At 73.3% G+C, this 115,343-nt stretch carries 96 protein-coding genes and 1 tRNA gene (1 of these 97 running past the window's edge); 55 read left to right on the top strand and 42 right to left on the bottom strand.

Going from position 1 to position 115,343, the window contains the following annotated elements:
- On the top strand, positions 1-235 hold the 3' portion of the coding sequence (locus tag J4G33_RS13025; protein ID WP_208056410.1) for a WhiB family transcriptional regulator. The gene continues 131 nt to the left of window position 1, outside the view; the window shows 235 of its 366 coding nt (coding positions 132-366); the start codon falls outside the window, past its left edge; the stop codon is at positions 233-235.
- 19 nt (positions 236-254) lie between these two features.
- Here the strand turns inward: J4G33_RS13025 and J4G33_RS13020 are convergent, their stop codons facing one another.
- A complete protein-coding gene (locus J4G33_RS13020) occupies positions 255-1,343 on the bottom strand; it encodes a ThiF family adenylyltransferase (RefSeq protein WP_208056409.1) in 1,089 nt (362 codons plus the stop codon).
- Positions 1,344-1,442: 99 nt separating this feature from the next.
- A complete protein-coding gene (locus tag J4G33_RS13015; RefSeq protein ID WP_208056408.1) occupies positions 1,443-1,598 on the bottom strand; it encodes a DUF5679 domain-containing protein in 156 nt (51 codons plus the stop codon).
- A 200-nt stretch (positions 1,599-1,798) separates the two neighbouring features.
- Between J4G33_RS13015 and J4G33_RS13010 the strand changes: the two genes are divergently transcribed.
- Entirely contained in the window at positions 1,799-2,503 is a 705-nt protein-coding gene (locus tag J4G33_RS13010) for a M48 metallopeptidase family protein (protein WP_208056407.1), read from the top strand.
- Between the two features lie 73 nt (positions 2,504-2,576).
- Here the strand turns inward: J4G33_RS13010 and J4G33_RS13005 are convergent, their stop codons facing one another.
- A complete protein-coding gene (locus J4G33_RS13005; protein WP_208056406.1) occupies positions 2,577-4,085 on the bottom strand; it encodes a zinc-dependent metalloprotease in 1,509 nt (502 codons plus the stop codon).
- A 124-nt stretch (positions 4,086-4,209) separates the two neighbouring features.
- On the opposite strand from J4G33_RS13005, the gene J4G33_RS13000 reads away from it, so the two are divergent.
- Positions 4,210-5,370, top strand: coding sequence for a YlbL family protein (locus J4G33_RS13000; protein WP_307793894.1), 1,161 nt, complete (start codon positions 4,210-4,212; stop codon positions 5,368-5,370).
- Between the two features lie 13 nt (positions 5,371-5,383).
- Here J4G33_RS13000 and J4G33_RS12995 read toward each other — a convergent pair whose 3' ends face one another.
- Entirely contained in the window at positions 5,384-5,980 is a 597-nt protein-coding gene (locus J4G33_RS12995) for a PPA1309 family protein (protein WP_243759065.1), read from the bottom strand.
- 195 nt (positions 5,981-6,175) lie between these two features.
- Here J4G33_RS12995 and J4G33_RS12990 point away from each other — a divergent pair, with 195 nt between their 5' ends.
- The 3 genes from J4G33_RS12990 to J4G33_RS12980 all read left to right on the top strand — a co-directional run bounded on the left by J4G33_RS12990 (position 6,176) and on the right by J4G33_RS12980 (position 11,215).
- Complete coding sequence (locus tag J4G33_RS12990) at positions 6,176-9,199, top strand: UPF0182 family membrane protein (protein WP_208056405.1); 3,024 nt, start codon at positions 6,176-6,178, stop codon at positions 9,197-9,199.
- Between the two features lie 208 nt (positions 9,200-9,407).
- Positions 9,408-9,481: transfer RNA gene (locus J4G33_RS12985), tRNA-Met, on the top strand.
- A gap of 219 nt (positions 9,482-9,700) precedes the next feature.
- Positions 9,701-11,215: a hypothetical protein gene (locus tag J4G33_RS12980; protein WP_208056404.1), complete on the top strand. Its 1,515-nt coding sequence runs from the start codon at positions 9,701-9,703 to the stop codon at positions 11,213-11,215.
- Positions 11,216-11,314: 99 nt separating this feature from the next.
- On the opposite strand, the gene J4G33_RS12975 is transcribed toward J4G33_RS12980, so the two are convergent.
- Positions 11,315-13,069 (bottom strand): hypothetical protein, encoded by a 1,755-nt coding sequence (locus J4G33_RS12975; RefSeq protein WP_208056403.1) that lies wholly within the window; start codon positions 13,067-13,069, stop codon positions 11,315-11,317.
- 498 nt (positions 13,070-13,567) lie between these two features.
- Here J4G33_RS12975 and J4G33_RS12970 point away from each other — a divergent pair, with 498 nt between their 5' ends.
- Both J4G33_RS12970 and J4G33_RS12965 read left to right on the top strand, forming a co-directional pair.
- Positions 13,568-14,128 carry a YqgE/AlgH family protein gene (locus J4G33_RS12970; RefSeq protein ID WP_208056402.1) on the top strand — a complete coding sequence of 187 codons (561 nt, stop codon included), beginning with the start codon at positions 13,568-13,570 and terminating at the stop codon, positions 14,126-14,128.
- A 55-nt stretch (positions 14,129-14,183) separates the two neighbouring features.
- Entirely contained in the window at positions 14,184-14,642 is a 459-nt protein-coding gene (locus J4G33_RS12965) for a DUF1810 domain-containing protein (protein WP_208056401.1), read from the top strand.
- A 46-nt stretch (positions 14,643-14,688) separates the two neighbouring features.
- Here J4G33_RS12965 and J4G33_RS12960 read toward each other — a convergent pair whose 3' ends face one another.
- A complete protein-coding gene (locus J4G33_RS12960; RefSeq protein ID WP_208056400.1) occupies positions 14,689-15,882 on the bottom strand; it encodes an NAD(P)/FAD-dependent oxidoreductase in 1,194 nt (397 codons plus the stop codon).
- A gap of 191 nt (positions 15,883-16,073) precedes the next feature.
- Here J4G33_RS12960 and J4G33_RS12955 point away from each other — a divergent pair, with 191 nt between their 5' ends.
- From J4G33_RS12955 to J4G33_RS12945, 3 genes are all read left to right on the top strand, one after another.
- Positions 16,074-17,021 carry a DUF808 domain-containing protein gene (locus J4G33_RS12955; RefSeq protein WP_208056399.1) on the top strand — a complete coding sequence of 316 codons (948 nt, stop codon included), beginning with the start codon at positions 16,074-16,076 and terminating at the stop codon, positions 17,019-17,021.
- A gap of 95 nt (positions 17,022-17,116) precedes the next feature.
- Positions 17,117-17,791 (top strand): TetR/AcrR family transcriptional regulator, encoded by a 675-nt coding sequence (locus J4G33_RS12950; RefSeq protein ID WP_208056398.1) that lies wholly within the window; start codon positions 17,117-17,119, stop codon positions 17,789-17,791.
- 86 nt (positions 17,792-17,877) lie between these two features.
- Positions 17,878-20,541 (top strand): MMPL family transporter, encoded by a 2,664-nt coding sequence (locus J4G33_RS12945; RefSeq protein WP_208056397.1) that lies wholly within the window; start codon positions 17,878-17,880, stop codon positions 20,539-20,541.
- Here J4G33_RS12945 and J4G33_RS12940 read toward each other — a convergent pair.
- From J4G33_RS12940 to J4G33_RS12915, 6 genes are read right to left on the bottom strand one after another with little or no spacing between them, the layout of a single operon-like run.
- On the bottom strand, positions 20,528-22,060 hold the full coding sequence (locus tag J4G33_RS12940) for an ATP-dependent DNA ligase (protein WP_208056396.1): 1,533 nt from the start codon (positions 22,058-22,060) through the stop codon (positions 20,528-20,530). The two genes, J4G33_RS12945 and J4G33_RS12940, sit on opposite strands and share 14 nt — an antisense overlap.
- A gap of 60 nt (positions 22,061-22,120) precedes the next feature.
- On the bottom strand, positions 22,121-22,942 hold the full coding sequence (locus tag J4G33_RS12935; RefSeq protein ID WP_208056395.1) for an ABC transporter ATP-binding protein: 822 nt from the start codon (positions 22,940-22,942) through the stop codon (positions 22,121-22,123).
- Entirely contained in the window at positions 22,939-24,015 is a 1,077-nt protein-coding gene (locus J4G33_RS12930; protein ID WP_208056394.1) for a FecCD family ABC transporter permease, read from the bottom strand. The genes J4G33_RS12935 and J4G33_RS12930 overlap by 4 nt, the downstream gene beginning before the upstream one ends.
- On the bottom strand, positions 23,987-24,778 hold the full coding sequence (locus tag J4G33_RS12925) for a class I SAM-dependent methyltransferase (RefSeq protein ID WP_208056393.1): 792 nt from the start codon (positions 24,776-24,778) through the stop codon (positions 23,987-23,989). The genes J4G33_RS12930 and J4G33_RS12925 overlap by 29 nt, the downstream gene beginning before the upstream one ends.
- The gene (locus J4G33_RS12920) at positions 24,775-25,794 is read right to left on the bottom strand and encodes an ABC transporter substrate-binding protein (RefSeq protein WP_208056392.1); all 1,020 of its coding nucleotides are present in this window, start codon (positions 25,792-25,794) and stop codon (positions 24,775-24,777) included. Before J4G33_RS12920 ends, J4G33_RS12925 begins: the two co-directional genes overlap by 4 nt.
- Positions 25,795-25,847: 53 nt before the next feature.
- The gene (locus J4G33_RS12915) at positions 25,848-26,912 is read right to left on the bottom strand and encodes a LacI family DNA-binding transcriptional regulator (protein WP_372435067.1); all 1,065 of its coding nucleotides are present in this window, start codon (positions 26,910-26,912) and stop codon (positions 25,848-25,850) included.
- Positions 26,913-27,077: 165 nt separating this feature from the next.
- Here J4G33_RS12915 and J4G33_RS12910 point away from each other — a divergent pair, with 165 nt between their 5' ends.
- The 8 genes from J4G33_RS12910 to J4G33_RS12875 all read left to right on the top strand — a co-directional run bounded on the left by J4G33_RS12910 (position 27,078) and on the right by J4G33_RS12875 (position 36,755).
- Complete coding sequence (locus tag J4G33_RS12910; protein WP_208056391.1) at positions 27,078-27,989, top strand: carbohydrate ABC transporter permease; 912 nt, start codon at positions 27,078-27,080, stop codon at positions 27,987-27,989.
- A 3-nt stretch (positions 27,990-27,992) separates the two neighbouring features.
- Positions 27,993-28,931 carry a carbohydrate ABC transporter permease gene (locus J4G33_RS12905; RefSeq protein ID WP_208056390.1) on the top strand — a complete coding sequence of 313 codons (939 nt, stop codon included), beginning with the start codon at positions 27,993-27,995 and terminating at the stop codon, positions 28,929-28,931.
- Between the two features lie 136 nt (positions 28,932-29,067).
- A complete protein-coding gene (locus J4G33_RS12900) occupies positions 29,068-30,399 on the top strand; it encodes an ABC transporter substrate-binding protein (RefSeq protein ID WP_208056389.1) in 1,332 nt (443 codons plus the stop codon).
- Positions 30,400-30,478: 79 nt separating this feature from the next.
- Complete coding sequence (locus J4G33_RS12895) at positions 30,479-32,230, top strand: glycoside hydrolase family 35 protein (RefSeq protein ID WP_208056388.1); 1,752 nt, start codon at positions 30,479-30,481, stop codon at positions 32,228-32,230.
- Between the two features lie 168 nt (positions 32,231-32,398).
- Positions 32,399-33,370, top strand: a complete 972-nt coding sequence (locus J4G33_RS12890; protein ID WP_307793892.1) for a carbohydrate ABC transporter permease — start codon at positions 32,399-32,401, stop codon at positions 33,368-33,370.
- Positions 33,367-34,218 carry a carbohydrate ABC transporter permease gene (locus tag J4G33_RS12885; protein ID WP_307793891.1) on the top strand — a complete coding sequence of 284 codons (852 nt, stop codon included), beginning with the start codon at positions 33,367-33,369 and terminating at the stop codon, positions 34,216-34,218. Before J4G33_RS12890 ends, J4G33_RS12885 begins: the two co-directional genes overlap by 4 nt.
- Before the next feature lie 79 nt (positions 34,219-34,297).
- On the top strand, positions 34,298-35,617 hold the full coding sequence (locus J4G33_RS12880) for an ABC transporter substrate-binding protein (RefSeq protein WP_208056387.1): 1,320 nt from the start codon (positions 34,298-34,300) through the stop codon (positions 35,615-35,617).
- Between the two features lie 34 nt (positions 35,618-35,651).
- On the top strand, positions 35,652-36,755 hold the full coding sequence (locus J4G33_RS12875; protein WP_208056386.1) for an ABC transporter ATP-binding protein: 1,104 nt from the start codon (positions 35,652-35,654) through the stop codon (positions 36,753-36,755).
- A 130-nt stretch (positions 36,756-36,885) separates the two neighbouring features.
- On the opposite strand, the gene J4G33_RS12870 is transcribed toward J4G33_RS12875, so the two are convergent.
- Complete coding sequence (locus tag J4G33_RS12870) at positions 36,886-37,686, bottom strand: glycerophosphodiester phosphodiesterase (RefSeq protein WP_208056385.1); 801 nt, start codon at positions 37,684-37,686, stop codon at positions 36,886-36,888.
- Between the two features lie 236 nt (positions 37,687-37,922).
- On the opposite strand from J4G33_RS12870, the gene J4G33_RS12865 reads away from it, so the two are divergent.
- Complete coding sequence (locus J4G33_RS12865; protein ID WP_208056384.1) at positions 37,923-38,345, top strand: OsmC family protein; 423 nt, start codon at positions 37,923-37,925, stop codon at positions 38,343-38,345.
- Positions 38,346-38,403: 58 nt separating this feature from the next.
- Positions 38,404-39,489, top strand: a complete 1,086-nt coding sequence (locus tag J4G33_RS12860) for a GNAT family N-acetyltransferase (RefSeq protein ID WP_307793890.1) — start codon at positions 38,404-38,406, stop codon at positions 39,487-39,489.
- A gap of 10 nt (positions 39,490-39,499) precedes the next feature.
- Here the strand turns inward: J4G33_RS12860 and J4G33_RS12855 are convergent, their stop codons facing one another.
- From J4G33_RS12855 to J4G33_RS12840, 4 genes are all read right to left on the bottom strand, one after another.
- On the bottom strand, positions 39,500-41,164 hold the full coding sequence (locus J4G33_RS12855; RefSeq protein ID WP_208056383.1) for a bifunctional 3'-5' exonuclease/DNA polymerase: 1,665 nt from the start codon (positions 41,162-41,164) through the stop codon (positions 39,500-39,502).
- Between the two features lie 147 nt (positions 41,165-41,311).
- The gene (locus J4G33_RS12850) at positions 41,312-41,980 is read right to left on the bottom strand and encodes a hypothetical protein (protein ID WP_208056382.1); all 669 of its coding nucleotides are present in this window, start codon (positions 41,978-41,980) and stop codon (positions 41,312-41,314) included.
- A complete protein-coding gene (locus J4G33_RS12845; protein ID WP_208056381.1) occupies positions 41,977-42,540 on the bottom strand; it encodes a DUF5317 domain-containing protein in 564 nt (187 codons plus the stop codon). Before J4G33_RS12845 ends, J4G33_RS12850 begins: the two co-directional genes overlap by 4 nt.
- A gap of 3 nt (positions 42,541-42,543) precedes the next feature.
- Positions 42,544-44,574: a putative bifunctional diguanylate cyclase/phosphodiesterase gene (locus J4G33_RS12840; protein ID WP_208056380.1), complete on the bottom strand. Its 2,031-nt coding sequence runs from the start codon at positions 44,572-44,574 to the stop codon at positions 42,544-42,546.
- 450 nt (positions 44,575-45,024) lie between these two features.
- Between J4G33_RS12840 and J4G33_RS12835 the strand changes: the two genes are divergently transcribed.
- The 5 genes from J4G33_RS12835 to J4G33_RS12815 all read left to right on the top strand — a co-directional run bounded on the left by J4G33_RS12835 (position 45,025) and on the right by J4G33_RS12815 (position 51,837).
- Positions 45,025-45,696, top strand: coding sequence for a GntR family transcriptional regulator (locus J4G33_RS12835; protein ID WP_208056379.1), 672 nt, complete (start codon positions 45,025-45,027; stop codon positions 45,694-45,696).
- Positions 45,693-47,234 carry an MmgE/PrpD family protein gene (locus tag J4G33_RS12830; protein ID WP_208056378.1) on the top strand — a complete coding sequence of 514 codons (1,542 nt, stop codon included), beginning with the start codon at positions 45,693-45,695 and terminating at the stop codon, positions 47,232-47,234. Before J4G33_RS12835 ends, J4G33_RS12830 begins: the two co-directional genes overlap by 4 nt.
- Positions 47,234-48,136 (top strand): methylisocitrate lyase, encoded by a 903-nt coding sequence (gene prpB, locus J4G33_RS12825; protein ID WP_208056377.1) that lies wholly within the window; start codon positions 47,234-47,236, stop codon positions 48,134-48,136. The genes J4G33_RS12830 and prpB overlap by 1 nt, the downstream gene beginning before the upstream one ends.
- A 55-nt stretch (positions 48,137-48,191) precedes the next feature.
- Entirely contained in the window at positions 48,192-49,331 is a 1,140-nt protein-coding gene (locus tag J4G33_RS12820) for a bifunctional 2-methylcitrate synthase/citrate synthase (RefSeq protein ID WP_208056376.1), read from the top strand.
- A gap of 193 nt (positions 49,332-49,524) precedes the next feature.
- Positions 49,525-51,837 (top strand): putative bifunctional diguanylate cyclase/phosphodiesterase, encoded by a 2,313-nt coding sequence (locus J4G33_RS12815; protein WP_208056375.1) that lies wholly within the window; start codon positions 49,525-49,527, stop codon positions 51,835-51,837.
- Positions 51,838-51,855: 18 nt separating this feature from the next.
- Here J4G33_RS12815 and J4G33_RS12810 read toward each other — a convergent pair whose 3' ends face one another.
- On the bottom strand, positions 51,856-52,620 hold the full coding sequence (locus tag J4G33_RS12810; protein WP_208056374.1) for a lysophospholipid acyltransferase family protein: 765 nt from the start codon (positions 52,618-52,620) through the stop codon (positions 51,856-51,858).
- Positions 52,620-52,961 carry an S-adenosylmethionine decarboxylase gene (locus tag J4G33_RS12805; RefSeq protein ID WP_208056373.1) on the bottom strand — a complete coding sequence of 114 codons (342 nt, stop codon included), beginning with the start codon at positions 52,959-52,961 and terminating at the stop codon, positions 52,620-52,622. Before J4G33_RS12805 ends, J4G33_RS12810 begins: the two co-directional genes overlap by 1 nt.
- Positions 52,962-53,196: 235 nt before the next feature.
- Between J4G33_RS12805 and J4G33_RS12800 the strand changes: the two genes are divergently transcribed.
- The 6 genes from J4G33_RS12800 (at position 53,197) to J4G33_RS12775 (ending at position 60,336) form a co-directional block, all read left to right on the top strand.
- Complete coding sequence (locus J4G33_RS12800; protein ID WP_307793889.1) at positions 53,197-54,486, top strand: N-acetylglucosamine-6-phosphate deacetylase; 1,290 nt, start codon at positions 53,197-53,199, stop codon at positions 54,484-54,486.
- Between the two features lie 41 nt (positions 54,487-54,527).
- A complete protein-coding gene (locus J4G33_RS12795) occupies positions 54,528-54,911 on the top strand; it encodes a DoxX family protein (RefSeq protein WP_307793888.1) in 384 nt (127 codons plus the stop codon).
- 267 nt (positions 54,912-55,178) lie between these two features.
- The gene (locus tag J4G33_RS12790; RefSeq protein WP_208056371.1) at positions 55,179-55,934 is read left to right on the top strand and encodes a LamB/YcsF family protein; all 756 of its coding nucleotides are present in this window, start codon (positions 55,179-55,181) and stop codon (positions 55,932-55,934) included.
- A gap of 32 nt (positions 55,935-55,966) precedes the next feature.
- Positions 55,967-57,526 (top strand): 5-oxoprolinase subunit B/C family protein, encoded by a 1,560-nt coding sequence (locus J4G33_RS17855; protein WP_307793887.1) that lies wholly within the window; start codon positions 55,967-55,969, stop codon positions 57,524-57,526.
- A gap of 167 nt (positions 57,527-57,693) precedes the next feature.
- Positions 57,694-59,109, top strand: a complete 1,416-nt coding sequence (locus tag J4G33_RS12780) for an EAL domain-containing protein (protein WP_208056369.1) — start codon at positions 57,694-57,696, stop codon at positions 59,107-59,109.
- Between the two features lie 42 nt (positions 59,110-59,151).
- The gene (locus tag J4G33_RS12775; RefSeq protein WP_208056368.1) at positions 59,152-60,336 is read left to right on the top strand and encodes a dienelactone hydrolase family protein; all 1,185 of its coding nucleotides are present in this window, start codon (positions 59,152-59,154) and stop codon (positions 60,334-60,336) included.
- 22 nt (positions 60,337-60,358) lie between these two features.
- Here the strand turns inward: J4G33_RS12775 and J4G33_RS12770 are convergent, their stop codons facing one another.
- The 7 genes from J4G33_RS12770 to J4G33_RS12740 form a co-directional block, all read right to left on the bottom strand.
- The gene (locus J4G33_RS12770; RefSeq protein ID WP_307793899.1) at positions 60,359-60,460 is read right to left on the bottom strand and encodes a L,D-transpeptidase; all 102 of its coding nucleotides are present in this window, start codon (positions 60,458-60,460) and stop codon (positions 60,359-60,361) included.
- A 126-nt stretch (positions 60,461-60,586) separates the two neighbouring features.
- Positions 60,587-61,384, bottom strand: coding sequence for a glucosamine-6-phosphate deaminase (nagB, locus tag J4G33_RS12765; protein ID WP_208056367.1), 798 nt, complete (start codon positions 61,382-61,384; stop codon positions 60,587-60,589).
- The gene (locus J4G33_RS12760) at positions 61,372-62,340 is read right to left on the bottom strand and encodes an ROK family protein (protein WP_208056366.1); all 969 of its coding nucleotides are present in this window, start codon (positions 62,338-62,340) and stop codon (positions 61,372-61,374) included. Before J4G33_RS12760 ends, nagB begins: the two co-directional genes overlap by 13 nt.
- The gene (locus tag J4G33_RS12755; protein WP_372435066.1) at positions 62,337-63,275 is read right to left on the bottom strand and encodes a carbohydrate ABC transporter permease; all 939 of its coding nucleotides are present in this window, start codon (positions 63,273-63,275) and stop codon (positions 62,337-62,339) included. The genes J4G33_RS12760 and J4G33_RS12755 overlap by 4 nt, the downstream gene beginning before the upstream one ends.
- The gene (locus tag J4G33_RS12750) at positions 63,272-64,255 is read right to left on the bottom strand and encodes a carbohydrate ABC transporter permease (protein ID WP_208056365.1); all 984 of its coding nucleotides are present in this window, start codon (positions 64,253-64,255) and stop codon (positions 63,272-63,274) included. Before J4G33_RS12750 ends, J4G33_RS12755 begins: the two co-directional genes overlap by 4 nt.
- Before the next feature lie 124 nt (positions 64,256-64,379).
- Entirely contained in the window at positions 64,380-65,735 is a 1,356-nt protein-coding gene (locus J4G33_RS12745; RefSeq protein ID WP_208056364.1) for an extracellular solute-binding protein, read from the bottom strand.
- An 89-nt stretch (positions 65,736-65,824) separates the two neighbouring features.
- Positions 65,825-66,979, bottom strand: coding sequence for an ROK family transcriptional regulator (locus tag J4G33_RS12740; RefSeq protein ID WP_208056363.1), 1,155 nt, complete (start codon positions 66,977-66,979; stop codon positions 65,825-65,827).
- Between the two features lie 177 nt (positions 66,980-67,156).
- Here J4G33_RS12740 and J4G33_RS12735 point away from each other — a divergent pair, with 177 nt between their 5' ends.
- Positions 67,157-68,692, top strand: a complete 1,536-nt coding sequence (locus J4G33_RS12735; RefSeq protein WP_307793886.1) for a beta-N-acetylhexosaminidase — start codon at positions 67,157-67,159, stop codon at positions 68,690-68,692.
- A 58-nt stretch (positions 68,693-68,750) separates the two neighbouring features.
- Here the strand turns inward: J4G33_RS12735 and J4G33_RS12730 are convergent, their stop codons facing one another.
- Positions 68,751-69,473 (bottom strand): RDD family protein, encoded by a 723-nt coding sequence (locus tag J4G33_RS12730; RefSeq protein ID WP_208056362.1) that lies wholly within the window; start codon positions 69,471-69,473, stop codon positions 68,751-68,753.
- 125 nt (positions 69,474-69,598) lie between these two features.
- Here J4G33_RS12730 and J4G33_RS12725 point away from each other — a divergent pair, with 125 nt between their 5' ends.
- The 5 genes from J4G33_RS12725 to J4G33_RS12705 all read left to right on the top strand — a co-directional run bounded on the left by J4G33_RS12725 (position 69,599) and on the right by J4G33_RS12705 (position 75,494).
- Positions 69,599-70,120: a mycothiol transferase gene (locus J4G33_RS12725; RefSeq protein ID WP_208056361.1), complete on the top strand. Its 522-nt coding sequence runs from the start codon at positions 69,599-69,601 to the stop codon at positions 70,118-70,120.
- Positions 70,121-70,189: 69 nt separating this feature from the next.
- The gene (locus J4G33_RS12720) at positions 70,190-71,332 is read left to right on the top strand and encodes an LLM class flavin-dependent oxidoreductase (RefSeq protein WP_208056360.1); all 1,143 of its coding nucleotides are present in this window, start codon (positions 70,190-70,192) and stop codon (positions 71,330-71,332) included.
- Positions 71,329-71,991 (top strand): FMN reductase, encoded by a 663-nt coding sequence (locus tag J4G33_RS12715; RefSeq protein ID WP_208056359.1) that lies wholly within the window; start codon positions 71,329-71,331, stop codon positions 71,989-71,991. The genes J4G33_RS12720 and J4G33_RS12715 overlap by 4 nt, the downstream gene beginning before the upstream one ends.
- A gap of 160 nt (positions 71,992-72,151) precedes the next feature.
- Complete coding sequence (locus J4G33_RS12710; protein WP_208056358.1) at positions 72,152-73,720, top strand: histidine kinase N-terminal 7TM domain-containing diguanylate cyclase; 1,569 nt, start codon at positions 72,152-72,154, stop codon at positions 73,718-73,720.
- 58 nt (positions 73,721-73,778) lie between these two features.
- The gene (locus J4G33_RS12705) at positions 73,779-75,494 is read left to right on the top strand and encodes an FGGY-family carbohydrate kinase (protein ID WP_208056357.1); all 1,716 of its coding nucleotides are present in this window, start codon (positions 73,779-73,781) and stop codon (positions 75,492-75,494) included.
- Here the strand turns inward: J4G33_RS12705 and J4G33_RS12700 are convergent.
- On the bottom strand, positions 75,411-76,058 hold the full coding sequence (locus J4G33_RS12700; RefSeq protein ID WP_307793885.1) for a TetR/AcrR family transcriptional regulator: 648 nt from the start codon (positions 76,056-76,058) through the stop codon (positions 75,411-75,413). The two genes, J4G33_RS12705 and J4G33_RS12700, sit on opposite strands and share 84 nt — an antisense overlap.
- 91 nt (positions 76,059-76,149) lie before the next feature.
- Between J4G33_RS12700 and J4G33_RS12695 the strand changes: the two genes are divergently transcribed.
- Both J4G33_RS12695 and J4G33_RS12690 read left to right on the top strand, forming a co-directional pair.
- Positions 76,150-76,380, top strand: a complete 231-nt coding sequence (locus J4G33_RS12695) for a DUF6480 family protein (RefSeq protein ID WP_208056355.1) — start codon at positions 76,150-76,152, stop codon at positions 76,378-76,380.
- 78 nt (positions 76,381-76,458) lie between these two features.
- Positions 76,459-77,748 (top strand): MFS transporter, encoded by a 1,290-nt coding sequence (locus tag J4G33_RS12690; RefSeq protein ID WP_208056354.1) that lies wholly within the window; start codon positions 76,459-76,461, stop codon positions 77,746-77,748.
- 57 nt (positions 77,749-77,805) lie between these two features.
- Here J4G33_RS12690 and J4G33_RS12685 read toward each other — a convergent pair whose 3' ends face one another.
- Positions 77,806-79,959 carry a thioredoxin domain-containing protein gene (locus J4G33_RS12685; protein WP_208056353.1) on the bottom strand — a complete coding sequence of 718 codons (2,154 nt, stop codon included), beginning with the start codon at positions 79,957-79,959 and terminating at the stop codon, positions 77,806-77,808.
- A 587-nt stretch (positions 79,960-80,546) separates the two neighbouring features.
- On the opposite strand from J4G33_RS12685, the gene J4G33_RS12680 reads away from it, so the two are divergent.
- Entirely contained in the window at positions 80,547-80,819 is a 273-nt protein-coding gene (locus J4G33_RS12680) for a hypothetical protein (protein ID WP_208056352.1), read from the top strand.
- A 112-nt stretch (positions 80,820-80,931) separates the two neighbouring features.
- Here the strand turns inward: J4G33_RS12680 and J4G33_RS12675 are convergent, their stop codons facing one another.
- A complete protein-coding gene (locus J4G33_RS12675) occupies positions 80,932-82,551 on the bottom strand; it encodes a hypothetical protein (RefSeq protein WP_208056351.1) in 1,620 nt (539 codons plus the stop codon).
- A 132-nt stretch (positions 82,552-82,683) separates the two neighbouring features.
- The gene (locus tag J4G33_RS12670) at positions 82,684-83,673 is read right to left on the bottom strand and encodes a phosphoribosyltransferase (protein WP_208056350.1); all 990 of its coding nucleotides are present in this window, start codon (positions 83,671-83,673) and stop codon (positions 82,684-82,686) included.
- Positions 83,674-83,924: 251 nt separating this feature from the next.
- Between J4G33_RS12670 and J4G33_RS12665 the strand changes: the two genes are divergently transcribed.
- From J4G33_RS12665 to J4G33_RS12650, 4 genes are all read left to right on the top strand, one after another.
- Complete coding sequence (locus tag J4G33_RS12665; protein ID WP_208056349.1) at positions 83,925-85,031, top strand: hypothetical protein; 1,107 nt, start codon at positions 83,925-83,927, stop codon at positions 85,029-85,031.
- Entirely contained in the window at positions 85,028-86,602 is a 1,575-nt protein-coding gene (locus J4G33_RS12660) for a lipopolysaccharide biosynthesis protein (protein ID WP_208056348.1), read from the top strand. The genes J4G33_RS12665 and J4G33_RS12660 overlap by 4 nt, the downstream gene beginning before the upstream one ends.
- A gap of 165 nt (positions 86,603-86,767) precedes the next feature.
- Positions 86,768-87,967, top strand: coding sequence for a hypothetical protein (locus J4G33_RS12655; protein WP_208056347.1), 1,200 nt, complete (start codon positions 86,768-86,770; stop codon positions 87,965-87,967).
- Positions 87,964-89,436, top strand: a complete 1,473-nt coding sequence (locus tag J4G33_RS12650; RefSeq protein WP_208056346.1) for a hypothetical protein — start codon at positions 87,964-87,966, stop codon at positions 89,434-89,436. The genes J4G33_RS12655 and J4G33_RS12650 overlap by 4 nt, the downstream gene beginning before the upstream one ends.
- 40 nt (positions 89,437-89,476) lie before the next feature.
- On the opposite strand, the gene J4G33_RS12645 is transcribed toward J4G33_RS12650, so the two are convergent.
- From J4G33_RS12645 to J4G33_RS12635, 3 genes are read right to left on the bottom strand one after another with little or no spacing between them, the layout of a single operon-like run.
- The gene (locus J4G33_RS12645) at positions 89,477-90,445 is read right to left on the bottom strand and encodes a glycosyltransferase family 2 protein (protein WP_208056345.1); all 969 of its coding nucleotides are present in this window, start codon (positions 90,443-90,445) and stop codon (positions 89,477-89,479) included.
- Entirely contained in the window at positions 90,442-91,566 is a 1,125-nt protein-coding gene (locus tag J4G33_RS12640; protein ID WP_208056344.1) for a glycosyltransferase, read from the bottom strand. Before J4G33_RS12640 ends, J4G33_RS12645 begins: the two co-directional genes overlap by 4 nt.
- On the bottom strand, positions 91,563-92,558 hold the full coding sequence (locus J4G33_RS12635; RefSeq protein ID WP_208056343.1) for a glycosyltransferase: 996 nt from the start codon (positions 92,556-92,558) through the stop codon (positions 91,563-91,565). The genes J4G33_RS12640 and J4G33_RS12635 overlap by 4 nt, the downstream gene beginning before the upstream one ends.
- A 149-nt stretch (positions 92,559-92,707) precedes the next feature.
- On the opposite strand from J4G33_RS12635, the gene J4G33_RS12630 reads away from it, so the two are divergent.
- A complete protein-coding gene (locus J4G33_RS12630) occupies positions 92,708-93,691 on the top strand; it encodes a glycosyltransferase (RefSeq protein WP_208056342.1) in 984 nt (327 codons plus the stop codon).
- A 203-nt stretch (positions 93,692-93,894) separates the two neighbouring features.
- Here J4G33_RS12630 and J4G33_RS12625 read toward each other — a convergent pair whose 3' ends face one another.
- Positions 93,895-95,358: a sugar transferase gene (locus tag J4G33_RS12625; protein WP_208056341.1), complete on the bottom strand. Its 1,464-nt coding sequence runs from the start codon at positions 95,356-95,358 to the stop codon at positions 93,895-93,897.
- A gap of 277 nt (positions 95,359-95,635) precedes the next feature.
- Between J4G33_RS12625 and J4G33_RS12620 the strand changes: the two genes are divergently transcribed.
- Positions 95,636-97,288, top strand: coding sequence for a phospholipase D family protein (locus J4G33_RS12620; RefSeq protein ID WP_307793884.1), 1,653 nt, complete (start codon positions 95,636-95,638; stop codon positions 97,286-97,288).
- 79 nt (positions 97,289-97,367) lie between these two features.
- Here the strand turns inward: J4G33_RS12620 and J4G33_RS12615 are convergent, their stop codons facing one another.
- Together J4G33_RS12615 and J4G33_RS12610 are read right to left on the bottom strand one after the other, a co-directional pair.
- Complete coding sequence (locus J4G33_RS12615) at positions 97,368-98,234, bottom strand: potassium channel family protein (RefSeq protein WP_208056340.1); 867 nt, start codon at positions 98,232-98,234, stop codon at positions 97,368-97,370.
- Between the two features lie 43 nt (positions 98,235-98,277).
- A complete protein-coding gene (locus tag J4G33_RS12610; protein WP_208056339.1) occupies positions 98,278-99,033 on the bottom strand; it encodes an ABC transporter permease in 756 nt (251 codons plus the stop codon).
- Positions 99,034-99,161: 128 nt separating this feature from the next.
- Between J4G33_RS12610 and J4G33_RS12605 the strand changes: the two genes are divergently transcribed.
- Positions 99,162-101,492, top strand: coding sequence for a putative bifunctional diguanylate cyclase/phosphodiesterase (locus J4G33_RS12605; RefSeq protein WP_208056338.1), 2,331 nt, complete (start codon positions 99,162-99,164; stop codon positions 101,490-101,492).
- A 9-nt stretch (positions 101,493-101,501) separates the two neighbouring features.
- A complete protein-coding gene (locus tag J4G33_RS12600) occupies positions 101,502-103,013 on the top strand; it encodes an alpha/beta hydrolase (RefSeq protein WP_208056337.1) in 1,512 nt (503 codons plus the stop codon).
- Between the two features lie 4 nt (positions 103,014-103,017).
- Here the strand turns inward: J4G33_RS12600 and J4G33_RS12595 are convergent, their stop codons facing one another.
- Entirely contained in the window at positions 103,018-104,052 is a 1,035-nt protein-coding gene (locus J4G33_RS12595; RefSeq protein ID WP_208056336.1) for a LacI family DNA-binding transcriptional regulator, read from the bottom strand.
- A gap of 278 nt (positions 104,053-104,330) precedes the next feature.
- Here J4G33_RS12595 and J4G33_RS12590 point away from each other — a divergent pair, with 278 nt between their 5' ends.
- The 6 genes from J4G33_RS12590 (at position 104,331) to J4G33_RS12565 (ending at position 110,705) form a co-directional block, all read left to right on the top strand.
- Entirely contained in the window at positions 104,331-105,644 is a 1,314-nt protein-coding gene (locus J4G33_RS12590) for a sugar ABC transporter substrate-binding protein (RefSeq protein WP_208056335.1), read from the top strand.
- 97 nt (positions 105,645-105,741) lie between these two features.
- Positions 105,742-106,668, top strand: coding sequence for a carbohydrate ABC transporter permease (locus J4G33_RS12585; protein WP_208056334.1), 927 nt, complete (start codon positions 105,742-105,744; stop codon positions 106,666-106,668).
- The gene (locus tag J4G33_RS12580; protein ID WP_208056333.1) at positions 106,665-107,480 is read left to right on the top strand and encodes a carbohydrate ABC transporter permease; all 816 of its coding nucleotides are present in this window, start codon (positions 106,665-106,667) and stop codon (positions 107,478-107,480) included. Before J4G33_RS12585 ends, J4G33_RS12580 begins: the two co-directional genes overlap by 4 nt.
- Positions 107,481-107,503: 23 nt before the next feature.
- Complete coding sequence (locus J4G33_RS12575; RefSeq protein WP_208056332.1) at positions 107,504-109,441, top strand: glycoside hydrolase family 127 protein; 1,938 nt, start codon at positions 107,504-107,506, stop codon at positions 109,439-109,441.
- Positions 109,442-109,506: 65 nt separating this feature from the next.
- Positions 109,507-109,755 carry a hypothetical protein gene (locus J4G33_RS12570; RefSeq protein WP_208056331.1) on the top strand — a complete coding sequence of 83 codons (249 nt, stop codon included), beginning with the start codon at positions 109,507-109,509 and terminating at the stop codon, positions 109,753-109,755.
- Positions 109,756-109,940: 185 nt separating this feature from the next.
- Positions 109,941-110,705 (top strand): VIT1/CCC1 transporter family protein, encoded by a 765-nt coding sequence (locus J4G33_RS12565; protein WP_208056330.1) that lies wholly within the window; start codon positions 109,941-109,943, stop codon positions 110,703-110,705.
- A gap of 105 nt (positions 110,706-110,810) precedes the next feature.
- Here J4G33_RS12565 and J4G33_RS12560 read toward each other — a convergent pair whose 3' ends face one another.
- The 4 genes from J4G33_RS12560 to J4G33_RS12545 are packed head-to-tail and all read right to left on the bottom strand — an operon-like array spanning position 110,811 to position 115,256.
- Entirely contained in the window at positions 110,811-111,875 is a 1,065-nt protein-coding gene (locus J4G33_RS12560) for a LacI family DNA-binding transcriptional regulator (RefSeq protein WP_307793883.1), read from the bottom strand.
- Positions 111,872-113,323: a GH1 family beta-glucosidase gene (locus tag J4G33_RS12555; protein ID WP_208056329.1), complete on the bottom strand. Its 1,452-nt coding sequence runs from the start codon at positions 113,321-113,323 to the stop codon at positions 111,872-111,874. The genes J4G33_RS12560 and J4G33_RS12555 overlap by 4 nt, the downstream gene beginning before the upstream one ends.
- Entirely contained in the window at positions 113,320-114,234 is a 915-nt protein-coding gene (locus tag J4G33_RS12550) for a carbohydrate ABC transporter permease (RefSeq protein ID WP_208056328.1), read from the bottom strand. The genes J4G33_RS12555 and J4G33_RS12550 overlap by 4 nt, the downstream gene beginning before the upstream one ends.
- The gene (locus J4G33_RS12545; protein WP_208056327.1) at positions 114,231-115,256 is read right to left on the bottom strand and encodes a carbohydrate ABC transporter permease; all 1,026 of its coding nucleotides are present in this window, start codon (positions 115,254-115,256) and stop codon (positions 114,231-114,233) included. Before J4G33_RS12545 ends, J4G33_RS12550 begins: the two co-directional genes overlap by 4 nt.
- Positions 115,257-115,343 lie beyond the last annotated feature (87 nt).

Here is a 115,343-nt window from a genome sequence, read left to right as displayed (position 1 = left end):
CCCGTGCCGGGAGCACGACTCCGAGCTGTGGTTCGCCGAGGCGAGCCGGGAGGTCGAGCTCGCCAAGTCCCTGTGCCAGGACTGCCCCCTCCGTGAGGGCTGTCTGGCAGGGGCCGTGGCGCGCTCGGAGCCCTGGGGAGTCTGGGGAGGCGAGGTGTTCGTCGACGGTGTCGTCGTCCCGCGCAAGCGCGGTCGCGGACGACCCCGCAAGGACGAGTCCCGACCGGCGGCATGACCGTCGGCCGGGACCGTCCTCAGACCCGGGCGGCCGGCTCGGCCGCTGATCCGTCCGTCACCAGGCCGGTGCACCCGCAGTCCGGGTGCACCGGCCAACCCATGCTCCGGGGCACGGCCTCGGGCAGGCGCACCTCGAGAGCCCCGGTGTGCGTGGTCGCCGCCAGCCCGTCCAGGTGTGCGAGCACCTGCCCGGTGGCCAGCGCGGCCGCGGTCAGGGCGAGCACCGTCTCCTCGCCCCGACGGGACCGCGTCCCTCCGAGGGCGAGCTGGGCCGCGACGGTGGGCCAGTAGGGATCCTGCTCCGCGCGGTGCAGGTCCACGCAGTGCAGGCAGGGTCCGTGCCCTGGACGCACGAGCGGTCCGACCAGGACCGAGGCCTCGCGCAGGACCACCGAGAGGTGGTCGACGGACTCCCGCAGCCACGGGCGGTGACGTACCGGGTCGGCGGCCCCGTGCTCGACCAGGACGACGAGGTCCGGTGCGGCCGGCGAGCGGCCGTTCCGTCGGCCGCCACGGTGCGGGGCGGTCCGCACGGTCGGCGCGACGTCGTGCAGCACCCTGGCGGCCGCGGTCGACCGGACGGCGCCGACGTCACGGGCCGTGAAGCCTCCGGCCCCCGTGTCGTGCGGGCCCACGAGCAGGTCGTCGTCGAGCTCGAGGGTCCCGACCCCGCCTGCGGCGAGCCCGGCCGCGATGCCCAGTCCCGTGCGTCCCAGACCGCAGACCCGGACGACCTGCCGGGCGCGGGGGGCGAGGACGGGGCGAGGGTCGGCGTCCTCGGTGAGGAGCGACCAGGTGAGCTCCTCGGGGCTGGAGCGCACGCCCGTGGTCTCCAGGAGCAGACGGCTGGCCGCGAGATGGGCCAGGACCGCCTCGATCTCGAGGGGGTCGACCCCCTCGGCCCGGAGGGCGCGCCGCAAGGAGGGGGCATCAGCACCCCGGGGCACCGACATCAGTGCGCGGGCGCTCGCGGGGGACAGGTCGCTCAGGCGGACCGCCCAGCGGTCGTCGGTGCCGAGCTGCACGGTGGTGGTGTCGCACCACAGCACCTCGACCCCGGGACGTAGCCGTGGTCCCGTCCCCTGCCTCGCGTCGTCTCCTCGCACGGCACCAGCCTGGCGTCTGGAGGACTCCGACGGTGGCTGTCCACAGGAGCCGGACATGCGAAAGGCGGCCCACGACGGGGCCGCCTCTCGTGGCGAGCGTCAGGCCTTGCCGAGGATCCGGTTCAGCTTGGTGCTGCAGACGGGGCACACGCCCTTCGCCATCCTGCGACCGTTGGCGACGACCACGTCGCCCTCAGCCTCACGCTTCTCCTTGCACTTCACGCAGTAGAAGTCGCCCTTGTAGGTCTCGGCCATGAGGTATCTCCGTTCAGAAGGCTTGCGCACCGGACGCGATCGACCCGGCCGGCGTTGATGAGCCCCGCCAGGGAGGCGGGCGTCACCGTGCACCGACAGCGTAGTGCTCAGCCCCGTGGACCGCCGCAGGAGCGGGGCCCGGCGCGCCGGGTGTGGTCCAGGCCACGTCGCGTGTCGGCCGCGGGCGCTACCGTGCTCAGGTGCCCCAGGACGGAGCAGCCGCACGGGAGGGACGCAGCGCGCAGGCCGCGTCCCGGTCCGGCGCTGCCGAGGGCCGGGACGCCCCTCATCCACCGGGGGGGCCGGACGATGCCCCGGGACCCGCACCGGGGTCCGAGGAGGATCGCGCCGACGCCCTCGCGCAGGCCCTCGACGCGGTCGAGGTCCGCCGCAGCCGCCGACGCGTCCGCACGGTCACCGCCTTCCGTGAGGGTGGCCGCCTCGTCGTCGCGATCCCTGCGCGCTTCACGCGGACCCAGGAGCGCGAGTGGGTCAGGCGCATGGTCACCAAGCTCGTCTCCCAGGAGCAGCGCCGGCGGCCCTCGGACGAGCAGCTGCTGGCCCGCGCGACCGAGCTCTCGACGCGGTACCTCGAGGGTCGTGCCCAGCCGACGAGCGTGGCGTGGGTGACCAACCAGGGTCGCCGCTGGGGCTCGTGCACCCCGGGGGAGGGCACCATCCGGATCTCCTCCCGGGTGCGCGGCATGCCGCGCTGGGTGCTCGACTACGTGCTCCTGCACGAGCTCGCCCACCTGCTCCAGGCCGGCCACGGGCCCGAGTTCTGGGCACTGGTCGAGCGGTACCCCAGGACCGAGCGGGCACGCGGGTTCCTCGAGGGGGTCGCCTACGCGACCGACGCCCCCGCGGACGAGGACGACGGCGAGGAGCAGGTCACCGAGCCCTGAGCGGGTGCCCCGTGAGCGGGTACCGACCCCGGGACGACAGCACCGGGCCGGCAGCGCTGGGCTCGCAGGGCAGCTACGAGGACTGCGTCCCTCCGTCGTCCGGGTTCCTGCCCGGCCCCGGCCCGTGCTCCGGGTCCTGCTGACCCGCTCCGTCGCCGTCCTTGCCCTCGTCGGCGGCGAAGATCTCCTCGAGGGCTCGGTCGAGGTCGGCGTGCTCGTCGCCCTCGGCCGTGCGCCGGGCGGTGTAGCCGGACGGGTCGTCGAGGTCCTCAGCGGTCGGCAGCAGGTCGGGGTGCTCCCAGACGGCGTCCCGCGCGGCCGCGCCACCGTCAGCCGCGATGAGCGACCACAGCGTCGCGGCATCCCGCGACCGGCGGGGGCGCAGCTCGAGGCCGACCAGGGTCGCGAAGGTGTCCTCGGCCGGTCCGCCCGCAGCACGGCGGCGGCGCATCATCTCGCGCAGGGCAGAGGTGTGCGGCAGGTGCGCGACGGCAGCCGCCGCGGTGACCTCGTCGACCCAGCCCTCGACCAGGGCCAGCGCGGTCTCGAGGCGCAGCAGCGCGGCCTGCTGCTCGGGAGTCGTGCCGATCGAGAACACGCCGCCCGACAGCGCCTCCTGGAGGGCCGCGGGATCGGTGGGGTCGATCGTGCGGACGGCCTCCTCGAGGGAGTCGGTGTCGATCGCGATGCCGCGTGCGTAGGCCTGCACCGCGCCGATCAGGTGCGCCCGCAGCCACGTGACGTGTGTGAACAGGCGGGCGTGGGCGGCCTCGCGCAGAGCCAGGAAGATGCGGACCTCCTCGACCGGGACGTCGAGGTCCTCGGCGAAGGCCGTGACGTTGCGGGGGACCAGGGCGGTGCCGGGCCCCTCGGTGAGCGGGATGCCGATGTCGGTCGAGCCGAAGACCTCGTGCGAGAGGGTGCCGGCGGCCTGGCCGACCTGCATGCCGAAGACGGCCCCACCGAGCTGGCGCATCATCTGACCCGCACCCCCCGTGAGACCGAGGGCTTCCTGGTCGCCCAGGGCGCCGAGCACGTCGGTGGCCTGGCTCGCGAGGGTGTCGGCGAGGGCGTCGGCCACCGAGCTCGCGACCGGCTCGGCGAGGGTCCGCCAGGTGCCCAGCGTGCTCTCGACCCACTCCGAGCGGCTCCAGGCGCGGACCGGTCCGCCCGAGGGCGGGAGGTCCGTCGCGACGTCGAGCCACAGCTCGGCGACCGAGAAGGCCGCCGTCACCTCGCGGCGCTGCTGCTCGTCGACCGACGGGTCTCCCTCCGCGACGGCGACCTGCCGCGCGAGGTCGTGCGCGAGGTCCCAGTTGACGGGTCCGTCCCCCGAGGCGGCGAGCATCCGCTTGACCTGCTCGAGCACCTGGCCCAGGGCAGCAGGGTCCTCGGGGAGCCCGGCGGCCTGCACCATCGCCTGCAGGTCCACGGGGGTCCCGTCGGGCCCGGTCATGCCGAGCCCACGCTCGGACATCTCCTCGATCACCTGGTCCGCGTCAGGACCGAGCAGGGACCGGAGCAGCTCGGTGAGCTGCGGCGGGAGCTCGGGCCGGTCGGGGTCGGAGGGCTGGTTGCTCATCGTGCGCTCCCAAGGACGTCGGCGGGTTCTCCACGGTAACCGCAACGGCTGTGCGCGAGCCGTGAGAGGGGCGTCGTCGTGGGCGCGTCAGCACGCAGGTTCGCTCTAGGCGCAGAATGTCCCGGTGACGCATCCCGAGCCCCCGGCCGCCACGCAGCCCTACCCGTTCCCGCAGCAGCCTGACGGAGCTGAGCCGGAGCAGGAGCCTGCCGACGCGTTGGCCCCGGTGCCCCCGGTGACGCCGCGGGCCATCACGCTCGCGGCGGCGACCGTGGCCACCTCGATCCTCGTGGCCGTGGCGGCCGTCATCCCGGTGCCGTACGCCGTGCAGTCCCCGGGCCCCACCCGGGACACCCTGGGGGAGAGCGCGGGGCAGCCGCTGATCACGGTGTCGGGCACCGAGACCTACGAGTCCTCCGGCTCGTTGCTGCTCACGACGGTCTCGGTCTCCGGTGGCCCGGGGTACCCGGTAGGCCTGCCGATGCTGGTCCGGGGCTGGCTCGACGGGTCGCGGGCCGTGACCCCTGTCGAGCAGGTGTTCCCCACGACCGACACCCGCGAGGACATCGACGAGCGCAACCAGGCGCTGATGATCTCCTCGCAGGAGCACGCGGCGGTCGCGGCCCTCGAGGAGCTCGGCTACGAGGTGCCGACCGAGCTCGTCGTCGTCGAGGCGATGGCCGGGTCGGGGGCCGAGGGCGTCGTCCAGGCCGAGGACGTCGTGCAGGACCTCGACGGGGAGGACCTGGCGAGCTTCTCCGCCCTGAGCGCCCGCATGGACGAGGTGCAGCCCGGGGAGACGGTGCTGCTCGGGGTCGAGCGCTCGGGGTCGCGGCACGAGCTCGAGATCACCACCGTCGAGGACGAGACGAACGGCCGCGCGCTGCTCGGGGTGATCATCGATCCTGAGTTCGAGCTGCCGGTGGACGTCAGCATCGCCATCGAGGACATCGGCGGACCGAGCGCGGGCAGCATGTTCGCCCTCGGGATCATCGACATGCTCACCGAGGAGGACGAGACCGGGGGCGAGGTCGTCGCCGGCACCGGCACGGTGGACCTCACCGGCGCGATCGGCCCGATCGGCGGGATCCGGCAGAAGCTCGCCGGCGCCGTGCGGGACGAGGCTGCCTGGTTCCTCGCCCCCGAGGCGAACTGCGACGAGGTCGTCGGGCACGTGCCTGACGACCTGCGCGTCGTGAGCGTGGGCACCCTGGCGGAGGCCCGCGCCGCGGTCCTGGCGATCGGCACGGGGGACGGTGAGGCCCTGCCGGCCTGCACCGGCTGACCGCGGGTCGCGCTCAGTCGAGGGTTGCGCGCACCGCCGCCACGAGCCCCGGCACGACGTCGGGACCGCCGCCGACCGCGGCGTCCTCGTCGTTGGCCCGGGTGCGGACCGCACACCAGGTCTCTCCCGTCCGCAGGGCTCCGACGGCCAGGCGCACGTCCTGACGGTCGGGGTGACTCATGAGGTACTCGAGGGCCGCGTCGGGATCGGTCGGCATGGCCTCCTCGGCCTCAGGGGGCAGCACGACCCGCTCGACGACCACGGCGGCGCCGTCGACCGTCGCGGGCCAGGACATCCCGCCGAGCAGCTCCTCGAGGGACGCGGACTCGGGCAGGCCCTCCTGCTCGACCGAGGTCATGTGGTGCGGGTCCTGGCGCGCGACCTCGACCACGGGGGCGGGGAGCTGCTGGGCCAGCCCGGGCTCGGCGTCCAGGGCGCGGCCCGTGGCCACGAGGGCGAAGACGCGCACCGGGCCGTCCCAGCCCGAGGTGGCGACGTGCCGCTCGATCTCGGCCACGGCGTCGGCCAGGCCCCGGGTCCCGGGCTCGAGGGCCGGGGGGCGGGGGGCGTCGGTGGCGGGCGTGGGCTCGTGGCCGGCGTGGTCCGTCATGGGTCCATCGTGTCAGGTGGTCACGATCCGGTCACCAGGGGCCCGAGCGTGCGCGGTGCGTGAAGGTCCTGTGGGAACCTGAGGCCACGCACGCACGTTGTGCTGCTGAGCCCCGGGTACGGACGACGACGCCGTCTGCCTCGGGCTCCTGGACGACGACCCGCCGCCCGCCGAGCTTCGACGAGGTACAGACCCGTGACCTTTGCTTCATCCCCCCGACCAGCCCCCGGAGCCGCGCGCCCGGGCCGACGCCGAGGAGCCCTCGGTCCGACCGTGGTGGTCCTCGTCGTGCTGGGCATCCTGTTCATGCTCGCCGCGAACCTGTGGACCGAGGTCCTCTGGTTCGACGCGGTCGGGTACGTCGACGTGCTGCGGGTCGAGTGGCTGACCCGCGGCCTCCTCTTCGCGGCCGGGTTCGTCATCATGGCGGCGGCGGTGTTCGCCGCCCTCTCGATCGGCTACCGCACGCGGCCGATCTACGCCCCCTCGACGCCCGAGCAGGCCTCGCTGGACCAGTACCGCGAGATGGTCGAGCCCCTCCGCCGCCTGGTGATCCTGGCGGCCCCCGCGGTCCTCGGCTTCTTCGCCGGGGCAGCGGCCTCGGCCCAGTGGGAGACCGTCCAGCTCTTCCTCAACGGCACCGACTTCGGCGTCGCGGACCCCGAGTTCGGCATGGACATCTCCTTCTTCATGTTCACGCTGCCGGCCCTGCGCTTCGTGGTGTCCTTCCTCATGGCCGTCGCGGTCATCGCCGGCATCGCGGGCCTGGCCACCCAGTACCTGTACGGCGGGCTGCGGCTCGGCGGCACCGGGGACCGCACGACGCGGGCCGCGCGCGTCCAGCTGGGCGTCACCGCTGCTCTGATCATGGTGCTGATCGCCGCGAACTACTGGCTGGACCGCTACTCCCTGCTCGTCAGCCAGGGTGAGCTCATCCAGGGTGCGGCCTACGCCGACGTCAACGCCGTGATGCCCGCCAAGGCGATCCTCACTGTTGTCGCCCTGCTCGTCGGGGCGCTCTTCCTGGTGGCCGCCGTGCGCGGCACCTGGCGACTGCCGGCGATCGGCGTGGGGACCATGGTGGTCGCCGCGATCGCGGTCGGCGGGGTGTACCCGGCGGTGATGCAGCGGTTCGAGGTCGAGCCGAACGCCCAGGCCCTCGAGGCCGAGTACATCCAGCGCAACATCGATGCGACGCGGACGGCCTTCGGCCTGGACGAGGTCGAGTACACCTCCTACGACGCGACCCTGGTCGGTCAGGCGGGGGCCCTGCGCGAGGACGCCGAGACCACCGCGAGCATCCGTCTGCTCGACCCGGCGGTCGTCAGCCCGTCGTTCCGCCAGCTGCAGCAGAACAAGCAGTACTACAACTTCCCCGACACCCTCGCGGTGGACCGGTACCAGATCGACGGCGAGAGCCGCGACACCGTGATCGCGGTCCGCGAGCTCAACCTCGGGGGCCTCGGCGCCGACCAGCGCACCTGGGTCAACGACCACACCGTGTTCACGCACGGGTTCGGCGTGGTCGCGGCCTACGGGAACACCACGGCCTCCGACGGCCGTCCGGCGTTCTACCAGGGCGGGATCCCGTCCGAGGGGTCGCTGGGCGACTACGAGCCGCGGATCTACTTCGGCCAGAACAGCCCCGACTACTCGATCGTCGGTGCCCCCGAGGGCACCGAGCCGTGGGAGCTGGACTTCCCGGACGACGACGAGCCGAGCGGCCAGGTCAACACGACCTTCCCGACCGACGAGATCACCGCGGGCCCGAGCATCGGCACCCTGTGGAACCAGCTGCTCTTCGCGGTCAAGTTCGGCTCGGAGCAGATCCTGTTCTCCGACCGCGTGACCGAGGAGTCGCAGATCCTCTTCGACCGCGACCCGCGCGACCGCGTCGGCAAGGTCGCCCCGTACCTGACCCTCGACACCCGCGTGTACCCCGCGGTGGTCGACGAGAAGGTGATGTGGATCGTGGACGGCTACACCACCGGTGACGGCTACCCCTACGCGGCCTCGCGGTCCCTGGACGACGTGACCGTCGATGCGCTCACCGGCCAGTCGGACACCATCGCCGCCCTCGCCCCGCAGGAGGTGAACTACGTCCGCAACTCGGTCAAGGCCACGGTCGACGCCTACACGGGCGAGGTCACCCTGTACGCCTGGGACGACGAGGACCCGGTCCTGCAGACCTGGCAGGGCATCTTCCCGACCAAGATCCAGCCCATGTCCGAGATCAGCGGTGACCTGATGAGCCACCTCCGCTACCCGGAGGACATGTTCAAGGTGCAGCGCAACCTGCTCGCGACCTACCACGTGGACACCGCGGCCGAGTACTACTCGGGCCAGGACTTCTGGCAGAACCCGCAGGACCCGGTCACCGAGTCGCTCACGCAGCCGCCGTACTACCTGACCCTCGAGATGCCGACCCAGGACGAGCCCACGTTCTCCCTGACGTCGACCTTCATCCCGGGCGGTCAGACCGACCGCAACGTCCTCACGGGCTTCCTCGCGGTCGACGCCGAGCCAGGCGACCAGGCGGGGGAGAGGCGTGAAGGCTATGGCCAGCTCAGGCTCCTCGAGCTCCCCAGGAACACGACGGTGCCCGGACCGGGCCAGGTGCAGAACAACTTCCGGTCCAACCCCGAGGTCTCGCAGAGCCTCAACGTGCTCCAGCTCGGCAACTCCACGGTGGTCAGCGGCAACCTGCTGACCCTGCCGGTCGGTGGCGGTCTGCTCTACGTGCAGCCCGTGTACGTCCAGGCCTCCGAGGGCACCCGGTTCCCGCTGCTGCAGCGGGTGCTGGTCTCCTTCGGCGACCAGATCGGCTTCGCCGAGACCCTCGAGGAGGCCCTCGACCAGGTCTTCGAGGGCGACGCCGGGGTCGAGGGCGTCGAGCCGGGGTCGGACGTCGAGGAGGTCCCGGACGCGCCGGTGGACGACGCTCCCGGCGAGTCCCCGGACGACATCGTCGACGAGGTCGAGCCCACCGAGCCGGCCGGGCCGACGACGGAGCCCACGACCGAGCCGACGACGGACCCGGCGCCGACCGGTGACGCGCGGGCCCGCCTGGACGCGGCGCTCGCCGACGCGAACGCGGCACTCCTCGAGGGCCAGGAGGCCCTGGCCGACGGTGACTTCGCCGCGTACGGCGAGGCCCAGGAGCGGCTGCAGGACGCGCTCGAGGCGGCCATCGCGGCCGAGAACGAGCTCGACGGCTGACACCGCGGGAGGCCGGCCCCGCGAGGGGTCGGCCTCCCGCCGCTCGTCTTCGACGGAGCGGGGTGGGCTCGGGTCATCATGAGACCCGAAGCCACCCCGCTCCGGTCGTTCCGAGCGGAGACCGCGGGCGCAGGCCCGGGCGGGGGACCGCGACGTCCCGGGTCCGATTTGGTCTCACGGGAGGGGTGCCGTAGTCTGGAATCACCGACGCGGGGTGGAGCAGCTCGGTAGCTCGCTGGGCTCATAACCCAGAGGTCGCAGGTTCAAATCCTGCCCCCGCTACTTGTGAAGTAGCAGTTCAGAGGCCCTCTTGATCTTCGGATCGGGAGGGCCTCTGGCGTTGGTGCGGCCGTCGGCCTGCCGGCGCCTCGGGGCTGCTCGGGGCCCTGTGGCCCCGAGTCGTGACCGACACGTGCGTGACGGCAGGGTGTCATCGCTGGGACGCGGACCGGGGGACCAACCGCCCCCGTCCCGGAGCGGACCGGTTGGCATACTTCGCGCATGATCGACGCCATCGCCTTCCTCGACCAGTTCTGGCTGACCCTGCTGGTCCTCGTGCCGATCGTGATGGTGGCCCGCGCCGTCGTCGCGGGGTCGCGGTACTCGGCGATCCTGATCATCGTGGTCTTCGGCCTCACCCTGGGCGCCCTGCTCGTGGCGACGGGGGCGGGCACCGCGGGCCTGCCCGACCTCTACCTCATGAACATGCTCTCGCGCGCCACCATCGTCGCGCTCACGGCGTCGTTCTTCGTCGGTGGCCAGGAGCTCCGACGCCTGTTCGGTGGGGTGACGGTGCCGGACGACAGGTCCGTCGTGCTCAACAACAAGGAGGTCGTGCTCGGCACCGGCCGCACGCAGTTCGTCTTCATCGTGCGCTCGTTCTTCGTCCTGCTGGGTGTGGACGCGACCGTGAGGGTCCTGCTCGGCACCGGGGGCGGGCAGCAGGAGATCCTGCCGCTGCTGGCATACCTGGGTCTGGTCTTCGCAGTCATCCTGGTCGACCCGGGTGCTCAGATCGCCAACAAGCGCCGCTACCTCGGCAAGGGCACCGTCGAGCTGGTCCTCCTGATCCTCGTCCTCGCCGGTGCCGCCTTCATCGCCGACGGGGTGCGGGAGATCGCTGCCTTCCCGCCGATCTTCTTCTCGATGCTGATCGCCGTGGCCCTGGGGTGGGTCTTCCCACGATGGACGCACGGGCCGGCGGTGCGGGCGCTGATGTTCGGCGGGATCCCCGTGGTGCTGGCGGCGAACTTCATCATCGGCGGTTCGCTGCTGGTCGAGTCGCTGGCGCTGGACGGCATGGCGCCGATGCTCCTGTACGGCTTCTTCGGACAGCTCATGTGGATGTTCGGCGGGATCTCGGTGCTGATGCTCGTCGGCCGCACGGCCGCGGTGCGGAACCTCGCGCCGGGGATGGCCGGGGCGCTGTCGCACGCCGGGCTCACCGGCGCCTGCACCGCCGGCGACATGGGCGAGATCGCCAGGCGTCGTGCGCCGATCATGATCTCGGTGCCGTTCTTCGGGCACGTGTTCCTGTTCGGGATCCTCGCGTTCAGCCTCGACGCGGGGCAGCTCCTGGTGTGGCCGACGGCAGCGATGGCGGTGATCGGCCTGGCGCTCACCGCCCTCGCGCTGCGCCAGGTCCGCCGATCCGCGGGCGAGGACCGCGCCGAGGTGAAGGGACTGATGCTGTTCTCCTTCGGATGGCAGCTGATAGCGCTGTTCGGTGGGCTCCTGATGCTGGCTCACCTGTCACTGGCGCACTCGGTCATGGCCACCAGTGCCGCGCTGTCGCACTTCGGCGTGTTCGCGGCCCTCCAGGGCGGGCTGTTCGGCGCCGAGGCTGCCGCGCTGATCGCCTTCGTGTTCGCGATGCCGTTCCTGGTGCACCCCTTCGTCTACTTCATGTTCGGCCGCGGCATGGCGCGCGACGGCGAGATGCCCCGCCGACCGGCCTACGCCCTGGCCGGGCTCGGTGCGGTGGGCGTCGTGGTCGCGCTGGTCGGCCTCGCGTAGGAGCCGCACCGCCCTTCCCGCCGCGCGAGACCACGGGTGGACGCCGGACGGACCGCGGCCTCGGGGTCGCCAGCCTCCCGCCAGGCGCTCGGCGACAGGTCAGACGACGCGGAGAGTCTTGGCAAGGGTCCTTGCTGCTGTCGAGCGGGCTGTTGCCGAGGACGGCGTGAAGGTCACAGTCACTCGGGTGGCACCCGCCTTCGAGACCTTCGGCAACCGAACCGCCACCGTGCCCCGCGCAGAGGCGGGCAGGTTCTTCGTGACGGTTGCGCCCGCCACCGTGATCTTGACGGTCCCGGTCGGTGCACTCGTGGCGGCGGTCTTCACGGTGACGCTGGCCGTCCCGGCGGCACCACGGGGCATCGGCGACGGCAACCGGACGTCGACGGTGGGCGAGATCTTCGTGACCTTGCGCGCAGAGGAGGTCGCCGTCGCAGTGCTGTAGCCGTCCCGCCTCACGACGACACGGGCCTGGACCTTCCGGCCCGCATCCTTCGCGGTGAGGCGGTACGTCGATGACGTGGCGCCTGGGATGTGCGCGCCGTCCCTTAGCCATCGGTAGCTGTACGTGAGACCCGGCAGCGACCAGCTACCTCGGCTCGCGGTCAGCTTCTGCCCGACCTCGGCAGTCCCCGTCACCTTCGGCGGCGTCGTGACGACCGGTGCGTCCCCTGCTGCCACGGCCTCGGTCGGCTCCGACCGTGCTTCGCCAGGCGCCCGGCCTGCCGCGCTCGCCGTCACGAGGACGGAGAGGCGGCTGCCGAGGTCTGCAGGCGCCACCGTGTAGGCACGCTCAGTCGCTCCACGGAGCGGAACCCCATCACCGAGCCACTGGTAGGTGAGCGTTGGCGATGCCACGTCCCACGTGCTCGAGCTTGCGGTGAGCACCTCGCCCACCTGGGGAGTGCCGCTCACGAGCGGCGGCGACCCGGGCTTGATCGGCGCGCCCAGCGCGAAGTAGACGCCGCCCACATCAGCGCAGGTCCTGTCCACCTCAAGAACCTCGGGTCCTGGTGTCTCGTAGTCGTTGCCGTTGAGCCAGCGCTCCACCTCACGCCCGCTGTCGCTGTAGAGGACAGCCACGGCGTGCGAGCCTGGCGCGACACCTGGGACCGCGAACGTCGCCGACGTGCGGCCGGGGCCCGCGTCGAACGCGGCAGTACGCCGCAACCACGTGTGGGTGTCGACGACGTGGACCTCACCGCTCTGGCCTGAGGGAAGCCCGACGATCGTGCCCGTGACGGTCGCGCAGCGTCGGAGCGTGATCTCGAGGTCGTCGATCACCTCACCGGGGGCGAGGACGAGCCGTGTCGCTTCGACCCAGTAGAACGAGAAGTTCCCTGGTGCGCCGGCCGAGTACCATCCGGCTGCGTAAGACGACGGGCCGCTCTGCGAGTTCACCCGCACGTCGTGCTCGCTGCCGGGGCGCAGGTCGTCGAGGGTGAAGACCCCCGTGTCTTGGACGATGGCAGTGCTCCTGCCCTCGAAGTCTGGTCGGACCTGAACCAGGACGTCGTCGCTCAGCGCGGCCCCGTCAGGGGTGATCACCGTGCCGGAGAGTCGAGGTCGTACGACTGGCGCCCCAAGCACGACGTGCTCGCCCGGGTACGGGCCCGGGCTCGAGGAGAATTCGTAACGGAACGTCCCAGCAACTCGACCGACGTACGACGGGAGGTACTTGGCCTGGAGGTCCCCTTGGGGGTCGACGAACAGGTTGCAGGTGCCACCGTGGGTGAACTGGTCGGGGAAGGCAAAGCTCCCATCCGGGGCGAGCACAGCGGACTCGTACGTCGTGCCGCAACGAAGAGCGAGGTGAATGTTCGCTGCCTCGCCGGGGAGGAGCCCCTCGATCACGCCGGTGACGCTTCCGGTCCTTGCGGCGTGCGCCGGTGTGGCTCCGAGCAGGAGGACGAGCAGGGCGACGATGCCCAGCGCGGCGACCCGAGGGTACCGTCGAGCGGCGCTAGGTCGGACGGTAGCCATGCGGATCCTCTCGCTGAGGCACGCATCTGCGTGGCCCGCGCGATCTTCCCGTGTTCGAGCCTGGTTCGGTGACCGCCGAGCGGGTGAACTGCATGTCGAACGACTGGTCCACCGACGCACGACGACGGCACGGGTCGCGCCCCTGACCGGTTGCCGCCCGGGACTAGCCCTCGGGGCCCGCGAGCCCCCGCTGGCGAGGCGGACTGCTCCTCGCTCGGCCTCGACCGCCCTGACGCCGACGCCGTCGTCCCGAGTCGAGGACCTCTCCGAGGTCGAGAGCGCTGCCCGGGTCGCCGCGTGGGCGGCGGCGCAGGAGGCGTAGGGCTGCCCCCGGACGACGCCCGCCGCGTCGTCCGCGAGGATGGGGGCATGGAGCAGACGCGGCTGGCCCCGGGGGACCTCCTCGTCGCGGTGCCGCAGCTCGCGGACGAGAACTTCCGGCGCGCCGTCGTCCTGCTGCTCCACCTCGACGAGGAGGGGGCGCTGGGGGTGGTGCTCAACCGCGAGCTCGACGTCGCCGTGGGGTCCGTGCTCCCGACCTGGCAGGACGTCGTGGCGGGTCCGCCGAACCTCTTCCAGGGCGGCCCGGTGGGGCTCGACGGGGCGCTCGCGGTCGCGACCCTCGTCGCCGGGGTCGACCCCCCGCGCGCCGTGACGAGGGTCGCCGGGGCCTTCGGTCTCGCGGACCTCGACGCCGAGCCCGAGGCGGTCCGCGGGGTGCTCGGGCTGCGGGTGTTCGCGGGGCATGCCGGGTGGTCCGGCGGGCAGCTCGAGGCCGAGGTCGCGGCGGGGGACTGGTACGTCTTCCCGGCCTTGCCCTCCGACGTCGTCACCGCGGACCCGGCGGGACTGTGGAAGGCCGTGATGCGACGGCAGGGCGGCGCCATCGCGATCCTCTCGACCGCCCCGGTGGACCCGAGCCTCAACTGAGCACGGTCCTGTGCGTGCGGCAGCGACGTGCCGGGTGCTCGGGCAGGATGGCCGCATGACGACGGATCTCGGACGCTTCCTCGCCGCTCAGGAGCAGGAGGGCACGTACGCCACGGCGCTCGCCGAGCTCCGTGCGGGCCGCAAGCGCAGCCACTGGATGTGGTTCGTCCTCCCGCAGCTGCGCGGACTCGGTCGCAGCGCCACGGCTCAGCACTATGGGATCGACGGGATCGAGGAGGCACGTCGATACCTCGCCGACCCGGTGCTGGGCCCCCGGCTCGTCGAGTGCGCCCAGGCCCTGGCGGACCTGCCCGGCGACGACCCCGTCGCGGTGATGGGCGAGATCGACGCGCAGAAGCTCCGCTCCTCGATGACCCTGTTCCTCCGAGCAGCCGGGGACGACGCCGACCGGTCGTGGAAGGAGACGTTCGTCGCCGTCCTGGATCGGTACTTCGGCGGTGTGGAGGACGAGGAGACCCTCCGCCTGCTCGCGGTCGATCCTCGTCAGCGGTAGCGAGGGCGCCAGCCTCGGTCGCCCTCAGGCAGCGCGGGCGAGCACGTCAGGACACGTGCCCGCGCAGCAGACGACGCCAGTAGACCTGCGGCTCGACGTAGCGGTCGAACACCAGGGTGCTGCGGCGCGGGCGCGCGAGGTCGGGGAAGCGCAACGTCGGCTCGGGCCTGCCGTGGCGGTCGAACTCGGCGAGCAGCAGGCGGGACCTGGACGTCGTCACAGGGGCGATCGAGTAGCCCGAGTAGTGCCGCATCGGGCGGCCCGTCCGGCGGGCGGCGATGTTGTGCGCGACCACCGGGGCCTGCTTGCGCAGCGCACCGCCCGAGGGGAGGGTGTCGAGGTCCGCCGCGTCCCCGAGGCCCCACACGCGCGGGTGGGTGCGGTGCTGCAGGGTGAGGGGATCCACCGCGACGAAGCCCGCGCTGCTCTCGCTGCTGAGGTCGCTCGCCGCGATCCACGAGGGGGCTCGGTGCGGCGGGGCGAGGTACAGGGCGTCGTAGCGCACCTCGCTCGTGCCCTCGAGGGAGCGCAGGTGCAGGACCTGCTGCGCGGGGTCGATGCGATCGACGGTGGTCGAGGTGCGCAGGTGGACCCCGTAGCCCTCCGCGGCGGCGCGCAGCTCCTGGTCGGCGCGGGCGTGGTCGACCAGGTGCGTCCCCTCGACCACGAGCTCGATGTCGATCGCGCCGAGGGTGCCGACGGTGCGCCAGTGGTCGGCCGCCATGAGCAGGGGCTTGAGGGCGACGGGCGAGCACGGGACGTGCTGGTCGGAGATGACGAAGACGGCGGTGCCCGCGGTGAGGGAGGAGAGCATCGTCCAGGTCTGCTCGGCGTGCTCGGGCAGGTAGCTCGTCGACGCCGCGGGGGTCGCGACGGCCTCGCGGGACCCGGGCAGGGCGTCCCAGTCGACCTCCGACCCGGGGCAGACGACGAGGTCGCCGTAGGTGAGGGTCTCGCCGTCCGCGAGCTCGACGGTCGAGCGCGCGGGGTCGACGGCGGTCACCCGGCTCGCGTACCAGCGGCACCCGGCGGGCATGGCCTGGGACTGGGGCCGGCGGAGGTCCGCGAGGCGGGCGGTCCCGGCCGCGACGAAGGACAGCATCGGCCGGTAGTGGTGCACCGGGCTGGGCTCGACGAGGGCGACGTCGTGGCAGCCGTCTCGGCGGAGCTTGGCGGCGAGGGAGATGCCCGCGTTGCCACCTCCGACGACGAGGACGTCGTGGTGCTGGTGGTGGCTCATGGTGACGACGACCCTTCCGCGGTCGGCAGACCGGACCTGCGTCACGCTAGGTCAGGTCAGGTGGTTGCGCGCGCCGGGGGGCGTGGCCCCCACGGGTCGCCGCGGTCGCCTACTCTGTCGCCGAGACGAAGCAGGGCCCGGCACCCGGCCGCGGCGCGCGTGAGGCTCGCGGTGCTGACGAGGGAGACCTGATGGCCGGCGGTCTGGCAGCTCTTCTGGATGACATCGCGGCTCTCGCGAAGCTCGCCGCTGCGTCGGTGGACGACGTCGGCGCCGCCGCGGGCCGGGCGAGCGCGAAGGCTGCGGGGGTCGTGATCGACGACACCGCGGTGACCCCGCGCTACATCCACGGCGTGGTGGCCGCGCGCGAGCTGCCCATCGTGCGCAGGATCGCCGTCGGCTCGCTGCGCAACAAGCTGCTCTTCATCCTCCCGGCCGCGCTGCTGCTCAGCGAGCTGCTGCCGTGGCTGCTGACCCCGATCCTCATGGTCGGGGGTGCGTACCTCGCCTTCGAGGGCGCCGAGAAGGTCTACGAGCTGGTCACCGGGCACGCCAAGGCCAAGACGGCCGTGCCCGCGGCCGTGCAGGGCGAGGACGCCGAGAAGACCGTGGTCAGCGGGGCGATCCGCACGGACTTCATCCTCTCGGCGGAGATCATGGTGATCGCGCTCAACGAGGTGGCCGACGAGCCGCTGGTCTCCCGCGCCGTCATCCTCGTCGTCGTCGCTCTCGGCATCACGGCCCTGGTCTACGGCATCGTCGGCCTGATCGTGAAGATGGACGACATCGGGCTGCACCTCGCCAAGACCCGCCGGGGGGCCGTCGCCGCGGGCGGACGCCTCCTGGTCCGCGCGATGCCCTCGGTGCTCGCCGTCCTCTCGACGGTCGGCATCGTCGCGATGCTCTGGGTCGGCGGGCACATCCTGCTGGTGGGGGTCGACGAGCTCGGCTGGCACGCCCCCTACGCCCTGGTCCACCACCTCGAGGAGGCCGTGCACGGGCTCGCGGGGGTGGGCGGGTTCGTGGCCTGGGTGGTGAACACCCTCGCCTCGGCGCTGGTGGGGCTGGTGGTGGGGGCTGTCGTCGTCGCGGTCATGCACGTGCTGCCTCGGCGTGGGGGCGCCCGGGCGGCCCACTGACCTACCCGTCCCGCACCGCGTCTGCGGGAGGCCTGGTCGCCAGGTGCACCCAGTGCACCGTTGCACTCAGTGCAGTGACCTGCCTACTATGCGCCGTGCCCGCGATTCATCCCATCACTGACCGGCGCGCTGCCCTCAAGGAGCGCCACCGGAGGGCCATCGTCGCGGCCGCGGCTGTCCTGCTCGAGGAGACCGGCGGGCTGAACTTCACCATCGAGGACCTCGCCGTGCGCGCCGACGTCTCGCGCCGCACCGTCTTCAACCACTTCGCCTCCCTCGGGGACGTCCTGGCCGCGGTCTTCGACGACGTCATGGCCGAGCTGGTCGACTGCTACACGGCCCAGCCTCCCCCCGAGGACGCGGCGCAGAGGAGTGCCTCCGTCGACGAGGCCTTCGACGAGCTGGCCGCTGCGGTCCGGGCCACCGACCTCGTCCCGTCGATGTCCTACCTGACGCGGTCGCTCGGGGACAAGGATCAGTCCCCCTGGGTCGACGGCGTGCTGCTCCGCGTGCTCGAGGACGGTGGCCTGCGCCTCGCCGCCGCGATGCGCGAGCGGAGGCCCGGGGTCGACGCTCTCGAGATCGACCTGCTCGTCAACACCGTGCTCCACGGGGTGCTCGTCGTGCACCGCCACTGGTACGAGGCCACCGCCGCAGCCGACGACGACGCCTCGCGCGCGGTGTGGTCGAGCCTGGTCGACCGCTTCCTCGCCCGGCTCCGGTCGGGGTACGCCCGCGAGCACGACCCCGGGGACCCGACCTCCGCCTGACCGGCTCCCCTCCGCCCCCCGTCCGTCCCAGACTCTTGCACCGCAGCACCGCATCCTTCCCGCCTCATGCACCTCGAAAGGTCGACATGGCTGAGATCCTGTTCCGACTCGGACGCCTCGCGGCGCGGCGTGCCCGCCTCGTGGTCGCCGCCTGGGTGGCCGTCCTCGCGCTCGCGGGGGTCGCCTTCGCCGTCGGCGGCGGCACCCTGACGACGGCCCTGACGATCCCCAACACCCCGACCGCCGAGGTGACCGAGCAGCTCGAGGAGGAGTTCCCCTCGGCAGCAGGTGGCACCGGCACCGTGGTCCTCAGCACCGAGGACGGCTCCGAGATCACCCAGGCCCAGCGCGACGAGCTGAGCCCCTGGCTCGCGGGGGTCACCGAGGTCGACGGCGTCGAGGGGGTCATCGACCCGTTCCAGACCGAGGCCGAGCGCGCCGAGCAGCAGCAGGCCCTCGAGGACGGGCTGGCTCAGATCGAGGACGGGCGCGCGCAGATCGAGCAGGGCCGCGCGCAGATCGACGACGGCGCCGCCCAGCTCGAGGACGGTCGCGCCCAGCTCGACGCCGCGCGGGCCGAGCTCGAGCAGGGGCAGGCCGCGATCGACGCCGCCCGCGAGCAGGCCGAGGCCGCCGGGGCGTTCGACCTGGCCGCACCCCAGCTCGACGCCCAGCAGGCCGAGGTCGACGCAGGGCTCGCCCAGCTCGACGCGCAGCAGACGGCCCTCGAGGCCCAGGAGGCCGAGCTCGAGGCCGGGCGCGCCGAGCTCGAGGAGCAGGCGACGATGCTCGAGGAGCAGGCCACCGAGGCCGAGCTGGGTGCCCAGCTGCTCGAGGGTGCCGCCGAGATCCGCCTCGTCTCGGAGGACGGCAGCGCCGCGATCGCCAACCTCTCGTTCTCCGAGAGCCAGTTCGAGATCACCCAGGAGACCAAGGACGAGGTCATGGAGGTGCTCGGGGACCCGCCGGTCGACGGGGTGGAGTCGAGCTTCGGCGCCGACATCGCCACGGCCACCCCCGAGATCCTCGGCGTGGGCGAGGCCGTCGGCGTCGTCGTCGCCGCGATCGTCCTGCTCGTCATGCTCGGCACCCTGATCGGTGCCGGACTGCCCATCCTCACGGCCCTCGTCGGCGTCGGCATCGGGGCCCTCGGTGCCCTGTCCCTCTCCGGCGTGGTCGAGATGGTCTCGGTGACCCCCGTGCTCGGCCTGATGCTCGGCCTGGCGGTCGGGATCGACTACTCGCTGTTCATCGTCAACCGTCACCGGCGTCAGCTCAAGCAGGGTTACGACGTCGAGGAGTCCATCGGCCTGGCCAACGGGACCTCGGGCAACGCGGTGGTCTTCGCCGGTGCGACGGTCCTCATCGCGCTGCTCGGGCTCAACATCACGGGCATCCCGTTCCTGGGCCTCATGGGCACCGTCGCCGCGTTCTGCGTGGCCGTCGCGGTGATGATCGCGGTCACCATGACCCCCGCGCTGCTCTCCCTGGTCGGGCCGCGCATCCTCAGCACGAAGGAGCGGGCAGCCCTGCACGGTGCGGCGGCCACCCCCGGTGCGGCCGCACCCTCACCGGTCGCCGCGGCGCGCCCCATGTCGACCACGAGCGCGGTCGCCCGCGTCGTGCTCGGCGCGGCCGCCCTCGTCGTGATCGCGCTGCCGGCCCTCGACCTGCGGCTCGGCCTGCCGGACGGCTCCTCGGAGCCGTCCGACTCGACCCAGTACCAGGCCTACGAGACCGTCACCGAGAAGTTCGGCGACGGTCAGAACGGCACCCTGCTCGCCGTGGCCGAGGTGGCTGACGGCGCCGGGGAGGACCTCAGCACGCAGGTCGCCATCGCCCAGCAGCTCTTCAGCCAGGACGACGTCGTCGCCGTCGCCCCGGTCGGCGCCTCGGAGGACGGCGGGCTCGTCGCCTTCCAGGTGGTCCCGGCCGAGGGACCCACGAGCGAGTCGACCGAGCAGCTCGTCACCGACCTGCGCGAGCTGGACGTCGTCGACGGGGATGCGACCTTCGGCATCGCGGGGGCCGCGAGCGGCAGCATCGACGTCTCGCAGGCCCTCGCCGACGCCCTGCCGACCTACCTCGCGGTGGTCGTGGGCCTGTCGATGGTCATCCTGATGCTCGTGTTCCGGTCGATCTACGTGCCGGTCATCGCGACCCTCGGGTTCATCCTGTCCTTCTTCGCGGCCCTCGGCGGGGTCGTGGCGATCTACCAGTGGGGCTGGTTGGGCGGCGTGTTCGGGGTGGAGTCCCCGGGCCCGGTGCTGAACTTCCTGCCGACGATCCTGGTCGGCATCCTGTTCGGGCTCGCGATGGACTACATGCTGTTCCTCGGGACAGGCATGCGCGAGGCCTACGCCCACGGCGCGCCGGCACGGCTCGCGGTCGCCCAGGGCTTCCGGGCCGGTCGGGCGGTGGTCACCGCTGCGGCGATCATCATGATCTCGGTCTTCGGCGGGTTCATCTTCGCCCACAGCGCGATGATCCGGCCGATCGGGTTCGCCCTGGCCTTCGGCGTGCTCGTCGACGCCTTCGTGGTCCGCATGCTGCTGATCCCGGCACTCATGCACCTCGCGGGGGACAAGGCCTGGTGGCTGCCGCGCTGGCTCGACCGCATCCTGCCCGACGTGGACGTCGAGGGGGCCAAGCTCGAGCGACGCCACCCGCACGTCGAGGTCGAGCACCCCGCCGCCTCGAGCGCCGGTGAGACCGCCGCGAGCCAGCCGGGGCCGGTCACCCGGGGCTGAGCCTCCGGACCGTCTCGATCGTGTCCGCCTCCTCGGCGGTCTTGTCCACGCGGTACCGCAGCACGCGGGCGAAGCGCAGGGCAAGACCGCCGGGGTACCGGCTCGAGCGTTGGACGCCGTCGATCGCGATCTCCACGACCTGCTCGGGCCGCACCGTGACGAGCCAGCCGTCGTCCTCGACCTCGAGCTCGCGGAAGCGCGCCGTCTGCCAGGCGAGGGTCTCGTCGGTCATGCCCTTGAAGGTCTTGCCCAGCATGACGAAGCCGCCCGCCGGATCACGGGCGCCCAGGTGGATGTTCGAGAGCATGCCTTGGCGGCGGCCCGAGCCGCGCTCGACCGCGAGCACCACGAGGTCGAGGGTGTGCCGGGGCTTGACCTTGACCCAGGCGGCGCCGCGCCGTCCGGCCTCGTAGGGGGCGGTCCCGTCCTTGATCACGGCTCCCTCCTGGCCTGCGGCCACCCAGCCCTCGAAGGCTGATCGGGCGAGCTCCGGCACCTCGGTCACGACCCGCTCGACCAGGAGCTCCGGGGCGACGCGGTCCAGGGCGTCGAGCCGCTCGAGCAACGGGCGGTCAAGCAGGTCCTCGCCGTCCAGGTGCAGCAGGTCGAAGAAGAAGGGGCGCAGGTCCGTGGCGGCCGCGAGCTCGGCGTCGCGGGTCGCGCTGCGGGCGGCGGTCTCCTGGAAGGGGCGCGGCCGCCCTGCGTCGTCGAGGGCGAGGGCCTCGCCGTCGAGCACCGCGGACCGGACGGGCAGAGCGCGGACCACCGCGACGATCTCGGGGACGCGGGCCGTGATGTCGTCGAGGCTGCGCGTGAAGACGTGCACCTCGTCGCCGTCGCGGTGCACCTGGATGCGGATCCCATCGAGCTTGGCGTCCACCACGGACGGCCCGTCCGGCAGGCTGGCCATCGCCTGCTCGACCTCCGCGGCCGAGGAGGCGAGCATGGGGCGCACGGGCCGGCCGACGGCGAGGGTGAAGCCGTCGAGGGCCGCGAGGGCCGCCTCGGGGTCGGCAGCCCCGAGGGCGGCGGTCGCGACCGGCTCGGTGGCCCCGGCGAGCATCGCGGCTCGGCGCACCGCGGCGGCGGGCACCCCGGCGGCCTCGGCCACCGCGTCGAGCAGCAGGGCGTCGAGGGCTCCTTGCCGGAGGTCCCCGGTCACCAGCCCGCGCAGCAGGCGTTGCTCGGGCTCTGTCGCGGCGGCAAACAGCTCGGCGGCCATCGTCGAGCGTGCGGTCGCCGAGCCGGTGCCCGCCAACCGCGACATCCTCTCGAAGAGGTCGTCGACCGCGAGCACCTCGAGGGAGGGCTCGGCCGCCGGGCCGGGCAGGGAGCCGAGGGAGCGCCACCCCAGCCCGGTGCGGCGCTGACGCAGCTCGCCCGCGAGGTACCGGGCCACGACCGGGACCTCCGCGGGGTCCGTGCGACGGAGCACCTCGACGAGCCGGGCGCGCTTGGCCAGGCGCGAGCGGGTGGTGGCGAGGTCGAGGGAGGCGGCGGCGACGTCGGCGAGCAGCACCTCGTCATCATCTACCGGTCGTGCCGGGCGCGCCTCAGGGAGGCCTGGCGGCCGCGAGCGTCACGGGGCCGGTGCGCGCATGGTGCAAGGCCTGTCGATCTGCCGACCGGCGCTCCCGAGCAGGCGCACCGCGGTGCCACCCTCGTCCGCCCACACCTCGGCCCGCACACGGAAGACCTTCTCGATGAGGTCCGGGGTGAGCATCTGCTGCGGCGGGCCCTGCCCCTCGACCCGACCCTCGCGCAGCACGACGAGAGAGTCGCAGTACCGTGCCGCGAGGCTGAGGTCGTGCAGGACGACCACCACCGTGAGTCCGGTCGCCGTGAGCAGGTCCAGGAGCTCGAACTGGTGCTGGACGTCGAGATGATTGGTGGGCTCGTCCAGGAGCAGGCCGCGGGGCTGCTGCGCGAGAACCCGTGCGACCTGCACGCGCTGGCGCTCCCCGCCCGAGAGCGTGCGCCAGGGGCGCCCCTCGAGCCCGCCCATGTCGACCCGCTCGAGGGCTTCGGCGCACACCATGGCGTCCTCGGCCGAGCCGGCGGCCCAGCGTGAGCGGTGCGGCAGCCGACCGAGCTGCACCACGTCGCGCACCGTGAGGTCGAGCTCGGTCTCGCTCGCCTGGTCCATGGTGGCCACCGCCCGCGCCAGCCGCCGCCGCGGCATGCCGGCGACCTCGACGCCGTCGAGCAGCACCCGACCGCTCGTGGGGCGCAGGGTCGCGGCGAGGCAGCGCAGCACCGTCGACTTGCCCGAGCCGTTGGGCCCGATCAGCCCCGTCACCTGACCCGGTCGCGCCTCGAGCCGGACGTCGTCGACGATGGCCCGGCCGCGCCGGAGGACTGTGAGGTGCTCGGCACGCAGGTGGACCGGTCCCGCGCTCATGTGCGCTCCTTGCGTCGGAGGATGACGAGGAACACGGGCACGCCCAGCAGGGCCGTGACGACTCCGGCGGGCACCTGGCGCGGCGCCAGGGCGATCCGGCCTGCGGTGTCCGCGAGCACGAGGAACAGGGCCCCGACGACGGCCGAGGTCGGCAGCAGGGCGCGGTGGCGGTGACCGACGAGGTACCGCGTGGCGTGGGGCACGATCAGCCCGACGAACCCGATCGCGCCGATCGAGGCCACCAGGACGGCCGTGGTCGCCGCGGCCCCGAGGAGGACGGCGAGCCGGACGGACCCGACGTCGACCCCGAGGGAGCTCGCGCTCTCGTTCCCGAAGGCCAGGCCGTCGAGATCAGGACCGAGGGCGACGAAGAGGACGAGGGCCACCCCGGTGACCACGGCGCACAGGATGACGGCGTCCCACCGGGCTGCGGCGAGCGAGCCGACCAACCAGTACGTCAGGCCGCGCGCGGCGTCGGCGTCGCCCCAGCCGAGCAGGACGAGGGAGGTCAGCGCCGTGAAGAGCTGCCCGACGACCACCCCGGTGAGCACGATCCGGTTGGCGCTCGGGTCCCGGGGCCCCATGAGGAGCAGCACGAGCCCGAAGGCGACCAGACCGCCGACCAGCGCCCCACCGGCGAGGCTGACGGACCCCGCGCCCAGACCCGTCGCCAGGACGAGGACGGCGCCGGTCGAGGCCCCCGAGGAGATGCCCAGCAGGTACGGCTCGGCCAGGGGGTTGCGGGTCACGGCCTGCAGCACGCACCCGGAGACCGCGAGCCCCGCACCCGCGACCGCAGCCAGCAGCACCCGCGGGACGCGGAGCTCCCACACGATCGAGTCGGTCAGGGGAGGGGGCGGCACGACGGGCAGACCGACGTGGGCGGCCAGCGAGCGCGCCGTCTGCTCGAGGGTCACCGCGCCCCCGCCGGCCGCGATCGCGAGGAGCGCGACCGCGACCAGCGCGAGGACGGCGAGCAGGGCGACCTGCCAGGGTGCGAGGGGTGCCGGGTGTGCCCCGAGCCTCAGCCTGCGCCCGTCGGTCTCAGGCCTGTGCGAGGAGGACGTAGTCATCCAGGTGCTGCCAGATCGGGCCTGCCTCGCTGAATCCGGCCATGCGCAGGGCCTCGAGGTGAAAGGTCAGGGACAGGTCAGGGTTGGGCGGGCGGTCGGCGAAGCGACGCTCACGCTCGGCGGCGAGGGGGGCGAAGTGCTCGTGGGCGACGAGCTCGGACCACCAGTCGTCCCAGCTCAGAGCCCCCTCGCCGTGCGCCCGTGCCTGGGTGGCCTCGTCGTCCTGACGGCTCAGCTCCTCGAAGAGCGGGCGGCCGCCGCGGAAGCGGAGGTGGTCGGCGTTCATGAGCACACCCTGCGGGGCGAGGACGTCCCGGGCGCCGCGGTAGACGCGTGTCAGGACGTCGGCCGGGAGCCAGTGCAGAGCGGTCGAGCTCAGGACGGCGTGCGGGCGCGCACCCTCCAGGGCCCCGGCCCAGCCGGGCTCCCACAGGTCCGCCTCGACGAACCTCAGGTGGGCGCCGTGGTCGCCGAGGGCCTGACGGCCGAGCTCGAGGAGCACCGGGTCGAGGTCGACGGCGATGCACGTGGCCCCGGGCAGGCGCTCGAGGACCCGCGCGCTCACCGAGCCGGGCCCGCAGGCCAGGTCCAGCACCACGGCGTCCGCGGGGGCGACCTGCTCAAGCACGTCGAGCATCATCGCGAAGCGTTCCTCGCGCCGGGTGATGTAGGCGCTCTGCTGGCGGTCCCAGGCGTCGAGGTGCGCACGGGACCATCCGAGCAGGTCTGCCGTCGCGGGAGCAGGGGTGGTGGGCGCGCTCATGCGGACTCCTCCGCGGCGAAGGTCACCAGGGCGGCCGAGAGGGTCTGCAGGGCGTCGATGCTGCGGACCGAGGGGTCCATCTCCGTCGCGGGGATCGGCACGAGCTGGTCCGCCTGCACGGCGCTCAGCAGGGAGGCGACGGGGTCCTCGCGCAGGTGGTCGGCCTTCTCCTCGGCGCTGTCCCCGGGCAGGCCTCGGGACAGGTCGGCCAGCACGACCACGCCGGGGTCGCGCTGGGCGATCTCGTCCCAGGTCGTCTCGGACCACTGGGCGTCGAGGTCGTCGAAGGCGTTGGTCGCCCCGGCGAGGTCGGTCAACGTCTGGGGGAGGCCCGTCGAGCCGGCGACGATCGGAGCACCGTTGATCGTCGAGTAGATCCAGACCACGTCGAGGGAGCCCACCTCGGAGGCGCTGGCCGTGACCTCGTCGAGGGCGGCCTGCTGCTCGGTGACGAGCTCCTCGGCGCGCTCGGGCACCCCGAAGATCGCAGCGAGGTCCCGGACCTCGGTGAAGATCCGGTCGAAGTCGGCCGGACCGACCACCAGGCTCGGGTCCTCGCAGTCGTTGGCCGACAGGTAGGCGGGAACCCCGAGGTCGAGGAGCTCGGCACGGGGGCCGACGGCGTCCGTCGCGAAGGCCGAGGCCCGCATCGAGTACACGAAGTCCGGCTCGACGCCGCGCAGCTGCTCGGCGGTCGGGTACTGGTCAGCCAGGACCGGCACGCTGGCGTAGGCCTCGGAGAGCTCCGGGGCGACGGCGTCGGTGAGGTAGCTGGTCCCGACCATGCTGTCCTCGAGACCCAGGGCGAGCAGGACCTCGGTGGCTCCCTGCTCGAGGGTGACGGCCTGGGTCGGGGCCTGGGCCACCTCGAGGTCGAGACCGCAGCTCGTGACCTCGGCAGGTGAGCCGGCCGCGGTGACGGCCTCGGCGTCGGGGGTGCTGGGGGAAGGGCTGGTGCAGGCCGTGAGGGCGAGGGCGCCGCACACCGCTGTACTAAGAATGAGAATCGATCGCATGTAGGGATCGTAGGGTACGGCGGGGGCTGCGACGGACGACAGGTCGGGGAGGGCTAGGTGCGCGGCGACGACGGTCGCGGCGGGGCCGTGCTGGACCGCACCACGAGCTCGACCGGGACGAGGGTCCGGTGGTCGGCCAGGTCCTTGCGGTCACGGACCTGCTCGAGGAGCAGGTCGACCAGGAGCTGTCCGATGAGGTGGAAGTCCTGCGCGACGGTGGTCAGCGGGGGCCAGAGGTGCTCGGCCAGCGGGATGTCGTCGAAGCCGACCACCGAGACGTCCTCCGGGACGCGCAGGCCGGCCTCGCGCAGGGCGCGGTAGAGGCCTGCGGCCATCTCGTCGTTGGCGCAGAACACCGCAGTGACCTCGGGGTCCTCGGCGAGGCTGCGTCCGAGCTCGTACCCCGAGCCGGCTGACCAGTCGCCGCGCCGGGGTGTGGGCGCCTCGCGGCCGGCGGTGACCAGGCAGTCGTGCCAGGCCGTGAGTCGCTGCTCCGCGGGTGCGGAGTCCTCGGGCCCGGCCAGGTGGTGCACGGTGCGGTGACCCAGCTCGAGCAGGTGGCTGACGGCCTGACGGGTCCCGTCGGTCTGGTCCGTCGCGATGGCGGGGTGGTGACCGACGAACCGGGAGTCCGAGACGACGACCGGCAGGCGAGGGGGGAGGGCGAGGGTCGCGGGGGTCGCGGTCTCGGCCCGGATGATGATCAGCCCGTCGATCGCCTGGTGGCTCAGCCGTGCGACCGCCTCGTCGACATCCGTGGAGGACGGGCTGCGGACGTCGATCAGGCTGACCGTGTACCCGTGGCGTCGGGCCGCCTCGACCACGGCCTCGACCGTGCGGGACTCCCCGGTCCGTGCCAGGCGGTGCGCGATCAGGCCGATGGTCTCGAAGCTGCCGTAGCGCAGGGCGCGGGCCGCGGTGTTGGGGGAGTAGCCGAGCTCGGTCATCGCGGCCTGGACCCGACGGCGGGTCTCGGGGCGGACCTTGTCCGGGTCGGTCGAGACCCTCGAGACGGTCTGCGAGGAGACCCCCGCCAGGGCGGCGACGTCGGCCATGGAGGGGCCCGACCGGCTCTTGCCGGGGGAGGGTGGGGCGGCCGTCGAAGCGCCGTCGTCCAGGGGCACCCGTGCAGCATAGCGCTCGATGTTCACGTCACCATCGCCCGCCACCTGGGGTTTGACACCCGCCCTCGGCGGTGCAAGAGTGCGCGGTGCGCAGGGTGTTTACGTAAACATCACCGTGCCGCCCCCGAGCAGGACAGCCGAGAGACGAGGGAGTTCCTCATGGCGCAGGCCGTGGCCGTCACCCCGCCGGTGGCCCCGCGACGTCGTCAGGCGCGCAGGTGGTCCGGGTGGGGCTTCGTCGGGCCGTTCATGGCGGTCTTCGCCCTGGTGTTCCTCGCGCCGATCATCTACTCGATCTGGCTCAGCGTCTTCCGCACGCAGCTCGTGGGAGGCACCACCTTCGTCGGGCTCGAGAACTACCAGCGCGCCCTCCAGGACGACCAGTTCTGGTCGGCGTTGGGCCGCGTGAGCGCCTTCCTCGTCGTGCAGGTGCCGATCATGCTCGGCATCGCGCTGCTCGTCGCCCTCGCGATCGACAGCGGGCGCCTGTACGGACGGGACTTCTTCCGCATCTCGATCTTCCTGCCCTACGCCGTCCCGGCCGTCGTCGCGACCCTCATGTGGGGGTTCATGTACGGCACGCGGTTCGGCCTGGTGGGCAACATCAACGACGCCCTCGGGGTCAGCCTGCCCAACCCCCTGTCCCCGGACCTGGTGCTCGCCGCGATCGGCAACATCGTGACCTGGGAGTTCGTCGGCTACAACATGCTGATCTTCTACGCGGCGCTGCGCACCGTCCCCACCTCCCTGTACGAGGCCGCCGAGATCGACGGCGCGGGGCAGTGGCAGGTGATCCGCGCGATCAAGATCCCGGCGATCCGCGGTGCCCTGGTCATCGCGACCATCTTCTCGATCATCGGCAGCTTCCAGCTGTTCAACGAGCCGAGCATCCTGCAGGCCCTGGCGCCGAACGCCATCACCACGTACTTCACGCCCAACCTGTACGCGTACTCGCTCTCCTTCTCGGGGCAGCAGTACAACTACTCGGCCACCGTGGCCATCATCATGGGCCTGCTCACGATGGCGATCGCCTACGTCGTCCAGCTGCGCGGCATGCGCAAGGAGGCGTGAGCCATGACCACCCAGAGCCCGACCACCCCGCGCCCGGTCCGCGGACCGCGGCTGCGCCAGGCCCGCCCCACGAGCCCGCGCCGGGGCCACCGCGGCTCGCGGCCCCGCCGCAGCCCGCTGCTCACGGTGCTCACGGGCATCGTCCTCGTCTACTCGCTCCTGCCGCTGGCCTGGTTGCTCATCAACGCGACCAAGACCCAGGGGGACCTGTTCACCTCCTTCGGGCTGTGGTTCGGGGACTCCTTCGCGCTGTTCAGCAACATCGCTGCCACCGTCAGCTACGACGACGGGATCTTCCTGCGCTGGTTCGCCAACACCGTCCTGTACGTGGTGCTCGGCGCGGGCGGGGCCACGGCCCTGGCGGTCGCCGGGGGGTACGGGCTGGCCAAGTTCGACTTCCCGGGCAAGCGCGGCGTCTTCGCCGTCGTCATCGGTGCGGTCGCCGTGCCGGGCACGGCCCTCGCGGTGCCGACCTTCCTCATGTTCAGCCAGATGGGCCTGACCAACACCCCGTGGTCGGTCATCATCCCGTCGCTGATCTCTCCCTTCGGTCTGTACCTCATGTGGACCTTCGCGGCCGAGGCGATCCCTCGCGAGCTGCTCGAGGCCGCCCGCGTCGACGGCGCGAGCGAGCTCCGGACCTTCGTCCAGATCTGCCTGCCGCTGCTGGCTCCGGGCATCGTCACGGTGCTGCTCTTCACGATGGTCGCGACGTGGAACAACTACTTCCTGCCCCTGATCATGCTCAAGAACCCTGACTGGTACCCCCTGACCCTGGGGCTCAACGCCTGGAACGCCCAGGCCGCCACGGCTGGCGGCGAGGCGATCTTCAACCTCGTGATCACCGGCTCGGTCCTGACGATCGTGCCCCTGGTGATCGCCTTCCTCTTCCTGCAGCGCTACTGGCAGTCCGGCCTCGCCGCCGGCTCCGTCAAGGAGTGACGCCCGCGCGTCGCCCCTGTTCCCCGGCCCGAGCCCCGGTCCGGACGTCCACCACCCCTGAACCCCACCCCCGACCGAGCCACCGCGGGACCGAGTCCCGCTGTCCCCGACCCACGACGACGTGAGAGGACCACTGATGACCCGCACCACCCGACGCACCGCCCGAGGTGCCGCCCTGCGCGGCACCGCCGTGGTCGGTGCCCTGGCCCTGACCCTCACCGCCTGCGGAGGCGGCTCGAGCGACACCGACCCCGAGGCCGCTGCCGAGGAGGGCGGCGAGCTGACGGTCTGGGCCTGGGACCCGACGGTCGAGCCCATCGCCGAGGCCTACATGGAGGCCAACCCGGAGGTGACGATCGACATCGTCAACGCAGGGACCGGCAACGACCAGTACACGGCCCTGCAGAACGCCATCGCGGCGGGCTCGGGCATCCCCGACCTCGCGCAGGTCGAGTACTACGCGCTGCCCCAGTTCTCGATCGGTGAGGCCCTGACCGACCTCAGCGACCTCGGCGCCGCCGAGCTGGACGGGGCCTTCACCCCGGGTCCGTGGACCGCGGTCTCGCAGGGGGAGGGCATCTACGGCCTGCCCCTCGACTCAGGCCCCATGGCCCTGTTCTACAACGCCGCGGTCTTCGACGAGCACGGCGTCGAGGTCCCGACCACGTGGGACGAGTACGTCGAGGCGGCCCGCGCGCTGAACGAGGCCGACCCGGCCGTGTCCATCACCAACGACACGGGTGACGCCGGCTTCACCACCTCGATGATCTGGCAGGCCGGCGGGACGCCGTACACGGTGGACGGCACCGACGTGACGATCGACTTCACGGACGAGGGCTCGCAGGCCTTCGCCGAGACCTGGCAGCAGCTCGTCGACGAGGAGCTGGTCGCCCCGATCAGCTCCTGGAGCGACGAGTGGTACCAGGGCCTGGGCAACGGCACGATCGCGACCCTCACCATCGGAGCGTGGATGCCCGGGAACTTCGAGTCCGGGGTTCCCGACGCCTCGGGGGACTGGCGGGTCGCCCCCATGCCGCAGTGGACCGAGGGCGAGCAGGCCACGGCTGAGAACGGCGGGTCGGCGATGTCCGTGCTCGAGGGCGGGGAGAACAACAACGCGGCCCTCGCGTACGACTTCCTCGAGTTCGCCGCGCACGGCGACGGCGTGCAGATCCGCCTCGACGGCGGTGGCTTCCCGGCCACCACGGCCGACCTGGAGTCCGAGGAGTTCCTCGAGCGCGAGTACGAGTACTTCGGCGGCCAGAAGATCAACGAGGTCCTCGCCCAGTCCGCTGCCGACGTCGTCGAGGGCTGGCAGTACCTGCCCTTCCAGGTCTACGCCAACAGCATCTTCAACGACACCGTGGGGCAGGCCTACGTCTCGGGCACGTCGCTGACCGAGGGCCTGGCCACCTGGCAGGAGGCCTCGATCACCTACGGCAACGACCAGGGCTTCACCGTCGACTGACCGTCCGGACGGGGGGGGGGGGGGGGGGGCGCCCCCCCCCCCCCCGCCCCGCGCATCGCCCCCGCCCCTGAGGAGACCCATGCCGACCTTCGAGATCGGTGAGCACGACTTCCTGCTCGACGGCGAGCCCCGCCAGGTGCTCTCCGGTGCCCTGCACTACTTCCGGGTGCACCCGGACCTGTGGGCCGACCGGATCCGCAAGGCGCGGCTCATGGGCCTCAACACGATCGAGACCTACGTGGCGTGGAACTTCCACGCCCCTGAACGCGGCGTCTTCGACACCACCGGCCCGCGGGACCTGGGCCGGTTCCTCGACCTGGTCGCCGCCGAGGGCATGCACGCGATCGTGCGGCCCGGGCCCTACATCTGTGCTGAGTGGGACAACGGTGGACTGCCCGCCTGGCTGTTCGCCGAGGAGGGTGTCGGCATCCGCCGCCACGAGCCCACCTACATGGCGGCCGTCGCCGAGTACTACGCAGCTCTCATGCCGATCGTCGCCCCGCGCCAGGTGGCCGACGGCGGACCGGTGATCCTCGTGCAGGTCGAGAACGAGTACGGCGCCTACGGCGACGACAAGGACTACCTGCGCGCCCTGGTCGACCTGACCCGCGAGCACGGCATCACCGTCCCGCTCATCACCTGCGACCAGGCGAACGACGGGATGCTCGAGCGGGGCGGCCTGCCCGAGCTGCACCGCACGGCGACCTTCGGCTCGCGCAGCCCCGAGCGCCTCGCGACCCTGCGCCGGCACCAGCCGACCGGCCCGCTGATGTGCATGGAGTACTGGAACGGCTGGTTCGACTCCTGGGGGCTGCCGCACCACGTGGCCGCCCCCGAGGCGAACGCCACCGACCTGGACGCCCTGCTCTCGACCGGCGCGTCGGTCAACCTCTACATGTTCCACGGCGGCACCAACCTGGGCCTCACCAACGGGGCGAACGACAAGGGCTGGTTCCTGCCCATCACGACCTCGTACGACTACGACGCGCCGCTCGCCGAGCACGGGGCGGTGACGCCCAAGTACCACGCGATGCGGGAGGCCCTCGGGCGGCACGCGCCGGTCCCCGAGGACCTCCCGGCGGCCTCCCCTGCGGGCCCCGTGCTCGAGGTGGCCCTCGATCGCCAGGTCCCGCTGAGCGGCCTGCTGCCCGAGCGGCTGGCAGGCTGGGACCACCTGCCCACCACCGACGAGATGGGCCAGTGGTCGGGGTTCACCGTCTACCGCACCCGTGTCGAGGCCGAGGACCGGGTCCTCACCGTCGCGGAGGTGCGGGACAGGGCCCTGGTGCTGCACGACGGCGAGGTGGTCGGCCTGCTGAGCAGGCGCGACGGGGTGCGCTCGGTCCCGCTGCCCCCGCGCGCGGGGGAGCTGACCCTGGTGCTCGAGAACGAGGGCAGGGTGAACTACGGCCCGAGGCTGGGCGAGGCCAAGGGGCTCATCGGCCCGGCGCGCACCGCGACCCGCGAGCTCACCGGGTGGCAGGCCGGGGCCTTGCCCCTCGATGCCGAGGACCTCGTGTCCCACCTCGCCGGAGCCGTCGCGGTCGACCCCGAGGCCCCCGTCCCCGGTCCGGTGCTGCGTGCCGGTTCCTTCGTCTCCCTCGCGGGGCGGGACCACTTCCTGCGGCTGGACGGGTTCACCAAGGGGCTCGTGTGGGTCAACGGGACCCTGCTGGGCCGCTACTCCGCAGCGGGGCCGACGCGCACCCTCTACGTGCCGGGGCCCGTGGTGCGGGTGCAGAACGAGCTCGTGGTCCTCGAGCTGCACGCCGCGAGCACCGGCACCGCACGCTTCGTCGAGGCCCCTGACCTCGGCCCCGTCGACGTCTGACCCCACCCTCTCGTGTCAGAACCTCGGATACCCCTGGGTATCCGAGGTTCTGACACGAGAGCGGGGTGGGGGCCGGAGAGGGTGGAGGACGCGATTTCACCCGTGGTTCACCTGGGCTGCTGATCTTGTTGGGTGCGGGCTCACCTGACGCCTGCAGAGTCACTCCACGTGACCGCAGACGCCAGGACCGAGGACCGCCCCGTGGCGGCCCTGACCGCCCCACCACCCGGCTCGGGGGCTCGGGTGGTGACCACCCGCGGGCAGCGCTACCGCCGCCGCGAGGTGCTCCTGGCCCTCGCCTTCCTCTTCCCGAACCTCGTGCTGCTGGGCGTGTTCACCTACCGCCCGCTGCTCGACAACTTCCGGCTGTCCTTCACGAGCTGGAACATCGCCTCGCCGACCGCCCAGTACATCGGCTTCGACAACTACGTCGAGTGGTTCACCAGCTCGAGCAGCCAGACGGTGCTGTGGAACACGGTGGTCTTCACGGGGGCCGCGGTGGTCGGCTCGATGGTCCTGGGCCTCGCGCTCGCCCTGCTCCTCGACCAGAAGCTCGTCGGGCGCAACGCGGTGCGGTCCCTGGTCTTCGCCCCCTTCGTGCTCGCGGGGGCCGCCGTCGGGGTCGCCTTCCAGTTCGTCTTCGACCCGACCTTCGGCCTCGTCCAGGACGTCCTCGGTCGCCTGGGGATCGACGCCCCGTCCTTCTACCAGGACCCCCGGTGGGCGCTGTTCATGGTGACCACCACCTACGTGTGGAAGAACCTGGGCTACACCTTCGTCATCTACCTCGCGGCCCTCCAGGGGCGCCGGGCCGAGCTCGACGAGGCCGCCGAGATCGACGCGGCCTCGACCTGGACCAAGTTCCGCCGCGTCACCTGGCCCCAGCTGCGTCCCGCGACCTTCTTCCTGCTCATCACGGTGCTGCTCAACAGCTTCCAGGTCTTCGACGTGATCCACACGATGACCCGGGGCGGACCGCTCGGCGACGGGACGACGACGATGGTCTACCAGATCTACCAGGAGACCTTCGTGAACCTTCGCGCGGGCTATGGCGCGACCGTCGCCTCGATCATGTTCGTGGCCCTCCTGCTCATCACCCTGGCCCAGGTCTTCCTCATGGAGCGGGGGCGCCAGAAGTGACCGCCACCCTCGCCCCGCACGAGCGCTCCGGTGCCCTGCGCGCCGCCGGCGGGTACCTCGGCATGCTGATCGTCATCCTGGTCGTGGCGCTGCCGCTCTACTGGATCCTCGCCGCGGCCCTCAAGGAGCGGCCCGACATCTACACCGTCCCGGTGACCTGGCTGCCCGACCCGGTGACCGCCGAGAACTTCAGCACCGTGCGCACCGGTGTCGACTTCCTCGACTACCTGCGCAACTCGATCATCATCACCGTCATGCTCACCGCGGTGCAGGTGGTGCTCGGGGTGCTGTCGGCCTACGCGCTGGCCTTCCTGCGGTTCCCCGGACGCGGGGTCGTGCTGATGTTCATCATCGCGGCCCTCATGGTGCCCAGCCAGATCACGATGATCAGCAACTACGCCCTGGTCTCCAGCCTCGGCTGGCGCAACAGCTTCACCGGGATCATCGTGCCGCTCGCCGGCGTGGCCTTCGGCACCTTCCTGATGCGCAACCACTTCCTCTCCCTGCCGAGCGAGGTGCTCGAGGCCGCCGAGATGGACGCCGCCGGCCCCATCCGCACGCTCGTCCGCGTGGTGCTGCCGATGTCCTGGCCGACCCTGATCGCCTTCACCTTGATCACCGTGGTCAACGAGTGGAACCAGTACCTGTGGCCGCTGCTCATCGCCGACGACTCGTCGGTGGCCCCGCTGCCGGTGGGGCTGACCCAGCTGCAGGACGCCGAGGGCCTGACCAACTGGGGCCCCGTCATGGCCGGGACGGTGCTGACCATGGTGCCGATCCTCGTGGTCTTCCTCCTCCTCCAGCGCCACATGATCAAGGGCCTCACGGCCGGTGCGGTCAAGGGATGACCCCGGCGGCGACGCCCCCGAACCGACGTTCCCCCATCTGTCCCACCCATGCACGACCACGACACAGGAGCACACTCGCATGAACGCACTGAACCGCCGGACCGCCTCGCGGCTCGTCGTCGGAGGCCTCGCCCTGACGCTGCTCGCCGCCTGCGCGGGGACCGGGTCGGTCGACACCGACGAGGCCCCCGCGGCGGGAACCACGGCCGACGCGAACGAGGTCGAGTCCCTGACCTTCTGGTCCAACCACCCGGGCGGGTCCAAGGAGGTCGAGGAGGAGCTCATCGCGGCCTACGAGGCCGAGCACGGGATCGAGGTCAACCTGGTCAGCGCGGGCGCCGACTACGAGGAGGTCGCCCAGCGGCTCAACGCCGCGCTGGCCGGCGGGGACCTGCCCGACGTCGTCATCGTCTCCGACGTGACCTGGTTCAACTTCGCGCTGACCGACGCCCTCGCCCCGATGGACGAGCTGTGGGAGACCGTCGGCGTGGACTCGGAGGGCTACGTGGACTCGCTCCGCGAGGACTACGCCTTCGACGACGCCCACTACGCCCTGCCGTACTCGCGGTCGACGCCGCTCTTCTACTACAACAAGGACATGTGGGAGGCCGCTGGCCTGCCCGACCGCGGTCCTGAGACCTGGGACGAGTTCGCCGAGTGGGGCGCCGACCTCCAGGAGGCGAACCCCGACGTCGCGCCGCTCGTGGCACCGGACGGCAGCGCCTACCTCGACTGGCTCTTCCAGGGCATGATCTGGACCTTCGGCGGGGCGTACTCGGACGAGTGGGAGCCCACCTTCACCACCGACGGGTCGATCGCCGCCGGAGAGTTCCTGCAGGACCAGGTCGAGACCGGCAACCTCGCCATCTCGAACGACCCGAACAACCAGTTCGGTGCTGGCCAGGCGGCCTCCCTCCTCGCGTCCACGGGCAGCCTCGGCGGCCTCACCGAGACCACGGAGTTCGAGTTCGGCACGGCCTTCCTCCCGGGCCCGCAGCCGGGTGTCACCACGGGTGGCGCCGGGCTGGGTATCCCGGCAGGCATCGACCGGGCGCGCCAGGAGGCCGCCATGGAGTTCATCGCGTTCTTCACCAACACCGAGAACACCGTCACCTTCACCCAGGCCACGGGCTACATGCCCGTGCAGAAGGCCGCCCTCGAGACGGAGGAGACGCTCGCCTTCCTGGAGGAGAACCCCAACGCCCGGACGGCCCTCGAGCAGCTCGAGCTGACCTCCCCGCAGGACTACGCCCGCGTCTTCGTCCCCGGTGGCGGCGCGCGCATCGGTGCGGCCCTGGACCGGATCACCACCGGTGGCGAGGACGTCGAGACGGTGTTCACCGAGCTCGACGAGGAGACCCGCACGGTCGTCGAGCGGGACATCGAGCCCCAGCTGTGATCGAGCCGGCCCGTCGCGGAGGAGAGGGAGTGACATGGCCACGGTGACCTTCGAGGGAGCCTCCCGGACCTACCCCCAGAGCACGCGCCCCGCGGTGGACCGGCTCGAGCTCGAGGTCCACGACGGCGAGCTCCTCGTCGTCGTGGGCCCCTCGGGCTGCGGGAAGTCCACGAGCCTGCGGATGCTCGCCGGGCTCGAGCCTGTGACCGGCGGACGGGTCCTGATCGACGGGGCTGACGTGACCACGCGTCGGGCCCGGGACCGGGACGTCGCCATGGTGTTCCAGAGCTACGCCCTCTACCCCAACATGACGGCGGGGGAGAACATGGGCTTCGCCCTGCGCAACGTGGGGGTCTCCAAGGCCGAGACCAGGGCGCGCGTGGCGGAGGCGGCGCGGATCCTGCAGCTCGAGGACCTGCTCGACCGACGTCCCTCGCGGATGTCCGGCGGGCAGCGGCAGCGGGTGGCCATGGGACGCGCGATCGTGCGCAACCCCAAGGTCTTCTGCATGGACGAGCCGCTGTCCAACCTCGACGCCAAGCTGCGCGTCTCGACCCGGGCCGAGATCGCGGGCCTGCAGCGCCGCCTCGGCACGACCACGGTCTACGTCACCCACGACCAGACCGAGGCGATGACGATGGGGGACCGGGTGTGCGTTCTCCTCGACGGGGAGCTGCAGCAGGTCGGCAGCCCCACCGAGCTGTACGAGCGGCCACGGAACACCTTCGTGGCCGGGTTCATCGGCTCGCCGGCGATCAACCTCGTGGACGCCGTCCCGGTCCGTGAGGGACGAGCCGTCGTGAGCGACTCCCTCGAGCTGATGGTCGCGGCCCAGGGGCCCGGTCCCTCGGAGGTCACCGTGGGCATCCGTCCCGAGGGGCTCGAGGTCGTCGCCGACGGCGAACCGCCTCGGGCAGGTGACCTCGCCGCCAGGGTGACCCGGATCGAGCGGATGGGGTCGGAGACCTTCGTCTTCGCCGACCCCACCAACCTCACCCCGGGGGTCAGCGTCCGCGCCGGGCACCTCGTGGTGCGGGTGGGCAAGCGTCAGGTCGTGACCGAGGGGCAGCCGCTCGTGCTGCGGACGCACCTCGACGAGGTGCTGCTCTTCGGGCCGGACGGCGACGCCCTGCGCTGAACCGTCGGGCGCGCAGGGCTCGGCATGACGGACGCCGGGACCCACGGAGAGCTGCGCACGAGACGAAGGGCCCGTCCGGTGATCGTCACCGGACGGGCCCTTCGGCGTGGGTGAGGCAGGAGGCTGCCGGTCAGACCTCGACGAGGGAGCCGGCGGGCTGCGCGGCGTCGTCGGCGGCGCTGGTCCGCGCGGGGCCCTGGGCGGCGCCTCGCGCGGCCCGCCAGTCCGTGCCGTCCACGACCGAGCGCAGCAGCGGCAGGTCGTCGGACATGATCGCGTCGAGCCCCATGCCCAGCATCCGCTCGATGTCGTGCCGGGCGTTCGGGGTCCAGCACGAGACGCCGATACCCAGCCCGTGCAGGGCGTCGACCAGGATCGGGGCGAGGGTCGAGTGCTCCGGGTTGTACAGCTCCGGGCGCAGCAGCCCGAGGACGCGCACGTCCGGCGGGGCCAGGCCCACGGCGTTGTAGAAGATGCGCGCCCCGGGGGTCGTGTGGCGCACCTGCCACAGACCACCGAGCTCCCCGCAGAACCCTGTCTGCTCACTCATGCCGACGCCCTGCACCAGGAGGGCGGCCGCTGCCGCGACCTCGGGGGTCTTCTGGTCGATGACCAGCGGGACCCCCGTGCTGCGCGAGAGATCGAGGGCGTCCACCAGGAGCGGGACGCGGCGGTCCTCGGCGCCCAGGGACCGCACGGCCGCGGTGTCGACAGCGGCCACGGGGCGGGGGTCGTCCCACAAGCGGCTGAACGTCGCGTCGTGGTGGACCACCACGGCCCCGTCGGCAGCGAGCTGGACGTCGATCTCGACCATGTCCGCCCCGCCCAGCATCGCGGCCTCGATCGCGGGCAGGGTGTTCTCGACGTGGTGGCGGTGGTCCCCGCGGTGCGAGATGACCAGGGGTGGGGCGGACGGGTCGTACCAGGACACGGGTTCTCCTCATGTGACAGGTGCCTCGGGCCCCGGCTCGTGCCGTCGGCCCACGGAGCCCCGACGCTGCCAGGGCGGGCTGAACGGTCCTGGCCCGGCAGGTGAACACGGACCGACGGCCGCGCGGCCGCACCTCGACGAGCCGGGGGCTGCGGGGTCCGGAGCGGGGGCGATGGCGGGACGCAGCAGCGGGGGGCGGCCGTGACCCAGGGGCTGCCGGGTGCGAGGATCACCGCATGAGCACCTCCACGCACCGTCATGTCGAGCTCGAGCGGGTCGAGACAGGCACCTACCGCGCGACCAACGAGCGGGGCGGGACCCTGCAGATGGGCACCGGCTCGACGTCCGAGTTCACCCCCGTCGAGCTGCTCCTCGCGGCGATCGCGGGCTGCTCGGCGGTCGACGTCGACGCCCTGACGAGCCGCCGCGCCGAGCCCACCACCTTCCGGGCCACGGTCGGGGCCGAGAAGGTCCGCGACGACTCGGGGAACATCCTGAGGGACATCGAGCTCACCTTCACGATCGCCTTCCCCGAGGGTGCGGACGGGGACTCGGCCCGCGCCGCCCTGCCCCGGGCGCTGCAGGTCTCCCACGACCGAGCGTGCACCGTCTCTCGGACGGTCGAGGCGGGGGTCCCGGTGACGGTGCGCACCGTCTGAGCCCCTCGTCGCCCGGACGAGGTCGTCCCGCAGGCCCCGGGTGCGAGAGAATCCCTCGGTGAGCTCACTGACCGGCCGCCCTGCCAGCCCCGCCAGCACGAGGACCGACCACGGTCGCCCACCGACGCTCCCCGGGTGGTCGGCCGTCGTGCCCTCGACGGCCGAGGTGCCCGGGCTGACCGCCCTGCTGCGCCGCCACGAGCTCGCTGCCCGTGGACGCGCCGCCGCGACCGAGCGCGACGTCGAGACGTCGGTCGCCGGAGAGCGCTCCGACCTGCGTGAGCACCTCGTCCTGCGGGACGAGGCGGGGGTGCCGCGTGCCTGGGCCACGGTGCACGACCGCGCGGCGGCCCGCGTGGTGATCTCCGTGGTCGTGGACCCCGACCTCGAGCGCGCGGTCGCTGACCCGATCGCTGCGGACCTCTTCGCGTGGGCCGCGACGGCAGCCAGCGACCTCGCGCGCGGCCGCGGGGTCGTCGAGACGCAGATGGACAGCGGGTCCTTCGAGCAGGACGAGCGCCAGCAGGCATGGCTCGAGGCGGCGGGCTACGCCCTGACGCGGACCTGGTTCCAGATGAGCCGCCCGGTCACCGCCGAGGACCCCGCCCCCGCAGCGGCCGTCGAACCGGGCACGGGCCTGGCCGTCCGGAGCGTGCGGCGCGGCGAGGACGGGATGCCCGAGCAGACCGACCTCCGCACCGTGCACGACGTGCTCGAGGAGGCCTTCACCGACCACTTCAACTACCACCCCGAGACCTTCGACCAGTTCGTGACCCGGCTCCGCGAGGACCCCGGCCACCGGTGGGACCACTGGTGGATCGCCGAGATCACCGACGACGAGGGGGACACGGGCCCCCGACCGGCCGGTGCCCTCGTCGGCTCGGTCGCCCTGGGCGACGGCACGGGGTCCGAGGGCAGCTACGTCGAGTACCTCGGGGTGCTGCGCTCGGCCCGGGGGCGTGGTGCTGCCAAGGCCCTGCTGGCCACGGTGATCGCCGACGCGGCCGAGCGCGGACGCGACCGGGTGGGCCTCGAGGTCGACGCCGACTCGCCGACCGGCGCGGTCGACCTCTACCGGTCCACGGGGTTCGTCACCTCCTACGTGACGCAGTCCTGGCACCGGGACCTGCCCGTCACTCCCTGACGGACAGGCCTCAGCCCGCCTCGTCGTAGGCGTCGACCACGGACACGTCGAGGGTGAACTCGACGGCGCTGGACCCGAACAGCAGCCGTCCGGCCTCGGCGGCAGCCTCGCGCACGGCGTCGGCGACCAGGGCTGCGGCCCCGGTCGGGGTGTGCACCATGACCTCGTCGTGCAGGAAGAACACCAGGTGCGGCCTCCCCTCGATCTCGCGGAGCCGGCGCCGCAGCGCCGCCATCCAGCACAGGGCCCACTCGGCGGCGGTGCCCTGGACCACGAAGTTGCGGGTGAACCGTCCCCAGTCGCGGCGGTGTCGTCGGGCGTCCCTGACGGCGTCGGCCTCGGCGTCCTCGCTCACCGCGGCCTGCACGGCGGCGCCCCAGACCGGTCCGGGCGCGGGGGAGGAGCGGCCCAGCCAGGTCGAGACGACGGCGCCGCGCTCGCCGTCCCGGGCGGCCGCCTCGACCAGCTCGACGGCGCGAGGGTAGGCGCGGGCCAGCTGCGGCATCAGCACCGCGCTCGGCCCCGTGGTGGCGCCGTAGATGGCTCCGAGCATCGCGTACTTGGCCTGCTCGCGGGTGTGCACGATCCCCGCGTCCACGACCCCCTGGTACAGGTCGGCCTCGCGCCCCGCGGCGGCCATCGCGCGGTCGCCTGACATCGCCGCGAGGACCCGGGGCTCGAGCTGGGCGGCGTCGGCGACCACGAGCTTCCAGCCCGGGTCGGCACGGACCGCCGCACGGATGCTCGCCGGGAGCTGGAGGGCCCCGCCTCCGCTCGTCGCCCACCGCCCCGTGACCACCCCGCCCGGGACGTAGTCCGGGCGGTAGCGGCCGTGGCGGACCCATGCCTCCATCCAGGTCCAGCCGTTCGCGCTGAGCAGTCGGGCCAGCTTCTTGTACTCGAGCAGCGGACCGACGGCCGGGTGCACGAGTGCGCGGATCTCGTGGGTGCGGGTCGAGGCGACGTCGAGGCCTGCCGACCGCAGTCCGCGGAGCAGGTCGGGCTGGGAGTCCAGGTTGAGGGCCGGCTGGTCCAGAGCCGCGCGGACCTGCTCGGCCAGGGCCGCCAGCCGGGGTGGGCGGCCGCCGTGGCGTGGGCGCTCACCCAGCAGTCGGGTCAGCAGCTCGTCGTGGACCTCGGTGCTCCAGGGCATCCCGTCGTGCCGCATCTCGGCGGCGATCAGCGCACCGGTGGACTCCGCGGCGAGCAGCAGGCGCAGTCGGCCCGGTGCGGTCGAGCCGGCCACCGCGGCGAGCTGGAGCCGCAGCTCGGTGAGCGGGTCGAGCTCGGTGACCTCGCCCGAGGACGGCGCGTCGTCGAACAGCGTCGCGGCCTGCGCGTGCTGCCCGTCGGGTCGAGGTCCGTCCCAGGGCCCCGGGGCCGCCCGCGCCAGGGCCGAGTCCTGGCAGCGGGCGCTGCGTCGCAGCACGGCGTGGCACAGACGCAGGTCGTGGCACCGGGCCACCTGGACCCCCGCGGCGAGCAGCGGTGGGTACCGGCGGGCGGTGTCGTCCCACACCCACCGCGGACGCTGGGCCTCGCGTGCAGCGACGAGGCCGGGCAGCTCGGCTGCGGTCACGCCCACCGAGGCGACGAGCTCACCGGCGTCGGTGACCTCGTGCACGACGACGGCGCCGGGCCGCGTCGGGTCGTCGACGAGCACCAGGTAGGTCACGCCCCATTGTCGCGGCGACCACCGACGGCCGGTGCCGCACCCCGGCGTCGACCTCGGTCCCGGTGGGGTGGCCGCGTGACGTCTCGGCTACCCCGACCCTCGCCGAGGGGGCCGAGAGCCTGGCCCCCGTGCTGGTCAGCACCCGGGTCACCAGGACGAGCGGCGCGCCGACCAGGGGCCCTGGCCGCGCGAACGGGTGACCGGCGCGAGGGCCGGGGCCAGGACCACGAGGGCTGCCGAGGCCAGCACGTGCCAGACCGCGTGCCCCTGGATCACGCTCTCCGGGACGCACAGCGGCCCTCCCGCGCGCGAGAGGGTGCCGATGACCGCCCCCACGGCCAGCAGCCCCACGGTCCAGGCGATCCGGGTCCGCGACGCAGGGTCCCGGGCGGCGCGCCACACGGTGAGCGCCACCGCGAGGACGGCGATCCCTGCCTGGGCGAGGTCCGCGATCCGCGGGGCGAGAAGGATGAGGGGGACCAGGGCGACCGTCGGGCCGGCCCACCACCACCACGAGCGCGACCGCCGCCGCAGGGCTGCCGCGGAGTCGGCCGCGACGAAGGCGAGGGTCGCCACCAGCGGGAGGTCGTGGGCGAGGTCGGCGTAGGCGGGGTCGGGGCCGTGGGCGATCACCGACCCGACCCCCACGCCCGCGACGAGCAGCGCGTACCCGGACCGGCCGCGCGTCGTCAGGACGATCACCAGGGCGGCCACGACGAAGGCCAGGCTCGTGACGGCGGCGACCGGCTCGGCGAGCAGGCCCGGGGCGAGGGGCTCGCAGCCGGGGCCCGGGGCGTCGAGCGGGATCGTGGTCATCCCGCCGTCACCTCGCCCGACCGGGGTCCCGGTGGTGCGGCCGGTCGACCGAGCCGACGGGTGCTGCTCCACGTGGCGAGGACCACGCCGAGCAGGACCAGGACGTCCCCCACGCTGGCGGTGTTGGCCAGGGGCAGGGGAGCGGGCCAGGCGACGACGTCACCGAGCCAGGGTAGGCGCGGGTCGTCGAGGACCGCCGTGTTGGAGAAGCCTTCGCGGGTGGCGCGGCCCGCGGCGGCGGCGGCCTCGGGCGATGCCGGCAGCACCCCGCCGTTGACCGCGATGCCGAGGGCGTTCGAGGCCGTCCCGAGCCCGACGAGCAGCACCCCGGGGATCTGCCGGTTGGTCCACAGGAACACCAGGGCCAGGCCGTAGGTCGCGACGTGCAGCCCTGCGACGAGGCCGCGGGGCAGGGGCGCCGTGAGGGCCACGCTCTGCACGAGCAGGGCGACCCAGACGAGCCATGGCCGGCGCCAACGGTGCAGCACCAGCCCCGCCGGCCACCGCCCGACGAGCAGCGGGGAGAGGACCGCGACCAGGCACGCGACGGCGAGGAGCACCGGTCAGCGTGGACCGGTCGGCGTCGGCAGGGCGACCTGGCGCTCGGCGTCGAGACGCTCGAGGATCGCCACGGGACTCGTGGGACGGCCCAGGTGGAAGCCCTGGCCGATGCAGCACCCCAGGGCGTGCAGCGAGACTGCGGTCTCCTCCTCCTCGATGCCCTCGGCGATCACCCGGAGGCCCAGGTCACGGGCGAGGGCGATGGTCGAGCGCACGATGATGTAGTCGTGGCTGACCCGGCCCATGTCGCTCACGAAGGACCTGTCGATCTTGAGCTCGTCGACCTCGAGGCGCTTGAGGTAGCTGAGCGAGGCGTGGCCCGTCCCGTAGTCGTCGACGGCGATGGCGACACCGAGGGCCCGCAGCGAGGCGATGACGGCGTCGACCCGGGCCGGGTCGGAGAGGATGCCCGTCTCGGTGACCTCGAGGACGAGGGAGGGGGCCGGGACGTCGTGGCGCAGCAGCGCCTCGGTGACCTGACGGGGGAGGGCCAGGTCGGAGAGGTGCCGGGCCGAGAGGTTGACCGCGAGACGGACGTCGTGACCCGCCGCGCGCCAGCGGGCGAGCTCGGCGAGGGCGGCGTCGAGCACGTGGAAGGTGAGCGCGGCGATGAGCCCGGAGTTCTCGGCCAGGGGGATGAAGTCGTCGGGGGAGACCGGTCCGCGGGTCGGGTGCTGCCAGCGGATGAGGGCCTCGACCCCCACGACGGTGCGTGAGGCCAGGTCGACCTGGGGCTGGTACTGCACCCCCAGCTCACCGGTCTCGATCGCGGTGCGCAGGTCGGCGAGGAGCTGGAGGCGTTCGACGGTGTTGACGTCGAACTCGCTCGAGTAGGTGACGATCCGGTCGCGGTCGACCTTCGCCTGGTAGAGCGCGATGTCGGCGTTCTTCATGAGGGTCTCGGCGTCGGCCCCGTGCTCGGGGGCGACGGCCACGCCGGCGCTCGCGCGGACGAGCAGCTCGAGCTCACCCACCCGCATCGGGGCCTCGAGCGAGGCCAGCAGGGCGCGGGCTGTGCGCTGGGTCTCCTCGAGACCGCCGGCGACGACGACGGCGAACTCGTCCCCGCCGAGGCGGTGCGCCGCGGTCGGGTCCTCGAGGGAGGACACGAGCCGGGCGGCGACCTGGCGGAGCAGCTGGTCGCCCACCGGGTGGCCGAGGGTGTCGTTGATGTCCTTGAAGTGGTCGAGGTCCACCAGGACGAGCCCGGGGGCGGCCGAGGGCGTCCGGCCGCTGAGCTCCTGGAGCCGGTCGAGCTCGCGGTACAGGCGGTCACGGTTGCCGAGCGCGGTGAGGGAGTCGTGCGTGGCCTGGTGGGTGCTCCGCACGGCTGAGGCTGCGGTCAGGTACACGGCGACGACAGGCCCGGCGAGGAGGGCGAGCACCCCGGCCCCGTCCTGCGCGACGAGGGCGGCGACAGCGCCGATCGAGAGCAGCACCATGTGGGTGGCGGTGACGGACCACCCGTCCTCTCGGATGATGGCGCCCACGGGGCGTCGGGTCGCGAGAGAGACGACGCCGGCGACGAGCACGCGGTTGACCACGACCATCACGACACCTGCCGTGAGGAGGGCGCCGAGGTGGTCGACGTCGACCCGAGCAGGCCCTCCGAAGAAGGGGACGTCGGTCATGCCGGCGTAGACGGCTCTGCCGACGACCACGCTCACGGCGTACTGGGCGGTGTTGAAGGCCGACTTGCGCAGCGGGCGGCGGTTGACCAGGTCGTCGATGAGGCTGGCGACGGCCTGGACAGCGACCGCGACGGCGACGCCGCCGAAGGCCATGAGCGCGAGGACGAACGGCGTCGAGGTGGAGATCGTCTCCGCCGGGACCTCGTTGCGGGAGACGGGGAGCGAGCGGGTCTCCCCGATGACTGCGGCGACGGCGAGGAAGGCGATCGGGGCGGCCGCCGCGCTGGTGAGCGAGGGCCACGAGCCGCCGACGAAGGACGCGGTGAGAGCGACGGCACCGAACGCGCCGACGAGGGCGACGTAGACGTTGAGGAGCGCGGACGGGACGGCGGCGCCAGCCACCTTCCCGTCCGCGCTCCGCGGCTGCACATCTACCACTTGTGCCCTGCGCCGACGAGCGCCGCGGCGGCCACCAGGGTGGCCGCGCTCGCGCTCACGCGCACGACGGTGCTGTTCTGCAGGATGCGCCACTTGTCCATGTCGAGCTCCTCGTCAGGTGATCGGCACCTCGCGGCCGTGGCCGCCCCTGCCCCCCGACGGCCACCCCGGGTGGGTGGTGACGAGTGCGCTCGCCGTTCATGAGTGTCATCGGCCGGCAGGGGCGCGGCCTTGACTGATCTTCCCGTATCGGTGTGACCGCAGTCCATGGACATGCCGTTCTGAGTCATAGCTGAGGACGAGATTTCCGACTCGCTCGGGCCTCTGTATGCAGGAAGCCTTCAGGTGCCGCCTGAAGCGGGGGTTGAGCGATGCTCTGTATACAGAACGCCTGACGGGGCGTATCGTCGCGCCATGCGTGCCAGTGACCGCGTCTACCAGGCCCTGCGGGCCGAGATCGTCGCCTGGGAGCTTGCACCGGGGACAGAGCTCAGCGAGGTCGAGCAGGCCGCACGGCACGGCGTCTCGCGGACCCCCCTGCGCGAGGCCCTCGCGCGGCTCGTCGCCGACGGGCTCGCCATGCCGCGGGGGCGCACCCTCGTCGTCTCGGGCCTCGACGCGGCCGACGTCCGGCACCTGGTCGAGCTCCGTGAGGCCCTCGAGACCCAGGCCGCACGGCTCGCGGCCCGGCGCGGCTCGTCCGAGGTCTTCACCGCGCTCGCGGAGCGCTTCGCCGCCGCACCGGCCCTGCTGGTCGACCACGACCCCGCCCGCACCGCCTACTACGCGGTGGTCGCCGAGCTCGACGTGGCGGTCGACGAGGCGATGGGCAGTCCGCACCTGCGTCGAGCCCTCGCCGGGCTGCGCCCCCACGTGGCGCGGATCAGACGTCTGGCCCACGGCGACGCCGCCCGGCTGGTGCGCGCCGCGGACGAGCACCGTCTGATCGCCACCGCCATCGCCGACGGCGACGAGACCCTCGCTGCGCAGGCGACGGCGGTCCACCTCCGCGCGAGCCTCGACACGGCCCTCGTGACCCTGCGTGCCCACGCTCTCGACGCCAGCCACCTCGAAGGAGCCTCGTGATCACCCACCACCTGCGTGTGCACCCCAGCGCCGACGGCCTGCCGCGCGAGCAGCAGCTCGCCTGGCGGATCGCCGAGGTCGCGGCCGACCCGGTCGCGGTCGAGCCGGCCGTGGAAGAGATGGTCGTCAACCGGCTGATCGACAACATGGCCGTGGCCACGGCCGCCCTGACGCGGGCTCCCGTCGCGGCAGCCCGTGACCAGGCCCTCGCGCACCCGAGCGCGCCGGGGGCGACCGTCGTCGGGCTGGAGGGTGTGCGTCGGGTGAGCCCCGAGTGGGCGGCCTGGGCCAACGGCACGGCCGTGCGCGAGCTCGACTTCCACGACACCTTCCTCGCCGCGGACTACTCCCACCCGGGGGACACGATCGCCCCCGTGCTCGCGGTGGCCCAGCACCTGCTCGGGCGGCCGCTGCCCGGCGGGCGGCGGGTCGGCGGGACCGAGCTCGTGCGGGCGGTGGCCACGGGCTACGAGGTCCAGGTGGACCTGGTGCGGGCGATCAGCCTGCACCGGCACAAGATCGACCACGTCGCCCACCTCGGGCCCGCGGTGGCTGCGGCCCTGGGCACCCTCCTGGACCTCGATCCCGTGACCACCTTCCACGCGGTGGGTCAGGCCCTGCACACGACGACCGCGACGCGGCAGTCCCGCAAGGGGGAGATCTCGACCTGGAAGGCCTACGCCCCGGCCTTCGCCGCCAAGGTCGCGATCGAGGCGGTCGACCGCGCCATGCGCGGCCAGACCTCGCCGACACCGATCTACGAGGGGGAGGACGGGGTCCTGGCGTGGCTGCTCGACGGGCCCGGGTCGCGCTACGAGGTCCCCCTGCCGGCACCGGGAGAGCCCAAGCGGGCGATCCTCGACACCTACACCAAGGAGCACTCGGCCGAGTACCAGTCCCAGGCCCTCATCGACCTCGCCCGGCGGCTGCACCGCGAGCACCCCGAGGTGGCCGACCCCGAGCGGGTCGAGCAGATCGTGATCCGCACGAGCCACCACACCCACCACGTCATCGGCTCGGGGGCGAACGACCCGCAGAAGTACGACCCGCACGCGTCCCGCGAGACCCTCGACCACTCGATCCCGTACATCGTGGCGGTGGCCCTCCAGGACGGTGCGTGGCACCACGTGGACTCCTACGCCCCCGAGCGCGCGTCCCGGCCCGACACGGTCGCGCTGTGGCAGAAGGTCACCACGACCGAGGACCCCGCCTGGACCCGCCGCTACCACGCGACCGACCCGGCCGAGAAGGCCTTCGGCGGCCGGGTCGAGGTGACCTTCACCGACGGCCGTCGCCTCGTCGAGGAGATCGCCGTGGCCGACGCGCACCCGCTCGGTGCGCGGCCGTTCGCGCGGGAGCAGTACCTCGGGAAGTTCCGCACGCTGGCCGCCGGGGTCCTCGAGGAGGCCGAGGCCGAGCGTTTCCTCGAGGTCGCCCAGCGCCTGCCCGGGCTGGGCCCCGAGGAGCTCGGCGCGCTCACCGTCACCGCCCCGCCCGACCTCCTCGCCGCGGTGGCCCCGACCCGAGGGATCTTCTGATGCTCCACTCGACCAGGACCCCCGCGGCCAAGCGGGCCGACCTGCGCGCCCGCCTCGCCGCCGACGAGCTGCTCGTCATGCCGGGGGCCTTCAACCCGCTCTCCGCCCGGCTCATCCAGGACAAGGGCATGGGCGGGGTGTATCTCTCGGGGGCGGTGGTCGCCGCGGACCTCGGCCTGCCCGACGTCGGGCTGACCACCCTCACCGAGGTCGCGCACCGTGCCCAGCAGGTCGCCCGGGTGACCGACCTCCCCGTCCTGGTCGACGCCGACACCGGCTTCGGCGAACCCATGAGCATGGCCCGCACCGTCCAGGTGCTCGAGGACGCCGGCGTCGCCGGCCTCCACGTCGAGGACCAGGTCAACCCCAAGCGGTGCGGGCACCTCGACGGCAAGGCCGTGGTCGACCTCCCCACGGCCCTGCGCCGGGTCCGGGCCGCGGTCGACGCGCGCCGGGACCCCGACCTCCTGATCATGGCCCGGACCGACGTCCGCGCCGTCGAGGGTCTCGACGCGACCCTGGACCGGCTGCGTGCCCTGGTCGACGCCGGAGCCGACGCGGTGTTCCCCGAGGCGCTGACCGACCTGCACGAGCTCGAGGCGGTCCGCCGCGCGGTGGACGTGCCCCTCCTGGCCAACATGACCGAGTTCGGCCGGACCGAGCTCGTGACCCACGCCCGGCTCGCGGAGGTCGGCGTGGACGTCGTCATCCACCCCGTCTCGCTGCTCCGCCTCGCGATGGGTGCCGCCGAGGACGCCCTCGACCTTCTCGCCGAGCGGGGCACCCTCGAGCCGCTGGTCCCGCAGATGCAGACCCGCGCGCGGTTGTACGAGCTCCTCGACTACGCGGGCTACGAGCGCTTCGACTCGACCGTCTTCACCTCGACCGGGTACGGCGGATGACCCGGCCCTGACCTGCCCCACCGACGCACAGCGACATGGACGCGAAGGAGCGCACATGACCAGCACACCGACCGAGCCGAGGCCCGCCGCGGGTGAGCACCGGGTGGCCCGCGGCCTCGCCGGGGTCGTCGTGGACACCACGGCCGTCTCCCACGTGGACCCCGCGTCGAACTCGCTGCTCTACCGCGGCTACCCCGTCCAGGAGCTCGCCCGCGACTGCGCGGTCGAGGAGGTCGCGTGGCTGCTCTGGCACGGTGAGCTGCCCGACCCCGCTGAGCTCGAGGGCCTCGCCCACCTCGAACGGTCCGAGAGGTTCCTCTCGCCTCTGGTCGAGGCCACGGTCGACGCCCTGCCCCGCTCGGCCCATCCCATGGACGTGCTGCGGACCGCCGTCAGCGTGATCGGCAGCGAGGACGCAGGTCGCGACTCCTCGGCCGAGGCGGACCTCGCGCGGTCGGTGCGGCTGTTCGCCCAGCTGCCCACCGTCGTCGCGCGGGACCGCCGCCGGCGGCTGGGGCTGGGCCCGGTGCCGCCGCGGGACGACCTGGACCACGCGGCCAACCTGCTGTGGATGACCTTCGGCGAGGCGCCCGATCCGGTCGTGCACGACGCCTTCCAGGTCTCGATGGTGCTGTACGCCGAGCACTCGTTCAACGCCTCGACCTTCACGGCCCGCGTGGTCACCTCGACCCTGTCCGACCTGTACTCGTCCGTGGTCGCCGCGATCGGTGCCCTCAAGGGCCCGCTGCACGGGGGCGCCAACGAGGCCGTCATGGAGACCCTCGCCGAGATCGGGTCCGCGGCGGGCACCGAGGAGTGGCTCGAGCGGGCCCTGGGCGAGCGCCGCAAGATCATGGGCTTCGGGCACCGTGTGTACAAGCACGGCGACTCCCGGGTGCCCACGATGCGCGAGGCCCTCGACCGGCTGGTCGAGCACACCGGCAGGCAGGACCTCCTCGAACGGTACGAGGCCCTCGAGCGGGGGATGACCGCGCGCACCGGCATCCTGCCCAACCTCGACTACCCGGCCGGCCCCGCGTACCACCTCATGGGCTTCGAGACCGAGACGTTCACCCCGCTGTTCGCGGTGAGCCGCATCATGGGCTGGACCGCTCATGTCCTCGAGCAGCGCGCCGACAACGCCCTGATCCGCCCGCTGAGCGAGTACGTCGGCCCAGGGGAACGGCACCGGTGATGCTGCACGGTGCGCGCCCTGCCTCGCCCCCGCGGGTCGGCGCGCGCATCACGGCCGAGGGGTCCACCCTGAGACAGGCGAACACCGGGCCTCAAGTTCGGACAATTCGCGCCGATTGACCTGTGGGGGGCATGTCAGGGACGTGCTCCGTCCGCGGTGCGCGCGGCGGTAGGTCGAGAGAGCGAGGGTCACCATGGCTGCAGCGCGAGCCGACGCCGCGTCGCCTGCTCTCGCGCGCGCCGACCGCGCCCTGGCCTGGGCGCCGTGGCTGGTCCTGGCCCTGGGTGCCGGGACCGCCGCCCTCGTGCCGGGGGACTCGGGCAGCACCCCGGTGCGGATCACCCTGGTCGTGACCCTCGGCGTGTTCTTCACGACCCTCGTCGTCCGCCTGCTCGTCGTGGCCGCGCTGCGTCCCGCGCGGCGGGTCCCGCTGCTGTTCCTGGCCGGCGCGGTCGCCGTCTGGGCCGTCGGCTCGGCGAGCGTCTCCCTGGGCCAGACGGTCACCGCGGTCACCTTCCCGGCCCCGGGCGAGTTCCTCTGCTTCGCCTCCTACCTCGCGATGGCCGCCTTCCTCCTCGTCGACCGGCCGAGGCGGTCTCCGCTGACCGGTGCCGTGTGGCTCGAGGCCCTGGTCGTGTGCGGGGCCGCGGTCTGCCTCGCCGCCTTCCCGCTGCTGATGCCGCTGACGACGACCTTCGGGTCGGGCGGGGTCGCGCTGCTGCTGGCCGTCGCCTACCCGCTGATCAACGTCGTGATGTTCGGCGTCGTGCTCGCGCAGGTGCTCGTCCGGCACCGGGAGCCCTCGCTCGCCTCGGTCGCGCTCCTCCTCGGGTTCCTGGGGCTCGCCGTCGCGGACAGCACCTTCCTGCTCGGGCACGACGACGGGACCTACTCGACGAGCCTGGTCCTCGCCGCCCTCTGGGGCGCGAGCTTCGCCCTCGTCGTCGCCGGCGCCTGCGAACGTCGGGTGAGCGTGGTGGCCCCCGAGGACGACGGGATCCGCAGCGCCGTCCTGCTCGCCTCCGCGGCCGGCCTGGCCCTCGTGATGCTCATGGTCGACCCGCCAGGGCTGGTCGGCTGGTCGGTCAAGATCCCCGCCCTGGTCACCCTCGTGGGGGTCGGGGCCAGGATGACGATCGCCCTGCGCGAGGCCCGCGGGGCCGCCGAGGCGATGCGGCTCTCGATGACCGACGAGCTCACGGGACTGCCCAACCGACGCGCCCTGCTCTCCGTGGTCGACACGCGGCTGCGTTCGGAGCGGTCGATCGGCGTCGTGCTGCTCGACCTCGACGGGTTCAAGGACGTCAACGACAGCCTCGGGCACATGGTCGGCGACGAGGTCCTCGTGACCCTCGCGCACCGGATGCGTGCCAACCTCGACCACCGCATCACCCTGGCCCGGCTCGGCGGGGACGAGTTCGCCCTCGTGGTGCCGAGCGACGACGTCCTCTCCCTGCACGAGACGGCCCAGCGCCTGCGCACCGTCCTCAAGGACCGCTTGCGCGTCCGCGGGCTCGACCTGAGCCTGGACGCCTCGGTCGGCATCACCGTCCGTCAGCCCGAGGACCAGTCCTCGACCGAGCTCCTGCGCCGGGCCGACATCGCGATGTACCAGGCCAAGCAGACCGGGGCGGGCACCCTGCTCTTCGACCCCGCGCACGACGGGCTGGCCCAGCACCGGCTCTCCCGCAGCGAGGCTCTCCGTCAGGCCGTCACCACCGGTCAGCTCGTCGTCTGGTACCAGCCGCAGGTCGACGCCCGGACGGGCGGCGTGGTCGCCGTCGAGGCGCTGGTCCGCTGGCGGCACCCGACCGAGGGCCTGCTCTCCCCGGTGGCCTTCCTCGCCGACGCCCGTGCCTCGGGCCTGATGGCCGAGGTCACCGAGGTGGTCCTGCGCCGGGTGCTCGCCGACACCCGCCGGTGGGCCGAGGCCGGCTTCACCTTCCGGGTCGCGATGAACTGGGCCCCGCCCGAGCTGGTCGGCGGACGCATCCTGCCCCAGCTCATCTCGGCCCTCGACGACGCCACCTTCCCCGCCGACCGACTCATGGTCGAGGTCACCGAGGACTCGTTCCTGGCCGAGCCGGAGCGCGCGCGCGAGGCCCTGCTCGAGCTACGGCGCCACGGGGTGCAGGTGGCGATCGACGACTACGGGACCGGGTTCTCGTCGTTGTCCTACCTGCGGGACCTGCCCGTCCAGGAGATCAAGATGGACCGCTCCTTCATCACCCCGGTGGCCACCGACGAGCGCAGCCGCATGATCGTGCAGACCACGGCCCAGATGGCCCGCGCCTTCGGGCTGCGCCTGGTCGCCGAGGGCGTCGAGGACCAGGCGGCCGCGGCCGAGCTGCTGCCCATGGGGGTCGACGTCCTCCAGGGCTTCCACGTCGCCCGGCCCATGCCGGCCTCGGAGGTCGCGCCGTGGGTGCGACGGCGTCAGGCCGAGCGCTTCGGCAGCCCGGGGACGACGACGATCTCCCTCGACGCGTTCGGTCAGCAGGGCTAGCAGGTCCGGTCAGCAGGCCTACGCGCGACCGGTCAGGAGAGCCAGGTCGGAGGGGACGGCGGCCAGCGTGGTGCTCGACAGGTCGTCGGGGGCGCGCAGGCCGTCGTGCAGGCGGAACGCCTCAGCCGGCGGGACGGTGATGCCGTCGAGCCCGACCCCCAGCGTCACCAGGCGGTAGGCGTCGGGGAACTGCTGGCGCTGGTTGTCGAGCACCGGGACGCACCGTGCGAAGACCGGGGTGCTCGCCGCGGAGCCCAGGTAGGGCGCCGTCGAGGTCCCCGGCAGCACCTGCGTGAGCAGGCCGACCGAGTGCAGCAGGCGTCGGACGCGCTCGTCGAGCACGGCCACGAACGAGGTCATCCCGTTGGCCCGGCACACCGCGATGAGGCCGTGGTACAGCGCCAGGGACAGGCGCAGCCCGTCGGCCCGGTCCTGACGCCGCACCCCGAGGGTCGCGATCTCCCAGGTCGAGCCGAGGTCGAGGCCGGCCGCGGCCGCGACCCTCGCGCCGGGTACCGACCAGGGCGGGGCCGCGACGTCGGTCAGGGTCTTGAGCCCCGCTCGCCCCCCGGGGGCGAGCAGCCGCACGGCCCCGACCACCTCGCCCGCCCGGTCCGCGATCGCGAGGAAGGCCGAGGCGTCGTCGTAGGGGCCGTACTCCTCGGCGAGCTGCTCGCGCGTGTTGCCGTACCAGCGCAGGAAGACCTCGGCCTCGCACTCGCGAGCAGACTCGAGCAGATCGCCCTCGGGGGCGAAGTGCATGGAGTACGGGACGGCGCTCATCAGAACTCCTTGTAGACGACCTCGGTGGCGTCGAACCACTCACGGGTGAGCTCGACCGCAGCCTCGGCCACGAAGGGCTTGCAGGCGTAGATGTCGACGCTGAAGAACAGCCGGGGCTGGTCCCAGGCGTAGAAGTGGGCCCCCGAGGTCTCCCAGTGGATCCAGCCGGCCCACCCGTACAGGGGGGACTGGTGGGTCACCGGTTCGGTGAGCTCGACCATGTCGATGGACTTCGACAGCTGCGAGAGGTAGGCGGAGATCGAGGCGGCGCTGATCGGCTCACGGCACAGTCCCTCCACGACGAGGCGCTGACGATGGATCTCTGGGGCCAGGTCTCGCACAGCAGTCCTCCGAGGGTTTCGGCCCCATGATCGTCAGGGGCAGGTCGCGCCAGTATGTCCGACCTGTCCCTGTTTGAGGGGGGCGTTCACCCAGTTGCCACACCGGTCGGCCGACGGCTGTCACAGCCGTGTGACCGACAGCACACCGATCATGCCCTGCCGCGGGCCTCCGCACTAGGCTGATCGGGCACGAGTCGCTCTCGGCCTCGTGCCCACGAGCTCGAGGAGGCCCTGGGTGACCACCCTGCTGCGCGGACGGGTGGTGACCCCCACCGGCCTGATCCCCGACGGGGTCGTCGCGGTCGACGGGGGCCGCATCCGCTGGGTCGGCGAGGCTCTCGGTGCGCGGGCGGCAGGTCTCGGCGACCTGGTCGAGGAGGCACCCGTCACCGACGGCTACGTGCTGCCCGGCCTGGTCGACCTGCACTGCCACGGCGGGGGAGGGGCCTCCTTCCCGGACGCGAGGACGGCGGCCGAGGTGCAGGTCGCCGTCGACGAGCACCGGCGCCACGGCACGACGACGGTGGTCGCCTCCTTGGTCACCGCGAGCCCCGAGGTGCTCCGCTCCCGTGTCGCCCTGCTGGCTCACGTGGCCGAGGCCGGAGAGATCGGGGGCATCCACCTCGAGGGGCCGTTCCTGTCCACGGTGCGGTGCGGTGCGCAGGACCCCGGCCTCATCCTCGCCCCCGACCCCGACCTGACCTCCGAGCTGCTCGCCCTCGGCCGCGGTCACCTCGTCACCATGACGCTGGCCCCCGAGCTCCCCGGCACCCAGGGCACGGACGGCGTGGCCGCCAGGCTCGTGCGCGGCGGTGCCCTGCCCTCCTGGGGCCACACGGACGCCGGGCCCGAGGCGACGCGTGCGGCCCTCGAGCTCTCGGTCGAGCTGCTCCGCACCGGCGAGGTGGGGCAGGTGTCCAGCCCCGAGGACGCCGAGGGCGGCGGGGTCGGTCCGGTCCGGTCCGCACGTGCCACCGCGACCCACCTGTTCAACGGCATGCGTCCCTGGCACCACCGGGAGGTGGGGCCGATCGGGGAGCTGCTCGCCGCAGCCCGACGAGGTGAGCTCGTCCTGGAGCTCATCGGCGACGGCGTGCACCTGGACCCGGCCGTGGTCCGCGAGGTGTGGGAGCTCGTCGGGCCCCGATCCCTGGTCCTCGTGACCGACGCGATGGCCGCGGCCGGCATGCCCGACGGCAGCTACCGCCTCGGCTCGCAGGAGGTCGTGGTCGCGGACGGCGCCGCACGGCTCGCCGGCGCAGTGCCCGGCGCGCTCGCGGGGGGCACCGCGCACCTCCTCGACGTCGTGCGGACCACCGTCGCGGGCGGGGTCGACCTCCTCGACGCGGTCACCATGGCGGCGACGGTCCCGGCCCAGGTGCTCGGGCGGGAGGACATCGGCGCGCTGGCCGAGGGACGGCGCGCCGACGTCCTCGTGACGGACGCCGCGCTGCGCCCGCTGCGGGTGCTGCGTGCGGGGACCGACGTGACCGCGGTGGGCTCGCCGTGGGGTCGTCGCGCGTGATGCCCGGCGACCCGGGGCGTGCCACGGCACCGGAGGTCCTCGTGGCCGTCAGCGGTCCGGGCTCGGCCCTCGCCCTGGCGGCCCTCCTCGGCGGTGCCGGGGCGCTGCACCTCGTGCGGCCCGAGGTCTTCCGGGGCCTCGTCCCGCGCCGGCTCGGCCGCCCCGACCCGTGGGTGCTGGGCAGCGGCGTCGCCGAGCTCGTCTGCGCAGGCCTGCTCGCCCACCCGCGCTCGCGGGCTGCCGGGGGGTGGGCCGCGGCCGCCCTCCTGGTGGCGGTGCTGCCAGGCAACGTCACGATGGCCGTCCGCTCGCGGCGGGGTGCCCAGCACTGGTCCCGACGCCCCGGGGTCGCCTGGGGCCGTCTGCCCCTCCAGGGACCCCTGGTCGCCTGGGCCCTGGCGATCGCCCGGGCCCGAGGGCGCTGAGGCTCGGCCGAGCGGCTCCGCCAGGCACTAGGTCCCAGGCACGCGCGTCCCCGCGGTGCCAGGCTTGCACCACCCGCTCCGCACCGATCCCTCGAGGCCAGCTGCCATGAACGAGTCCCAGCCCACCGCCACGCGCGTCGCCGACGAGGACGAGCTCCACCCCTTCTGGGACTGAGGGCAGCGGGGCCCGCTGACCGGTCCCCGCCGCACCCCGGTCGACGAGGAGCATCCCCTCGCCGCACCGCCCGCGTCTGCCAGAGTGAGGTCGTGCAGATCGACCTCAACAGCGACCTCGGCGAGTCCTTCGGTCCCTGGACCCTGGGCGACGACGCCGCGATCCTCCGCCTCGTCTCGAGCGCCAACGTCGCGTGCGGCTTCCACGCGGGAGACCCCACGACGATCCGTGGCACCTGCACGGCTGCCGCCGAGGCGGGCGTGGCGGTCGGGGCCCACGTCGCCTACCGCGACCTCGCCGGCTTCGGGCGCCGCTTCCTCGACGTCGAGGTGCACCACCTGGTCGACGACCTGGTGTACCAGGTGGGCGCCCTCCAGGCCCTGGCCGCCGCCTCGGGGACGACGGTCCGCTACGTCAAGCCGCACGGCGCCCTGTACAACGCGGTCGTGACCCACCGCGAGCAGGCCCGCGCCGTGGTGACCGCCGTGCGGGAGGTCGGGCCCGACCTCCCGCTGGTGGCGCTGCCGGGCAGCGTGGTGGCCGAGGAGGCCGAGGCCGTGGGCCTCCGTGTGGTGCTCGAGGCGTTCGCCGACCGCGCCTACGCCCCGGACGGCACGCTCGTGCCCCGCCGTGAGCCCGGTGCCGTGCTGCACGACCCCGAGCTGGTCGCCGCCCGCGTCGTGCGCCTCGCGACCGAGGGCACCGTCGAGGCCGTCGAGGGCAGCGTCCTGGAGGTCGCGGTCGAGAGCGTGTGCGTGCACGGGGACACCCCGGGAGCCGTGCAGGTCGCGACGGCGGTCCGGTCCGCGCTCGCTGCGGCCGGGGTGCGGGTCGCGAGCTTCCTGTGACCGGGCGCGGCCCCCGGGGCGGACGACGGCGCGTGCACCGGCTCGGGGAGCGGGCCGTGCTCGTCGAGTGCAGCGACCTCGCCGAGGTCCTCGACCTGGCGGCGGTCCTCGACCGGGAGCCCCTGGTCGGGCAGCGCGAGCTGGTGCCCGCGGCGTCGACCCTGATGGTCACCCTGGGCGACGCGGCTGCCGCGCACCGCGGGGCCGAGGTCCTCGCGACCCTCCCGGCCCCGCGCGGCCAGCGGCCACCCGGTCGTGAGGTGACCCTCGAGGTCGTGTACGACGGCGAGGACCTGCCGCGGGTCGCCGAGCTCCTCGGGTGGTCTCCCGAGGCCGTCGTGGCGGCCCACGGCGAGCAGGTCTGGACCGCGGCCTTCCTCGGCTTCGCCCCGGGCTTCGCGTACCTCGTCGGGGAGGCCGGCGGGCCCGAGGTGCCTCGCCGGGACAGCCCGCGCACGGCGGTGCCGCCGGGGTCGGTGGCCCTCGCCGGGCCCTACTCGGCCGTGTACCCGCGCCGGTCGCCCGGCGGCTGGCAGCTGGTCGGCCGCACCGGCGCCTCGGTCTGGGACGTCGAGCGGCAGGACCCCGCCCTGCTGGTCCCGGGGACCCGGGTGCGCTTCACGGCGGTCCGCGAGCTCGTCCTCGCCCGCGGGAGCGAGCCACCGGGGGGCCAGGTCCAGGCGCGACGGTGCCTGCGCGTGCTCGACCCGGGGCCGGCGACCCTCGTCCAGGACCTCGGCCGCGCCGACCACCTGGCCCTCGGCGTCTCGCCCTCGGGGGCCCTGGACCGGGGTGCGGCCCGGCAGGTCAACCGCGCCGTGGGCAACCCGCGGTCGGCGGCCCTCCTCGAGAGCCTGGGCGGGCTGCTCCTCGAGGCCGAGGGCGACCACGTCCTCGCGGTCGCGGGGGCCCACGGCGCCGTGCGGGTGCACCACGGCGCAGGCGGTGTCGAGGACGCTCCCACCGGTGCACCGTTCGCCCTGCCTGCCGGCGCACGGCTCGAGGTGGCCGTCCCGGTGCGCGGCCTGCGGGTCTACGTCGCTGCCCGTGGCGGCCTCGGCCCGCAGGCCGAGCTCGGCAGCCGGTCGACCGATCAGCTCTCGGGCCTGGGCCCCGCTCCGCTGACGGCGGGGCTGGATCTCCCGGTGCTCGAGGAGGCGACCGATGCCGTGCTCCCGTGGGGTGAGCCCGACGCCGCCGGATCCGGCCCGACCGACGGTCCGGGCGTGGCCGGTGGAGAGGGCGCGGTGCTGACCGTGCGGGCGCGCCCCGGTCCGCGAGCGGACTGGTTGACCCCGGACGCCCGCGCCCGGCTGCCCAGCACGACGTGGACCGTGACCGGCCCGCCCAACCGCATCGGGCTGCGCCTCGAGGGCGAGCCGCTCGAGCGCAGCCGCCACGACGAGCTCGCGAGCGAGGGGGTCGTCCACGGCGCGGTCCAGGTCCCACCCTCGGGGCAGCCTGTGATCCTCCTCGCCGACCACCCGGTGACCGGCGGGTACCCCGTGGTGGCGGTGGTCGCGGGGGCGGACCTGGACCTGCTGGCCCAGCTCCGCCCTGGTGACCGGCTCCGTCTCGCGGTCGGGGACTGACCGCTCACCGGTCGACGGTCTGAGGTCGTGGGGCCTGACCGCCCGCGCGGGGGGCGAGATGCTGGCGGGGTGTGCTCATCCCCTCGGTCCGACGGCCGATGTCAGGGGTGACTGGACCGCGAGGATGCGTATCCCCGCGGTCGTGCGCACCACCTGGGGGAGGCACCGTGACCGCGTCGGGGACGACGGAAGAGCTCGACACCGCGGAGGCCGCCGCCTTCGCCGCACTCCTCGACGCGCGATCCGTCCAGGTGGTCTACCAACCGCTGGTCGAGCTCACGACCCGCGAGCAGGTCGGGGTCGAGGCCCTCGCCCGGGGTCCCGTGGGGCCCCTCGAGAGCCCGGCCGCCCTGTTCGCCCACGCCGCCCGCGCAGGGCGCGTCACCGAGCTCGACTGGGCCTGCCGAGCGGCAGCCTTCCAGGGCTTCCTCGAGGCCGACGCGCCGCCGAGCATGTCCCTGTTCATCAACGTCGAGATGGCCTCGCTCACCCGCGGCTGCCCGGCGGACCTGCTGGCGGTCGTCAGCCACGCCGAGTCTCAGCTCCGCGTCTTCGTCGAGTTCGACGACGCCGGGCTCGCGAGCGACCCTGCCGGGCTGCTCGACTCGGTGGACCGGGCACGGGAGATGGGCTGGGGCATCTCGGTCGACGACGTCGGGTCGAGCCTCGGCTGCCTCGCGGTCCTGCCCCTGGTGCACGCCGACGTGGTCAAGCTCGACATCCGGATGCTCGACGGGGAGAGCGACGCCGCCCCGGGCGTGGTCGCGACCGTGCTCCGCCATGTCGAGGACGCCGGCGCCACCCTCGTCGTCAAGGGGATCGAGAGCGAGGAGGACGTCCGCCTCGCCCTCGCCCTCGGGGCGCGCTTCGGCCAGGGGCACCACCTCGGACGGCCCGGCCCCCTCGCCGAGCACTACCCGGTGCCGCGAGACGTGGTGCCCCTCGGGAGCGGCCCGGGCGCCGAGGTCCCGGCCGGGCGCTCCCCGTTCGACCTGGTCGCCCCGCGCGGCCAGCGGCTCGTGCACCGCGATCTGGTGCGCAGGCTCGCGCACGTGTTCGCGGCGCGGGCGCTCTCCTCGGGGGCCCGCCCGCTGGTCCTCGTCGGGCACGGCACCACGAGCTGGGAGGAGGTCGACGGTGCCGAGGTCGAGGACCTGGGTCTCCTGGCTGCGATGTCGGTGCTGACCGTCGCCTTCGGGGTCGGCGTCCCGCCCGCGCCCGTGCCCGGGGTGCGGGGGGTGCGGGTCACCCCGGGGGACCCGCTCGTGGGTGAGTCGTTCCTGCTGATCATGACCGAGCACATGGCACTGTCGATGGCCGCACGTCGCGTGGCCGGCCCCGGGATGATGGAGGTCGTCATCACCCAGGACGCCGAGGCGGTGGCCGAGGTCGCCCAGCACCTGCTGCGCCGGATCCCACCCCTCGGCCACGGCGACGAGGCGCTCCCGGTGCCCAGGGCGGACGGAGAGGACCGGGTGGCGGCCCTCGACGACGAGCTCCCGGACCCCGGGGCCGAGCCGGCCGCCGAGCACGAGCCCTCCACCAGCCACCGCCTCTCCCGGCTGCTGGGGCGACGCGGATAGGCTCGGTCCGCCGGCCCGCTCCGAGGACGAAGGAGGCCTGCGGTGCCCGACGACGCGTCCGCGCCTGCGCACTACGCCCACCTGGGTGTCTTCAGCGACTGGGTCGCCTACGCCCGGGGGTCGCGCGAGCGGTCCGTGCGTCGCCCCGCCGCGGTGGTGCGCCGTCTCGCTGCCGAAGCCCTTGCAGTTCCCGGCTCCGCGGGCGCCCTGCACGAGGAGCCGACGGACCTGCAGGCCGGGGCCCGCTGGACCGCTGACGGCGTGGACGGCGTCGAGCTCAGCTGGTCGGTCGGGTTCGGCCCACGCACCCGGGCCTGGCTGCTGCGCCCGGCGGGGGTCACGCAGCCCCTGCCCGGGGTCCTCGCCCTGCACAGCCACGACGGGCACAAGAGGCGCGGCCTCGAGAAGCTCGCCGACGGTCCCGAACCTGTGCCGGCGAGCATCGCGACCCTGCGCGCGGGGGTCTACGGCGGTCGGGCCGTGGCGAACCACCTCGCACGGGCCGGGCACGCCGTCCTGGTCCACGACGTGCTGGGCTGGGGGAGCCGCCGGTTCCCGCTCGAGGAGATGCCCCCGCTGCTCCAGGACCTCGCGCACCGCACCCGAGGGATGATCCCCCCCGACGCCGCCGACCGGGACCAGGAGCTCGGGCACGACGACGTCGCGCTGTACGACGCCGCCGCCTGGCACCACGAGCACCTGCTCGAGAAGTACTGCACCCTCCTGGGCACCAGCTACGCCGCGCAGGTCGCCCGCGAGGACCGGATCGCCCTCGCCGTCCTGGCGGGGGACGAGGGCACGGCCGACCGTCTGGGGGCCGTAGGTCTCTCGGGCGGGGGAGCACGGGTCGTGCTGCTGCGCGCGACCACGGACCAGGTCGACGCCGCGGTCGTGGTCGCGATGATGAGCACCTACGACGCGCTGCTCGACCAGGACGTGGTGAGCCACACCTGGATGATGATGCCCGCGGCGCTCGCCGGGCACGTGGACTGGCCCGACCTCGTGGCCTGCAGGGCCCCTGCTCCGCTGCTGGTCCAGTACCGCCGAGGGGACGCCCTGCTTCCCCTCGCGGGGGCTGAGGCCGCCCACGCCCGGATCGAGGCCTACTACGCCGACGCGGGGGAGCCCGCGGCCTACCGCGGGGAGTTCTCCGACGGTCCCCACGCCTTCGACCTGCCCATGCAGGAGTCGGCCACGGCCTGGCTGGCGGACCGGCTGCGAGCCTGAGGGGGCGAGGGCTGCTCGTCGGTCAGGAGATGACGATCGGGGTGCCCAGCGGCAGGAGCGTGGAGAGCGTCGTGATGTCCTCGTTCGACATCCGGATGCACCCATGACTGGCTGCCTGCCCGATGCTGCCGGCGTCGTCGGTGCCGTGGAGACCGATCTGCCCGGGACCTCCCAGGAACTCGTCGAGGACCTCGGAGAACGCCGAGATGCCGTACGCGAAGGGGCCGCACCCCGCGTTTGGCGCGGCAGGTCACAGAGCCTGCCACGCGGGCTTGGCGGCCCATGCCTCGCGGTAGTGGTCGGCGAGCTCGAGCCGGCCGGCCGCGTCCGCGTCGAGCAGGACCGTCAGGTGCGGGTGGTGCTGCAGGACGGTCGCAGGCCACCGAGCGCTCACGGCCCCCTCGACCAGCTGCCGCACCGCCTCGCCCTTGGCGGCGCCCTGGGCGAGCAGCACCAGGTGCCTGGCCTCGAGGATCGTCCCGAGCCCCTGGGTCAGGACGTGCTGCGGCACGGCATCGGGTCGGCCGCCGAAGAAGCGCGCGTTGTCCTGACGGGTCTGCGCGGTGAGGGTCTTGAGCCGGGTGCGCGAGCCGAGCGAGGAGCCGGGCTCGTTGAAGGCCACGTGCCCGTCGGTCCCGACCCCCAGGAGCTGGAGGTCGACGCCCCCGGCCGTGGTGATGGCCGCCTCGAAGCGGGCGCAGGCCGCGGGAAGGTCCTCGGCGGCGCCATCGGGTCCGTGCACGGCCGCGGGGTCGAGGTCGGTCCGGCGCACCAGCTCGCGGTCGATCACCGCCCGGTACCGCTCGGGGTGGTCGGCGGGGAGACCGACGTACTCGTCGAGCAGGAAGGCCCGTGCGTGGCTGAGGCTGAGGCCCTCCTCGCCGTGGCGACGGGCGAGCTCGTCGTACACGGCGAGCGGGCTCGAGCCGGTCGCCAGGCCCAGGACGACGCCGCGGTCCTGCGCGGCGCGACCGCGTACCAGGCGCTCGACGGCGTCGGCCGCGAGCCTGGCCTGGGTCGCGCGCGAGTCGCAGATCACGACCTCCATGAGCCGACCACCTCCGGTGCCCCGGCCCGGGCCGCCGCCAGCGCGGCGCCGATCGCGGCCACGTGCTCGTCGTGCGCGACCTCGAGGCGGGAGCCGAGGTCCAGGCTGCGCAGGAAGGGGGACGAGGCCGCGTGCCGCTCGAGGGCCGCGACCACCGCCTCGCGCAGCGGCTCGCCCAGTCCGGCGACCCCGCCGCCCAGCACGACGTGCTCGACGTCGCAGGTCAGCGCGAGCACCCGGACGGCGGTCGCGACCGCGTCGGCGAAGGCGTCCCGTACCCCGACGGCCTCGGGGTCGCCCGCCGCGGCGGCCTCGAAGACCTCGACGGCAGCCGGCCGGCCGGTCCGGGACCCCCAGCGGGCCTCGAGGGCAGACCCCGAGGCGTAGAGCTCGAGGCAGCCGTGCTGCCCGCAGGCGCACCGCGGGCCGTCGGGGACGTAGGGCAGGTGACCCACCTCTCCGGCGGCCCCGCTGATCCCGCGCCGCACCGCGCCGTCGAGCACGAGACCTGCGGCCAGCCCCGTCCCCAGGGCGAGGAACGCGAGGTCGCCGCGGGGGCCGCGTCCGACCGAGGCGCCGAGCGCAGCGGCGTTGAGGTCGTTCTCGACGTTGACGGGCACCCCGCCGAGCCGGGCGGTCAGCAGGGCCGCCAGGCGGACCTCGCCCGCGATGCCGAGGTTGACGGCGTGGGCCACGACGCCGCTGCCCGGGTCGACCACCCCGGGGACGCCCACGCCCACGGCCGCGACCTCGCCCAGCTCGAGGCATCGGTCGGCCGCGAGCCGCTCGACCGCCTGGGCGGCTGAGGCCACCACCCCGGTGACGCCCGTCCCGGTGGGCAGCCGCACGGTCGAGGCGAGAGTCCCGTCCTCGTCGAGCAGCACCCCGTGCACCTTGGTGCCGCCGATGTCCAGGCCCACGGTCCACGTGCCGGGGGCGATCGGGCGGGCCGTCATCCCTTGACCGCCCCGGCGACGAGCCCCGCGGTCATGCGGTGCTGCACCACGAGGAAGAACACGATCACCGGCACCGCGATGAGGGTGGCCCCGGCCATGACCACGCCCCAGTCGGTGGCCCGGTTGGCCTCGACCAACCCCTGCAGCCACAGGGGAAGCGTCCGGCGTGCGGGGTCGGTCATCACGACCAGGGCCAGGGTGTACTCGTTCCACGCCTGGAGGAACCCGTAGACCCCCGAGGCCACGAGCCCGGGGGCGAGCAGGGGGAAGGTGATCCGGAAGAAGGCGCCGGTGCGCGAGAGGCCGTCGACCATCGCGGCCTCCTCGAGCTCGATCGGCACCCCCGCGACGAACCCGCGCAGCATCCAGATCGTGAAGGGCAGGATCGCCGCGACGTAGACGATCGTCAGGCCCAGCACCGAGTTGACCAGCTGCCAGGTGTCGAGCATCTGGTACTGGGAGATGAAGAGCGCCTCGGCCGGGATCATCTGGACCACGAGGACGGCCACCACGAAGGAGCGTCGACCCCGGAAGCGGAACCGGCTGAGCGCCAGGGCCGCGAGGAAGGCGAAGAGGATCGCGGCGACGAGCGTGAGCCCCGTGACGGCCAACGAGACCCGGAACGAGGAGAAGAAGGTCGGGTCGCCCAGCACGCGACGGAAGTTCGCGAGGGTGCCGTCGAGCGGGATGAAGGTCGGCTCGGGGGTGCGCAGCCGGTTGGTCGGCAGGAAGGCGCTCGAGATCATCCAGTAGATCGGGAAGACCCAGAGCAGGGCGACGGCGACGGCGACGGCGCCCAGGGCTCCGCGGCCGGCCCGGGCCCGGCGACGCCTGCCGCGCCCGCCCTGGGTGACCCGGTCAGGGCCGGGCGGGTGCGGGGACCGGGAGCCCACCGGTGCGCCGGCGCGCTGCGGGGCTGCGGCGGGGGCGCTCACATCTCCTCCTCGCGCAGCATGCGCCGGATGTAGAACCAGGTCAGCGCGAGGGTCAGGACGAGCATGATCGTGGCCATGGCACCGGCCATCGAGAACTCCTTGGCGAGCGAGTAGATGTAGGTCCCCAGCAGGTGGGTCTCGCGGGTCGGTGCGCCCGCCCTCTGCAGGACGTGGATCTGGGTGAAGACCCGCAGGTCCCAGATGACCTGGAGCAGGGCCACGACGAACAGCACCGGCTTGATCATCGGGATGGTGATGAGCCAGAAGCGCTGCCGGCCGCTGGCCCCGTCGAGCTGGGCGGCCTCCATGGTCTCCCCGGGAACCTGGAGCAGCCCCGCGTAGACCGTGAACACCACGAAGGGCACACTCATCCACACCACGATCACCGTGGCGACCAGGTAGAAGGACGCGGGCTCGATGAGCCACGAGTGGTACCTCATCCCGGTGACGCCGAGCGGCTCGGCCAGCAGCCAGTTGATCACCCCGTACTGGGAGTCGAAGAGCCACTGCCAGACCGTCGTGGTCGCCAGGACCGGGGTGCCCCACGCGAGCAGCATCCCGACCTGGAGCGTGAGCCGAGCCGCCCGGCCGACCGACCTCATGAGCACGGCGAGGGCCATCCCGAGCGTCATCGTCAGCGCGGCGTTGACCAGGCAGAAGGCCACCGACCTCGCGATCACCCCCCAGACGTACGGGTCGGTCAGCAGGGTGACGTAGTTGTCGAGGCCGACCCACTCCGCCGGGCGGCCGAACTGCTGCGCGAGGCCGTACTCCTGGAAGGAGATGACGAACTGCCGGGCCAGGGGGTACCCGAGCCCGACCAGCACGGGGATCGCCGCGGGGACGAGCAGCAGGTAGACGCCGAGGTTCGCGGGACGGCGGCGGCGGCGGCGACCACCGGGGGCGACCCCTGGGGCCGGGGCGACCGGCGCAGGTGGCGCTGGGAGCGCCGGCACGGGGGTGCTGCGGGCGGCGGGCATACGGGTTCCTCGGGGCTCCGACGACGGGTAGGGGCTGAGCGAGCATGCAGCGCGGGGGGGCGCGGGCAGGTCCGGTGGCGCAGAGCGCACCGGGGCGCGCCGGGGCCCCGGCGCGCCCCGTGCCTCAGTTGAGGGTGTCCGCGATGAGACGGTCGGTCTCGGCGGCGGCCTCGGCCGGGTCTGCGCCGTTGGCCACCTGCTGGAAGAAGTCCTCGAGCAGGCGCGCGCCCTCGACGTCGGCCCAGCTCTCGGCGGCCGGGGTCAGCTTCGCGCCCAGGGCGGCGTCCAGGGCGGCCGTGGCGTACTCGTCGTCGCCCAGGGCGTCGGCGTACTGGCTGTTGGCCGGGATGAGCCCGTTCTCGGCGAGCATCGTCTGGTACTCCTCGGCGAACATGATCTCGAGCAGGCTCCGCGCGAGCTCAGGGTGCTGGGAGTTGGTCGGGATCGCGATGTTGGAGCCGCCGGCGAAGACTGTCGCCGCCTCGCCCTCGGTGAGCCCCGGCAGGGCGAAGACGCCGGTGTGCTCGTCGTTGCAGGCGGCCTGGGCCGCGCGGGCCTCCTCGGCCTCGGGGGAGGTGTCCTCGGGGTCGACGCCCTCGTTGCACTCGGGGAGGTCGATGCTCCAGCGCGCCCAGGTCGGGGCCGAGAACATCCCGGCCTCACCGTTGTTGAAGGGCACCCACGGCTCGTTGGAGTCGGCGTCGCGCGGGGCGTTGGTCGCCTCGGTGAAGAGTCGCTGCACCTCGGCGAGCCCCTCCTGGGACTCGGGGCTCGAGAGGGCGCCGACCCATTGGTCGCCCTCCTGGACCGCGAGGTCCCCGCCGTGCGTGTAGACCCAGGCGGTGCCGTTGTACCAGTCCTGCCCGGGGAACCAGAACCCGGAGAAGTTGGCGGTGCCCTCGGGGTTGGCCTCCTGCAGGGCGATGGCCGCGTCGGTGAACTCCGCGAGCGTCGTCGGTTCGGCGACCCCGGCGGCCTCGAACAGGTCCGCGCGGTAGAACACCGCGCGGGCCCCCGAGTAGTAGGGGAGGGCGTACACGGCACCGTCGACCGAGCCGGCCTCGACGAAGCCCTGGAGCAGGTCCTCCCCGCCGACCTCCTCGTACAGGTCGGTCAGGTCGGCGAAGGCCCCCGCGTAGGCGAAGGTCGGCGCCTGGGTGTTGCCGATCTCGACGACGTCCGGGGACTGCTGCTCCGAGGCGAGGGCGGTCTGCAGGCGCGGGACCAGGCCGTTCCAGTCCTGCTCCTCGATGACCAGGGTCGAGCCGGGGTTCTCGGCCGCGAAGGTCTCGGTCAGGTAGTCCCGCAGCTCCTGCGGGGTGTCGGTGCCGTTGAGCCAGAGGCGGATCTCGGCGGCCTCGGGCGTGCTGGCCGTGTCGTCGGGCCCCTCGGGGGTGGTCTCGGCGTCGCCTGCGCACGCCGTGAGGGCGAGCACGGCGACGAGGGGCAGGGCGATCCTGCTGCTCCGTACGATGGACATGGTGGGGGTTCCTTCCCGAGGCGAGACGGCGCGACGAGCGTCGTCTGAGGGTTGTGTTCTCCGACCTGCAGGTGGTCGGCTCGGGGTCCTCACGAGACCCCGAGCTGACCGGACAGCACGAGGACGGCCGCCCCGCTGAGGGCACCGTCCTCGCCGAGCGTGGTCATCCGCAGCGACAGCCCCTCGCTGATGACCGGCATGGTGCGCTCGCGGAGGGTCGCGAGGGCGGTGTCGCGCAAGGGCCCCGCCAGGAGCTCGGCCGGGCCGCTCATGACCACGTCCGCGAGGTTGAGGGCGCTCACCACGGGCGCCAGCACGATCCCCAGCCGGCGGCCGACCGATGCGAGGGCGACGGCCGCCGCCCGCTCCTCCAGCCCGGCCACGCGACGGCGCAGGGCGGGGACCGAGAGCACCGTCTCCAGGCAGCCGCGCCGTCCGCAGGCGCAGGTCTGCGCCTGGCCGAGCGGGGCGTCGTCGACGTCGTCTCGGTCGTCGACCACGGTCACGTGCCCGAGCTCGCCCGCGGCGTGGCGGTGGCCGGCGACCAGGCGCCCGTCCAGGACGATCCCGGCCCCGACGCCCTCGCCCACGGTGAGGGCGAGCAGCCCGTCGGGGGAGGCCCCGCCGTAGGTGAGCTCGCCCAGCACCGCGGCGTTCGCGTCGTTGCCCACGTGCACGGGCAGCCCGAGCGCCTCGCTCACGAGGGCCGCGAGGGGGACCTCGTACCAGGCCCGGTTGGGTGCCTCGAGCACCGTGCCCGAGGCGTCGATGACCCCGGGGGAGGCCACTCCGACGCCTAGCACCCGGTAGGTGGCGAGGGCGACGAGGTCCCGGCACAGGCCGATGAGGGCCTCGACGACGGCGTCCCCGGTGCGCCCGTCCAAGGGGGTGCTGCGACGCTCCACGACGGTGCCGAAGACGTCGAGCACGGCTCCGTGCATGTGCTCGTCGTCGGTGAGGTCGACCGCGACCACCTGGAACGCGTCGTCTCGCAGGCCGACGAGGGTCGCGGGCTTGCCCACGCGGCCCCCCGGTGCGGCACCGAGCTCGGTCACGAGACCGTCGGTCTGCAGGGAGGTCACCAGGTCGGAGATCGTGACCCTGGTCAGGCCGGTCGCCCGGGCGAGGTCGGCCCGCGAGACAGGCCCGGTGTGGAACAGGTGCTGGAGCACCATCGACCGGTGATGGGCGCGGGCGTGCTCGGGCAGGACCTTGCCCGTGGGGCGGAGCGCCTGGGTCGACATATTTGTTAGTAGACCTTCCTTACTATTCTGTGTCAAGGTCGTTCTGTGGTCGTGATCACACCGTGATCCAGCCGTGACGCGACCGCCCCGCAGCCCGCGACGACCCCGTGCGACGACGCTCGGTGCGCGCCGCGGACCGCACCTCACGCCTCGTCCCTGACACCCTCGGAGGTCCCCGTGACCCTGCCCCTGGTCCCGCTCCCGGAGCACGTCGAGGTGCTCGACCTCCCTCCGTTCACGCTCACCGCCGAGACCGTCGTCGAGGTCGACCGCGCGGGGGACGAGGTCGGCCGGCGTCTCGCCTCCCGTCTCGGAGCCCTGGTCGGGGCGGGCCTGGCGCTCGAGGTCGAGGTCTCCGACGGGCCTGGCGCTGGGGTGGGTTCGGCCGGCGAGGGGCGCCCGCGGATCCGCGTGCGCGTGGAGGATCAGGGACGTGCCGGTGAGACGGCCCCGACGTGCGGCGCGGCCCTGCGCCCGGTGCCCGGCGCCTACGCGCTACGCGTGGTCCCGGGGGAGGTCGATCTCGTCGCACGGGAGCGCACCGGCCTGCTCCACGGCCTCGCGACGCTCGCGCAGCTCGTCCAGCACCCCCTGTCCCGGATCGCCGCCTGCCAGGTGGTCGACGCCCCGCGGTACCCGTGGCGCGGGCTCAGCCTGGACCTCGCGCGACGCTTCCACGGTCCGGCGACCGTCCGTACCGTCATCGACGTCATGGCCTCCCTCAAGCTCGGGGTGCTGCACCTGCACCTCACGGACGACCAGGGGTGGCGCCTGGAGATCCCCTCGCGCCCCGAGCTCACGGCCAGGTCCGGTGGCACCGCGGTCGACGGAGGCCCGGCGGGGTTCCTGACGGTCGAGGAGTACGCGGGCCTCGTGGCGTACGCGGCGGAGCGCGGGGTCGTCGTCGTGCCCGAGATCGACCTGCCGGGGCACGTCAACGCCGCGCTGCACGCGTGCCCCGAGCTCAACCCCTCGGGGCAGGCCGCGCCGCCCTACACGGGGATCGAGGTGGGGTTCTCGCGGCTCGACGCGACCCTGCCGGCGACCGACGCCTTCCTCGTCGACGTGCTGGACGACGTCGCTGCCATGACCCCGGGGCCGTGGGTGCACCTGGGCGGGGACGAGGCCCTGGCGAGCGACCCCGAGGAGTACCGCGTGCTCGTGACCCGCGCGGCGGAGATCCTGCGGGCCGCGGGCAAGGAGGTGGTCGGGTGGCAGGAGCTGGCCCGGCTGAGCCTCGGCCCGGGCAGCGCGGTCCAGTACTGGACCTCGGAGCAGGACCCGGGTCCCGTGGTGGCCGCGGCGCTCGCGGGGGCCGACGTCGTGATGTCCCCGGCGAGCCGCACCTACCTCGACCTCAAGTACGACGCCACGACCGCTCTCGGCCTCGAGTGGGCCGGGCACGTCGAGGTGCGCGACAGCTACGACTGGGACCCGGACCTGGTGCTTCCCCTGCCTGCCGAGCGGGTGCGGGGGGTGGAGGCGGCCCTCTGGTCCGAGACGCTGCGCACCCCGGGGGATCTCTTCCACATGCTGCTGCCCCGCCTCGCGGCCGTGGCCGAGGTCGCCTGGACGCCGCAGCACCGGCGCGACTGGGCAGGCTTCGCGGCGCGGGTGCCGACGGTCGCCGCGGCATGGGACCGAGCTGGTCTGGCCTGGTACCGCTCGCCGCAGATCACGTGGCACCCCGCGGCCCCGCCCGTCACGTCGTGAGGGGGGCCCGCCCGCCGCACGTGCCGAGCTCCTCCGTGCCGGTGCGCATCGCGACCCGTCAGCCCCAGTGCTTGCCGAACCCCTCGACCAGGTTCCCCGAGACCGGCAGCACGACCCTCCGGGCGTCAGGGGCGATCTCGTTGCTCGTGCGCTCGCCCGACGGGCCGCAGGAGACGGCGAGCGCGACCAGGCACAGCGCGCCGGCCGCGAAGGTCAGCGGACGTCGCCACGCCTCGGTGCCTCGGCCGGCGAGCCACGGGTGCGGCCGCGGCGTGCTGGTCTGGAGGACCACGGTCCGCAGCAGGGTGTCGGCGTAGGTCTGGTTCTGTGGGTGCCAGAGCGGTCGCACGTACCCGACGAGCAGGATCGAGTCGAGGACGTGGGTCACCCAGCGCCCCAGGGTGCGCAGCAGGCCGATCGGCCGCTCCTCGTCGAGGTCGACGACGCAGATGCCGACGACGAGCTTGCCGGGGGTGCTGCCCACGTAGGCCTGCATCGTGAGGAGCAGGAGGGCCGCCACCCACAGCACGGGGGCGTCGAGCCACGGGCTCGGTCCCAGCCCGGGGGTGAGTGCGATCACACGGCTCTCCGCGCCGTCGAGGCCGCCGGCAGCCAGCACCCCGATGGACCCGAGGATCGCGCCGTCGAGCAGGTGCGCCACCACGCGCCGGGACCACGACGCGTAGCCGGGGTCGAGGTCCGGGGCCTCGAGGGTCTCCTCGAAGGGTGGTCCGGGAGCCGGGCGGGTGCCGTCCTGCGGGCCGCCCCCTGCGGTCGCCATCGCGACATCCTGGCACGTGGCGGCCCGTGCTGTCAGGGGCCACGCTGCCGTCACGGGGCCCGGATGGAAGGCTGACGGGCAGAGCGCGGGGATGGGCCCGGGCGCGACGGAGAGGCGGTGCACGCGTGGACGTGCGAGAGATCCTGGCAGACGGGTTCGAGCGGGTGCGGGAGGAGGTGGTCGCGGTCCTCGACGGCATCGCGTCGGCGGACCTGGACCGCGCACCGGCGCCGGGGGCCAACACGATCGCCTGGCTCGTGTGGCACCTGAGCAGGGTGCAGGACGACCACGTCGCCGACGCCTTCGACCAGGGGCAGGTGTGGACCGAGGGCTGGGGGGACCGCTTCGGGCTGGACCTGCCGCGTCTGGACACCGGCTTCGGCCACGGCCCCGCCGAGGTCGAGGCGGTCAGGGCCTCCGCCGAGCTCCTCGCCGGGTACCACGAGGCCGTGCACGCCCGCACGGTCGAGCTGCTCCGGGGCGTGGGCTCCCGTGACCTGGACCGCGTGGTGGACGAGGCCTGGGACCCGCCCGTGACCCTGGGGGTGCGGCTCATCAGCGTCATCAGCGACGACCTCCAGCACGTGGGTCAGGCCTCGTACCTCCGGGGCCTGCTTCGGAGCCAGCGCTCCGACGGCGAGGAATAGCCCCGGGGGACTCGCGGTTCTCGCCGGTGAATGGTTGAATGTTGTACGAACCTCGAGTCGGGAGCCATCATGCAGTTCGGAATCTTCAGCGTCGGTGACGTCACGCGTGACCCGACGAACGGCCGCATCCCCACCGAGGGGGAGCGCATCGACGCCATGGTGCGGATCGCGCTCAAGGCCGAGGAGGTCGGGCTCGACGTCTTCGCCTCGGGGGAGCACCACAACCCGCCGTTCGTCCCGTCCTCGCCCACCACGCTGCTGGGTTACATCGCCGCGCGGACCGAGCGGCTCCAGCTCTCGACCGCGACCACGCTGATCACGACCAACGACCCGGTCAAGATCGCCGAGGACTACGCGATGCTCCAGCACCTCTCGGGCGGCCGCGTCGACCTCATGATGGGGCGCGGCAACACCGGGCCGGTCTACCCGTGGTTCGGGCAGGACATCCGCAACGGCATCCCGCTCGCGATCGAGAACTACGCGTTGCTGCACCGGTTGTGGCGCGAGGACGTCGTCGACTGGGAGGGCAAGCTGCGCACGCCGCTGCAGTCCTTCACCTCGACCCCGCGTCCGCTCGACGGCGTGCCTCCCTTCGTGTGGCACGGCTCGATCCGGAGCCCGGAGATCGCCGAGCAGGCCGCCTACTACGGCGACGGCTTCTTCCACAACAACATCTTCTGGCCGATCCACCACACCAAGCAGATGGTCGGCCTGTACCGCCGGCGCTTCGAGCACTACGGCCACGGCAGCGCCGACCAGGCGATCGTCGGCCTCGGCGGGCAGGTGTTCATGCGCAAGAGCTCGCAGGCCGCGTGGAACGAGTTCCGCCCCTACTTCGACAACGCCCCCGTGTACGGGCACGGCCCGTCGATGGAGGACTTCACCGAGCAGACCCCCCTCACGGTCGGCAGCCCGCAGCAGGTGATCGACCGCTACGCGGCGATGCGCGACCACGTGGGCGACTACCAGCGCCAGCTGTTCCTCATCGACCACGCAGGCCTTCCCCTCGACACCGTTCTCGAGCAGATCGAGCTCCTCGGCACCGAGGTGGTGCCCGTGCTGCGCAAGGAGATGGCCGTGGGGCGTCCCCCGCACGTCCCGGACGCGCCGGTGCACTCCACCCTCGTCGAGGCGGCCGGCGGTCCTCGCGACGTCACGGTCTACGCGGACACCGACGCCGTCACCGGGCGTGCCCCGGCCCCCGTCCGATGACGGGGATCGACGAGCCGCTGCGCCGGCGCATCGCCGTCGTCTCGGCCGGGCTGCGCAACCCGTCGAGCACGCGCCTGCTGGCCGATCGCCTCGGGGAGGCGGTGGGCCGCGCTCTCGGGGACCGCGGGGCCGTGGCGTCGGTCGAGCTGGTCGAGCTGCGCGACCACGCGCACGACCTGACGAACATGCTCCACACGGGGTTCGCCTCGCCCGAGCTGCAGGTCGCGCTGGACGCGGTCCAGGGCTCCGACGGCCTGGTGGCTGTGACGCCGATCTACAGCGGCACCTTCACGGGGTTGTTCAAGAACTTCATCGACGTGCTGCCCGAGGGGGCGCTGGCCGGCCACCCGGTGCTGCTCGGCGCCACGGCGGGCACCGCGCGTCACTCCTTGGCCGTCGACCACGCACTGCGGCCGCTGTTCGCCTACCTCCGTGCCGTCGTGGTGCCGACGGGGGTGTTCGCCGCGACGGACGACTTCGGCCACAGCCAGGGCGTCCGGCAGGACGACGACGTCGCCCCCCTCGCCGACCGCGTCCAGCGCGCCGCGCGTGAGCTCGCCGACGTGGTCCTGTCCTCCTCGCGTCCGCCCGCCGTCGACTCCTTCGACGACCCGACCCCGTTCGAGCAGCTGCTGCGGGGCGGCGGTCCGGCGCGGTAGCGATCACCGGTCTCGCCCGGTCGTGGTGGAACCAGCCGGGCAGGATCGTCCCGCAGGGTCCCGGCCGTCCGGGTCCTCGCCGCACCCCGCCGCGTTCTCGGCCTACACCTCGGGCCCTCGTCTGCCGATGACAACCTGGGGATGACGGGGAGGACGGCTGATGCACACGGTGCTGGCTGTGCTGAACCTGCTCGGAGCAGGGCTCGCGGGGCTCACCGCCGGGCTGGTGTGGCGCCGCCGTGCGGGGTCGCCGCTGGCCCGCCCCCTGGTCCTGACTCTCGTCGGCTGCGTCGTCTGGGCCGTGGTGCGCAGCGCCTCGACCCTCGCGACGGACCCGGACGTGACCCTCGCCCTCGACTACGCGGTCTACCCGGCGGTGGCCCTGGTCACGGCGTCGGGGTTCTGGTACCTCATGGTGCTCGCAGGGTGGCGGTCGGTCCTGGACCACCGCGTCGCCGCGCTCCTCGCCGTCGAGCCGGTCCTGCTCGTCGTCGTCGTGCTCACCGACCGCAGCCACGGCCTGCTCTACCGCAGCGTCGGCCAGCGGCTCGACGGGCGTCTCGTGACCGAGCTCGGCCCGCTCTTCGTGGCGCACGCGGTCTACAGCTACCTCCTCCTCGTGCTGGCGGGCGCCCTGGTCGTGCGGGCCATGTCCCGGGCGGTGGCCGGCCACCGGCGCGTCTACGCGGTGGCCCTGGTGGGGGGCCTGGTGCCCTTCGCGGGGAGCGTGGTGAGCCTGCTGTGGCGCCCCGACGGCGTCACGGTCGACCTCGCCCCGAGCCTCTTCCTCGTGACCGCCGGGATCTGGTTCTGGGTCGAGAGGTACGGCGAACCTGCTGGCCTGGTGCCGCTCTCGACGCGGCAGGTGCTGGCCGCCCTGACGGACGCCGTCATGGTGCTCGACCCCGAGGGCCGCGTCCTGGACGTCAACCCGGCTGGGGTGCGGCTGCTGACCCGCGCGTCACCGCGGCGCCGGGAGAGCCTCATCGGCGCACGATGGTCGGAGCTGGTGCCTGCCGACATCCGCGTGGTCTTCGAGGGGGCCGTGGTCGGTGGGGTGCCGCTCGAGGGCCAGCCTGCCCGCACGGTCCGCGCCCCCGACGGACGGTCCTACGAGGTCCGCGTCAACCGCATCATGGCCTCACGCCAGGTGGTCGGCGCCGTGGCGGTGGTGCGCGACGTGACCGAGCTCGAGCGGTTGCGCGCCGAGCTCGCCGAGCAGGCCGTGCGCGACGGCCTCACCGGCCTGTACAACCGACGCCACCTCGAGCTGGTCCTCCTCGAGGCCGTGGTCCGCGCCGGATCCGCGGGGACGCCGCTCAGCGCGGTCATGGTGGACATCGACCACTTCAAGCAGGTCAACGACACGCATGGGCACGCCGTGGGGGACGCGCTCCTGGTCAAGGTGGCCGACGAGCTGGCCGGCGGGGTGCGTGAGGCCGATGCCGTCGCGCGGTACGGGGGCGAGGAGTTCGTCCTGCTGCTCCCGGGCTCCGACGCGACCACGGCCGCCGAGCGCGCCGAGACCTGGCGTGAGCGGTGCGCCGCCCTGCGGATCGCGACGGCCGACGGCGAGATCGGCGTGACCATCAGTGCCGGCGTCGCCCAGCTGCCCCCCGGCGGGACGGGGGAGCTCCTCCTGCGCCTGGCCGACGACGCCCTGTACGCGGCCAGGGCGGCCGGCCGGGACGTGGTCGTGGTGCACGGCAGCGCCCCCGCGCGGCGCTGAGGTGCGCCTGGTCCTCGAGGGCGGGCCCCGGGGGCAAGGCCCCTGAGACGATGGCCGCATGACCCCGACCGCGCTGGGCATCGATGTCGGCACCTCCCGGACCAAGGTGGTGCTCACGGCCTGGGGGCCCGAGGGAGGCACCGACCTCGCCACCGTGGCGGGACGCACCCCCTCCGACGCGGTCGGGCTCGTGGACCGTGCGGTGGAGCTCACCCGCGAGGTCCTCGGCCGCGCGTCGGTGCGGCCGGACGCCGTCGGCGTGACCTCGATGGCAGAGACCGGGGTCCCGCTCGCCGCCGACGGCGCCCCGCTGACCGCCCTGCTCGGCTGGGACGGGCGCCGCGCGGTCGCCGAGGCCCGTGACCTGTCCGAGGCCCATGGCTACCTCGAGCTGTTCCGCGCGACAGGGGTCCGGCCCAGCGCCAAGGTCCCGCTCGCCACCATGGAGTGGTTGCGCCGCCACGAGCCTGCCGTGGCCGCGCAGATGGCGTGGTGGGCCGGGGCCGCTGACCTGGTCGTGCTGGCGCTCACCGGTGAGCTCGTGACCGACCACACCCTGGCCGGTCGCACCATGGCGTACCGGCGTCCTGCCCCGGGGGAGGGGCTCGCCGAGACCTTCGACGCGGACCTCCTCGCACTCGTCGGCCTGCGTCCCGCGACCCTGCCCCGCGTCGTCGACCCGTCGGCCGTCGCGGGGCGGTCGGGGTGGGGTGGTGCGCGACCCGCCGGCCGGCCCGATGACGGTCCAGCCCGACGGTGGCGGGCCGCGGGCCAGGCCTTCACGGCGGCAGGGGTCCCCGTCGGGACGCCGGTGGTGCTGGCCGGGCACGACCACGCGGTGGGGACCTGGGCGAGCGGTGTGCGGCTCCCCGGCGACCGCGCCGACTCGATCGGCACCACCGAGGCGGTCCTCACGGTGCGAGGAGCCCACCGACCAGGCACCGCGGACGGCGAGGACCGCATCGCCCTGGCCGGCATGAGCCTGGTCCGGACCGTGTCCGGGCGGCACGAGGCGGTCCTCGCCGGTTCCTCGAGTGCCGGTGCGGTGCTCACCTGGCTCGCCGACCGTGGCGTCGGTGGGGCGGGCGCGGCGTGGCCGGAGGTCAGCACGGACCGGTCGGGCCCCGTCGTCCTGCCCTACCTCTCCGGCAGGCAGACGCCGCAGCCCGACCCCGCCGCGAGGGTCCGGGTCCTCGAGCTCGGCCCGGGGCCGGGAGAGCCTGCGGTAGAGGTCCCGGTCGACGGCTTGGGCCCGGCCGAGCTCGCCGGTGCGGTGCTCGAGGGGGTGTGCCTGCAGGCGCGATGGATGGTGGTCGAGCAGGGGAGGCTGAGCGACGGGGCGGGACCTGCGCCTCGCGAACCCGGCGTGAGGGGTCCGGCGGGGGACCGGTCCGGCGTCATGAGCGACCCGGGTCGGCTCGTGGTCCTCGGCGGTCCGGCGCTCACGGTCCCGGGCTGGGCCGACCTCAAGGTCGCGACCAGCCCGTGGCCCTCACGGTGGGTCGGGGCCCCGGAGCCGGTCGCGAGCGGGGCCGCCCTCCTCGCCCTGGTGCGGGCCGGCCTGCTCGGGCCGGTCGACGAGGCCCTCCTGACGGCGCCCACGCTGGCCGCGCGCGAGGTCGTGGGGCAGGCGCCGACGCCGGACCCGCGGTTCGACGCCTTCGTGGCCGCCGCCGCGCACCGAGGCCGGTCAGCCGCGGTGGGCCCCCGGGCTCAGCACAGGGGTCGACAACCCGAGGAGCACCGCGGGCAGGGTGGCCTCGACGAAGGCTGAGCCCGTCGGGGCAGGGCCGCCCGCGAGGGCCTCGCGCGCCAGCCCGCGGATGTAGAGAGAGGTCAGGACGTCGGCGAGCTGGACCGAGCTGACGGTCGGGCGGCGTCCGAGCCGGCCGAGCACATCGACGAGGATCTCGGCGATCTCCCCCTCGAAGCCGGCGCTCTGCTCCTGGAACCGGGTGCCGCTGTCCGGGGTGCGCATCGAGTGCAGCTGGGCCTCGGTCTGCAGCAGGTACCAGATCCGCGCGTGGGGACGCAGGGCCTCGAGGATGGCGCCGAGACCTGCCAGGTCGAACTCGTCCGGGTCCCCGGCCTGGACCGCGTCGCGGACCAGGCCCACCATGAGCGCCGACTGCTTCTCGTAGAGGGCGTAGAACACGTCCTCCTTGGTCGAGAAGTTCGAGTAGAACGCCCCGCGGGTGTACCCGGCAGCGCTCACCAGGTCGTCGACCGTCGCGCCGTTGAGGCCCTTCTCGGCGAAGACAGCCGCGGCTGCGTCGAGGATGCGCGCACGGGTGTTCGCCCGACGGCGGGTCGGCACGGGAGCAGGCTGGTCGGTCACGTTCCCGCCAGCGTAGCCACCCCGAGCGCGTGGGAGCGTGACCGCGGCGGTTCGGGTTGCGACCATGGCAGGACTGGCTCACCGTGGCCCGATGAGCACCCCCAGCAGCGATCCCACCCCCGAGGACTCGACAGGCCTCACCCCCGGTGGCTCGGTGCCGCCGGGGGAGACACCTCCGGCCGAGAGCGGCATGTCGGGCCTCTCCGACCGCCAGCCCTCGCTCCCGAGCTCGCGGACCAACAAGCTCGTCTACGTGATCGTGCTCGGGGTCGTGCTGCTCGTCGGGCTGATGTTCGTGGCGTACGCGGTCGGCCTGGTGTAGCCGCGTGCACCGAGGCTGACGCCCCGCGACCCGGTCGCGCCACCGACGGGCGCTGGCACCGCACGTAGGGTCGGTCCGATGAGCGCCCCCCGCGCGGTCTTCTCCCGCGACTACCTCCTGCTCCTGGCGGCCGTGTTCGGGGCGCTGAGCAACTACGCGCCGCTGCTCTCGGTGGTCCCGCTGTGGGCTGCGCAGGGTGGCGCGGGCGGGGGAGCGGTCGGGGCCGTCACGGGAGTGATGATGGGTGCGACGGTGGTCACCCAGCTCGCGATGCGACCGCTGCTCCGGGCGCTCAGCCTGCGCCGCATGGTCGCCGTCGGGGCGCTCGTCATGGGGCTGGCCACCCCGGCGTACCTGCTCTCGACCGCGATCGGTCCCGTGCTCGCGGTCTCGGCCCTGCGGGGCGCCGGGTTCGCCCTCGTGGTCGTGGCCGGGGCGGCCCTGGTGAGCGAGCTGGTCGCCGACACCCACCTGAGCCGGGGCACCGGGTTCTTCGGTCTCGCGGCAGGGCTGCCCAACGTGGCGATGCTGCCGCTGGGGGTGCTCGTCGCGCAGCAGGTGGGGTTCCTCCCGGTGGTGGTGGGCACCACGCTGCTCGCCCTCGTGGCGGTCCCGCTGGCGCTCGGGCTGTCGACCGACGAGCCCCGCGGGCGTCAGGTCCGGGCCGTGGACCTGAGCTCGCCGCCGAGCCCGCACCCAGCCACCCCGGCACCGGCCGACCCGGCACCGGCCGACCCGGCACCGGCGGATCCGTCAGAGGCCACGACAGCCCCGACCCTGACCGTGCACCCGCCGCTCGGCCCGCTGGTCGCCCCGGCCGTGGTCTTCCTGGCCACGGCCCTGGGACTGGGCGCGGCCCTGACCTTCCTGCCGCTGGCCGTACCCGTGGCAGGGACGGCCTCGGTCGCGCTCCTCGTCCTGTCGGTCGCGATGATCGTGGGCCGTGTCGGCGCCGGTGCCCTGGGGGACGGACGCGGACCGGGGGCACTGCTCCTGCCCGGGGTCCTCCTCTCGGGGGGTGGCATGCTCGGGGTGGCCCTCGCAGCAGGCGCTGCGGGCAGCCCCTGGACGGCGTCGCCCACCGTGACGGTGCTGCTCGCGGTGGTGGGCGCGGGACTGTTCGGCCTCGGGTTCGGCGCCGTCCAGAACGACTCCCTCGTCGTCATCCTGCGGCGGTCGGGCCGGGGCGGCCACGGCACCGCGAGCACCGTCTGGAACATCGCGTACGACGGCGGGACGGGGCTGGGTGCCGTCATCGTGGGTGCGGTCCTCGTCGGGACGGGGTACGGCTGGGCCTTCGGCGCGACGGCCGTCGGCATCCTGCTGGTCGCCCCGGTCGCACGTCGCCTGGCCGTCCGCTCCCGGTAGCCGGGCACGCTGCTCAGCCCCCTGGGGGCCCTGACCTCTGCTGGCCGTGCGTCCCTGCTAGCCGCGGAGCTGGGCACCGAGCTCGGCAGGGTCGGTGGTCGGCCGGTCGCACACGAAGCCTCGGCAGACGTAGGCCGTGGGGCGCCCCTCGAGCATCGGGCGGTCCAGCAGCAGGGGCAGGGTCGAGCGGTCCGGCTCGCCCACCACGACCACGGCGCCCGGTGCCCCCGCAGCCAGGGCCGCTCGGTGCAGGGCCCGGGTCGCGGGGTCGTCGACCGGTCCCACCACGGCGACCTCGCGGGGGCCGTCGGCGAGCGCCTCGGCCGTGGCCAGGGCCCACCCCGTGGCGCGCGGGAACCGCCCCGAGAGCTGCAGGGGCTCGGCGAGGGCCTGCTCGGCGGCCGCGCGGTGGCGGTGCGAGCCGGTCAGGGCCGCGTACGTCAGCAGGGCCGCCGCCGCCGCGGGCGGGCCGCCCGGGGTCGGGCCGTCCGTGATGTCCCGGGGGCGCCGGATCCGCGCGAGGACCGCATCGGTCTCGTCGACCGCGGTGTCGTGCAGCTGGCCGCCGGGCTGGGTCGGGTCCTGCCCGAACCGGTCGAGGACGGCGTCGAGGAGGCCTCCGGCGTGCTCGACCCACGTCTCCTCCCCGGTGGCCTGGTAGAGCGCGAGGAACCCCTCGGCGCAGCCCGCGTAGTCCTCGAGCACCCCCGCGGCGGTACCGGGCGCACCATCCCGCGAGGTACGCAGCAGCCGCCCCGGCTCCACCAGGTGCACGTCGACCACCAGGCGCGCGGCGGCCCGTGCGGCCTCGACCCAGTCCGGGCGGTCGAGCAGGACCCCGGCCTCGGCCAGGGCAGCGACGGCGAGCCCGTTCCATGCCGCGACGACCTTGTCGTCCCGCGCCGGTCGGGGGCGCTGGTCGCGGGCGGCGAGCAGGCGCCGGCGCACGTCGTCGAACCGTGCGAGGGCCTCCTGGTCGGAGGGGGCCCCACGGCCGCTGGTGCGCCCGCCGCCCGGGGCCGGCGTCGGCTCGGTCAACCGCTGCAGGACCGATGCCCCGTGCTCGAACGTCCCTGCTTCAGTTACCCCGAGGAGGTCGGCGGCCCAGGCCGCGTCCTGGGCGCCGAGGGCGTCGCGGAGCTGGACCGGGGTCCACACCGAGAACGCGCCCTCCCGCGAGACGCCGTCGGCGTCCGGGCTGTCGGCATCCAGGGCCGAGGCGAAGCCACCCTCGGGGGTACGCAGCTCCCGCACCATCCAGTCGGCGGTCTCCGTGACGATGCGGGCGGCGAAGGCGCGTGCCCGCTCGTCGGTCTCGGCCCGCCACCACTGCACGTACGCCCGCAGCAGCAGGGCGTTGTCGTAGAGCATCTTCTCGAAGTGGGGCACGACCCAGGCCGCATCGACCGAGTAGCGCGCGAACCCGCCGCCCAGCTGGTCGTAGATCCCGCCGCGGGCCATCGCCTCGAGGGTGTGTCGCGCCATGCCGAAGGCCTCGCCCGGCCCGTCCGGCCGGCGGGCGGCTCGACGCAGCAGCCACGCGAGCACCATCGACGGCGGGAACTTCGGGGCGGGTCCGAACCCGCCGCGCTCGGCGTCGTAGCTCTGCGCGATCGCCGTCTCGGCCCGGTCGAGGACCTCCTCGAGCCCGGCGCCCGTCGCCGCCGTCCCTGTCGGACCGGCCAGCGCGGTCGCCTCGCCGACGGCTCGCTCGCGGCCCGCCAGGGCCTCACGGATCGCGGTCGCGCTCTGGGTGACCTCGGCCCGGCGTGTGCTCCACGCGTCGGCCATCGTCGTGAGCACCTGGGTGAAGGAGGGCATCCCCTGGACCGGCGTCGGCGGGAAGTAGGTCCCGCAGTAGAACGGCTCGCCCTCGGGGGTGGTGAAGACGGTCATCGGCCAGCCGCCGTGCCCGGTCATCGCCTGGGTGGCCGCCATGTAGACCGCGTCGACGTCGGGCCGTTCCTCGCGGTCCACCTTGATGTTGACGAAGTGCGCGTTCATCAGGTCCGCGACCGCCGGGTCCTCGAAGGACTCGTGGGCCATGACGTGGCACCAGTGGCAGGCCGAGTAGCCCACCGAGATCAGCACCGGGACGTCGCGCTCGCGGGCGGTCGCGAAGGCCTCGTCCCCCCACTCGACCCAGTCGACCGGGTTGTGAGCGTGCTGCTGCAGGTAGGGGCTGGTGCTGCGGGCGAGGCTGTTCGGCATCAACCCACTGTGGCCCCTCCCGGTGCAGCGCGCGATCGGCGCGGGCCTCGCTGGCGAAGGGCGCTCGACGGCAACCTCAGCACTCTCTGCTTCGCGACCCGGTCGTGCTGACCCCCGCCGCTGTCCCGGCGGTCCGGGACGACGCCGCCCTGCGGAGATCCGTGCGCACCACCCGCCGCCGTGCCGCCGCTGCGACCGCTCGGGTGCTGCGCAGCGTCCAAGACGGTCATCTTCTCCGCGTGGGCGGGACGGGTAGCAGCCAGACGGCGCACGCGTCGCGGTCCAGCCGGACGCGACAGCTGGGTAGCCCTCCCGGGGGAGTTGCCGCAGGCTGCCCCAGTCATCGAGCACGGCCCGCCTGCCCAGGTCCTGCGCGAGCCGCGCGAAGAGCGCACCCGGCAGTTCGTCCAGCGCCTCCTGCACCCCTTCTAGGTGTCCTCGGACGGCGCAGGACCCTCGCCGCGGGCGGGGGCGAGGCGCTGGTCGGCGCGCGGTGTCCGAGATGCGAGGTCTGCCGGTCGCTGGGAGCATTTGTGCACGCGCTGGGCGACGGGCCTGGCGGACCACACCGGAGGGGGCCTCCCCGCATGACCTACGACCCTGCAGCCTCGACCAACGCCAGCACCAGCGCACCGGCGACGGCGAACCAGTCGAACATCTTCTCGATCCTCGCCTTCGTCTTCGGCGGCATCGCGGTGCTCTTCCTGCCGATCGTCCTGGGACCCGTGGGCATCGTGCTCGCCGTCGTCGCGATCGTCCGCAAGGAGCGCCTGGGCAAGATCGCCCTCGGCGTGGCCATCGCCGGGACGATCATCGGCATGGTGCTGGGCGCCGTCGTCTTCTCGGCGATGCAGGCCTGAGCAGCTCCCGCTCCACCCGACGCCCGTCTCGCCGCAGCCCGCGGCGGGGCGGGCGTCGTGCTGACCGGTCCACCGGCGGGGCCCCGCCGGGCCCCATGCCGTGCGCTCCGCCTCAGCGCACCGTGATGGTGAAGGGGGCGGTGATGGAGGTGTGGTTGTAGTTGCGCCAGCGGTAGGTGGTGGTGGTGCTGCCGGGGCGCAGGGATCGGCTGCCGCGGCCGTCGGTGATGGGGATGGTCGCGGCGTCGGACCAGGTGCCGTTGCGGTGGCGCTGCAGGGTGAGGGTGGCTGAGGGCACGGGCTGGCCGTGCCTGGTGTAGGTGACGTCGACCGAGCTGGCGCCGCCGGCGGGGATCGTGGTCGGGCCGGTGACCTGGGCGGTGACGTGCAGTCGAGGGGTCGGCGGCTGGACGGTGATGGTGAAGGGGGCGGTGATGGAGGTGTGGTTGTAGTTGCGCCAGCGGTAGGTGGTGGTGGTGCTGCCGGGGCGCAGGGGTCGGCTGCCGCGGCCGTCGGTGATGGGGATGGTCGCGGCGTCGGACCAGGTGCCGTTGCGGTGGCGCTGCAGGGTGAGGGTGGCTGAGGGCACGGGCTGGCCGTGCCTGGTGTAGGTGACGTCGACCGAGCTGGCGCCGCCGGCGGGGATGGTGGTCGGGCCGGTGACCTGGGCGGTGACGTGCAGTCGAGGGGTCGGCGGCGGCTCGGGCGTCTCGTCCTCGGCGGGCAGGGTGCCCCCGCCGCCTCCGGGCAGGCCCGTGCCCGTCGAGACGTACCCGGGCGAGGTGTACCCGACCCCCGCACGTCCGGCCGGGACGAACTCCCCTCCCGGGGGTGTGCCGACGTCGACCTGCGGCCAGGCGTCCGTCCCCGGAGCGGTGCCCTTGGGCCACAGGAAGCTGTCCCGGCTGCCCGGGTTGCTCGGCGCCACCCACACGTCCTGCACCCTGAGCGGCCACTCGAGCCCGTCCCGCCACAGCAGGTACCCGCTCCCGGCCGTGCCGTGCAGGTCGACCCGGCGCAGGTCCATGACCTCGGGCTGGGCCTGGGTGCCGAACTGCTGGGGCAGCAGGAAGAACCCCTGGTACTGGGTGGTCCCCGAGAGCCGGTCCACGCGCAGCACCCGCGGCCCGGCCCAGGTCTGCAGCACGTCCGCATGGTTGGTCTCGAACGACCCGTGGGTGGTCTCGACACGCACGTTCTGGAGCTGGACGACGGCGCCCTTGCGCTGGTCCAGGTTGATCCCCTCACCCAGGCCCGGCCCGGTGATGAGCAGCCCTTCGACGTGCACGGTCCCGGTCTGGTCCTTGAGGAACAGACCGCGGTTGGCGTGGTTGGCCTGCTGGGCGCCCGCGGGGATGGAGATCGTCCCCCCGACGAGCACGACGTTGCGGCCGCCCGAGATCGTCACGCCGCCGTCGACCTCGAGGGGGGTGGCCGGCATCTGGATCACGTAGTCCCGGGTGTCGTCCAGCCGCGGGGTGCGGTTCGTGGCGGAGATGGCGACGACCTGGGGGGACACGAGCGCGGGGGGCCGCCAGGTCAGCCGGGGGGCGTCGGGGACCACCCCGGTCCCGGTCGCGGCGACGGGCGCGACGGCTGCAGAGCGAGGGGACGCCCCGGAGGGCGCTGCGGCAGCAGTGCTCAGCAGCCCCGAGGCTCCGAGGGCGAGCAGCAACGCGACGATCCAGGGCGCGGGACAGGGACGACGGCGGGCCGGGGTGGGGGGAGCCACGGGACGGGTCCTCACGAGCGGGGGCAGAGCCAGGCGACCGGGGGGAAGGTCGCGCCTCGTGGATCGGCGTCCCCGACGCGGTCATGAGGAGTCGGGGCTGATGGGCCGCGCGTGCGCCACGGTGCTGCTGCGTCAGCGCTTCGAGGAGGAGGGCCCCCGGCCCACGAGACCTCGAGCACGTCGGCGCCAGGCCTGCGCCCGCTTGCGCTGCATCCGCAGCCCCTCGCGCCAGCGCCACCGGGCGGCGTCTGCTGGCCGCGGCCTGCCGCCGAGCGGGGTCCCCGGGTAGACCATCGCGCGCGCCCCGGCGCAGTAGACCGGGCGGCGGGCCGCGTCCGCGACGGTGCGCGCCTGGTCCAGGTCCTCCTCGACGAAGAGCCACGCGTCGGTCCTGGTGTAGAGGGCCGCCTTGCCCTGCGCGTCGGGCCGGGGCAGGCCCTCGGGGCGACCGGTCTGGCCGCTCGGCGCCGGCGAGGCCATGACGAGGTGACGGAAGCGCACCGCGTGCTCCGCCAGCCAGCGCTCGAGCTCGGCCCGCTCGGCCTCGGGACGGCGCGTGACGAGCCAGCCGACCTGCGCCCCGGGCACGAGGCGTGGGTGGTGGGGCAACGGGCTGGTGGTCGCGACGCCCAGCACGACACCGTCGAGGTCCACGCAGGCGTCGACCAGCCCGCTGTGGTGCAGCACGTTCCACTCGAACACCCGGGGGCGGCTGACCTTCTCGTACCAGTGGTCCAGCACCCCTTCCGCGGCGCCGGTCGCGGCGTACGGCGCGCCCCACACGAGCCGTCCCTCCAGGTGCGTGGCGGTGGCGACGCGCGCCTTGGCCTCGCGGATCGCCCCGCCGCGGTTGGTGCTGTCGTCGAGCACGAGGATCCTGCGGGCGTCGGCGATGATCTGGCCGGGGTCGGCACCGCGGCCGATCCGCGCGCCGCCGCCGAGCACCCGACCCGCGACGAGGCCGTCGAGGTCGGCCAGGGGCTTGTGCAGGTGCAGGGCGAGCATGGTCGCGGCGAGCATGCCGCTGCGGGGGATGCCGACGACGAGGTCGATGTCCCGCGGCAGGGTCTCCGACCAGCGCGCGAGGTCCGCGTTGAGCTGGTGGACGCTTCGGAACTCCATGGAGGGACCTTCAGATGTGGGAGATCGGGTCCGGCGAACCTAGCGGCGGCCCGTCGGCACCGCCACCAGGGGAGCGGGCACTGACCCCATCCGGGTGACCACGCCCCGGGGTCCCGGCCCCCGCACCCTGACGCGCCGTCATGGACCTCGGCGGTTAGCCTGGTCCGATCCCGACGACGTTCCGAGGGCTGTCCCGTGCCACGAGGCGGTCCAGTCCCCTGGATGCCCGCCCGCCGACGGAGGACCCCCACGTGACCTCATCGCACCCCGACCACCCACCCGAGGCAGCGACGCCGGAGCACCGCCCCAGCTCTCCCGGCGCCCCGCAGGCCGCGGGGGAGGTCGCGGCGCTGCGCGCGGCTCGACGCTGGCGCCTCGCGGCGGTCGCGGCATCCGCGGTCGCCCTGGTCGCCGTCGCCGGACTGGTCCTCGCCTTGGTCATGGGCCCTGGGGCCGACCCCGGGCCAGGCACTGCCCCGACCGAGGAGGCCGAGGGCGAGGAGGTGCCCGACCCCGCACCCAGCGAGCCCGAGGACGCCGACGAGGGCGGGGCCCCGGTCGACGGCGAGCCGCTGACGTGGGCCCCACCCGAGCTCGAGGACCCCGAGACGGTCGAGGTCACCTCCGACAACCGGTCGCTGAACCTCGAACCGGACCAGGACTACGTGATCGAGATGCCCGAGCCGGTCGAGGTCAGCGGGGGCGTGACGATCAACGGCGGGCGCAACGTCGTGCTCGTCGGCGGTGAGATCCGGATCAGCGAGGAGGGGGAGCGCGGGCCGGACGTCCGCGGGCTCTTCCTCCAGGACCAGACCGGGACGGTGCACGTCGAGGGCCTGCTCATCACCGGGCCGGCGCTGGCCGAGGGGATCAACCTGGACCAGCGCGAGGGCGCGGTGGTCCAGCTGCAGAACATCCGCGTCGAGACCGTCGGTGAGGGCCCCGAGGACCACCATGCGGACGTGATCCAGACCTGGGCGGGCCCGAGCGAGCTGCGCGTGGACCGCCTCAGCGGGACCACCGAGTACCAGGGCTTCTTCCTGCTGCCCATGCAGTTCGGCGACCAGGAGGAGCCAGCGGGCTTCGACCTGCGCAACATCGACCTGACCGGGACCGACGAGGCCGGCTACCTGCTGTGGCGCGACGACCGGGACTGGCCGATCACCCTCGAGGACGTGTGGGTCGCCCCGTCGGACGGGGGTACCGACCGGGACGCCGTGCTCTGGGCGGACGACGGCCAGGACGGCCTCTGGGCCGGGGTCGAGGTCGGGTCGCCGCCTGACGGACCGTTCGTGCCCGAGGGTGTGGCGGGGACCGGATATGTGTCACCCGGCTACACCGACGAGCGGGAGTCATGACGGCGTCTCCCACCGGACCTGAGGGACCCCAGCCCGCCCCGGCGGCGCAGAGCCTGCGCGGGCAGGCCACCAGCGGCGTGATGTGGGCGGCTGCCGAGAAGTGGATGGTCCGTGGCAGCACGCTCGTCGGCTTCGTCATCCTCGGCCGGCTGCTCTCTCCCGAGGAGTTCGGGATCGTCGCCCTGGCGATGGTCTTCATCACCCTGCTGACCGTCGTCACGGACAGCGGCCTGACCGCCTACCTCGTGCAACGCCGCACCCTGGACCGCGCCGTCACCAGCACGGCCTTCTACGTCTCGGCCGCGGTCGGTCTGATCCTCTCCCCGGCGCTGGCCTTCGCCGCCCCGGCCCTGGCGGACCTCTTCGACGTCCCTGCCCTCGGCCAGGTGCTGCCTGCCCTCGCCGTGGCCCTGCTCATCGCCTCGCTCTCCAACGTGCCCGCTGGCCTGCTGCAGCGTGAGCTGCGCTTCAAGGAGCTCGCGGTGCGCCAGGTGCTCGCGACCGGCCTGTCCGTCGTCGTGGCGATCGGGCTGGCCTTCGCCGGGGCGGGGGTGTGGGCCCTGGTCGGTCAGACCCTGGTCCGCGGCGTGGTGTCCTTCGTCGTCCTGTGGTGGACGAGCGACTTCCGCCCGGCGTGGACGTTCTCGCGGGCCGCCGGCCGGGAGATGCTCGGCTTCGGGTCCAAGACGATGCTCGTGCGGATCTTCCGGCACTCACGGGACGAGGGCGAGTCCCTGCTCATCGGTGTGCTGCTGGGTACCACGGTGCTCGGCCTGTGGACCGTGGCTCTGCGGCTGGTCAACGTGATCATGGACCTCGGGGCGGCGGTCTTCGGCCGCGTGGCGCACCCCGTGTTCGCCAAGCTGCGGGACGACTCACCCCGCCTGGGCCGGGCGCTCGGCAACAGCATGGCGATCGGTGGTCTCGTGCTGGTCCCCTCCCTCGTCGTGCTGGCGATGACCAGCGACGTGGTGGTGCCGGCGGTCTTCGGGGAGCAGTGGGTTCCTGCCACCGGGGTCGCGGCGATCCTCGCGTTCCGCGCCATCGGGTACGGCCTGGGGGAGTTCCACCGAGCCCTCTTCCTCGCGACGGGGCGCCCCGGGGTCGAGCTGGCCATCATGGCGGTCGAGATCACCGTGCAGATCGGCCTGATCATCCTTCTCGCCGACCGTGGTCTCACCACCGTCGCGGTGGCCCTGACCGCCTGGGTGCTGCTGCTGTGGCCGGTGCGGGCCATCGCCGTCCGGCACCTCGACGGCATCGGCTGGCGCACCTACACCCAGACCTGGCTGGTCCTGCTCGCCGCTGGGCTCGCCGTCGGGGCGGTGCTGGTGACCAACCAGGTGGTCGACCTCGACGGATGGCCCTTCGTGGCCCTCACGGTGCTGCTGGGCGGCGTGGTGTACGTGGGCGCCGCGATGCTGGTGTGCCGGCCCACCGTGCAGCAGGCCGTGGCTGCGGTCCCGGCTCGACTCCGCCCCGCCCGGCGTGGGAAGGGCCGAGACCGGAGCAGGGGGAGGCAGGACGGGGGCCAGGGCGCGGCGCCCGAGGACCAGCAGGTGGACCCCTGAGTGGCGGACGGTGCCCGGAGCGGGTTTCCTAAGTGGACGAGTGCCTGGGCGGCAGCCCGGGCGACACCAGACCGACATGGCCACGCCGGCCGAGAGTGGAGACGTGTGACGGATCGACGAGGAGGGCCCTCCCGCGGGACGACGCCCATCCGACGTTTCTGGCCTGTGGCGCTCGTCGTCGCGGTGGCCTGCGGTCTCGCCGCCACGTGGGCGGCCGAGCAGACCGCGGAGACCACCTGGACGGCCGAGGGGCAGTACATCGTCCCGATCGCGCCTCCCCAGCCCGACCCGTTGCCCGGTGAGCCGCCGCTGCCGGTGACCAACCTGCCGGAGAACTCCTACGACGCAGGCGTGCTCGCCCGGACCTACGAGGTGGTCCTCGAGCAGGACGACCTCCTTCTCGACGCGGTCGCCGAGTCCGCCGGGCTCGAGCGCGAGGACGTGGCCGACGGCGTCGGCGCGGTCCACCTCAACGGCACGCACGTCATCCGGGTCACCTTCGAGGCAGGGGACGAGGCCTCGGTCCAGGAGTACTTCGCCTCCCTGAGCGAGCTCGTCGCCCAGGACAGCCCGACCCCCAACCTGCCGACCGGCAACCTGGTCGCGCTGAGCCAGCCCTCCGACCCCGAGGAGAGCCTGGGCGTGGCTGGTGCCGCCCCGTGGGTCGGCGTCGCGGTGGGCCTCCTGCTCGGGTGGGGCGCGGCGCTCCTCCTGGACCGCATCGACCGCCGGGTGCTCGGAGCAGGTGACGTCCGTTCCCTCGCCGCCTGGCCCGTCTTCGACGGCGCGAGCCGTGGCCGCAGCACCCCCGCCGTGCTCGAGTCCGTCGTCCTGCGCCTCCACCAGGACGGGACGGCGCCAGGGCAGGTGGCAGTCGTGACGGCCCCCGGCACCCGGGACTCGGTGGGCGCGGACACGGCCGAGGCCCTCGCCGCGGCCGAGGCTCGCCTCGTGGCCTCGGGGCAGCTCGCGGCCACCACCTCCGGGACCCGGTGGGTCCCGGTCGGCGGGCTCGACGAGGACGGCGCCGCAGAGCGCGAGGCGCAGGGTGCCGAGGCTGTGGTGCTCTCCCTCCCCCGGCGCACGAGCATGCGGGCGACCTCCGCCGCCCTGCGTGCTCTCGACGACGTCGGCACCCAGGAGGCCGTGGTCCTCGTGACCCCCACCGCGCGCAGCGGTGGGGTCGCCCGTGACGGTGCGACCGAGGCCCCGGCAGGTACGGCGTCGCCCGCGGGTGCCCACGTGGCCGAGACCACCGGGCCCGGCAGCGCCGACGAGTCCGCTGCCTCCCCGGTCCCCGGGTCCACGCCGGACGACGTCAGCCCGGCCCCTGGGGCCCCGGGCACGAGCACCCCGCGGACGTGAGGGTCGGGCGCGGCACGCAGGAGGCCGACCCGACGACTGCCGCCGTCCTGTGGAGGGTGGTCCCTGCCCTGCTGCTCGTGGCCGTCCTCGCCGGCGCGACGGCGGCCATCACCCCGCTGGGCCCGCCCGCGGTCGCCGTGGTCGTGGGGATCGCGGTGGCGATCTGGCAGCGGCCGGTCGTCGCGGCGGTGGTCGTCGCGGCCGTGGTGCCCGCCCTGTCCGGGCTCGGCCGGGGGATGCTGGTCCCCGGGCTGAAGATCTCCGAGCTCCTCCTCCTCGCGTGCGCCGTGGTCGTGTTCGTCCGCCGGCCCCGGGTGTGGCGTCGCGTCTCCGGGGTGGACCTCGGCCTGGGGGCCTTCGCCGTCGCGGGCCTGGGGTTCGCGGTGCTGCACCACCTCGGCGGCGTGGACGGTGATGCGGACACCCTGCTGCGGTCCGGTCTGCTGCCGGCCTTCCTCTTCGTCACGTGGTGGACGGCCTCACGGTCCGTCGAGAACCGTGGCGACCTCGTCGTCGTCCTGCGGTGGGTGCTGGGGCTGAGCCTGGTGCCAGCCCTGATCGGCCTCGGCCAGTACGTCGAGGTCCCCGGGGTCCGGGAGGCCGTGATGGCGACCGTGGGCGAGGGGCTCATGCCGACCCCCGGGGAGGCAGACCCACGGATCACGGGGCCCTTCCCGATCGCGCACTCCTTCGGCGGGTACCTGATCGTCCCGCTGGTCCTGGCAGCAGGCCTGCTGCTGCGGGGCGACCGCTCCGTGCTCCGTCGGTGGCAGCTCGTCCTCGTGCTCCTGGTCGACGCCGCGGCGATGGTCCTCGCGGTGACGATCACCTTCTTCGCCTGGGTACCGGTCGCGGTGCTCGTCGTCGGGCTGGCGCTCGGGCGGCTGCGGCGTGCCGCCATCCTGCTCGCCGCGGCGGGGGCCGTGGCGGCTGTCGTGTTCGCGACGGCGCTCGACACCCGGCTCGAGCAGCAGGCGACCCCTGCCACCGGCACGGGGGACGGGCTGCTGCCCCAGACCGTCCAGTACCGGATCCTGATCTGGCAGCGGGACTACCTGCCGCTGCTGGGGCGGGCCGCCGCCGTCGGACTGGGCATCGACAGCCCGGAGAGCGTCCAGTTCACCGCGACCGAGAACCAGTACCTGACCCTCGTGCTGCGCGGCGGCGTCGGCCTCCTGCTGGCTGCCGTGCTCGCCCTGGCGAGCGTCGGCGCGCGCGCCCTGCGGACGGTGCGCGTGACCGAGGGGGCGGAGCGCACCGCGGCCGCGACGGTGCTCGGCATCCTGGCCTTCCTGCCCTTCGCGGCGATGGTGTGGCCCTACGTCACCAATGCGGGGTTCCCGCAGGCGGTGCTGGGCTTCGCCGGGGCAGCGCTCGCCGTCGAGCACGCCAGGCCCTCCCGCTTCTCGACCCCGCTGTACGGGGTCCGGGAGGGCCGGGAGCCCAGGGCGCTGACGCCGTCGGGCTGAGATCGGGCCCCACGGCGTCAGCGACGCCGGCCGCGGGGGGTCACGCCGTCGGGATGACCTCGCGGACGCCGCGTCGGGTCTCGAGGCGACGCAGCACCTTGGCGCTGCCTACCTCGACCGCCGTGACCCCCGCCCGGGAGGCCAGCTTCGCCACCGCGAGCAGGACGGCGCTCATGGCCGCCCGCAACGGGGCGAAGCGGTCCAGGCGCAGGACGGCGCGCAGGGGGCCAGGCAGGCCCTGGAGGGTGTCCTCCATGGGCAGCGGGCCGAGCAGCTCGGCGTGCTCGAGGTGGACCAGGGCGCGACCGGCTCCTTGTCGGCGGGCATCACGCAGGAATGCCTCGAGCGGGCGGACGTGCTCGTGGCTCGAGAGCAACGACCTGTCGAAGACCCCGCGCAGGCCTGCGGCCTTGAGCCGCAGGCCGAAGTCGCGGTCGGAGTGGTTGCTCCGGGCGAAGGGACCCGAGTGGTACGGCACGGCGACGAGGTGCTCGCGGCGGACCGAGACGTTGCCGCCCCACAGGCGCAGGAGGACGGTCGCAGGGTCGGCCTCGTAGGCCCGGCAGACCGACTCGTACTCCTGCGCGTACAGATGCGTGGCGAAGCGTCCGCGAGCACCCTGCTCGGGCGGGCGGGTCGGCATGTAGCCGAGCACCACGAGGTCACTGGCCTCCTGGTGCCGCCGGGCGTGCCCCGAGACCAGGCCCGGGGCCGCGACCACGTCGTCGTCCAGGAGGAGGAGGACGTCACCGACGGCGGCGTCGATGCCGGTCTGCCGCGCGGCGGCCCCCCCGCTGTTCTCCGTCCAGATCGGACGCAGCCGGGGGTGGGTCTCGGCGATCTGCTCGAGGAGCTCGAGGGACCCGTCCTCGCAGCCGTCCACCACCACGAGCAGCTCGAGCAGGGCGGGGTCCTCGAGCAGAGGCAGCACGACCTCGGACAGGTTGTCCCGCCGACGGTAGGTCGGTACGACGACCGAGACGCTGGGCAGCGGTGTCTCGGTGCTCATGCGGCGTGCAGCACCTGGCGCATGACCCTGACGAACGTCTCGCGGCTGAAGGTGATCCGCGCGTACCGGCTGATGGCCTCCTCGTCCCAGGTGGCCTCCTCGAACCGGTCGAGGGCCGCGGAGATGTGGGCGGGGGTCGGCTCGGGGAAGAGCACGCCGGTCTCGCCCTCCACGACGGTCTCAAGGGCGCCGCCGCGTCCGAGGGCCACCACGGGGGTCCCGCAGGCCATGGCCTCGACGGGCACCAGACCGAAGTCGTCCTCGCTCGGGAACAGGACGGCCCGGGCCGAGGAGTAGGCCTCGGCGATCTCGGCGGTGGACCGGGGCCCGACGAAGCTGACGTTCGGCGGGGCGGTGGCGCGCAGCCTCGCGGCGTCCCGACCGTCGCCGATGATCACGAGGCGGCGCTCCGGGTGGTCGCGGAACGACTCGATCAGGGGCTCGACGCGCTTGTAGGGCTCGACGATCCGACCGACCCACACGTAGGTGTCCTCGCGGGGGACGTCCCGCGGGTGGAACTGCGGGTCGTACGGGGGGTGGGCGACGGCCGCAGGCTCGATGCCGTAGAACTCCTCGACCCGCTGCGCGACGGCGTGGCTGTTGGCGACGTAGGCCGAGGCCTCGTGGGCGGCGCGGCGGTCCATCGCACGCAGCACCCCCATGGCTCCGTTCGCGGCCCCGCGCAACGGGGCGGGGAGCGAGCTGCTGTACATCTCGGCCCCGCTCCACACCTGGCGTAGCGGCGTGTGGCAGTAGACGACCTTGGTCCCGGTGGCCCGCACGTGGTGGGAGAAGGCGTACGAGGAGGCCAGCAGGTTGCCCTCGACCGGGGCGGTCGCGCGGGACAGCAGCGGCATCGCGAGGCTCGCCTGGCGGTAGGAGCTCTCGCGGAACGTCCGCGGGTGACGGATGGTGACCTCGTCGATGCCGGCGTCCTCGAACATGGTGGCGTCACCGCCCAGGGAGATCAGCGGGCCGTCCCCGGCGACCTCCTGGCTGAGCAGCGCGGAGACACGCTCGGCCCCGCCGAAGTCGAAGCAGAAGTCGTGCGCGACCGTCCAGTTGCGGGGCTTCTCCGGCATGGTCAGGTCGGCGACGGGGGCGTCCTGGGTGTAGGTCATCGGGCCTCCTCGTGGTGCGGGCGTGCAGTCAGGTGGGCGGGGCGGGCGCGCACGCCGGTGGCGCGGAGCAGGTCGTCGAGGCTGAGGTCCTCGACCTCGCGCATGATGGCCAGGCCGCGAAGGCTCGCGACGGTAGCGATCTGCTCCTGGTGGTCGTCGACGTGCTCCTGGTGCGCCGAGCGGCGCGGCACCATGATCGGTATGCGGCCGGCCTCGAGGCAGCGCATGAAGGTGCCGCAGCCCGAGTGCGTGACGACGACGTCGGCCCGCGCGATCTCGGCGCGGAACTCCTCGTCCGAGAGCATCGGGCGGGCGTCGATCGGGAGGTCGGACACGTCGGTCACGCCGGTCTGCCAGACGACCTCGGTCTCGGGCGGGAGGATCGCGAGCATCCGCTCGACGAGACGGCGGAACTGCCAGGGTCGCGTGGTCCCCAAGGTGACGAAGACCCGCTGCGGGGTGCTCGGGGCGTCGCCGTCCTCGACCTCGAAGGAGTCCAGGAGGCTGCGGTCGTACTGCCAGCGCCCGGTCGCGTTCTCGGGGTACTGCGTGAAGACGGGCACCCACGGCACGCGCTCGAGCACCTTGCCGGCCAGGGACGGCTGGTCCGAGCGCGCCAGGCTCTCGATGTAGCGGGGCCGGGCCCCGACCAGGCGGGCCGCCGGGAGGGCGGCGAGGGCGAGCGCGGCGCCGGTGCTGTAGACGGTGTCGACGTGGTGACGCCGCATGGCCGCCAGGACCTGGGGTGTGCGACCCAGCACCGTGTGCCACTGCCGGGCATGGATCGGCGGGATGAACGCCACGTTGCGGCCCTCGAGCATGCTCTCGCTCTGCGGGGTGCGGTGGGTGATCCACAGCGCGTCCTGGTGGCGATCGGGCTCGAGGATCGGTGCCATGAGGTACAGCTGGACCAGGTGCCCCCCGGTGGTGGCGACGAAGGCGGGGACAGAGGTAGCCGAGGACTCGGGCGCGGTGGCTTCGGGGGTCGGCATCGCTCCACCCTCACCCGCGCACCGGTGGGCGGCAACTGGGAAACACGACGTTCACACGGCCTTTGCCTGGGCGGGGGAGTGTAGGACGAAATGACCGTTGTGCGGCTTCCCACATGGTGGGCGCGGCCCGGCGCTGAGACGATGCCGGGATGCCTTCAACGCCCCGCCCGCCCGTCGTCCACGTCACCTGGCAGCGCCACTCCGGGCGCGCGACCGAGATCGCCGAGGCCCTCGGAGGTAGCCCGGTCCACATCTTCTTCCCTGCCCTGACGCGGCGGCCGCTGGTGCCGCTGCGTCACCTGCTGAGCGTCGCGTCCACGGCGATGGCCCTGGTGCGTCTGCGGCCTCGCACGGTGATCGTGACGAACCCGCCCGTCTTCCCGGGCCTGGTCGTGGCGGGCTACGCGGCCGCCACGGGGTCGCCGTTCCTGCTCGACAGCCACCCGAGCTCCTTCGGCGTCAAGGGCAACGTGATCAGCAAGCGGCTCCTCGGCGTCACGCGCTGGCTGGCGCGTCGGTCCGCCGGGGTGATGGTGACGGTCGACCACTACGTGCAGATGGTCGAGTCCTGGGGTGCGCGAGGGCTCGTCGTCCACGAGGCCCCTCCCGCCTGGCAGCTCGGTCCACCCCAGCGCGGCGAGCGCGCCCGGGTCCTCTTCGTCGGCGTCTTCTCGGGGGACGAGCCCGTGCACGAGGTCGTCGAGGCGGCCCGTTCCCTGCCCGAGGTCGACGTCGCGATCACGGGGGACCTCGACCGGCGCCCGGCCGGTCTCGCGGAGGGGGCGCCCGAGAACGTCGAGTTCGTCGGGTTCCTCGGAGCGCGGGACTACCTCGACGAGGTGGCCCGGGCCGACGTCCTGGTGTCCCTCACCACGGAGCCGACGTCGATCATGCGCAGCGCCTACGAGGCGGTCTACGCCCGTCGTCCGCTCGTGGTCTCCGACTGGCCCTCGCTGCGGGAGGTCTTCCCGCACGCGCACCACGCGACCAACGACGCCGCGGCCATCGCCACGGGGATCCGTGCGGCCCTCGAGGACGTCCCCGCCGTCCAGGAGGCGGCCCTGCGGGCGCAGGAGGACCGCTGGCAGGCCCAGCTGGTCGACCTCCGCGCCGCCCTCCGCCTCACCCCCTGAACCCCGCCCCCACGAGCCCCCCACCTCGTGTCAGAGCCTGGGATACCCAGGGCCCCCTGAGCGTCTGACGCGAGATCGCGCCCTTCTCGTGTCAGAACCTGGGATACCTGGGGGTACCTGAGGTTCTGACACGAGGTGGGGTGGGGAGACGGCGAGGCCCCCGGCACCGTGGTGTCGGGGGCCTCGTGGTGCCCGGGGGACGGTCAGTACGCGCCGTGGGGCATGACGATGACCTTGATGGTCCGCAGCAGGATGAGCAGGTCACCGAACGGCGTCCAGTTCTCCGCGTAGTACAGGTCCAGGCGCACCGACTCGTCCCACGAGAGCTCGGAGCGACCGCTCACCTGCCACAGGCCCGTGATCCCGGGCTTGACGTACAGGCGGCGGTGGACGTGGTTCTCGTAGGTGCTGACCTCGTCGGGAAGGTTCGGTCGGGGCCCGACCAGGCTCATCTCGCCGCGGAGCACGTTGAACAGCTGGGGCAGCTCGTCGAGGGAGTAGCGGCGCAGCACGCGTCCGACCGCGGTGACCCGCGGGTCGTCCTTGACCTTGAACAACGCGCCGTTGCCCTCGTTGAGGTGCTCGAGCTCCTCGCGCATCGCGTCGGCCCCGACGCGCATCGACCGGAACTTCCACATGCGGAACGGGTTCCCGTTGAGCCCGACCCGCTCCTGCTTGTAGAAGACAGGTCCCGGGCTCGTGAGCTTCACGACGACAGCGAGGACGGCCAGCACGGGGGAGAGGGCGATCGTGATCAGCAGTGCCGCGACCCAGTCCGCGACGGACTTCACCAGGTACTTCCCCCCGGTGAACTGCGGCTCGTCGAGGTGCACCAGGGCGGTCCCGTTGACCAGGCTCGTCTGCACCCGGGGCCCGGCGACGTCAGCGACGCCCGGAGCGAGGACCAGGTCGATGCCGCTGCCCTCGAGGTCCCAGCCGAGCTGCTTGACCGCGCGCGAGGTGATGACCTCGGAGCCTGTGACGGCGACCGTGTCGGCCCCGGAGCGCTCGGCCGCGTCCACGACCCCGTCCATCCCGGACAGCACCGGGACCCCGGCGACGACGTCGACCATGGGAGCGCTCTGCGGGACGCACACCCCCACGACGCGCTGACCCGTGGCCGGGTTCTTGCTGAGCTCGCGGATGAGGTCGGCGGCCCTGGGCGGCTCGCCGACGACAAGGACGTCGTGCATGCACTGGCCGCGCTGGCGCTGACGCACGAGCCACTGCCGAGCCGCGAACCGTCCGGCGAGGAGCAGGCCGACGCCGAGCGGGAAGGCGATCGCGAGGTAGCCCCGAGCCATCTCGAGACCAAGCATGAAGGCCACCACGGCGACCAGGGCGAAGAGCTGCCACGAGGCACGGAACACCCGTGCGTACTCGGTCGGGCCGGAGCCGATCTCGCGGTGGTCACGGCTGCGGGCAAGGCCGAGGGCGGCGAACCACGCGACGGCCAGCACCGCGGAGACCGCCAGGTAGGACGGGGCGAAGGCGCCGGTCACGACGGGCAGGACCCCCGGCGTCTGGTCGAAGCGGAGCAGGTAGGCCAGCAGCATCGCGACCGAGACCACCACGACGTCGATCATGGCCAGGCTCCGGAGATAGCTGCTCTGCCAGGCCTGGCCCTGGGGGCTCCGAGCGGCTCGTCGCTGCACGGCGGGGGGCATCGACGGTCCCGTGACGCGTGGGCGACGAAGCAGAGAGGAGCCTGAGGTCGTGGTCGGGTTTCGGAGCGTGCCAACAGCCATCGCGCCTCCTGGAGAGAGTTCGGTGGAGCCCTCGGCGGTGAGGACGATCGACCCTTCTCGGGGCCTCCTCAACTATGTGGCCATCACCCGGATGGCGCACCCGCGGCAGGTGACGATGGTGTAAAACCCTGCGCACGGCAGGGTGAACCCGGACAGACAGGCACCATCAGGTGACCGCCATGTGAGAAGTTGGCCTGTGCGCATCCCCCTGCGGCGCGACGGACTGCGTCTCTCGTCCGCCGCCTCCTTCCCTGCCCGCAAGGCTCCCGCCGACGCCGCCGACCATCCCTGGTTCCTCACCGCTGCCGAGCGTGGGAACCCCGCGACCCGTCTGCTGCCGTGGACCGAGGGCAACACCGTCCACGCCCTGGTCCACGGTCGCACCTACTTCGAGGTCCTGGCCGACGTGATCGAGCGGGTCGGGGAGGAGGACCTCGTGCTGCTCGCCGACTGGCGGGGGGACCCCGACGAGAGGATGCGTGACGCCGGCCCGACAGTCGCCGAGATGCTCGCCGGAGCGGTGCGGCGCGGTGCCTCGGTCAAGGGTCTGCTCTGGCGCTCGCACCTGGACCGGTTGCGCTTCTCGGGCGAGCAGAACCGCAACCTCTCCCAGGGGGTCAACGAGCTCGGCGGTGAGGTGCTCCTCGACCAGCGGGTTCGTCCGATGGGCAGCCACCACCAGAAGTTCGTGGTCGTGCGACACGGGGCCCGCCGCGAGGACGACGTCGCCTTCCTCGGGGGGATCGACCTGGCGCACAGCCGCCGGGACGACGCCGAGCACGCCGGCGACCCGCAGCGCCAGCCCTTCGCGCGCTGGTACGGGTCGAGCCCCGCCTGGCACGACGTGCAGGTCGAGCTCCGGGGACCCGTGGTCCGCGAGGTCGAGGAGGTCTTCCGAGAGCGGTGGCGCGACCCCGCGGCTCTCTCGCGGTTGCCCTGGCACGTGGTCCCGGACCTGCTGCGTCGCCTGGACCGCAACCCGAGCACCCTTCCGGAGGCTCGCCCGGCCCCGGCCCCCCGGGGGACGTGCGCGGTGCAGCTGCTGCGGACCTACCCGAACCGCTGGCCGGGATACCCCTTCGCCCCTGACGGCGAGCGGAGCGCCGCGCGAGGGTACGCCAAGGCGATGCACCGGGCCCGGCGGCTCATCTACATCGAGGACCAGTACCTGTGGTCCACGGACGTGGCGCGGGTCTTCGCCGACGCCCTGCGCCGCGAGCCTGACCTCCACCTGGTGGCTGTCGTGCCGCGCTACCCCGACCAGGACAGCCGCCTGAGCCTGCCTGCGGTGCGCCTGGGGCACGCCCAGGCCTTGGAGATGGTCCACGAGGCGGGCGGCGACCGCGTCCTCGTGCTCGACGTCGAGAACCACCGGGGGGAGCCGGTCTACGTGCACGCCAAGGTGTGCGTGGTGGATGACGTGTGGGCCACGGTCGGTAGCGACAACTTCAACCGCCGGTCGTGGACCCATGACTCCGAGCTCACCGCGGCGGTCCTCGACGAGCGGCGGGACGAGCGCGAGCCGCGGGACCCGGCCGGGCTGGGGGACGGCGCGCGGACCTTCGCGCGGGACCTGCGGCTCGAGCTCTGGCGTGAGCACCTGGACCTGACCGACGACGAGGGGATCCTCGACCCGGCGGAGGCCGTGGCCGTGCTCAGGGCGCGGGCCGAGGCCTTGGACCTGTGGTACGACGGCGGACGTCGCGGTCCGCGTCCGCCGGGGAGGCTGCGCAGGCACCCCCTGGAGGCCCCGTCCCGCTGGCGGCGCTGGCTCGCCTCGCCGATGTACCGGACCGTCCTGGACCCCGACGGTCGGCCGCCGCGGATGAAGGTGCACCGCCGGCACTGAGGGCTGAGCGGCCCGCCCGGGCGCCCCGCCCGCCCCCGAGGGCCGCCCACGACTCATCGCGGGGCGCTGGTCGGCCGGTTCACCGTCTCGCGGCGGTACCGCGCTCGCGCCGGTAGGCCTCGAAGACCTCGTCGCGATCCCCACCCGTGTGCAGGAACCGCTCGTCGAGGGTCTCGGCGAGGTCGTCGAGGGCAGCGACGAGGCAGCGTCCGGCCCAGCGTCGTTCGCCGTCCGGGTCGTCCACCGCGCGCACCGCGAGGGCGTCGAGATGACCCAGGGCGTCCGCCAACGAGGACCGCGTCGACAGGTCGTGGAAGTAGTAGCTCTCGTCGTACTGCTCGAGGTCGACCCGGACGGCCGCGAGGCCGCTGGCCACCCCCGCGATGATCGCGGCCGGGGGCTGGTCGTGGCCGGACAGGCCCGCGCTGCCCAGGGCGTGGGCGCGGGCGGCGAGGACCCGCCGTCGTGTGACGGCCGGGTGCACCTGGCCGATCCAGCTGACGGCAGCGGTGAGCAGCGCGAACCCGACGAGGGCCTGGAGCGGTGCGGCCAGCAGCAGCCAGCCCGCCGCGGGGACGACGTCGCCGTAGCCGAGGGTCGCGAGCGTGACCAGGGACAGGTAGAGGGCCTCGGCCCACGCGCCACGCGCGAGCGGGTCGATCCCCGAGGCGTGCACGAGGCCCTCGGGGACGGCCGGCAGGTAGATCAGCGCCCACCCGAGGGTCACGAGCGCCGTCCAGACGAGGATCGCCACGACCATCGCGGCCGGGCCGACCACCGGCCTCAGGATGCGGCGCAGAGCAGGACGCTCGCCGACCCACCACACCGCGCGCATGACCCGCACGCTCAACGTCCCGCTGCCGGCAGGCCGCCAGAGCGCGTGGAAGACGTCACGCAGGGTCACCAGGACGAGGAGGGCGCCGAGGGCGGTCAGGAGGGTGGGCACCGGTCCATCCTGGCCGGGCGGGCGTGGACCCGCCCGCCCGGTCTCAGGTGGGCAGCACCCGGGACAGCTCGGGTGAGACGAGGAGCCGCCGAGCGACCAGGTGCACGGTGACGAGGACGGCGAGAGCCTCGGCGGCGAGCAGACCGACGAGCACCAGCAGCTGCACGGCCCCGGCCTCGGCTGCCGACCCGCCCCCGAGGAGGACGCCGACGAAGGCCCCGGGCAGGGTCACCAGCCCCACCGTGCGGGTCTGGTCGAGGGGTGGGACCAGGGCCAGGCCGGCGGTCTCCCGCGAGATCTCGAGGGTCGCCTCGGCGGGGTCGAGGCCGATGCTGAGCGCCGCCTCGTACTCCCCGACACGCGCACCGAGGGTGTCCGTCATCCGGCGCCCGGCCAGCGAGGTCGCCGTCATCGCCCCGCCCAGGATGATCCCCGCGACGGGCAGGATGCTCGCGGGCTGCCAGGGCACCGCCCCGGAGGCCAGGATCAGGGCCACCACGGGCACGGTGCCCGCGAGGATGGGGACGCCCGCCCAGGGACGGCGGTGCGACAGGCCCAGGCGCCGGGTCGAGGTCCGGGTCGCGACCACGAGCATCAGGGTGACGTACCCGAGGGTGAGCTCCACCGATCCGAGGACGACGACGAGCAGGGCCGAGACCACCGCCAGCTGGACGGTGGCGCGGCTCGCCGCGACGAGCACGGCGCGGCGCAGGTCGAGGGCGGCGAGGTGCACCGCCAGGACGGCGAGGCCCACGAGGACGACCACGACGGCCCCGAGCGCGGGGGAGGGCGTGACCATCAGGCCTCCTCGAGGCGGTGCGGTGCGGTCTGGTGCGGGGTCCGACCCGTGGCAGGCGCGGGCCGGTCGACCCTATCGACGTCCGCGCCGCGGCTCAGGTCCGCCGGGGGGATGCCGATAGTGAGGGGGTGACCTCTGCAGGGAGCCGCGTGTGGCTCTGGTACCTCGGCCTCGGCGTCCTCGTCCTGGTCGTGCAGCTCGCGCTGCCCGTGGGACCCGCACGGGAGCTGCTGTTCGTGCTCGTGGGGGCGAGCGCCGTCGTCGCGACCCTCGTCGGGATCCGGGTGTACCGTCCGCGCAGCCCGCTCGCCTGGTACCTCATGGCGGCGGGCATGGCCTTCTGGGTGTCCGGTGACGTGCTGTGGGGGGTCTTCGACCACGTCCTGGGCATCGACCCCTTCCCCTCCTTCGCGGACGTCCTCTACCTCACGGGCTACCCCTTCCTCGCCGCGGGTCTGTTCCAGCTCTCCAGGCGCGCGCTGGCGGGGCGCAACCTCGCGGCCGTGATCGACGCCCTGATCGTCGCGACGGGCCTGGCGCTCGTGCTGTGGGTCGTGTTCATCCAGCCCACCTGGACCGACGCCGAGGGCGACCTCCTGACCCGGGTGGTCGGGGTCGCCTACCCGGTGCTCGACGTGGTGCTGGTGACCCAGCTGGTGCACATGGGGGCCAGCACGCTGGTGCGCACCACGGCCCTGCGGCTCCTCGGTGGGGCCTTCCTCACCGTCCTTGCGGCTGACCTGCTCTTCCAGGCCGTGGCGTACCTTCCGCAGCTCGAGGCGCGAGCGCACTGGATCGACGCCGGCTGGATCATCGCGTACCTGCTCTGGGGGTCGGCCGCGCTCCACCCCTCGATGGCGTCCCGGATGTCGGTCTCGGGGACCGACCGCTTCGGGGGCACCAGACGGATGGTCTTCCTGGCTTTCGCGGTCATGGTCCTGCCGGTGACCCTGCTCGTCGAGCACGCGCTCCGGCAGCCCGCGCACATCGTCGAGGTGGCCCTCGCCGCGGTGGTGATCGTGGCCCTGGTCGCGCTGCGGACCATCGGCCTGGTCCGCAGGCTCCGCGAGCAGTCCGGGCACCTCGAGCTCCTCGCGGACACCGACTTCGTCACCGGGGTCGAGAACCCCCGGCGGGTGTCCGAGCGGGTCGACGACCTCCTCACCCGCGCACCACCGACCCCTGTCGCGCTGCTCGCGGTCTCCGTGGAGCGCTTCGCCGAGATCAACGAGACCCTCGGCGCGCGCACCGGCGACGAGATCCTGCGCGCCGTGGCCGGCCGTCTGGAGAGGGTGGTCGGGGACCGAGGCACCGTGGGCCGGGTCACCGGCGGCGGGTTCGGGATCGTCGTCCCGCGGCTTGCGGCCGAGGCGGAGGCCGACCGGTTCGCGGCGAGTCTCCGCGCCGCCTTCGACGAGCCTGTGGCGGTCGCCGAGGTCACGGTCTCGGTCGACGTGACGATCGGCATCGCTCTCGGGCCGGTCGACGGCGCGACGACCGAGGAGCTCCACCAGCGGGTGGACACCGCGCTCTCCGCCGCCGCCGAGCGCCCTGAGCGCATCGCCCGCTACGCCCAGCGCATGGATGCCACCTGGACGCACGCCCCCCAGCTGATGGCCGAGCTCGAGCAGGCCCTCACGGCGGGGGACGTGGTGGTCCACTACCAGCCGCAGGTCGAGGTGCTCACGGGGCGCGTGCTCGGCGTCGAGGCCCTCGTGCGGTGGCAGCACCCGGTGCACGGGACGATCCCGCCGGTCGCCTTCGTGCCTGCGGCCGAGCGCACGGGACTCATCCGCCTGCTGACGCTCTACGTCCTGGACCGCAGCCTGGCCCAGTGCGCGACGTGGCGCGAAGAAGGCATCAACCTGACCGTCGCGGTGAACCTCTCGGTCCGCAACCTCCTGGACCCGGGGTTCGTGGCCGCGGTGCGGGCAGCTCTGCGACACCACCACCTGCCGGCCAGCTGCCTCGAGCTCGAGATCACCGAGACGATGTCGATGGTCGACCCGGTCCGCTCGCTGGAGGTGCTCACCGACCTCGACCGGCTGGGGGTCGCGCTGTCGGTCGACGACTACGGCACCGGCCACAGCTCGCTGGCGTACCTCCAGCGCCTGCCGCTGCGGCGGCTCAAGATCGACAGGTCCTTCGTCATGGGCGTCGTGGACGACGTCGCGAGCGCCGCGATCGTCCGGTCCACCATCGAGCTCGCCCGGCACCTCGGCCTGAGCGTCGTGGCCGAGGGGGTCGAGGACGACGCGACCCTGCTCGCCCTCGCCGAGATGCGGTGCTTCGCCGCTCAGGGCTTCGGCCTCGCCCGCCCGGCGCCCGCCGAGCAGATCCCTGGTCTCGTGGCCGGGATCGAGGCGCGGGTCCCGACCGTGCTGGGCATCGGTGTGCCGCAGCCGTCGCTCCCGCGGGACCGCCCGGTTCGTGCTGCCGTGAAGCCCGCTGGCCCGTAGGTTTCCCCCATGCCCTCCTCGACCCGCACCGTGCGCGCCGGGGATCTCACCGTCGTGGTCGAGGAGTGGGGCGCCGAGCAGGAGGCCGCGGGGAGCACGGTGGTCCTGGTGCACGGGATCGGCGTCTCGCACCGGTACTTCGCGCCGCTCGCCCGCACGCTGGCGTCGGCGTCGGCGTCGGCGTCGGTGCGGGTGCTGGCCCCGGACCTGCCGGGCTTCGGTCGGAGCGAGCTCCCCGCCCGGCCCTTCGCGGTCGAGGACCACGCCAGGGTGCTCGCGGTGGTCCTCGAGCAGCTCGGGGCCACGGCCAGCGGGCCCGTGGTCCTGCTCGGCCACTCGATGGGCTGCCAGGTCGCCGTCGAGCTGGCCGCCCGTCGCCCGGACCTCGTCGATCGCCTGCTCCTCGTCGGCCCCGTCGCGGAGCCCGCCGCCCGGTCGGCCGTCCGCCAGGCGTGGCGCCTGCTGCGTGACGCCCCGCGCGAGCCGTGGTCCGCGAACTCGATCATGGTGAGCGACTGGCTCCGCACGGGACCGCGCTGGTACGCCGGGACCTTGCCGACCATGCTGGGGTACCGGCTCGAGGACCGACTGCTCGAGGTCGCCGTCCCGGTCCTGCTGGTCCGCGGCGAGCACGACCCGGTCTGCCCGCCGAGATACCTCACGGACCTCGCCGAGAGGGTGCGGGACGCCTCGGGTGCCCCGGTCCCCGTGGTCGAGGTGCCGGGCGAGGGGCACATCGCGATGTACCGGCACCCTGCTCTGGTGGCCGCGCTGTGCCTCCCGGGGCGGGCGGTCGGGGAGGAGCGCCCGCCGACGCTCGCCGCGCAGGCCGCCTCGCTGGTGCGGCACGGGCTGTGGTGGGCCTGGGACTACCTCTACGCGGGCCTCGCGCAGCTGCGTGGGTGGCGGGGGCGCTCCGAGGCGGGGGAGTACCTCGACCCGCCCGCACCGGTGAGCCCCGACGTCGTCCTGGTGCCCGGGGTCTACGAGCCCTGGACCTTCATGCGCCCCCTCGCGGTGCTGCTGCACGCGCGGGGCCACCGGGTCCACGTGCTCCCCGAGCTCGGGTACCACCGCGCCCCGGTCTCGACGGGGGCCGCCGTCCTGGGTGAGGTGCTGCGGGCCCGGGACCTGCGCGACGTCGTCGTGGTGGCGCACAGCAAGGGTGGGCTGGTGGGCAAGCTCGCGATGCTGCACGAGGATCCCGACGCTCGCATCGCCCGGATGGTCGCGGTCAACACGCCCTTCGCGGGGTCGGTGCGCGCGAGGTGGTTCCCGGGCCAGACCTTCCGCTCCTTCTCCCCGCGGGACGCGACGGTGCTGGCCCTCACCGCCGAGCACGAGGTCAACGCACGCATCACCTCGGCCTACAGCAGGTTCGACCCGCACATCCCCGGCGGCAGCGAGCTCGAGGGGGCGGCCAACGTGCGACTCCGGACGCCCGGGCACTTCCGCGCCCTGGCCGACCCGGAGCTCGCCGAGGTCGTGCTCGCGACCCTGGCCGAGGTGCGGGGGGCTTAGCCGCTCAGGCCCCGCGCGCGGTCGAGCCGCGGACGACGACGCGGCAGGGCATCGTCTCGACGCCGTGGGCAGGGCTTCCCCCGATGGCGTCTACGAGGTGCTGGGCGGCTCGGCGGCCCAGGGTCTCGAAGTTCATGTCTACGCTCGTCAGGGGAGGGCGTGTGCCCGAGATCATGACCTCCCAGTTGTCGAACCCCATGACCGAGACAGCCCCGGGCACGTCGATGCCGCGCTCCCGGAGGACGTCCAGCGCGCCCCGTGCGATCTGGTCGCTGCCGCACAGGATCGCGTCGACGCCTGGCTCGTGGTCGAGGACGGTGTGGGTCGCGGCGCGGCCCCACTCCTCCGACCAGCTGCCGTAGCGGACCTGGCCGCCGACGAGCTCGAGACCCGCTGCCGCGAGGGCTGCCTTCGCTCCGGCCGCTCGGTCCCGCGCGGCCGCGTAGCGCACGTCGCCCGAGACGTGCGCGATGCGCCGTCGGCCGGTGGCGAGAAGGTGCTCGACGGCGAGGGTCCCGGCGTGGACGTTGTCCGGGACGATCGAGCAGTCCTGCGGGTCCGTCGAGGGCGCGTAGGCGTAGACGACGGGCACGGGGAGTGTGCCGAGGGTCGGACGGGGGTCGGTGTTGCTGCCCACCACAATGAGGCCGTCGACCCGTCGGCCGAGCAGGGCCTTGAGGTGGTACTGCTCGCGGATCGCGTCGTCGCGGGCGTCGCACAGGAACACGGACATCTGTCCCGCGCCGAAGGCGTCCTCGGCGCCCATGAGGATGGGGAGGCTGAAGCGACCCTCGAGGTCGTTGGTCAGGAGCCCGACCGTCCCGGTGGACCCCGCGAGGATCGCCTGCGCGAGGGAGTTGGGCGTGAAGGAGATGCGCTCGGCGGCTTCGACCACGCGGCGGCGGGTGTCCGGGTGCACGTTGTCGCGGCCGTTGAGGGCTTTGGACGCCGTCGCGACCGAGACCCCCGCGAGCAGGGCGACGTCGCGCAGCGTCGCCGCCCGCGGCCGCGATGCGGTCGCGTCGTCTCCTGCGGGCACGGTGCCTCCTCGGGCGTGGTCAGTGTGCGATCACGGTTCGGTGACGAAAAGCATGGCACATTCCGCGCCCGTTGACCTGTGTCCGCATGCGGTGCTAGCGTCCAGAAAACGGTTTCGGAGGGTTTCGCTCTGAAAGGCCGGTCGACGTCGACCAGCCCCGACCGCCGCCCCGGGGGAGCGGAGGTGGCCGCGAGGACCGCACACCTGACATCAACGAGGACGCAGGCCCGGCAGTACCGCGGACCGGCGCCTCCCCGCACCAGACCAGAGGAGTTCCGGTGAGAAACACGACCATCAGGGGCGCACGGACCGGCCGGACCGCACGGCGCAGGACGCTCGCACTGACCTCGGTGACCCTGGCGGGGGCTCTTGCCCTGACCGCCTGCGGCTCGGACGGGAGCGACGACGGCGCCACCGACGAGGACGGCGAGGCACCGCCCACCTCCCAAGAGGGCACCGTCACGGTCTGGCGCTACTTCAGCGACGACAACCAGGTCCGTCTCATGGACGAGTACGCAGAGATGTTCGAGGCGGCGAACGACGGCGTGACGGTGGACAACGTCTTCGTCCCGTACGACCAGCTGAACGCCAACCTCGTCTCGGCCGCTGGTGCCCAGACCGGACCGGACGTCGTCGTCTTCAACGGCGCCGAGGTGGCGACCCTCGCCCTCGGCGGAGCACTCGCCCCGATCGACGAGTACTGGGCCGAGTTCGCCGACGCCGACCAGTTCCCCGACTCCGTCATCCACGAGGTCAACGGTGAGACCTTCGCCGTGCAGGGCTACGTCAACCTGCTGGGTCTCTGGTACAACGCCGACATCCTGGACGAGATCGGCCTGGAGCCGCCCACGACCCTCGACGAGCTCGAGGACGCCATGGCCGCTGCAGCCGAGGCCGGCTACGAGGGCATCACCCTCTCGGCGCTGCCGCAGTCCCAGGGCGAGTGGCAGGCCTACCCGTGGCTCTCGGCAGAGGGGTTCAGCTACACCGACCCCGACCCCGAAACCCTCGAGGCCGGGCTGGCCCGGGTGCGCGCCTGGGTCGACAACGGCTGGCTCTCGCAGGAGGCCGTGACCTGGGACCAGACGGTGCCCTTCCAGCAGTTCGCCTCGGGTGACGTGGCCTTCGCCGAGAACGGCAACTGGCAGCTAGGAACCGCCGCGTCCGACGCCGACTTCGAGTACGGCGTGGTGCCGCTCCCGTTGGGCGACGCAGGTCAGGTCTACCTCGGCGGCGAGGGCCAGGGCATCGGCGCCTTCAGCGAGAACCCGGACCTCGCCTGGCAGTACCTCGCGGGGACCTACCTCGACGCCGAGGGACAGGTGCTGCCGGTCGAGATCGTCGGCTCGATCCCCTCGCGGATGGACACGGCCCAGGACGAGGCCGTGACCGGCAACGACCTGCTCAGCCCGTTCGCCGACTCGATCGCCATGTACGGCGCGAACTACCCCGACGGCGTGATCCCGCCCGAGGCCGTCGCCGACGTCCAGCTGACCGTCGGCCAGGCATGGAGTGCTGCCTTGGGTGGCCAGCAGAGCCCTGAGGCCGCGGCCACCGCGACGGTCGCGGCCCTCGAGAGCCTGCTCGAGTAGCTCTCGCTGCCGGTGGGTACGTGCCGCATCCCCTTCGTGAGGACTGCGAGCACGTGCCCACCGTCCGCCTCGTCCTCTCTCCACGAAGGGCCCCGTTATGACAGCTCCGCTGACCGCCACGCGTGCCCCGGTCACCCCTCGGGCGCGCTCGGGTCGCCAACGACAGGTCCGGCTGGTGTTCCTGCTCCCCGCCGCCGTCTTCATGGGCCTGTTCAGCATCTACCCGCTGATCCAGCTGGTCCGGATGAGCGTCAGTGCTGTCACGGTGGGCACCCTCAACCAGGAGTGGGTGTTCACCGGCCTGGACAACTTCTCCCGGTCGTTCTCCGGGGAGGGGGCACCAGCATTGACCCGCACCCTGGTGTTCGTCGTCGTGGTGACCGGGCTCGGCATGCTTCTGGGACTGGCTGCCGCGATCACGCTGCGGACCCGGGGCCGGTGGTCCGGCTTCCTGCTGGCCCTCATGGTCTTCGTCTGGGCCCTGCCCCCGGTGGTCAACGGCTCGGTGTGGAAGTTCCTGCTTGCTGACTCGGGGCTGTTCAACACCGTGCTGCTAGCCAGCGGGCTGCGTGATTCTCCTGTGCCGTTCCTGTACGACCAGCACTGGGCGCTCATGTCCGTGGCCTTCGTCAACGCGTTCGCGGTGATCCCGTTCAACGCGCTCGTGTTCCGGGCCGCCTTGATGAACATCCCGCCCGAGACCTTCGAGGCCGCAGCCCTCGATGGAGCCAGCCGGTGGCAGGAGATCCGCCACATCATGCTGCCCTCGGTGCGCTCCTCGACGCTGGTGCTGCTGGTCTTGACCATCGTCTACGGGTTCCGCAGCTTCGACTTCATCTACGTCATGACCTACGGCGGCCCCGGCACAGCGACCAACACCCTCCCGTTCCTCGGCTACATGCAAGCCTTCGTCCGCTACGACTTCGGGCTCGGGGCAGCGACCTCGGTCGCGGCCGTGCTGGGCGTCCTGGTGCTCGCCGCGGTCTACGCCCGCAGCATCCGTCGAGAGGAGTCGGAGTCGTGAAGCAGACCGCCGGACCCGTGCTGACAGCCTGGAAGGCGCTGCTCACGGTCATGTATGGGCTCCCGATCCTCTGGATCGTGCTGACCTCCTTCAAGAGCTCGGGAGATGTGTTCAGCACGAGCTCAGCGCTGATCTTCAGCCCGACCACCGAGGCCTACCGCGACGTGCTCACGGCGGACCTCCTCAAGCCGCTGAGCCAGTCAGTGCTCATCGCGACCGGGACCACGGTCCTGGTGCTGCTCATCGCGATCCCCGCGGCCTACGGGCTGGCCCGGACCCGTGGCCACCTGACCTCGATCGGCCTGGCCCTGCTCATCGTGCTGCAGATGATGCCGCAGACGGCGACCGTGATCCCGCTGTTCCAGGTCTTCGGCAGCTGGACCCTGCTCGACTCGACCGTGGGCGTGATCCTCGCCGACACAGCTCTGCTGGCCCCCTTCGCGACCCTGCTCCTCCGGCCCTTCTTCCGCTCGGTGCCGCCAGAGCTCGAAGAGGCCGGGTCGATCGACGGTGCCTCCCTGATGCGGACTTTCGTCTCGATCGTCGTCCCGGTCGCACGGAACGGGATCTTCACCGTCGGCACCCTGGTGTTCCTGCTGGCCTGGGGCGAGTTCCTGTACGCCGTGAACTTCTTCCTCTCCCCAGGGGAGTACCCGCTCAGCGTGCTGCTCGCCCAGCAGGTCTCGGCCTTCGGCATCAACTGGCCCGGACTCATGGCCCTGGCGGTCGTGACCTCGATCCCGATCCTCATCGTCTTCACGTCCACCTACCGGCTGCTCCGTGACGGTCTGACCGTCGGGGCCGTCAAGTGACCCACCCGATCCTGGAGAGCGCCATGACCTCGACCCCCTTCCTCAGCCTGCCCACGGACCACGCTGGGACCGCGCTCGACGGCCGGCCCGTCGTTCCCTCGCGGGGTCGGCTGCGCCCCCTCGGTCTCGCCGAGGTGAGCATCACCGACGGGTTCTGGGCCGACCTCCAGGGCCTGAACGCGTCGTCCTTGATCGAGCACTGCGAGACCTGGATCGAGCGGACCGGGTGGGCCGCGAACTTCGACGCGGCCGTCGAGGGCCGCCTGCCGAAGGACCGCCGGGGCCGCGAGTTCTCGGACTCGGAGATCTACAAGCTGCTCGAGGCGATGTCGTGGGAGGTCGGCCGCACGGGTGACGCAGCTCTCGACGGGCGCCTGCGCGCCCTCGCCGCGCGGGTGGCACGGGCCCAGGAGCCCGACGGCTACGTCAGCACGATGTTCGGCAGGCCGGGCCAGGGTCCGCGTTACAGCGACCTGCAGTGGGGCCACGAGCTCTACTGCTTCGGCCACCTGATCCAGGCTGGCGTCGCCCGCGCTCGCACTGTGGGGGAGGACGAGCTCGTGCAGGTGGCGCGTCGGGCGGCGGACCACGTGTGCGAGACCTTTGGGCCGGACGGCCTGCAGGGGGTGTGCGGCCACCCCGAGATCGAGGTGGCGCTGGTCGAGCTGTCCCGGGTAACGGGTGAGGCACGCTACCTCGACCAGGCCCGGCTCTTCGTCGAGCGCCGGGGCCATGGCGTGCTCGGCGACATCGAGTTCGGTGCGCAGTACTACCAGGACGATCAGCCCGTGCGGGAGACCACCGTGCTGACGGGCCACGCCGTACGTGCGCTCTACCTCGCCGCCGGGGCGACCGACCTCGCGGTCGAGGACGAGGACGCCGACCTGCTCGCGGCGGTGGCCCTGCAGACCACCGCGACCCTCGCGCGTCGCACCTACCTGACGGGCGGCATGGGGGCGCACCACGAGGGCGAGTCCTTCGGCCAGGACTACGAGCTGCCGCCGGACCGGGCCTATTCCGAGACCTGTGCCGGGATCGCGTCGGTGATGCTCAATCACCGGCTGCTCCTCGCCACGGGCGAGCCCGTGCACGCCGACGCCGTCGAACGCACGCTGTACAACGTGCTTGCGACCTCGGTCGCCGAGGACGGTCACGGCTTCTACTACACCAACACCCTCCACCAGCGGTCGCCCGGTGTGGAGCCCGACAAGCACCAGCCGGCTGCTCGGGCGGCCTCGAGCCTGCGCGCCCCGTGGTTCGCGGTCTCCTGCTGCCCCAGCAACGTCACCCGCACGATCGCTTCCCTGGGGGCCTACCTGGCCACGGCCGACGACGGCGGTGTGCAGCTTCACCAGTACGCCGGGTCCACGATCCGCACGGGCCTGGCCGACGGCCGGGCGGTGGGCCTGGAGGTCCGGACCCGGTACCCGGCCGAGGGGCACGTCCTCGTCACAGTTGTGGAGGGCCCGGCCGAGCCGTGGAGCCTGAGCCTCCGCGTCCCGGCCTGGGCCGAGGGGGCCACCTTGACCGACGTCGAGGGCACCCGCTTCGTGGAGCCGGGCTACGTGACCGTCACGCGGTCCTTCTCGGTGGGTGAGACCGTCGAGCTCGACCTGCCGGTGCGCGCACGGTGGACCACCGCCGACCCCAGGGTCGACGCGGTCCGCGGGCAGGTCGCCGTCGAGCGGGGCCCCGTGGTGATGTGCCTGGAGTCCACCGACCTGGGCGTCGACGTCGAGGGGGTCCAGGTCCGCACCGACCAGCCGCCGGTCGAGGTCGACGGCCAGGTCCAGGTCCCGGTGACTACCCTCGAGCTCGGGACGACGGCCTGGCCCTACGGGGTCGGTGCGAGAGCGGTCGAGGGTCGGACGGATCGCGGACTCGTCCCGCTCGTGCCGTACCACCGGTGGGCCAACCGCGGCCCGTCGACGATGCGCGTCTGGATGCCGATCGCCGACTGAGTCCGCCCCGGGTGCGGGGAGCCCCGTGACCTGCGCCCCCGCGCCCGAACGTCCATAGTGGAGCCATGCCCACCTTCGTGACCCGCATCCGGGTGCCTGCCGCGATCGCCGACGCCGTCGCCACCCCCTTCGTCCGTCAGATGCTCGAGCACCCCACCGACGGGGAGATCCTCGAGCAGGAGGGGGATGCGGAGGCGGGGGCGGTGCGCATCGCCTTCGAGGCCGACGACCTGCGCGACGCCGAGACCCACGCCCGTCTGCTGACCGAGCGGGCGCCGGGCACCGAGGTCCAGGACGTCGTCCAGGCCCCCTGACCGGTTGAGCCCTCGAACCGACCAGGCCCTCGGACTACGCCGCGAGCCCACTCGGGATCGGGGCCGATCAGGGTCGGATGGTGACCCCGACCCACCCCGTTGCGGGTCGGGCCGCTGGTCAGCGGCCCGTTGAGGCTTGCCTGTCCTTGCTGGCGGGGGCGCCCCCACCTGCCTAGGTTCGAGGTATGGAGCCGTCGCGAGCGGTCGAGAAGAGCAGCCCGAGCGTCCCCGGTCCAGGGCGAGAGCCGGCGGGGGACGAGGTCTGGGCGCGCACGGGCCTCAAGGCCCGGCTGAACTGGTTGCGCGCGGGCGTGCTGGGGGCCAACGACGGGATCATCTCGATCGCGGGGCTCGTGGTCGGGGTCGCCGCTGCGACGACCGACAGCACCGCGATCCTGGTCGCCGGTCTGGCGGCCCTGGTCGCGGGCGCGATCTCCATGGCCCTCGGCGAGTTCGTCTCGGTGAGCAGCGCGCGGGACACCGAGCGGGCCCTCATCGCACGCGAGCAGGCGGCCCTGCGCGCCGACCCCGAGGGGGAGCTCGAGGAGCTCGCCGGGATGTACCGGGCCAAGGGGCTCAGCCCGCACACCGCGCGCCAGGTCGCGATCGAGCTGACCGGGCGGGACGCGATCGCTGCCCATCTCGACGTCGAGCACGGGCTGGACCCCGAGGACCTCACCAACCCGTGGCACGCGGGCCTCGCCTCGGCCGTCGCCTTCGTCGCGGGGGCGGCCCTGCCCCTGGCCGCCATGGTGCTCTCACCACCTGAGGTGCGGATCGGCGTGACCTTCGTCGCCGTGCTCGTGGCGCTCACCGTCACGGGGTCGGTCAGTGCCTGGTTCGGGCGGGCGCACCGGTCGCGGGCGGTGCTGCGGCTCCTCGTCGGAGGCGCCCTCGCCATGGCGGCGACCTACGGGATCGGGGCCCTGCTCGGAGCGACCGTGGTCTGAGGCCACGCACGGTCCGAGCCACGCACGGTCCGAGGGCACGACGGTCCGAGGGCACGCGCCTGGCCTGACGCGTCGTGCGGGTTCGCGCCCGACGGGGCCCGCGCCTCAGGCGGACTCGCGCAGCACCAGGCGTGCGGGGAACATGACGGAGATCTCCTCGACCTCCTCGCCCGCGAGCAGGGCGTGCAGGATCTGCCCGGCACGGGTGGCCATGTCCTCGATGGGCTGGCCCATGGTGCTCAGGGCGGGCGTGGTCGTGGTGGCGACACCCAGGTCGTCGAAGCCGAAGACCGCGACGTCCTCGGGGACCCGGACGCCCCGGTCCGAGAGCTCGCCGACGGCCCCCGAGGCCATGAGGTCCGAGGCGACGAAGACCGCGTCGAGGTCGGGGTGCGCCTCGATGAGCCGGGCCATGGCCGCCCCGCCCCCCTCGACGGTGAAGTCAGCGAGCTCGACGGCGTCCTGGGCGAGGCCGGCGGCGCCCATCGCGGCACGCCAGCCCGAGAGCCGGTCGATCGCGGCGGACATGTCGGCCGGGCCGGCGATGGTGCCGATGCGGGTGCGGCCCAGGCCGATGAGGTGCTCGGTCGCGAGCTGGGCGGCATGGTCGTTGTCGGTGTCGACGTAGCGGGCCGTGGCGGGCACGTCGAGCGGCCGTCCGATGAACACGCACGGCAGCCCGGACTCGACGAGCTCACGGTTGAGGCGGTCGTCGCGGTGGTGGGAGGCGACCACGGCCCCGTCGACGTGCCCGGTGGTGAGGTAGCGCACGGTCCGCGTGGACCAGCCGTCCTGCCGGGCGATGAGGAGCACGAGCTGCAGGTCGGTGTGCTCCAGGGCCCGGGCCATGCCGTTGATCGTGCTCGCGAAGAACGGGTCGGTGAGCACGCGGGTGTTGGGCTCGGGCAGCACGAGGGCCACCGATCCGGTGCGCCGTGTCGCGAGGCTGCGTGCGACGGGGTTGGGGGTGAAGCCGAGCTCGGCCACCGCAGCCTCGACCGCCGCCCGCGCCTGGGGGCTCACCAGGTGCCCGCCGTTGATCGCGCGCGAGGCCGTCGCCCGGGAGACACCGGCGAGGGCGGCCACCTGGCGGATGGTCGGGGCGACCCGCCGTCCGGCCGAGGCGACGCCGAGCGTCACCTCGGGCCGGGGCGGGCTGATCTCGGTCACCCGGGAACGCTACCCCCGTTCGCTACCCTCCCCGTCCGCGCGATCTCGGCGTAGCGCAGAGCGCTCAGCTTGGGGGTCCGCTCGAGGGTGTCGAAGTCGACCCGGACGATGCCGAAGCGCTTGGCGTAGCCGTAGGCCCACTCGAAGTTGTCGAGCAGGGACCACGCGAAGTACCCGCGCACGTCCGCCCCGGCCTGGATCGCGGCGTGCACGGCACGGACGTGGTCCTCGACGTAGCGAGCACGCTCGAGGTCCTCGACCGAGCCGTCCGCCTCGACCTCGTCGTCGAAGGCGGCGCCGTTCTCGGTGATGTACAGGGCCACCCCTGCCGGGCCGGTGTACTCGCTGTGCAGCCGCTCGAGCAGGCGTCGCAGCCCGTCCGGCTGGACCTCCCAGTCCATGGCTGTGCGGGGCAGGCCCCGGGGCACCGCATGCACGTCCTCGGCCCCGACCATGGGCGAGGAGGTCGGACGCTCGACCTCGGCCCCCTGGAAGGGGTGCTCGGGGGCGAGGGTGCTGAAGGCGTCACCGTGGTAGTAGTTCACGCCGATGAAGTCGACCCCCGTGCCGATGGTCTCGAGGTCGCCGTCCTGCACGGGGAGCTCGAGACCGCGGGAGGCGAAGGCAGCGACGGTGTCGGGGTGGTAGCGCCCGTGCAGCACCGGGTCGAGGAACACCCGGTTGTGCACGGCGTCGATGCGCCGCGCCGCGTCGACGTCCTCCGGACGCTCCGGGTCCGCCGGGTCCGCGACCGTGAAGTTGAGGGTGATGCCCACCTGCGCCGACGGGTCGGCGGCCCGCAGGGCCTGGTTGGCGAGCCCGTGGGCCAGGAGCAGGTGGTGCACCGCGGCGACGGCGGCCGCGGGCTCCTGGCGTCCGGGGGCGTGCTGCCCGCCCGCGTAGCCCAGGAAGGCCGAGCACCAGGGCTCGTTGAAGGTGGTCCAGGTGCTGATCCTGTCGCCCAGGGCCTCCTGCACGGTCACCGCGTACTCGGCGAACCGGGCTGCGGTGTCCCTGGTCGCCCACCCGCCACGGTCCTCGAGGGCCTGGGGGAGGTCCCAGTGGTAGAGGGTCGGCCACGGGGTGATCCCGCGCTCGAGCAGGCTGTCCACCAGGCGCGAGTAGAAGTCGAGCCCTGCGGGGTTGGCGGCGCCGCCGTCGGGCCGGACCCGGGGCCACGCGATCGAGAAGCGGTAGGCCCCCAGGTGCAGGGCGGCCATGAGGTCCACGTCCTCGCGGTACCGGTGCACGTGGTCGCACGCCACGTCGCCGTCGTCCTTGTTGACCACGGCCCCGGGCTCGCGGCAGAAGGTGTCCCAGATCGACGGGCTGCGACCGTGCTCGTGCACGGCTCCCTCGATCTGGAAGGAGGCCGTGGCGGCCCCCCACACGAAGCCGGGCGGGAAGGTGAGGGCCGAGGTGCTGGCCTCGGCGGGCTGGTACGTCATCCCTTGACCGCCCCCTGCATGATGCCCGAGACGAGCTGCTTGCCCGCGACCGCGAAGAGCAGCACCAACGGCACGGTGGCGGCCACGACCCCCGCCATGATCAGCGCGTAGTCCTTGAAGTAGGAGGCCTGCAGGAGCTGGAGCGCGACCGGGAGCGTGGGGTTCGACGAGCCCAGCACGATGAAGGGCCAGAAGAAGTTCGTCCACGACGCGACGAAGGTGAACAGGGCCAGCATCGCCGCGGCAGGGCGCGCGGCGGGCATCGCGATGTGCCAGAAGGTGCGCAGCATCGAGCAGCCGTCCACCCGGGCGGCCTCGATGAGCTCGTAGGGCAGAGCGCTCTCGAGGTACTGGGTCATCCAGAACACCCCGAAGGCGGTGACCATCCCCGGGATGATCACCGCGGTGACCGTGCCGACCAGGTCGAGCCGCGACATCACGATGAACAACGGCACGACGCCCAGCTGCGGCGGGACGGCCATGGTCGCGATGATGAAGACCAGCAGCCCGCGACGCCCCCGGAAGCTGAGCTTGGCGAAGGCGAAGCCGGCGAGGGTCGCGAAGAAGACCACCGACACCGAGGTGAGGACGGCGATGATCAGGCTGTTGCCGACCGCCTCCCAGAACTTGATGTCCGAGCTGATCACGCGGGTCAGGTTGTCCAGCAGGTTGGGCCCGGGGATCAGCGAGGGCACCGGGTTCCGGGCGATGGTGTCCGAGTCCGAGGACGCGAGCAGGAAGGCGTAGTAGAGCGGGTACACGGAGATCGCCAGGGTGACGGTGAGGAAGGTGTAGGACACCCACCCGGGTCGACGGTTGATCCCGCCGCCGCCCGTCCCGCGCTTGCGTGCCGCGGCGCGGGCCGCACCGAGTCCGGCGGTCTGCCGGATCATGGGGACCGAGATGCTCATCGGGAACCTCCGTGCTTCTTGACGGCCTGGGCCGAGGACGCGATCCGTCGGGTGATGGCGAAGTTGATCAGGCCGATCGCGATGATGATGAGGAAGAGCAGCCAGGCCACGGCCGCCGCCCTGCCGAAGCTCTTCTGGGCCCCCCAGCCGAGGTCGTAGAGGTACAGGGTCGTCGTCAGCCACTGGTTGTCCGAGCCGCCGCGACCGAACTGGTCGAACATCCGCGGCTCGTCGAAGATCTGCAGCCCGCCGACGGTCGCGGTGATGACCACGAAGATGATCGTGGGCCGCAGCATCGGCACCGTGACCGAGAAGAACTGCCGGAGCCGGCCGGCGCCGTCGAGCACCGCGGCCTCGTAGAGGTCCCGCGGGATGGCCTGCATGGCGGCTAGGAAGATGAGCGCGTTGTAGCCGGTCCAGCGGAAGTTGACCATCGAGGCGATGGCCACGTGGCTCGCGAGGGCGTCGGCGTGCCAGCGGATCGGCTCGATGCCGATGCCACCGAGCAGGCTGTTGATCATCCCCGCCTGGTCGGCGAACAGCCGCGAGAAGATGAGGGCCACGGCGACAGGGGCGACCACGTAGGGCAGCAGCACCCCCATGCGCCAGAAGGTCCGGGCCCTCAGGTTGCCGTCGAGCACGGCGGCGATGGTGATCGCGAGCAGCACCTGGGGCACCGAGGAGAGCAGGAAGATGCTGAAGGTGTTGCGCAGCGCGGTGAGGAAGACGGGCGACTGCACGACGTCGATGTAGTTCTGCAGCCCGACGGCCTCGCCCTGACCGCCGATCAGGTGCCAGTCGTGCACCGAGACGTACGCGGTGTACGCGAGAGGGAAGAGGCCCACCACGGCGAACACCAGGAAGAACGGTGCGATGTACAGGTAGGGCGACAGTCGCACGTCGAGCTTGCCGCGCAGGTTGCGCAGGTTCTGACGTCGGTCACTGCGGGGGGTGGGAGGCGGTGGTGCCGTGGGGGAGCCCGACTTCTCGGGCTCGGTGCCGACGGGGGCGGTGACCGACATGGTGCTCTCCAGCGTCGTCGCGGGATCGGGGCGGGCGTGGCGGCGGGGCGTGGTGCGGCTGGGGCGCCGTCAGGCACCCCAGCCGCA

The organism is Actinotalea soli, assembly GCF_017565425.1.
Taxonomy (GTDB): domain Bacteria; phylum Actinomycetota; class Actinomycetes; order Actinomycetales; family Cellulomonadaceae; genus Actinotalea; species Actinotalea soli.
Note: the sequence above shows the minus strand (reverse complement) of the source record. Positions and strands in the feature narration are given on the sequence as shown.

Bases quoted from the DNA above. Each gene is read 5' to 3' on its own strand.
- J4G33_RS12865 (WP_208056384.1), top strand. From the start codon at position 37,923: ATGAGCACCTCCACGCACCGTCATGTCGAGCTCGAGCGGGTCGAGACA.
- J4G33_RS12880 (WP_208056387.1), top strand. From the start codon at position 34,298: ATGAACGCACTGAACCGCCGGACCGCCTCGCGGCTCGTCGTCGGAGGC.
- J4G33_RS12555 (WP_208056329.1), bottom strand. From the start codon at position 113,323: ATGACGTACCAGCCCGCCGAGGCCAGCACCTCGGCCCTCACCTTCCCG.
- J4G33_RS12995 (WP_243759065.1), bottom strand. From the start codon at position 5,980: ATGACGGACCACGCCGGCCACGAGCCCACGCCCGCCACCGACGCCCCC.
- J4G33_RS12810 (WP_208056374.1), bottom strand. From the start codon at position 52,620: ATGAGCGCCGTCCCGTACTCCATGCACTTCGCCCCCGAGGGCGATCTG.
- J4G33_RS12895 (WP_208056388.1), top strand. From the start codon at position 30,479: ATGCCGACCTTCGAGATCGGTGAGCACGACTTCCTGCTCGACGGCGAG.
- J4G33_RS12920 (WP_208056392.1), bottom strand. From the start codon at position 25,794: ATGCGATCGATTCTCATTCTTAGTACAGCGGTGTGCGGCGCCCTCGCC.
- J4G33_RS12720 (WP_208056360.1), top strand. From the start codon at position 70,190: ATGCAGTTCGGAATCTTCAGCGTCGGTGACGTCACGCGTGACCCGACG.
- J4G33_RS12905 (WP_208056390.1), top strand. From the start codon at position 27,993: ATGACCACCCAGAGCCCGACCACCCCGCGCCCGGTCCGCGGACCGCGG.
- J4G33_RS13015 (WP_208056408.1), bottom strand. From the start codon at position 1,598: ATGGCCGAGACCTACAAGGGCGACTTCTACTGCGTGAAGTGCAAGGAG.
- J4G33_RS12570 (WP_208056331.1), top strand. From the start codon at position 109,507: ATGCCCACCTTCGTGACCCGCATCCGGGTGCCTGCCGCGATCGCCGAC.
- J4G33_RS12750 (WP_208056365.1), bottom strand. From the start codon at position 64,255: ATGCCCGCCGCCCGCAGCACCCCCGTGCCGGCGCTCCCAGCGCCACCT.
- J4G33_RS12955 (WP_208056399.1), top strand. From the start codon at position 16,074: ATGGCCGGCGGTCTGGCAGCTCTTCTGGATGACATCGCGGCTCTCGCG.
- J4G33_RS12745 (WP_208056364.1), bottom strand. From the start codon at position 65,735: ATGTCCATCGTACGGAGCAGCAGGATCGCCCTGCCCCTCGTCGCCGTG.
- J4G33_RS12645 (WP_208056345.1), bottom strand. From the start codon at position 90,445: ATGAGCACCGAGACACCGCTGCCCAGCGTCTCGGTCGTCGTACCGACC.
- J4G33_RS12900 (WP_208056389.1), top strand. From the start codon at position 29,068: ATGACCCGCACCACCCGACGCACCGCCCGAGGTGCCGCCCTGCGCGGC.
- J4G33_RS12630 (WP_208056342.1), top strand. From the start codon at position 92,708: ATGCCTTCAACGCCCCGCCCGCCCGTCGTCCACGTCACCTGGCAGCGC.
- J4G33_RS12585 (WP_208056334.1), top strand. From the start codon at position 105,742: ATGACAGCTCCGCTGACCGCCACGCGTGCCCCGGTCACCCCTCGGGCG.
- J4G33_RS12715 (WP_208056359.1), top strand. From the start codon at position 71,329: ATGACGGGGATCGACGAGCCGCTGCGCCGGCGCATCGCCGTCGTCTCG.
- J4G33_RS12680 (WP_208056352.1), top strand. From the start codon at position 80,547: ATGACCTACGACCCTGCAGCCTCGACCAACGCCAGCACCAGCGCACCG.
- J4G33_RS12640 (WP_208056344.1), bottom strand. From the start codon at position 91,566: ATGACCTACACCCAGGACGCCCCCGTCGCCGACCTGACCATGCCGGAG.
- J4G33_RS12925 (WP_208056393.1), bottom strand. From the start codon at position 24,778: ATGAGCGCGCCCACCACCCCTGCTCCCGCGACGGCAGACCTGCTCGGA.
- J4G33_RS12910 (WP_208056391.1), top strand. From the start codon at position 27,078: ATGGCGCAGGCCGTGGCCGTCACCCCGCCGGTGGCCCCGCGACGTCGT.
- J4G33_RS12695 (WP_208056355.1), top strand. From the start codon at position 76,150: ATGAGCACCCCCAGCAGCGATCCCACCCCCGAGGACTCGACAGGCCTC.
- J4G33_RS12875 (WP_208056386.1), top strand. From the start codon at position 35,652: ATGGCCACGGTGACCTTCGAGGGAGCCTCCCGGACCTACCCCCAGAGC.
- J4G33_RS12740 (WP_208056363.1), bottom strand. From the start codon at position 66,979: ATGTCGACCCAGGCGCTCCGCCCCACGGGCAAGGTCCTGCCCGAGCAC.
- J4G33_RS12705 (WP_208056357.1), top strand. From the start codon at position 73,779: ATGACCCCGACCGCGCTGGGCATCGATGTCGGCACCTCCCGGACCAAG.
- J4G33_RS12760 (WP_208056366.1), bottom strand. From the start codon at position 62,340: ATGACGGCCCGCCCGATCGCCCCCGGCACGTGGACCGTGGGCCTGGAC.
- J4G33_RS12550 (WP_208056328.1), bottom strand. From the start codon at position 114,234: ATGAGCATCTCGGTCCCCATGATCCGGCAGACCGCCGGACTCGGTGCG.
- J4G33_RS12625 (WP_208056341.1), bottom strand. From the start codon at position 95,358: ATGCCCCCCGCCGTGCAGCGACGAGCCGCTCGGAGCCCCCAGGGCCAG.
- J4G33_RS12850 (WP_208056382.1), bottom strand. From the start codon at position 41,980: ATGACCACGATCCCGCTCGACGCCCCGGGCCCCGGCTGCGAGCCCCTC.
- J4G33_RS12930 (WP_208056394.1), bottom strand. From the start codon at position 24,015: ATGACTACGTCCTCCTCGCACAGGCCTGAGACCGACGGGCGCAGGCTG.
- J4G33_RS12545 (WP_208056327.1), bottom strand. From the start codon at position 115,256: ATGTCGGTCACCGCCCCCGTCGGCACCGAGCCCGAGAAGTCGGGCTCC.
- J4G33_RS12835 (WP_208056379.1), top strand. From the start codon at position 45,025: ATGCGTGCCAGTGACCGCGTCTACCAGGCCCTGCGGGCCGAGATCGTC.
- J4G33_RS12660 (WP_208056348.1), top strand. From the start codon at position 85,028: ATGACGGCGTCTCCCACCGGACCTGAGGGACCCCAGCCCGCCCCGGCG.
- J4G33_RS12690 (WP_208056354.1), top strand. From the start codon at position 76,459: ATGAGCGCCCCCCGCGCGGTCTTCTCCCGCGACTACCTCCTGCTCCTG.
- J4G33_RS12960 (WP_208056400.1), bottom strand. From the start codon at position 15,882: ATGAGCCACCACCAGCACCACGACGTCCTCGTCGTCGGAGGTGGCAAC.
- J4G33_RS12565 (WP_208056330.1), top strand. From the start codon at position 109,941: ATGGAGCCGTCGCGAGCGGTCGAGAAGAGCAGCCCGAGCGTCCCCGGT.
- J4G33_RS12970 (WP_208056402.1), top strand. From the start codon at position 13,568: ATGGAGCAGACGCGGCTGGCCCCGGGGGACCTCCTCGTCGCGGTGCCG.
- J4G33_RS12820 (WP_208056376.1), top strand. From the start codon at position 48,192: ATGACCAGCACACCGACCGAGCCGAGGCCCGCCGCGGGTGAGCACCGG.
- J4G33_RS12610 (WP_208056339.1), bottom strand. From the start codon at position 99,033: ATGGTCACGCCCTCCCCCGCGCTCGGGGCCGTCGTGGTCGTCCTCGTG.
- J4G33_RS12730 (WP_208056362.1), bottom strand. From the start codon at position 69,473: ATGGCGACCGCAGGGGGCGGCCCGCAGGACGGCACCCGCCCGGCTCCC.
- J4G33_RS12635 (WP_208056343.1), bottom strand. From the start codon at position 92,558: ATGCCGACCCCCGAAGCCACCGCGCCCGAGTCCTCGGCTACCTCTGTC.
- prpB (WP_208056377.1), top strand. From the start codon at position 47,234: ATGCTCCACTCGACCAGGACCCCCGCGGCCAAGCGGGCCGACCTGCGC.
- J4G33_RS12935 (WP_208056395.1), bottom strand. From the start codon at position 22,942: ATGAGCGCGGGACCGGTCCACCTGCGTGCCGAGCACCTCACAGTCCTC.
- J4G33_RS12965 (WP_208056401.1), top strand. From the start codon at position 14,184: ATGACGACGGATCTCGGACGCTTCCTCGCCGCTCAGGAGCAGGAGGGC.
- J4G33_RS12815 (WP_208056375.1), top strand. From the start codon at position 49,525: ATGGCTGCAGCGCGAGCCGACGCCGCGTCGCCTGCTCTCGCGCGCGCC.
- J4G33_RS12685 (WP_208056353.1), bottom strand. From the start codon at position 79,959: ATGCCGAACAGCCTCGCCCGCAGCACCAGCCCCTACCTGCAGCAGCAC.
- J4G33_RS12945 (WP_208056397.1), top strand. From the start codon at position 17,878: ATGGCTGAGATCCTGTTCCGACTCGGACGCCTCGCGGCGCGGCGTGCC.
- J4G33_RS12980 (WP_208056404.1), top strand. From the start codon at position 9,701: ATGATCGACGCCATCGCCTTCCTCGACCAGTTCTGGCTGACCCTGCTG.
- J4G33_RS12600 (WP_208056337.1), top strand. From the start codon at position 101,502: ATGCCCTCCTCGACCCGCACCGTGCGCGCCGGGGATCTCACCGTCGTG.
- J4G33_RS13005 (WP_208056406.1), bottom strand. From the start codon at position 4,085: ATGAGCAACCAGCCCTCCGACCCCGACCGGCCCGAGCTCCCGCCGCAG.
- J4G33_RS12575 (WP_208056332.1), top strand. From the start codon at position 107,504: ATGACCTCGACCCCCTTCCTCAGCCTGCCCACGGACCACGCTGGGACC.
- J4G33_RS12670 (WP_208056350.1), bottom strand. From the start codon at position 83,673: ATGGAGTTCCGAAGCGTCCACCAGCTCAACGCGGACCTCGCGCGCTGG.
- nagB (WP_208056367.1), bottom strand. From the start codon at position 61,384: ATGGAGGTCGTGATCTGCGACTCGCGCGCGACCCAGGCCAGGCTCGCG.
- J4G33_RS12710 (WP_208056358.1), top strand. From the start codon at position 72,152: ATGCACACGGTGCTGGCTGTGCTGAACCTGCTCGGAGCAGGGCTCGCG.